Raw genomic sequence first — 115,343 nt, forward strand, 5'->3', positions numbered from 1 at the left:
AAAGATAAAGGTCCGGCCGACCTGACGGAATTGTGTTATACGTTAGGCAGTAGAATGCTTGTACTTGGAGGCAGGGCGAATACTTACGACGAAGGCCGGAAAATTTTGGAGGAGTTGTTGAAATCCGGGGCGGCCCTGTCGAAATTGAAAGAACTGGTGGAAGCCCAGGGCGGCGATGGTACTGTTATCGAAAACGAAGAACTATTGCCGGAAGCGAAGTATTCCTTGCCGCTTAAAGCAGCGGCAGACGGTTATGTCTATGCCATTAATGCAGAACAGGTGGGTATAGCTGCCATGGTACTGGGAGCAGGCCGCGAAACAAAAGAAGACGTTATCGACCCGGCTGTGGGCATTATAATTAACAAAAAACGGGGCGAGGAAGTCAAGTCAGGAGAAATATTGGCTACCATTTACTATAACGATGAACATAGAGCGAGGGATGCAGAGCGTATACTACTGGCAGCTTATACAATAAAAAATGAAAAACCCCTTGACCGCCCGTTAATTTTTGGGTATGTCGATGAGACGGGAAGTTATAGGATATAACCTGAAGCCCCCTTATACGGAAGGGGGCTTCAGGTTATCCGAAAAAAATTTAATGGAAGAGGGCTAAAATCAGGGTCCGAATTTTTGGCCAGAACCAGGTCCGAAGCCGGGGAAACCGGGCCTGAAGCCAGGGAAGCCAGGTCCAAAGCCAGGTCCAAAGCCAGGTCCGAAGCCGGGGAAACCGGGCCTGAAGCCAGGGAAGCCAGGTCCGAAGCCAGGGAAACCGGGCCTGAAGCCAGGGAAACCGGGTCCGAAGCCAGGGAAACCGGGTCCGAAGCCAGGGAAACCGGGTCCGAAGCCAGGGAAACCGGGTCCGAAGCCGGGAAAGCCGGGTGTGAAACCGCCATCAACTTCAAATTTATTCATAGAATAGGTCACTCCCTTTTAGGTTAGTTCATTTTATATTATTTAAACTTATGTTTAATTGCCACCCCTGTTTTGAGGAAAGTTAACATAAAAAAGTACAGTTCTTACTGTACTTTTATGCTGCTGCGATGCGGGTTTTAATAAAAAACTCGTGTAATTTTTACTGCTGTCTGCCAGCCAAAAGATCGGCTCCGTTTTTCCAGAGAATCTTTTCCCTTTCTGCGGAGGTCAACGGTATCCGGTGAAAGGCTTCCAGTTCCTGCTTATGTTTGGCGACGGGGTAATCGGTACCGAACAGGACTTTATTTATATCGTGAGATCTGATTAAACGGGCTATTTCTACCGGGGGAAGAATCCAGGTGGTGCTTGAGGTATCTATGTAAATATCCTTTCCCAGCAGGTAATCTTTTGCTTCCTGCCATTTAGACCACCCACCCAGGTGGGCGGCAATGATTTTCATTTTGGGGAAGGATTCTATAACCCGTTTGAGGCGGGCAGGATGAGAAAGGTCTGACTTGCGGTCACCAACATGAAACATCACCAGGAAGCGGTCTTCTATTGCTTCGTAGACAGGCCACATGCGGGGATCGTCTATGGCAAACTGCTGAAACTCGGCATGAAATTTGATACCCGTTAAGCCCAGCGTTTCCATGCGGTCAAGTTCAGAAAAGGGATCGGGGTAATCAACGTGAATGCTGCCGAAACCGATAATGTGATCTGAACACTGTTTGGCTATCCAATTATTGTTTATCTGTACCTGGTCCGGATTAGTGGCAGCAGCGTGGAGGCATAACTTGGTAATGCCTGCTTCCTGAGCCGACTGCAGCAGGTCTGACAAGGTTCCCATACCGGCAATGCTGATTTTATAATGATTAGCCAGTTGATTGACGGCTAAATGGGCAATTTTTTCTGGAAATGCGTGAGTATGGAAATCAATAATCGCCATGGTTTACCTCCCCAGAATAAACACCATAGGTAAAAAACAATAACTAATCATGTTCGATAAAATCGAACAAAATCCTTCTTAAAAAAGATCAAAATTCACATTCTTTTAAATGGAAGGGCACCGTTGTCACCACAACATCCGTCTGGAATACAAGCAGGTTTTGCAGCATCAAACCTGTCTGGTTATGCAGGAACCGGTGCCACCACCGGCAGGTAACAAATTCAGGGATCAAAACTGTTACCACTTCACCTGGCTTCTTATTTCTGTCTGCTTCCCGGATGTAATTCATCAGCGGTTCTAAAACAGATCTATATGGAGAATCGATAATTACCAGTTCAATACCGGGATTCCAGGCTTCCCATTTTTTACGGAATTTATCGGTAAATTCCTTATCAATGGATATGTGTACTACTTTGATGTCATCACTTAGCTTTCGGGCATAATCTATGGTATTGGCGACCACATTGGTCAAACTTGCGGCCGGGATTATAATTTTATGCTTTAAGCCGGTCGGAACTCTATAATTGTCAAAATCTAGCTGCTTCTTAACATCGGCGTAATGTTTGTTTGTTTTACTGAAAAGGTAGACCATTGCGACTATAATGATAAAAACTACCCAGGCTCCATGGGTGAACTTGGTAGTGGCAATTACCAGGGTAACCATGCCTGTAACAATGGCCCCTATCCCGTTAACTGCAAGTTTGGTGCGCCATTTTCCTGTTTGATGGGCCAGCCATCTTTTTACCATCGCTGTTTGGGCTAAAGTAAAAGAAGTAAAAACGCCGACCGCATAAAGGGGAATCAAACGAGTCGTAATTCCGTCAAAAATGATGAGCAAAAGAGCTGCCAAAAATCCCAATAAGACAATACCGTTGCTGAAGACTAAGCGATCTCCGCGCAAAGCAAGATAACGTGGCAAAAAGCCATCACGGGCCATCAATGAAGCAAGCATGGGAAAACCGGCAAAGGCAGTGTTCGCGGCCAGGGCCAGGATTAAAAAAGTGGCGGCCTGGAACAGGTAAAACAGGATCCCTTTACCAAAAATAATTTTGGCTACCTGAGAAATAACAGTCATGTTTTCTGTTGGTGTAACTCCCAACTGCTGGGTAAGGATGGTTAAACCGCTGAACATGAAAAACAGCAAAAAGGCTAACAAAGTTAAAACTATTTTGGCATTTCTGTTTTCCGGTACCTTGAAATTAGGTACAGCGTTGCTTACGGCTTCCACACCGGTTAAAGCTGCACAGCCGGAAGAAAAGGCTCTTAAAACTAGCCAGACTAGAGCTAGGGAACTCAGGTTAACCTGGGCTGTGGCAGCCGCCAGGTGTGAGGCCGGTAGGTGGCCCGCAAACAGTTTGTATAATCCGTAAACTATCAACACAAACATACCGAAGATAAATGAATAAGTAGGATAGCTGAAAATGGTTGCTGATTCCGTTATACCTCTCAGGTTAAGAAGAACCAAAGTGAGTACCACCAGCAGGCACAGTAACACCCTATACTTGTCCAGCGGGGTATAAGCGGAAATAAAAGCGGCAACACCGGCGGAAACAGAGACTGCAACAGTTAAAATATAATCAAAGAGAAGAGCTGCTCCCGCTACAAGGCCCGGGTAAATACCTAGGTGCTCCTTGGAAACGATGTAAGCGCCACCGCTGCTTTTGGGAAAGGCGTCAATAATCTGCATATAGCTGAAAGCCACAATAAAAAGCAATATAACTATTGCTGCCGAAATAGGAGCAATAAAATGAAAAGAGGCCAAACCTATAACAGGAACCAGGACGTGCAGGATTTCTTCACCGGCATAGGCTACCGACGATAAAGCATCCGATGACAGGATGGCCAGCCCTTTTAGAACTGAGAAGCGTTCGTGCGTTATCCTGGCTGATTCTAACGGTTTACCTATGACAATTTGCCGCAGCAGTTTTAACATAAATTGATGCTACCTCCATGGATTGATCTTCTCTTCCGAAACAGGTTTGAAAAATTTATACTAACAAAGTAATGTTGCCAAATTCTCCGCAATTATACAGGTGGCTGTTAAATCGAGCGGGGAATACTACTACATGGCGCACATAATTTTAGCCATATCAAGAAATACTGTTAATACGAAAAAGCATTTAAGGGGGAAATTATTTTGGACTACAAATTGAAGAAACTAATTGGTCTTTTCTTGTTAACAACCATGATAACCATACTGTTTCCCACGCAGGGTTTTGCTGCTCCTGAACAGCAGCCTTTGCTGGAAACTACGGCAGAATCTGCTATACTTATCGATGCAGTGACGGGTAAAGTACTGTTTGAAAAAGCGGCTGATGTGGAAAGGCCGCCGGCCAGTGTAACCAAGGTTATGACCTTGCTGGTTGCCCTGGAACAACTGGCCAAAGGGAAAATTTCTCTGTCTGACAAAGTAGTTACCAGCGAAAATGCTTCCGGGATGGGAGGTTCCCAGGTTTATCTGGAGCCAAACGAAGAACTGTCCATGCGGGAAATGCTGATTTCCATAGCTGTGGGGTCGGCAAACGATGCCTGTGTTGCTGTGGCTGAACACATAGCCGGCTCTCATGAAGCATATGTTAAGATGATGAACGAAAAGGCCAAAGAACTAGGCCTTAAACATACTCATTTTGCCAATGCCTATGGGCTTCCGGCAGAAGGACATTATACCTCTGCCCGGGACTTGGCTGTTATGATGAGGGAAGCTTTAAAATATCCCCTTTTCAGTAAGCTTACTTCCATAAAACGTTATGACTTGCGCGGTGGGGAGTTTGTCCTCTGGAATACCAACAAACTGCTGTGGTGGTATGATGGATGTGACGGCGGCAAGACGGGGTGGACGTCGGAAGCAAAATACTGTCTTGCGTCCACCTGCAAGCGCAACGGTCTGCGGTTAATCGCCGTTGTTATGGCTACGCCGGAACCCCGCAGCCATTTCCGGGAATCCATGAGATTATACAATTACGGATTTGCCCGCTATGAAGCTGCCAACATCGCCGAACAAGGAAAAAAACTTGGTAAGATCCGGGTGAGTAAAGGACAATGGGACTGGGTGGATGCGGTAACGGCCTCCGATGTGGCTATAGTCGTTCCCAAGGGCGAGAAAAAGTCAGTTACCTATAAGCTTGACCTGGTACCTTATGTTAAGGCTCCCGTCAAAAAGGGGCAAAAGGTAGGCCAAGTCACTGTAATGAAAGATAAAGAACAGGTTTTAAAGGTTAATTTAGTGGCAGCCCGTGATGTGGAAAAAGGCGGCGTCTTTAAACACATCGTTAAGCTTGTCCGTTCTACCATCACCCCGGCAGAATAGATTAAACCAGATATCTGAATTTACTCCAAGTCCAAATCACCGCACCGACTGATACGAGCTATTCCAGTCGTTCCGGGCATCAATGTCCCGCCAGTGGTAATTTGGACTTTCTACTTTCGACAAAACCTTACAATTGTTTTGCCATTAATTAGCAGGAAAAAAATTGCGCCTTGTAGAATACCGACAAAGCATTTATTTTGGGAGGGGTTTACCATGTGCATTTCGTCTGAATATAAAGAAAGTGTTTTGCTGGTAAAACTAACCGGTGATTTTGACATGGCTGTTGCCGATAACATCAGGTGCCATATAGATAAGCAGTTGGATGAAGGGTTGGTTAAAAATGTTGTTTTGGATCTATCAGACGTTGGGTTTATTGACAGTTCCGGTTTAGGCGTAATTTTGGGCCGATACAAGCGCATCAGCCAATTGGGAGGAAAAATGGCTATTATTGGGGCGCAGCCACAGGTTAACAGAATACTGGAGTTATCCGGTATCCAAAAAATAATTGACTGTTACAGTGCAGAAGAAGAGGCGCTGCAGGCGATGTAAGGAGGAGCGACCATGAAACTTAAAAACAAAATGAGCATAGAGATATTAAGTTTACCGGAAAACGTGGCTTTGGCCAGGGTAACTGTGGCAGCTTTTGCGGCTCAACTGGATTTTACGCTGGAAGACCTGGAAGAAATTAAAGTCGCTGTCTCGGAAGCCGTTTCCAACAGTCTAATTCACGGTTATGCTAGTAAAACCGATTGCATGGTTGGAATAAATGCCGTCATTTACGATAATGATGTTTTAGAAGTAGAGATTAAAGACAATGGCGTGGGAATTGCCGACATCCAACAGGCCATGCAGCCTGCATATAGCACCACGCCGGAGAGAATGGGACTGGGCTTTTCTTTTATGCAGTCTTTTATGGATTCCGTACAGGTAGATTCTGCACCGGGTCAGGGCACTACTGTTAAACTCACAAAAAAGCCAAGCAAAACTGTTGACAAACAGGATAATTAGGGGTGTGAAGCAATGAGTACCCGGTTATCAGAAATGAATCTGCCGCGGTTCCCTCTGTTATCCGACAAAGAAATGAAAGAACTTCTTATAAAAGCAAAAAACGGCGACCAGGCGGCACGTGAAAAATTAGTTAACTGTAACTTAAAGCTGGTATTTAATCTGGTACAGCGATTTTGCAACAGGGGCTACGAACCTGAAGACCTTTTCCAGATAGGCACTATTGGGCTGATCAAAGCGATAGATAAATTTGACTTAAGCTATGATGTGAAATTTTCTACATACGCTGTTCCTCTGATTATCGGTGAAATAAGAAGATTTTTACGTGATGACAATCCAGTGAAAGTGAGCCGCTCCGTTAAGGAAACAGCCAATAAAATTAACCGGGCGCGGGAAAAATTGTCAGCTTCACTGGGTAGGGACCCGACCATAAGTGAGATTGCCAAAGAGGTGGGCATGGAGAGGGAGGAAATTGTTAACGCTATGGAAGCTTCGCAATTGCCCACTTCAATATATGAAACTCTTTACCAGGATGACGGAGACCCCATCTACGTTATGGATGCGATAACCGGATCATCCGGCGATGAAGGCCAATGGTTTGAGCATATGGCCCTGAAAGATGTTTTGCAAAAACTGCCCGAAAGAGAAAAAAAAGTTCTCTTGCTAAGATTTTTTGAAGATAAAACCCAAACCCAGGTAGCAGAGATTCTGGGGATTTCTCAGGTTCAGGTGTCACGCATAGAAAGACAGGCTTTGAAAACAATCCGATCGATGATTGGTTTAAATGATAGAAACTGAAATTACGCGGGTAAAAGCCGTAGATTTTCCCAAAGGTATAATGCCGGAGGAATCTACGGTCATTATTTTTTACAGCTTCAAACAGAAGTTTTAATATCCACATTAATTACTTTGTTTGCATGAAATAACCTCTTTTAACGCATAATACATTTAGAACCGTCAGGAGATAAAAATGCCCTGACAGGGCAAAAAATATTGTAAGGAGGAGCTTTAAGATGTACGTCAAAGTGGCAGAAGTTATTGGAGAATCTAAGGACAACTGGAAAGACGCGGTACAAAATGCAGTGAACGAGGCTATGAAATACCATGACAACATTACCGGGGTTGAGATTTACAACCTTACTGCAGACGTTCATAACGGGAAACTTGTTGATTTTAAAGCAAATGTAAAAATTGCTTACACTGATTAGGTTTTGGAAGGACACCCAGGGTGTCCTTCTCAGTTATTTATAAAGATTTATAAAAAATTAGAAAGGAAGATAGGATTTGGCAGATCATATTGAGCCTTCGGACCAGCAACTGCAAAAAATTGTTTATCAACAAATGGTCCAGCAAACAAAACCCAAACCGCCTGTGCTAAGAAATGTTATCGGCGCTTTCTTTTTCGGCGGTTTGATCTGCATTATAGGCCAGGCGCTTATTAACATATATATGCAGTTTGGACTGGATCAAAGGGCGGCCAGTACGGCTGCTTCAGCAACACTGGTATTTGTGGCGGCCCTGCTGACAGGGTTAGGCGTTTACGATTCTATTGCTAAGTATGCCGGCGCGGGGACCATAGTGCCAATTACCGGGTTTGCCAATTCCATTGTTGCTCCGGCCTTGGAGTTTCGCAGGGAAGGCATGGTTCTGGGAACAGGGGCGAAAATTTTTACTTTGGCCGGTCCGGTATTGGTTTGTGGATTTGTCACTTCGTGGCTCATTGGGCTGGTAGTTTATTTAACGAAGTAGTGGGGGGTTAGTAAATGGTTGAAACCACAGTAGTAAACAGAGCAGTAAAAAAGCTTGGTAAGCAAACCTTTCAGTTGGCTAACCCACCTGTTATCGTGGGGGCCGCTGCCATTGTGGGTCCCAAAGAAGGACAAGGCCCGCTGGGAAATATTTTTGACCTGGTACTGCCTGATACCCTGGCCGGTGAAAAAACCTGGGAAAAAGCTGAACGCAAAATGCTGAAGGATGCCGTAAATATGGCTTTACAAAAGGCTAACCTGACGACGAAAGATATTGATTTTTTTATGGCCGGAGACCTGCTCAACCAAATAATCTCCGCTAACTTTACCGCCCGTGACCTGGGAATACCTTTTATTGGTTTATATGGAGCATGTTCCACCATGGTGGAAAGTCTGTGTTTGGGCTCAATGCTGATAGATGGAGGATTTGCCAATAATGTTGCCGTCGCGGCTTCCAGCCATTATGATACGGCTGAACGACAGTATCGGTTTCCAACAGAACTGGGCGTCCAACGTCCTCCTTCGGCTCAGTGGACGGTCACGGGAGCAGGTGCCATGGTAGTAAGCGGAACAGGGATCGGCCCTGCCGTAACCCATGTAACTATCGGCAAGGTTATCGACCTGGGGATCAAAGACGCCAATGATATGGGTTCAGCTATGGCCCCGGCCGCTGCAGATACAATTGTCGCCCATTTTAAAGAAACGACCAGGCAGCCTTCTGATTATGACCTGATTATTTCCGGCGATTTAGCCAGTATAGGCCATTCTTTAACTATACAACTGGTAAAACAGGCCGGCTATGATATGTCGAAGAATTTTACCGATTGCGGTATATTGATTTTTGACCCATCCCAGGATACCCATGCCGGAGGCAGCGGTTGCGGTTGTTCGGCGGTAGTTCTTAGTTCCTATATACTGGGGCAAATGAAGGCAGGGAAGTATAAGAGAGTACTGGCAATTGGTACCGGCGCTTTATTAAGCCCTACTGCCACGCTACAGGGTGAATCGATTCCCGGAGTGGCCCATGCCGTGGTGATGGATGCATATAGTTTGTCAGGAGGTTGAGCTTATGGAGTATTTTAAAGCATTTATAATCGGGGGCGGAATTTGTGTTATCGGTCAATTACTCATCGATTTGACCAGTTACCGGATAACTCCCTCCCATATACTGGTTAGCTTTGTAACGGCCGGCGCCATACTAAGCGCCATGGGTTTATATCAGCCCTTGATTGATTTGGCCGGCGCAGGGGCAACGGTCCCGTTGCCGGGTTTTGGTCATATTTTGGCGCAGGGTGCCATTAAGGGAGTTACGGAGAAAGGACTGCTCGGAGCATTTGGCGGGGGTATCGAAGCAGCTTCTGTAGGAATTGGCGCCGCTGTAATATTTGGTTACTTGGTGGCGGTGGCATTCACTCCCAAAGGAGAATAAGTGGAAATTTATGAAAAAGCAAACCAGAAAAGTTATTATTGTTACCGATGGAGACATGGTGGCAAAAAGGACTGTGGAGATTGCTGCCAGGAATGTCGGCGCCCGGTGCATTTCACTGTCTGCCGGAAACCCCACGCCAATATCGGGCCAGCAAGCTGTAGAACTGATTAAGCTGACGCCTCATGACCCGGTTGTCTTAATGGTTGACGATCGCGGAAACACGGGGTTTGGTAAAGGAGAACAAGTCCTGGATTACGTGGTCCGGCACCCCGAGATAGATGTATTAGGGGTGGTGGCCGTGGCTTCCAATACATCTGGTATTCAGGGAACCAGGGTAGATAAGTCAATTACCAGGGACGGCGTGATAGTCGACGGGCCCGTCGATAAATATGGACAGCCAGAACCGGCTAATCATAAATATCTGGAAGGGGATACGGTCAGCGTCTTGAATTCTCTGGATGTGAAAGTCATTATCGGACTGGGTGACATTGGCAAAATGGACATGGCAGACGATATCTCTAATGGAGCGCCGTTAACAACACTAGCGCTACAGGAAGTAATTAACAGGAGTGGATATAAAAATGGAAGAAACGATGGCTCCAAAGACCCGGGTAAGTAAAAAGTTTGATGAAAATGCGGAAATGTTGAAAAACGTGTTGGGAATTGGCGTAAGTTATGACGTGGCCTGGCGGGAGTTTGAGATAGCCGGTAAAAAGGCCGCCATCTTGTTCGTAGACGGGTTGATAAAGGATTTGCCCATTGTTGAAATAATGCAGAATTTTGCCTTCCTGGAACGCGAGAACCTAACGCCTAACACCTTGCACAAACTGTTAGCCAAATATGTCACTTACGTTAAGGCAGCTCCTACCGATAAGCTGGAGGATGTAGTCAACAAGGTGTTGGCCGGTTTCCTGGCGCTTATAGTCGATGGTATGGAGGAAGCCATTTTGATTGAGGCCCGCCAGTATCCGGGCCGAAATCCGGAAGAGCCTGATATCGAGCGGGTAGTCAGGGGTTCCAGAGATGGGTTTACAGAAACCATACTTTTTAATACCGCCTTAATCCGGCGGCGGCTCAGAGACCCGCGCCTGAGAACGGAAATTTTGCAGGCCGGGGTCAGGTCCAAAACTGATATTTGCGTGGCTTATCTGGAGGATGTGGCCAATCCTGACCTTGTGAAAACAATCAAGCAAAGAATTATGGACATCAAAATTGACGGTCTGCCCATGGCGGAAAAATCTGTAGAAGAGTATATTACCACCGGCAACTGGAACCCTTTACCACAGGTGCGTTATACCGAGCGGCCCGACGTGGCGGCGGACCACTTACTGGAAGGGCATGTTTTAGTGATAGTGGATACGTCTCCCAGCGTAATTATTGCACCCGCTACTTATTTTCACCATTTGCAGCATGCCGAGGAATTCAGGCAGAATGCATTTATTGGTGTATATCTCAGGTGGGTAAGGTTTATTGCGGTATTTGCTTCTTTGTTTGTATTGCCGTTATGGTATTTATTCAGCATTGAGCCGCAGCTTTTACCGGCATCGCTAAAATTTATAGGGGTGGAAAAACCTGGCGAAGTCCCGCTGCTACTGCAGTTAATTATAGCCGAAATTGGTCTTGACATGATCAGGCAGTCAACTATCCATACCCCTACGCCCCTGGCAACGGCTCTGGGTTTGATTGCTGCATTTATGATTGGGGATGTGGCAATCAATGTGGGATTGTTTACTGCCGAGGTAATACTTTACTTGGCAGTAGCGGCTGTCGGTACTTTTGCCACTCCCAGCTATGAGTTGGGGATGGCCAATCGGATTTTCCGGCTGTTCCTGCTATTGATGGTGGGAGCTTTAAAACTACCGGGGTTAATTATCGGAATTGGCGCAATTTTAATTTTAGTTGCCCGGACCAAACCTTTTGGAGTGCCGTATTTATGGCCGTTAATTCCCTTTAACTGGGCGGCTCTGAAGCACTTACTGGTTCGGCCCACGTTACCGATGAAAAACATCCGTCCGAGTATATTAAGACCAATTGATACTACCAGGCAGCCTTCTGCCGCTCCGGTCAAAAAAAGGTTGCCCCGGAAGGTTAGAAATCAAAACCGTTTATCCGGAAAGAAAAATTAATTTGGCAAGCGATGAGTGGGGGAACTTAAATATTTTCGGCGCTCGCAAAACCGGAAACAAAAAGGCAGGAGGTTCCCGCATGTTTGAAGATGGTGAAGGCCGCCGGGAAGTCCGGTACTCAACTTAAGTTGAGTGCCTATGGACGGGAGGCGGCCTGACTTTTAAGGAAAGCAATTTGTGCCGAAATTGCGCATTACCATTTTGTTGGTTTCGAGGAATAAAAAGAGAAAAAATGCTAATAATAAAAATTGTTATGTATGAAAGGAGGATAATATTTCCATGCCAGTTAAAGTTGGAATACCCCGCGCATTGCTCTACTACAGTTATTTTCCTATGTGGAAAGCCTTTTTTGAGGAGTTGGGAGCGGAGGTAATAGTATCGGGTAAAACCACGAAAAGAATTCTGGACAATGGCGTAAAAGAAGCGGTTGACGAAGTATGTTTGCCTGTTAAGGTCTTTTACGGACATGTTATCGAATTATGCGATCAGGTAGATTATATTTTTGTACCCCGGTTAGTCAGTGTGGAAAAAAAGGCATTTATCTGCCCGAAGTTCCTGGGTTTACCTGATATGATCCGGCATAACATTAAAAACCTGCCCAAACTTATTGATATTACTGTCAACCTTAGTAAAAAGCCCGCCAATATATACAAGGCAATATATGAAGCAGGGAAAATATTCACGTCCAACCCGGCTAAAATCTGGCTTGCTTATAGAAAAGGAATGGAACAGTTAAATAATTTTATCAAGTTAACGGAGGCGGGCTATATGCCTGATAAAGCCATTGAAGAGATGGCCAGGGGGTTGGTGGCGCAAGATTATGCGTCCCCCGCCGCAGGAGATTTAAAAATTGCATTGATTGGTCATGGCTATAACATTTATGACCGGTATATCAGTATGAACCTGATAACTAAGCTCATAAACCTGGGCGTGCAGGTGTTAACGGCTGATAATATTCCCCATGATGAAGTTGAGAACAAGGCATCATTATTGCCAAAAAGGCTTTTTTGGACTATGGGAAGGAAAATGGTGGGGGCCAGCTTCCACTTCATGCAGAGGGAAGACATTGACGGTATAATTCATGTGGCGGCATTCGGGTGTGGTCCGGATTCTTTTACCGGTGAACTCATTGAGAGAAAAATAAAACGCAATAAAAGCAAACCCTTTCTCAATCTTACTATTGACGAGCATACAGGCGAAGCCGGTATAGTGACGAGGTTGGAAGCCTTTGTAGATATGATCAGATGGAGGAAGTCTAATGAAAGTAACCTTTCCGCACATGGGTAATATGTATATATGTTTAAAAGCCATGCTTAATTACCTGGGGGTGGAGGTAGTCGTACCGCCGCGGACCAGCAAAAAAACCATGGTATTAGGGGTACAAAACAGTCCCGAATTTGCCTGCCTGCCTATGAAGGTTAATCTGGGTAATTTTATTGAGGCTTATGAGCAGGGAGCCGACACCATCTTAATGGCAGGGGGAGTAGGACCATGCCGGTTTGGTTATTATGCTCAGGTGCAGAAGGAAATAATAGAAGACCTGGGATTGAATTATAAAATGATTGTTCTTGAACCACCTCAAAAGCATATTTCAGAGCTCCTGGCCAAGATTAAGGAAGTGGCCGATAACCAGTCCTGGCTCAGAATTATTAAAGCAATACGCTTCGGCTGGTTAAAAGCCGTGGTCGCTGACCGGCTGGAGCAAAGTATACATTACTTACGACCCCGTGAACTGGAACAGGGCCATGCCGACCAGGTTTATCAAAAGGCTTTGCATTGGATTGACCGGGCAGAGAGCCCGCAAGAGCTGGCAGATGTGGAGAAGAAAATCGGTGAAGCTCTGAAAAAAGTGGAGGTGAACAGGAACAGGGACATCATCAGAATCGGTCTGGTAGGGGAAATATATGTTCTCCTGGAACCCTTTGTCAACCTGGAAATCGAAAGAAACCTCGGCAAGCTCGGGGTGGAAGTGGAAAGGTCCATCTACCTGAGCCAGTGGATCAACGACCATTTGTTTATGGGATTATTAAAGATGAAAAGCAGTAAAGAATCGAAATTAATGGCTTTGCCTTATGTTAACCATACTGTAGGCGGGCACGGACAAGAAAGTATAGGAAGCGCTGTAATATTTTCACAGCAGGGTTACGACGGAGTTATACAGGTTGCGCCATTTACCTGTATGCCGGAAATTATAGCTGAAAGTATTTTGCCTACGGTGAGCAGGGATAAAGATATACCTACCTATACCTTAATTGTGGACGAACATTCCGGTGACGCCGGGATAGTTACCAGACTGGAAGCCTTTGTGGATTTACTGCGGCGCAGGAAAAATTATAAGGAGGGTACAAAAAAATGTATGGATTTCTTGGGATAGATGTTGGTTCAGTAAGCACAAATATTGTTTTACTTGATCATGAAGGCAAGGTTCTAAAAAAATTATATCTGCGAACGCAGGGACAACCAATTGCAGCTTTACAAAGAGGATTGGCGCTGTTCAGGGATGAATTTGGTGACGCTGTGGAAATCTGTGCGGTAGGTACGACAGGCAGCGGACGGCATCTGGCCGGGGTAATCGTCGGCGCCGATTCGGTGAAAAACGAAATTACGGCCCATGCTGTAGCTGCTTCAATCGAGGTGCCGGGAGTACAGACAATACTGGAAATAGGTGGGCAGGATTCAAAAATTATCATCCTGCGGGACGGAATTGTTACAGACTTTGCCATGAATACGGTTTGCGCAGCCGGTACAGGATCTTTTTTGGACCAGCAGGCAGCCAGGTTAAACCTACCTATTCAGGATTTCGGCGCCATTGCCCTTAGGGCCAAAAACCCGGTTCGCATTGCCGGCCGGTGTTCGGTATTTGCCGAATCGGATATGATTCATAAACAACAGATGGGCCATTCCCTGCCCGATATATTGGCGGGGTTATGTGAAGCCTTGGTGCGGAATTATCTGAATAACGTCGGTAAAGGGAAAGAAATCAATAGCCCCATTATCTTCCAGGGTGGCGTTGCCGCAAATATAGGTATCAAAAAGGCTTTTGAAAAAGCTTTGCAGCAGGAAATCTTGATTCCTGAACATTTTGACGTCATGGGGGCCATAGGGGCGGCACACCTGGCCAAAGAAGCTGTGGCCGCAAAAGGCGGCAAGACCAATTTTCGCGGTTTTTCGGCAGTCCTGGATGAATACCAGGCATCGAGTTTTGAATGTAAAGACTGTCCTAACCTGTGTGAGGTTATTGAAATCGGAGCACGCAGCAACTTGTTGGCCCGTTGGGGAGACAAATGCGGGAAGTGGAGTAATTCCGTGGCTGCCCAACAGAATGCCGTATAGGCTTCAGAGTTTGCGTCTTGCATAATAAAAAAACCTAAGTTAAAATTAGTATAACTGGCAATTCTTGTTGGATGGGTATCTTGAATGATACCCATTTTTTCAGGGGAGGGAGCATATGTGTAATATTAATGCTTATGGGGAAGCTATTAAGGTTTTTAAAGAAAAAGACCCGGCAGAGATGGCCGGCAATGCCGGAGCGGTCTATGACAAAGAGAATAAAAAAATATTTTTAAAATATCTTCATGCCAGTATAGAGGTTGATTTCCCTTCGGGCGAAATAATATCTGACGCTAAATGGGAGCTGGTGAAAAACGATAAAGTATTAATTCTGCAATACCTGATCGGCGCTACGGGAGCCATGCCGAGGAATACCTGGATAGCATTTATACAATTACCGGGCGGCCCTCATCATCATCAACCTTTCGTCCTGGAGGCAATTAACCCACTGGCGGAGGAATTTGGCAATAAAATCGACGAATTCCGGAAAATAGCTCCACTCTTTGGCGCCACAGAAATAAAAATGGGGGACTATGGAGTGAGTATACCCGTATTTGCCAAGCTGCCTATGGCTGTCTGCCTACGACAGGGAGATGATGAATTCCCACCCAGTGCCAATATTTTGTTTGACGCCGGGGCGCCCTTACATTTAACTACTGCGGCGTTATGGGTGTTGGGAGTTGAACTTTCCCGCAAATTAAGGGGAGTTAACGGACAGCAGTACTCTTAATGCCTCTTCATTAATGATCAGAAAGGTAGGGGTCATAGTTTTGCAAAGAGTAACGGCTGCAATATTAATGAGAGATGATAAAGTTTTTATTGCCAAAAGAAAAGCAAACGGCCTGTTGGCCGGCAAATGGGAGTTTCCGGGCGGGAAAATAGAAAAAGGAGAAAGCCCGGAAGAGTGCCTGAAACGGGAGATGAAGGAGGAATTTCACATTGAAGTAAGTGTGGGCGCTTTTTTCGGTGAGAGTATTTATCACTACGAACATGGCGCTATTCATTTGTTAGCTTATTATGTACAATGGGAAAAGGGAGAGTTCAGGCCTCTCGTACATGACGAATTTAAATGGGTACCGGTTGCTGAATTAAAGGAATACGGTTTTGCGCCGGCTGATATACCATTGGCAGAAAAACTGATGAAAGTACTGGGAGGTTAGAAAATGGCTTGGGTATATTTGTTTATTGCGGGAATCTTTGAAACGGTTTGGGCTGCAAGCATGAAATATACCGAGGGGTTTACAAAGCTGTGGCCCAGCCTTGTAACTATTGGCGCTATGCTAATCAGCGTAAGTTTATTGTCGGTAGCCTTAAAAACCATTCCTATCGGGATGGGGTATGCAGTATGGACAGGTATAGGGGCTGCCGGTACAGTTGTGGTAGGTATTTTGCTGTTTAAAGAACCTGTCCAGATGTTCAGAATTATCTGTTTGGTACTGATCATTGCCGGAATTGTTGGTTTAAAATTTACATCGGAACATTGATTTGTAAACACATCTTTGATAAAAACATTTAATTTGCAAAAAAAGTCCTTTACATAAACGAGAATAACTTGGCTAAATATACCTATTATCCTCCGGATAAAGCAAAGAAAAATCCGGAGGATAAAATTTTTTGTGCAAGTACCGGTTTGGGGTATGAAATCAAACGTTAATATTAGACGGAGGTTTGCGATGTGATTGGTAAAGGGTATCAACTGAGGAAGGGCTTACCATAATTTACATGAAGGATTGTCCCAAATTATGTGGTAACATTAATGCGTACAAGTCGATACCATATTTTTTCACTGTTCAACAGCCACGGACTTCAAGAATTTTATTGTTAAGTTATCAGTAAGCTTACTTTAAAATTATTTGAGGGAGGTGACTTTGTTAATTTTTGGGATTCTATAACCTTTATTAAGAAAGGGGTTTTTGTTATGAAGCGTATCAAAAAATGGTTATCCTTAGTTACCGTTACAATGTTTATTGCATCAATTGCTGTAACTCCTGTTTTTGCCGCTACAACTAAAGTTTACACTACAACCTCATACTCGTCTGTTCTCAGCATGATAAAAACAATGTTCCCCAATTTTAAAGTACCGACGGTGCCAGCGCCAGTGCCTGCACCGGCGCCAGCGTCTGCACCGGCGCCTGCACCTGCACCAACGCCTGCACCGGCGCCAGCGCCTGCACCGGCGCCTGCACCTGCACCAACGCCTGCACCAGCGCCAGCGCCTGTACCGTCAAGTGACTTTAAATTTACTGCCTTTGAACAACGAGTATTGGAGTTAGTAAATATAGAGCGTAAAAAAGCAGGTTTGCAGCCGGTGGTGCTTGATAAAAAGTTAACCCTGGCTGCCCGGGCAAAAGCGCAAGATATGGTTAACAAAAGGTATTTCGGCCACACTTCGCCAACTTACGGCACCTTCGGTCAACAGTTGAAATATTTCGGCATATCCTATCGCAGTGCGGGTGAAAATATTGCTTCCGGCCAGAAAACTCCGGAAGCAGTAATGAAATCGTGGATGAACAGTCCGGGACACCGGGCCAATATACTGAGCCCTAAGTTTAACAAAATGGGTGTTGGCTATGCTTATACCAGCGCCGGAAATTATCATCATTACTGGGCCCAGTGGTTCACTAACTAAATATTTAGAGGCGAGGGCAAACCCCTCGCCTTTAATATTACCTTAAGAAACAATAAAACACTGTGTTTAAAATCACATCCGTACTGTCGCTATTATACTTTACTTTATTACTCTACTATAACAGCGGTGCCGCTGACGGTGACCATGAGCATACCGTCCCTGATCACTTCATAATCGAGGTCAACGCCTACAATGGCGTTAGCGCCAAGCCGTCTGGCTTTTTCAGCCATTTCGGCCATAGCTATTTCCCGGGCATCAACCAGTTTGCTTTCGTAGGCACCTGATCTGCCGCCTACGATGTCAGTAATACTTGCAAAAAGGTCCCTGACCACATTGGCGCCCATAATAGCTTCCCCTGCAATTACCTGCAGGTACTGAGTGATTTTTTTTCCCTCAATATTCGGTGTAGTAGTGATAATCATTCATATTCCCCCTTTTAAAACGGTATTGTTATTGTATTCCATAAATAGTCAGTTCATTCCTTCATTAATTGACTTGAAATTGAATGTATGTTAATATATGAGGAAAAGTTTCTTATACGGTCGGTTCAACCGTAGCAACGGTTTAAAGACAAGGCATATAATACTTTGGGGAGGGGTTAGGGCTTTGAAACTGCAAGGCACTATGACAGTGAATGAAAAGGGACATTTGGTTATCGGTGGATGTGATACTGTAGAATTGGCCAGGGAATTCGGTACTCCTCTATACGTAATGGACGAGGAATTTATCCGCCAGAACTGTAAGGCTTATTATGAATCTTTTACAGGCGCTTATCCAAACAGTGAAGTTATATATGCCAGTAAGGCTTTTCTGGCTATAGCCATGTGTAATATTATTGAAGAAGAAGGATTAGGGCTTGACGTGGTGTCGGGAGGAGAGTTATATACAGCTCTGAAAGCCAAATTCCCGACAGGACGGATTTATTTCCACGGCAACAACAAATCCCCCGAGGAAATCAGGATGGCTCTTGAAGCGAACATAGGCCGGTTTGTGGTAGACAATACTTATGAAATGGATCTTTTGAACAGTATAGCGGGGGAAATGAATAAAAAAGCGAATATTTTAATCCGGATTACCCCCGGTATTGAAGCGCACACTCATGAATACATCCAGACCGGACAGATTGATTCCAAGTTTGGCCTGGTGTTAAGCAACGGGCAGGCTATGGAAGGCATTAAAAAAGCCCTTGGGTTGGAAAACCTGATTCTGAAGGGCTTGCACTGCCATATAGGTTCACAGATTTTTGAACTGCAGTCATACCAGCACGCGGCCGAAGTTATGATGGAGTACATTCAAAAAGTAACAGCCGAAACAGGTGTCGAGATAACGGAGCTGAACTTGGGCGGCGGTTTCGGAATATATTATTCTGCCGGAGACAGACCCGCCAGTATTAAGACTTATGCAACGATCGTCATGGAGACGGTGCAAAGAAAAGCCAGAGAATTTAATATCAATGTTCCGAAAGTGATAGTGGAACCGGGAAGGTCTATTGTCGGGGCCGCCGGAACCACACTTTATACAATTGGCTCTGTCAAAGACATTCCGGGCGTTCGTAAATATGTAGCTGTTGACGGCGGTATGGCTGATAACCCCCGGCCCGCCCTTTACCAGGCCCGGTATGAAGCGTTAGTGGCCAATAAAGCAGATGAGCCGAAAAAGGACGAAGTTTCCATCGCCGGTAAATGCTGTGAGTCTGGCGACATGCTGATTTGGGACCTGGCTGTTCCGGAGGTTGAGCCGGGAGACATTTTGGCTGTGTCCTGTACCGGCGCTTACAATTATTCGATGGCCAGCAACTATAACAGGTTGACAAAACCGGCTGTAGTGCTTGTCAACAGGGGAAATGCCGAGTTAATTGTACGGCGCGAAACCTATGAAGATTTGGTACAAAACGATATTGTACCGGAAAGGTTTAAGAAAAACAAAAAACTTACAATAGCCAAATAACTGGGTAGTTAAGGCCATAGGGAAATTAATTTTGCAAAAACCTTATGGCCTTAGGTTTTTTCGGAGAGGTTTTTAATATTACTATGGCTTTTGCCTGATTCCAGGACAGTGTTTACCAGCTTTAACCTTTTACCGGTTTATGATATAATATTTCGGTACAGGAGGAGACAGGATGCATGGAAATCATTGTCAGCCACAATAATACTGATCTTGACGGACTGGCTTCCATGGTTGCGGCAAAAAAACTGTATCCGGAAGCGGAGCTGGTTTATGGCGGTAAACTTCACCGCAATGTTAGGGAATTTATGGCTTTACATAAAGATACTTTAAATGTGCGGCTGGCCAGAGATATACCTGTTGACCAGGTAGAGCGGCTTATCTTGGTGGATACCAAATCGCCCACGCGCATTGGCGAAATAAAAGAAGCTTTAAAGAACAAAAATATTGACATCCATATATACGACCACCACCCTGAGCAAGAAGATGACATTCGGGGAAATATTGTTGTCAATGAACTGGTTGGCGCTACCACTACATTACTGGTTGAACAGATCCAGCGGCGGAAGATTCCTATTAATTCCCTGGAAGCGACCATATTTGCCCTGGGTATTTACGAAGATACGGGATGTCTGACTTTTTCCACTACTACAGCCCGTGATGCTCAGGCTGTAGCATATTTGCTGGCGCAGGGCGCTAAGCTGTCTGTTGTGGCTGATTTTATTGGCCGGCCTCTTACGGAAGCACAAAAAAACCTGCTAAACCGGCTCATTCTTTCGGCTGAAACAAAGGTGATTAATGGGGTTAAAGTTCTTATCGCCACGGCAGAAGAAGATGAATATATAGGCGGATTATCTCTGTTAACCCATAAACTGCTTGATATCATAAGCATAGATGTGGTTTTTACTGTTGTACTTATGGATGACCGGGTGCACATGGTGGCCCGCAGCAGGATTGAATCGGTAGATGTAGGCGAAATTTTGGAGAACTTCGGAGGCGGCGGACATTCTACTGCGGCCTCGGCTACGGTACGCAGCTCCAATGTGGCTGAGCTGACAGCGGAGTTAAATGAAATTCTGCATAAAAAGATAAAACCGGAAGCTGTAGCCCGTGATGTTATGTCCGCTCCGGTAAAGACTATTCCCATGCAGACGACTATAGAAGAGGCAGGTAAAATCATGCTGCGGTACGGACATACAGGGATGCCCGTTGTTGACGGAGATAAAATGGTAGGCATTATTTCCCGCCGGGACTTGGATAAAGCAAGGCACCACGGGCTGGGTCATGCTCCGGTAAAAGGATTTATGTCCCGCAAGGTTATCACTGTCAATGAGGATACGCCTTTATCCGATATTCAGCACCTGATGATAGAGAATAATATTGGCCGGCTGCCTGTAGTTAGAGACTCTAAACTGGTGGGCATTGTTTCCCGGACAGATGTGCTAAAGAACCTGCATGGTGACAATTACCCGGAACGCTACCGCCGGGTCTATGCCCAGCACCAGGCTAACGGCGACCAAAACGTAACTTCGCTGATGATAAAGAACCTGCCTGACAGGCTGCGCCAGTTGCTGGGCCAGATAAGTTACCTGGCCGACCAAAAAGGCTATTCAGTATTTATAGTAGGTGGGTTTGTACGGGACCTCCTATTGGGTGTGGAAAACCTGGACTTCGATTTGGTTGTGGAAGGTGATGGGATAGCTTTTGCTAAAGACTTGGCCGAGTTTTTATGCGGTAGGGTGAGGGTGCATGATAAATTCGGTACGGCTATAGTTATCCTGTCTGATGAGTTCAAAATAGATGTGGCCACGGCTAGGACCGAATACTACGAATACCCGGCAGCTTTGCCGAAGGTTGAAATTTCTTCCCTGAAACAGGATTTGTATAGGCGGGATTTTACCATCAATGCTATGGCTATTGCCCTAAGCCAAAAGAATTTCGGCGAGTTGATCGATTTTTTTGGCGGTAAAAGAGATTTAGAGGAAAAGGTGGTCAGAGTTTTATACAACCTTAGTTTTGTTGAGGACCCGACCAGGATTTTAAGGGCTGTCAGGTTTGAACAGCGTTATGGTTTTACCATCGAACCGCAGACCCTGGCTTTAGCGAAAGGGGCCATCAAGGCCCAAATACTGAATAAGCTTTCCGCAGACAGGGTCAGGGAAGAATTGAAGCACATCCTGGAGGAAACATCTCCCCTCGGAGCTGTTATCAGGATGAAAGAACTGGGTATTTGGCAGTTTGTGTTACCACAGGCCATGGTCGATGAGGAAATAATTTCTCTTATAGAGAGAGCGCCTAAGGAAACAACTCACATTAAAGAACTTGGTTTTTTGGACATCAAGGTTTGGCTTATACATTTGGCGCTCTTGGTACATAAGAGCGGCGCCACAATAGAAGAAATTGATACCCACCTGCGTTTGAACAAGGAAGAACAGTTAATTTTAAAGAATATATTAGCCTGTTGGGAAGTAATTGTGCGTTTATGCGCCGTACCTGGGGCCAAGGTCAGTGAAATAGCCCGGTACCTGAATGAAATGCCGGCGGAAGGGTATGTCTTTTTGCTGCTTAAGTTAGGGGATCAAAGGTCAGTCAATTATTTAGTGAAGTGTCTAAAAAGAATGAAAAGAAATAAACTATTAATTACCGGGGACGATATTAAAAGGCTTGGCCATCAGCCTGGCCCGTTATTTAAGGAAGCTCTGCAGGCAGCCTGGGAAGCCAAGCTTGACGGGTTGCTAAAATCCCGTGAAGAAGAGCTGGGTTTTGTGGACAGGTATATCAAGGAGAGAGAAGGGAGTATCAACCATTGACATCGATTGATATATTAACTAAAACCATCGAGGTGTTGGCCATTATACCTGCATTGACCGTACATGAATATAGTCATGCCCGGGTCGCTTATGCATTTGGTGACCCAACGGCAAAATTTCAGGGTCGGCTTACCCTCAATCCCATCAAGCATTTAGACCCATTAGGTACGTTGCTGTTGATTCTATACAGGTTTGGATGGGCCAAACCGGTGCCAGTCAATCCCTATAACATGCAGGGAGACCGGCGTAAGAATATGATGTGGGTTTCCCTGGCGGGACCTGCTTCCAACTTGTTGTTTGCTGTTGTTGCTGCTTTTTTATGGGGGATATTTGCAGATATATGGTACCTGGCGGTTTTCTTTAATACTTTGTTTCAAATTAACCTGGTGTTGGCCGTATTTAATTTGGTACCGGTACCTCCACTGGACGGTTCGAAAATTTTGGCGGGTCTCTTGCCGGCCCGGCAAAGCTATATTATTTACAATCTGGAACGATATGGGCCTGTCATTTTACTGCTCCTGGTAGTTTTTAACTTTGTTGGCGCTATTATCGGTCCGCCGATTAATCTTCTTTATAACCTGATTACCAGTTTTGTCGGATTATTTTTTCCGGGGGTATTTTATTAGAAATTCGACTTTCTCATTTTGCAGAGCATCACTTAGTGCCAAGTGACTACCATTGTGATGGTGAAATAAACAGTGAATCAGAAAAATTTGTATTTATTATACCGAAAAAAGAAGAGGAGTTAAAAAGAAGAGGAGTTGAACAAATGAGTAAAGGCAGAATTTTAAGCGGGATGCGCTCAACCGGTAGATTACACATTGGACATTTAAGTGTGTTGGAAAACTGGGTGAAACTACAGGATGAGTATGAATGTTTTTTTATGGTTGCCGATTGGCATGCCTTAACATCTAATTATGCGGACACTCATGACATGCAGCGAAACATACGGGACCTGGTGATTGATTGGATGGCAGCCGGCCTGGACCCAGGCAAGTCGACCATTTTCGTACAGTCTCATGTAAAGGAGCATGCTGAACTTCATTTACTGTTGTCCATGATTACTCCTCTTTCGTGGCTGGAACGGGTACCCACCTATAAAGATCAGATTGCACAGTTGGGAAAACAGGGAAAAGACCTCAATACTTACGGTTTTCTGGGATATCCACTGCTACAGGCGGCTGATATACTGGTTTACAAAGCTAATGCTGTGCCGGTGGGTGAAGACCAGCTTCCGCACCTTGAATTTACAAGGGAAGTGGCCAGGCGTTTTAACTTTATGTATAAGGCGGAAATTTTTCCAGAACCCCAGCCCATTATCGGACAGGTGGCTCTTTTACCCGGTATTGACGGACGAAAAATGAGCAAGAGTTACAATAACTTCATTAATATTTCCTCTGAATCAAAGGATTTAGTTGCCAAAGTTAATGCCATGATTACTGACCCGGCGCGTATTAAAAAGACAGATCCGGGACATCCGGAGATCTGTACAGTGCATACGTATCATACCATTTACAGCGCTGCAGAACTGGAAGATATACGGACCAAATGCCGGGCCGGTGATATCGGCTGTGTGGCCTGCAAAAAAATGTTAGGGGCCAAGCTGGATGAACTCCTGAATCCCATACGGGAAAAGCGCGCAGCATTAGAAAAAAACCCTGATTATGTAAATAAGGTTTTGGCTGAAGGGGCCGAAAAGGCAAGAAGTGTTGCCGGTGAAGTACTCAAAGAGGTTCGCAAGGTTATGAACATGTAATATTGACAAACTGAGGTGAACCTGTTGGCTTATCAAATAAAACTGCCCGTTTTTGAGGGACCTTTTGACCTGTTGTTTCACCTTATCGAAAAAAATGAGGTGGATATTTATGATATTCCCATTGCCACCATTACTGAGCAGTACCTGGAATACCTTGCCCAAATGCAGATGCTGGACCTGGAAATAGCCAGTGAGTTTTTGGTGATGGCTGCCCGCCTGCTGCATATCAAGGCCAGAATGCTGTTGCCCAAACCGCCCAGGGAACCGGCTGACGATGAAGAAGAAGTTGAATTGGAAGACCCGCGTGATGAACTGGTCGAAAGGCTGCTTGAATACAAAAAGTTTAAACAGGTGGCGGATTTCTTGAAACAGCGGGAAGAAGAGCAGGAAAAGATCTATGTTCGTCCGAATGAGGAAGAGATGTTCATCCATCTTTTCAGTGAGGAAAACCCCCTGGAAGGGATAGACCTGTCCAAGTTGCTGAAGGCGTTAAAAGAAGTCTTTCAAAGGGCTGAGCAGGTTGAGACAACCGGAGAAATACCCAGAGATGAAGTATCCATCCGGGACAAGATGCGTGAGATTAGGAGACGCCTGTTTTTCTTGCCCCGGGGGATTTCCTTTAAAGACCTTCTTGCTTCCCAGGCCTCGAAAGTGGAAATTATCGTTACATTTCTGGCCCTGCTGGAACTGATTAAATTAAAACAGGTCAAGGTTTCACAGCCTAAGGTATTTGGCGAGATAATGATTTTCAGTTGTTTTGACACTTTAGAGCCGGACGAATGGGACGCCGATGCGGAAGGGAGTGACCTGAATTGACGGTTATGTTTCCGGCAGATAACAAAGCGGCTATTGAATGCCTGCTTTTTGTCGCCAAGGAGCCTTTAACGCCAAAGAATATAAGCCAAATTATCGGCATTCCGGAAGAAGATGTAAAGGATCTGGTGTTTCAGTTAATGAAGGAATACGAACGGGAAGATAGGGGCATTCAGGTTGTGGAAGTGGCGCATGGTTACCAGATGTGTACCAAAAAGCAGTATGCTGATTATATAGAAAAATTATACAAGCCGCAAACCCATTATGGCCTGTCCAGAGCCGCTTTGGAAACCCTGGCCATCATCGCCTACAAACAGCCTATTACCAGGGCGGAAGTAGAAGCCATCCGCGGTGTGAAAATAGACAGTTCTCTAGGAACTCTGTTGGACAAGAATTTAGTGCGGGAGGTTGGGCGCAGGGAGGGGCCCGGACGCCCTATTCTTTTTGGTACTACTCCCAGTTTTTTGCGGTACTTTGGCTTGAAAGATCTGAGCGAACTGCCTGCACCGGAAGAATTTCTCACCCAGAATACCGTGGAGGACTTTTCGGAGGACCATTCGAAGGAAGGAGCAAACACAGGAGGGATTGGCTAAACCAATCCCTTTTCTATGTTTTTAAAGGGATATAATCGGGTTAAACCGTTTCTTTGCGGCATTTGCGTTCTAATTGACTATACCAGATACTGTGCCGGTGCCGGCAATAATCGATATCCACTTTACCAGAGAACATGGCCGGCAACAAAGCGCGGTTTTGTTTGAATACAAAGGCAAACAGGTGGGCAACGATACCAAATAGGATTAATACCGCTGCCAGGTTATGCAGATTGGTTACGACTGCCAGGAAGGTTTCTGAGAAATCAACGCTGGGCAGGTTTTTCAGGACTTTGATCATTCCCGTGAAGATAACCAGCAGCAGGTTGCCACCAATAAAGGCATAAGCCAGGCGTTGTTCAGCCAGATACTTGTCTGACGGAGGTTCTTCGCAGAGACCACACATTGCTCCGATGATTAAAGCCGATTGCTTAAAGTCACCCCGGCGGGGAAAAATGGAAAACTCCTTCATGAAAATGGCCTTGAAAATATGATAAGTAACGGCAAAAATCAAAATTACGGCTGCAATGTAGTGCCAGTACAGGGTGATGCTGAAATCGGCCGACCAACCCAGCCCGGGTATATCAGCAATCTTATACCTCTTATAAAGAGGCATCTGGCCAAAGCCGGTAAAGAGTAAAATAAAGGTTGAAACGGCTACTGACCAATGAATAATGCGATTGGCCAGACATTGGCGCAGTACTTTATTTTCGTCATGTAAAATCTTCACTTTACTCTTCTCCCTTCATAGTTTTTATTGCCGTTATCCCTGCCGCAAAGGCACCGGCAACAGGCGCTATCAAATAACCGGCAAGAGTACCGTTAGCAGAATCAAGGTAGTTTTCTACTGCAGGTTTCATACCCGGTATTCCTATGCGCTCAGGTTTAGGCGCCTGTTTCTTTTTGGCCATGATGGATTTATGAATCTTATCAAAGGGTACGGGAGACACATAAAAGGTGGAAGTTCCTCCGTTTTCTTTCTCACCGTAAATGTAACCGCTGATTTCTTTGGCCCTGCGGTGAGCCAGTTTACGCATTTCTTCTTTTTCCCCAAATATAAGGGCTTTCTGCGGGCAAGCTTGCACGCAGGACGGCTCCTGGCCTTTTTTGACCAGATCGATGCATAGGTCACATTTGTACATTACACCGCCGCCGGCCAGTTTAGGAGCCATTTTTAGGTATATGCCTACTCCGGCCTGGCGCTGGGGGATATCCCAGGGGCAGACGTCGCGGCATTTAGCGCCGCCCATACAATAGTTCCTATCGATTACCACCGCGCCCTCCTTGGTCTTATTATGCACACCAAATGGACACAGATTGGCGCATGGCGGATTATCACAATGCATACACCTACGAGGTATATTCAGTTTGAATGTTTTACCGTTATGTTTGACTTCTACGGGTTGGACATAAGTCCAGTTATAGGGTGTTAACTTATCAGTAAGGTGTTTTTTCCTGGACCAATCCTCAAATTTGGTTTGGGGCCAGTAAGGTTGAATGGGTTCCTGAGGTTGAGGAAAATTATGCTGGTTCTTTTCCCTACATGCGTTTACACATGCGGGAACGTCTTTTCCGGCACATCCGTCACACCTGGTTAAATCAATAAAAGTTCCGTACTGTACAGTGTCACCGGCTTCTACGGTTTTATTTCCGGATGCCAGAACCAGGGTGCTTGCCGCTATTGATGCCAGTGTTCTTTTAAAAAATGTACGCCGGGAAATTTCATTCATCTTTGTCTATTACCTCCTTACATATACCCCTAGGGGGTATTTTTGGTTGTAATTATACTGTCCCCCAGAAGGGGTGTCAAGTACTTGGAGACAGATTTAATAATTTTTTAGATTTGAGGGAGCTATGAAGCCTGTTGCATATAATTGCGGCGCTGTGAGAGACTAAAATAGTATCTATTGCCTCAAAGGATGATTTTTCCATGGCCTGGTTGATGGGTTTGGGCATATTGTCAGTGATTTTACTGGCTGTTTTGTCCAGAATAAAATTTCACATTGAATATCACCGTAATCAACAGGATGACCGTTTTCTTGTTAATATAGCTTTGGTCCGTGGCCTTTTGAATTTTAAAACAGAATTCACCAGTTTAGATCTGAAAAAAAGGTTTTGGCGGATGAATCTGGAATTACAGTCAGAAGTAGAGGCGGAGATGGGCAAAGCGAGTGCCGGATTGGACCAGAAAACGGAAGCGCCTATAACTTATCAAAACGTCAGGCTGGGCTATAACATTTTGCGGGCTCTTATGGAACTGGTCGGCAAATATAAAGACGTTTTTCTGAGGATTGTTCGTTTAATCAGGGTCCTGGAACTGAACTGGAAAACCCAAATAGGTATGGGTGATGCTGCTGCTACCGGAGTGATTACCGGTGTGGTCTGGGGGATTAAAGGGGTAGTGGTGCAGACAATATATCGTTACGCCGGTTCTGTACAGGCTACTGCAGATATAAAAGTATGGCCAGATTTTTCTAAGAAATCTATAAAGACTGATTTGCGCTGCATATTTGATATTAGAATAGGTCATATTATTATTGCCGGATTTAAATTGTTGATTATAGGACTGCGAAGGGGGTTTAATCATGGCGGAACACCCCATTGAGGGATTAATGAAAACTGCAATGGAAAGTATAAAAGAGATGGTTGATGTGAATACCATAGTCGGCGACCCGGTGGAGACTCCTGATGGAAGCGTGATAATCCCGGTAAGTCGTGTGGCTTGTGGCTTCGCGGCGGGTGGCGGAGAATTTGAGAGCGGGTCGGACCGTAACCAGCAGAAACAGGACCAACAGCAGGATGGAACATCTATTCCTTTTGGTGGAGGCAGTGGAGCGGGGGTTTCGGTACAGCCGGTAGGATTTCTGGTAGTAGGGCAGGGACAGATCCGCCTGTTGCCTGTTGACGGAAACGCTATGGTTGATCGCTTAATAGACGTAGCACCGCAGATACTGTCCCAAATACAGGGTATGTTTCAAAGAGGCAATAAAAAACGTGAGGAAGAAAAAATACAGTGTTAAAGAGCGGTTATCCCGCTCTTTTCAATTTTTGCCAAATCACAAAAGAAACACTCCGGGAATAAGATATTTCAAAACGTGTCTTAAAAATATTTCGTGCCTTGCATACCTTTTCGGGAATGAAAGGATGAATTAACATGAAGGTTGTGGTTATCGGTGGCGGTTGGGCTGGATGCTCTGCCGCCTATTTTGCCAAAAAAGCCGGAGCGGAAGTGGCTTTAATTGAAAGAACCGATCTGTTGCTAGGTACTGGTCTGGTCGGGGGAATAATGCGCAATAACGGGCGACTGGCGGCGGCGGAAGAAGCAAGAGTATTGGCCGGTGATGATTTTTCCAGAATAATCGACAGTGTAACCAGGCATAGGGATGTTGATTTTCCGGGACACCGGCATGCCGATTTATATGACGTAACCAGGATTGAACGGGCGGTAAAAAATGCTCTGGAACAGTCTGGAGTACAGATTTATTTAAAGACATTGATTAGCTCCGTCCTTGTGCAGGGTACGAGGATTTTTTCGGTAAGCGACCAGGGGGGTAATGAGTTTCCGGGAGATGTTTTTATCGATACGACGGGCACGGCCGGACCCATGAAAAACTGTATTAAATATGGTACGGGCTGCGCCATGTGTATATTACGTTGTCCTACCTTTGGCCCCAGGATCAGTGTTACAGCGAAAGCGGGAATTAAGGAAATACAGGCAGGCGACGGGCTCTCCCAGTTTGAGGCCATTAGCGGTTCGTGCAAACTGGCCAAAGAATCGCTGGATAAGACTATTGTACAGGAATTAAACAAAAAGGGAGTCGTAATCATTCCTTTGCCCGAACAATACCATAAACACGATATTTTGCGGAAAAAAGCCTGCCAGCAGTATGCGCTGGAGGAATATGCCACCAACCTGATTTTATTGGACACGGGCCATGCAAAACTGATGACCCCCTTTTTCCCGCTGGAGAGCCTGCGTTCTATAGACGGGTTCCATGAAGCCAAATATGCAGACCCCTATAGCGGTGGGCAGGGAAATTCGGTACGGTTTATGGCCATGGCCCCCTGTAAACCTTCCCTACAGGTAGAGGGCCTGGAAAACCTCTTCTGCGCCGGGGAAAAGATTGGACCTGTCGTGGGGCACACGGAAGCCATTATTACGGGTATGTTGGCCGGCCATAATGCTGTAAGAAAGGCTAAAAACATGCCGTTAATAGTTTTGCCTGGAGAATTGGTTATAGGTGATTTTATTGCCTTTGTGCTCGAACATATGAAAAACGCCGGGGGTCTGAAATATAAGTTCACTTTTTCAGGTTCTGTATATTTTGAACGAATGCAAAAGCTCGGTTTCTATCCCGTTGATCGGGAGAAAATCAGGCGGAAAATAGAGGATTTGGGCCTGACCAATATTTTTAGCAAATTCTTGTAGGTTCTAAAATTGTATTTGTCCTCATATTAGTAATTCCAAAAACAGGTATGGAGGACAAAACAAATGGTCAATATAATCTGGCTATTCATGATTGTAACAGGAATACTGGTAGCTGCCTGGAACGGAAAAGTGGAAACAGTAACATCGGCTGCGCTGGAATCAGCCAGGTCCGCAGTGAATGTTTCCCTGGGGCTGATTGCCATTATGACCTTTTGGCTGGGCATCATGAGGTTGGCGGAAAAAGCCGGGTTAATTCGCATATTGGCAAGAGTGGTCAAACCGTTGACCTCTTTTTTGTTTCCTAGTGTGCCGAAAAACCACCCAGCTATCGGCGCCATTATCATGAACCTGAGCGCCAATATTTTAGGTTTAGGCAACGCGGCTACACCGATGGGCTTAATAGCCATGCAAGAACTGCAGAAACTTAACACCCGGCATCCGGATACGGCTTCTGATGCCATGTGCACTTTTCTGGCCTTAAATACGTCCTGTATCACCCTGATTCCGGCTACGGTAGTCGGCATCAGGATGCAGGCAGGTTCAGCAAATCCTACTGAAATAGTCGGTACCACATTATTTGCCACTGGCTGCGGGACGATCGTTGCAGTTATTGCTGATCGGTTCTTCCGGAGCTTGTATTACCGGTACAGGAGGTAGATGGTCTTTGGGTTTCCAGGCAATTTCCACCATATCCAAATGGGCTATTCCTATGCTGTTGCTGGTTATTCCGTTTATTGCCCAGGCCAGGGGCGTCAAGGTATTTGAAACCTTTGTCGAGGGTGCGGAAAAAGGCTTTGAGACGGCTATAAAAACTATTCCTTATTTGGTAGCCATGATGGTGGCCATAGGGGTGTTCCGGGCTTCCGGCGCCATGGATTTGTTTATTGAATTTGTAAAACCGGCCACCGATTTAATCGGTGTCCCGCCGGAAGTCCTGCCATTGGGGTTGATGCGGCCCTTATCCGGCGGGGGAGCGCTGGGGATTACGGCGGAACTTATCAAAACTTACGGCCCGGACAGTTTTATCGGACGTCTGGCTTCAACCCTGCAGGGTAGCACCGATACCACATTTTTTGTACTAACTCTTTATTTCGGATCAGTGGGTGTCAGGAAATACAGGTATTCGGTTATGGCCGGTCTGGCTGCCGACATTACAGGATTTCTGGCCTCAGTTTATATTTGTTACAAAGTGTTTGGCTAATTCCAAATTTGTATTTGGCTCCTGTTTTACGTATAATAGGGCTGAGGAGCTGAGAATATGGAACGCCAAAGGTTACAGAAGTTTATGGCCCATGCGGGAGTAGCTTCCCGCCGGAAATGCGAGGAATTGATAGCAGCCGGCAAGGTGAAGGTAAATGGAAAAGTAGTAACGGAAATGGGCTATACGGTAGATCCTTCCGTAGACAGGGTGGAAGTTGCCGGCCTGGGTATAATTGTTCATGAGAAAAAGGAGTATATTTTACTGTATAAACCTGCCGGTGTATTAAGCTCAGCAAGCGATGACCGGGGTAGAAAAACGGTTGTGGATTTAATAAAGAACGCCCAAACGCGGTTATACCCTGTTGGGCGCCTGGATTATGATACCGAAGGTCTCATTTTACTGACCAACGATGGCAGGCTGACTAACCTTTTAATCCATCCCAGGTATAAAGTTGATAAGACTTATCGGGCAGTTGTACAAGGGATACCCGGAGAGGACAAGCTTGCGGCCCTGAGGAATGGAATAATGCTGGAAGACGGTCCCACCTACCCGGCCCGGGTAAAAATGTTGAAACAAATAAACGGCAACGGCCTTGTGGAAATCACCATCCACGAAGGCCGCAACCGCCAGGTACGCAGGATGTTTGACGCCATTGGCCACCCTGTTCTGAAATTGAAGCGAACAAGGTTTGGTTTCCTGGAACTGGGAAACCTCCAACCGGGACAGTACAGAGCGTTGTCGTCGGCGGAGGTGGCCAAGCTGTATGATTTAGTCACCGTTCCAGGGGTATAGTGGTTTGTCGATGGTTTTACTCCATTTTTCCACGGAAAAAGCGCCATATCCGGAAAGAATATTAGCCACATTACTGGCTTTAGAGTTATCGGTCTGAATAACGGTCAACACATGACCTCCCGCAACCTTGCTTTCCAGTTCCCGGGCCTTCTCCGGAGAGACTCCGTAGTAGGTAAGGACTTCGCTGATCCGTCTGTTATCGTTGATCAGGGGCTCAGCAAAAGGGCCTGCTGCTGATACAGGACCGACGAAGGGCACCTCTTTTGCGGGGGCCTGGACTAAAAAGGAATCAACATCATGCGGCATACCGGAAGCCGGACTGCCATAGACCTCTTCAGTGTAAGCTGCCCTGTATTCATCGGCAGTGTTTTGGGCTACAATTGATATATCGGAATTGGCATATCCCGCGCCCTCGATTTCCTTGAGGGCATTTTCTGCCTGCTCTAAAGATTTAAACAAGCCAACTATAGTCCGCCGCATATTTTACCTCCTTTTTTTTTTAAGTAGTTTTTAATATCTTTGGCAAAAATACGTTTTTTATACTGTGGCTGGCGTAACGGACCAAAAACTCAGTGAAACTTCCCGGAAGTAACGTTTAACTTGCCCGGTTCAGGTTAAACTATTTATGAGGAGTTGATATTTGTGCCAAAATGCAATATATGCGGTAATCGGGTAAGTTTTGGCAGCAGCCGGATTCCGCCGGCAGCGCCTACGGCTAACGGACCGATATCCGGTTTGGTTGCCAATTTTGACGGTGAAGGGTCTATCTCTGAGATGGAATGTATGGGGGCGGATTTGGACACTGCCCAGGAGGCGTGGGAAAATCCCAGGACATACTTCGATACATGTTTGGAATGTGCAAGTAATGACATTTCTTGGGTATAATCCTGCCGGCAGTCTAAAATGATGAAAACTTTGACGAAATCCTGCATAAAGGGAAGTTTTTCCCACTGTTTGAGCAGGATTTTCCTTTAAGTATGGCGAAAACTACACTTAAATTTTGCCTGGCAGTAAAGGGAGGTTTAGGAAATGGTAAACACGATCATAGGAAATGAAATACAAAAATCAATATTAAAGGCTAAAATACGCTTGGACTATAAAGGTATAACCAAACCTGCCAAGTTTTTATTCGGTGGTAAGTCCACTGACCAGGCGGCAGAAGAAATGAGGGACCAACAGGTTGCTCTCTTAAGAAATGTCCCGCTTCAGGGCATTAAGGTTGAAGATGTGGATATGAGTTTGGATGTATATACCGTATATGACGAGATACAAAATACCCACGTGGCTTATGCACCCGTAGTGTTGACCGTGGTTGCCGACAGTTTGGAAGACATAGTCAGGTTTGTTGCCCGGGATGAATTCAGGAAGATTGAAATATTGGAACCGGATAACATGGTTCTTTCACGTATGGATACAGAACGGATTCTTTTCCGGCTTAGTGAGGAAATGCGTACATACAGGATGCAACTGGAAAGAAGGCTCAGTACCAGGTAAAGTATTTGGTTTAGGGGGAGGGATGCAGGTGTCGCCCACATTAGAAGATATAATAAAAAAATCGGAGGAATTGCCTGCCCTTCCAAAGGTAGTGCATAAGGCTCTGGCTCTGATTGATGATCCCGATTCCACGCTGGAGAGTATCAGCAGCCTTATTAGCAGGGACCCTGTCCTGACATTCAGGGTGTTGAAGTTGGCCAATTCGGCCTATTACGGCTATTCAAGGAAGATTGCCACTATTCAGGAAGCGGTGCTTATCTTGGGCTTGGCAGCAGTCAAAAACCTACTTCTGACCGTATCGGTTTATAAAATAATGAACAAAAAAGTTGCCGGGTACATCCTGGAAAAAGGTGAATTATGGAAACATTCCATGGTCAGCGCCTTAATAGCCAGACAACTGGCCCAAAGGTTTTCCTGTTGTGATCCGGAAAAAGCCTTTATGGCAGCCCTGACGCATGATATTGGGAAAATTGTCATGAATCACTATATTGCCCCTCAATTGAAAGAGGTAATTGCTGTTTCGGAGCGGGAACGGATTCCCTTTCAAAAGGCGGAAGAAATGATACTTGGTTTTAATCACGCTCAGGTTGGAGGAGGTATAGCCAGGCAGTGGAATCTGCCGGAAGAGTTGGTGGAGGCCATACAATTTCACCATGAACCGTTGTCGGCGCAAATTAATCCCAAGCTGACCGCTATTACCCATGTGGCTGATGTAACCTGCATGTCCATGGGAGTCGGCCTGGGCGGCGACGGCCTGCTCTACCCGATAGAAGAACAGGCCCTGCAACTACTGCAATTGGCGCCGGCTGATATTGAAAACCTGATCGCGGAAGTTGTTGATTCAATTCAGGAAAATGAAGAAATGCTGATGGTAAATTGAATAAGTTTCTCAGTAAACAGTTAATCAGTGAGTTTCATCATAAGAAAGGGTAGTAACCTTGGTATAATCTTTGTTTGCAATTTCCTTAGGGCTTGCTTCTTCCTCAAGGAAATCTCTCATACCAGGTGCCACGGTGGGCCTTACTCCGGTATATTCGTCCCGTACTCCGGAGTACCTGTCGTGGACACCCTCGTACATGTCATGCACGCCTTTATACTTTGCCGAGCCCTTTTTTCCAGGCATATCAACCACCTCCGTTCCAATAGCCCATGGCCGGTAAACAAGCGGCAGTAACCGGATTTGTTCAGGGTCATTATTGAAACCTACATTTATTTTACCCCTATACATTTATTTTACCCCTGTAAAGGAAAAACGTTGTTTCATTAATACATTTCATTATTTTTAATTTTTTTGATAACGCCGTTTTTGTACAGGGCTACTACGGAATAAACGTCTTTGCGCAAACAAAAGTCTATATCAACCTTTAATCCCATGCCAATCAGGTTTTGGCCGCTGGGACTTTTATAAACCCGGTCATGGAGATTTATAGCGTTTATTTTATACAAATAATAGGCATCCATCGATATCTTGGAAAAGGAATAGCCAAAATAATTTTGCCTGAGGTATTCCGCAAAAGCGCCGGCACATAAGCTGTCTTCTTCGGCCGGGCCGTTTTTTCTTCCGGCGCATACCAATACAATGTCCTTCTTTAATCGGCCTGCATAATCAAGACAAGCGCTCCTATTAAGCAGGGAGCCGATCAATACATAATCGGCTCCGGAACATTTTAAGATAGTTTTGGTACCGTTAGTGGTACAATGAGCAATTACTTTGTTTTTAACTTTGGCCGGCGTAAACTCAAGGGGGGAGTTACCCAGTCGAAAGCCCTTAATTTTAATGCCCTCTTTTTCACCCGCAAGAATTATGCTCCTGTCTGTGAAAGCCAACTGCTCCGCATCGGTAGGTGTTTCTACCGGTATAACATAAGCAGCCCCGTTCTCCAGCGCAGATATAATTGTACTGGTAGCTCTCAGAATATCTATGACTACCGCCGTTTTTCCCTTCAGGTCCTCGCTGTCAATCAGTCCATGGTGAGGGATCAAATCAACACGCACTGCAAAAACTCCCCGGCAGATAATGTGTTTTTTAGAGTATCTCCTCTCATACCTACCCTTAAAGCCTCCAGCGCCAGAATTTCATTAATGGCCACATTGCCTAGGTTTACATTCGGCCCGAACAACGTGATAAACTCCTGCTGCTGTTTCTTTAAAGGCGCTTCCCACATTATTTTTTCCATTTTGTAGGTGTTTAATAGAAGTTCTGCAAAATCATCTTTTCTGATATTCCCCCTGGCATCGTACAAGCCGATACCTTTGCCCGATTCCCGGCCTTCGATTATGACCAAATCAGCTTCTGAATCCAACTCTTTTTTAACCTGGCGAATAAATTTATTCAAGTCTGGCATGTCGCGGAGATCTTTTTTACCCACCTCGGTGATAACTTTAAATCCCATGTCTTTAGCCATAACGATAAAATTCCGCTTGACTTCGTATCCCATATCCACTGTACCGTCGCTGATTTCTATGGCGGAAAAACCAAGATGCCAGGCATATTTCAGGTAATCTTTCACTTTGTTCTGCAGCCAGGCTACTTCAAAAAAGGTCCCGCCAGGGTAAATATCAGCTCCGCAGGATCGGACAAGAGATATCTTTTTCACCAGGACATCCTCATCGTACAAAGCGGACGTGCCAAAACCCAATTTCAAGTAATCAATATAATCCCCGGCAACATTTAATAACTCCTCGGTAGAAACCAGTCCCAATCCTTTGTCGATAACCATGGTCAGACCTTTTATACGGGGCTTGTTTGTACGGCCAGGTATAGGAAAATCAACTACTTCACTCCACGCTTTCTTTTTTTCAGGCCCATCCAATTTTGTTACCTCCCTTTTTTAATAATGAATTCCAGGCGTTATTACCCATAAAAAATATCATATAAAGCAGGTCTTCATAGATTAGTTTATTCCCACCGGTTTTCATGGGTTACTAATAAACATCCTGTCCAGCCAACATTTCCATGCAAGAGGACAAAACGACTGGGTGTCAAATTGCCCGGCAAACGCATATAAAGGAAGAGGGGAAACAAAAGGATTAAATTAAGGAGTGACTGATGAAATGTCAAAATTGATTCCGTCCCATGGTGGAAGAGTGGTTAACAGAATGGCAAAAGTTGCCAAAACAACATTAGCAGATTACCGGACCAACGTGCCCAGCATTACCTTAAACGCATGGAATATCACCGATTTAAAGTTAATTGCCAACGGGGCTTATAGTCCAAGTCATCCGATCACCCTGTCCGTAGATGAAGATACCGCCAGGGAACTAATTCTGGGCAAAAAAGCATTGTTAAAGGATGAAGAGGAAAGTCCACTGGGCCTGATAGAAGTGGAAGATATCTATACATAACGGCAGTGCCGTTTAACAGGGTGGTGTAAAATTTTGAAGGTTGAAATTGAAGGTATTTCCAAATCCTTTAAACAGAATGTCAATTTCCGCATTTCCGCGATCAAGAGCATTGACCTGCAAATTTCCGAAGGTGAATTCTTATGTATACTGGGCCCTTCAGGATGTGGTAAATCAACACTGCTAAACATTATAGCCGGCCTAGAATTTCCCGATACAGGCCAGGTGAAGGTAGACGGCAAAGTTGTCCGTGAAGCCGGCCCCGACAGGGGAGTGGTATTCCAGGATGCAGCGCTGTTCCCCTGGCTAACGGTCCAGGAAAATGTGGAATTCAGCCTAAAAATGATGGGTATGGAAAAGCAAAAGAGAAAGGAAATTGCTGACAAGTATATACAGATGGTACACCTGACACCTTTTGCTCATTGCTACCCGCATGAACTGTCGGGTGGCATGAAGCAGAGAGTAGCCCTGGCCCGGACTTTGGCCATGGACCCCACCATACTGTTAATGGACGAACCTTTTTCAGCCCTGGATGCTCAAACGAGAACGATGTTACACAAGGAACTGCAGGAGATATGGCAAAAAACAGGCAAGGCTATTATATTTATAACTCATAACGTAGAAGAATCGTTGATACTGGCAGACCGGATAATTTTGATGACAGCCAGGCCGGGGCAAATAAAAAGGCAATTTGTGGTTAATCACTCCAGGCCAAGGGACCTGACAAATCCAAAATTAATAATGCTGCAAAGGAAAATAAAATTTTTTTTGCAAGAAGAGATTGAAAAAGTCGCAAAGGAGCAGTCGGCCTATGAACGCACGCATACGCAGGTTTCTGTTTTATCTACTGCTCATAATAATATGGGAACTGGTTTATAAAGCAGGAATCTGGTCCCCAATATTGTTTCCGTCACCCTTTACCGTAGGTAAAACCCTTTATAACGGGTTTGTGGACAATTCCTTTGTTCTGGCTATAACTTGCAGTTTGCAAAGGCTGTTGATCAGTTATGCCATAGCCGTTGTGATAGGTGTAGCTGTCGGTATTTTAATGGGCAAGTATAAAGTTATAGACGAAACTGTCGGTTCCTTAATCGTCGGATTGCAGTCCATTCCCAGTGTTGTATGGCTGCCGTTGGCCCTGTTATGGTTTGGTATGAATGAGAAGGCCATCATTTTCATTACCAGTCTCGGTGGAACATGGACAATGATTGTCAACACGGACACCGGCGTAAAAAGCGTACCACCCATCATCCTGCGGGCCGCAAGAACAATGGGTGCAAAAGGTACCAAGCTTTTCTGGCATGTGGTTATACCGGCCGCAGTACCGTCGATTATCACCGGCATGAGACTGGCCTGGGCGTTTGCTTGGCGGGCCCTTATGGCCGGAGAACTCCTGTCCAGCGGTACTGGGCTTGGCCAAATTCTTATGATGGGACGAAATCTCAGTGACATGAGCCAGATTGTCGCTGTGATGATAATTATAGGTATGATTGGTTGCCTGGTTGATAACTTGATGTTTAAAAAAGTAGAACTAAATATCAGAAGAAGATGGGGTTTACTCATAGTGTAACAGGAGGGGAAAACCATTAAAAATAAGTTTTATGTATTGCTGGTTTTTGTTACCTTGATTGCACTTTGTTTAACAGGCTGCGGAAAAACCGCCGGCCACAAACAAGTTGTCCGGGTAGGTTATTTTCCAAATATTACACACGGTCCTGCACTGATAGGGTTTGCGGAAAAAAGATTTGCAAAAGAACTGGGGTCTTCCGTTGAACTACAGGAAAAGACCTTTGTAGCGGGGCCGGCTTTAATGGAAGCGCTGATAGCAGGGGAGGTTGACATAGGGTACATAGGACCCATACCGGCTATCAACGGTTATGTCCAAGGCGCAGATATTTCTATTATTTCGGGAGCTAATAACGGTGGCGCAGTTTTAGTAGCCGGGGAAAACAGCGGGATAAAAAAAGTAGCCGATTTAGCAGGTAAAAAAGTGGCTGTTCCCCAATTTGCCAATACTCAGGATATTTCCCTGCGACATATTCTGAAAGAGCACAATTTAAAAGATGTCTCCAAAGGAGGAACTGTAGAAATTCTTCAGGTTGCTCCCGCTGATATGCAACTGTTGTTTAGCCGCAACCAGATAGATGCTGCCCTTGTTCCGGAACCGTGGGGAACTCAGTTGGTCAAAGATGCCAAGGCCCGTATTATTCTGGAATGGAACGAGGTATGGAATAACGGCAATTATCCTACCACGGTTATTATTGCCCGCAACGAATTTATCATGAATAAGCCTGAAATAATCAAAAAATGGCTTGAGGTACACCGTGAAATTGTAAAATATGCGGCTGCGGAGCCCGAAAAAGCCCGTAACTCCATGTCAAGACAGCTTAAAAAACTCACCGGAAAAGAACTTAAAGCGGAAACTTTAAAAAGCGCTGTAGAAAGATGTAAATTCACAGCAGAAATTGACCCGGCCACAATCAGGGAGTTTGCCACACTTTCCTACGAAGCAGGTTACTTAAAGTTCAAACCAAATCTGACCGGGTTACTGTCTTACCCAAAAGAAAAATAGACCAATTTACCAGGCAACCAGCAAGGGTAAAAATGAAGGAATCATTTTTACCCTTTTGTTTTGTTTTCACGCCTCGGTAGCGTTTTTCGCGCCGGGGTCAATCCAGCCATGTTTGCCTGTATAGATTTTAGATTTTTTGTATCTGTTTCTTTCTTTTCTTTGCCGGGCAAAAAGACAATTGTCAGTACTGCGGCTATGAACGCCGTAACAGCCGGCGCCCAAAACATAAACAAGGTGCTGATATCCATCATCCAGCCAAATAGAGGAGGTCCTATGGCCACTCCGATAAACCGTACGCCACCATAAAGAGAAGTAACCATGCCCCGTTCATCTATAGTACAGGCGCTGGTGATAAGGGTATTCAAACACGGTAAAACCAAGCCGACGCCTATGCCGGCAACGGCAATTCCTCCTACAAAAAGATAGATGTTTTTCAAATAAGGCAATATGCCCAGCGAAGCGCCCAAAATCAATAACCCTGCAGCCGTTAAAATTTTCATCAATTTAACTTTTTTCTGAATAAAGCTGCCGGTAATCAGGGAAGTGGAACTCATGGCCAGAACAGGAATCGCCAGTATGAACCCCTTTTTTACGGCAAATATTTTATGAGTGTTTTCCAGGAAATCAGAAAGGTAAAACAAAATGCCAAACAGTACCAAAAGGGCCAATGAACCCGCAAAAAAAGATGTTAATAAAAGGCCTGCTTTATTGGAAAAAATGTTTTTTAAAGAGCTTATATAATTGGCTACATTTTCCTGCCTTTTGGCTACCTTTGGTTCTTTCACGGTCAACCATATAGCAGCAGCAACCGGAACAGTCAGGATAGGGAATACCCAAAAGGTAGCATACCAAGCTATCAGCCCGATTAAAGATCCCAATATAGGACTGACGACTTTTCCCAGCCCATTGGCTGCCTCAATGGAACCCAGGGCTTTACCTCTTTGTTGGTTGGTAAAAATATCCCCGGCCAGAGCCATTGCAACAGGCGCAGTTCCTGCCGCCCCAATACCCTGAATTACCCGGCCGGCAAGAAGAGCAGTAAAGGGGTTTTTCATCAAAACGGCAGCTAGCCCGGCAATTACCCCGCCGATACCGTAAATCAGCAAGGATGGGATAATTACAGTCTTTCTTCCTAACCGGTCAGATAAGAACCCGGCGAGGGGAATGATAATACCTGCCGGGATGGAAAACAACGTTATAATTAAACTCACTTTAAACTGGCTTATTTGGAGAACACTTTTTATTTTGGGAAGTACCGGAATTAACATGGAATTGCCCAAAACCATAACAAAGGGCACGCCGCCCAATGCAAGAATCGTAGCTATTTTGTTACCCTTCAAAGATCATCATTCCTTTCCTGGGATAGCATTAAAATTTTCCCCGAAAGAAATAGGGTTAATACAAAAATCCTAAAATATGTTTTCTTCTAAAATCAGGATTTATCGCATAAATACAACTAGTAAGCTGCATTCAAAATATGTTGGGAAGGACGGTTATATATTTTGTTTTTGGTAAAAGACAAGATTGTTTTTGGTATGGCCATGATGAGATGCTTATCCAGCCTAATAGAACTTACAGCTGCTCTACTTATGTTAAAATTTGACTCAGTAGGAAAAGCTTTAAAAATTAATGCGGCTTTGGCCTTTGTAGGGCCGACAATAATGCTAACCGTAACTACCCTTGGGTTGATAGGCTTAAGCGGTAAGCTGCCTTTACACAGATTCATTCTCATTTTTTGCGGTGTCATCCTGATTTTTGCAGGTATAGGTAAAGCCAGATAGCACAAAATATTTTACAAGAAACCTTAGCAGGGGAGGCGGCAAAAGTGGTTGATAATGTTGATTCGCCCGAAGTTTCTTATGACCGGCAGCAACTCAGCAAGATATCCGGCATTATCATAAACGAAGACATTTTTCAGGATTCCTTTATGGAAGCGGAAGTAGGAAATTCGGTCAAAGCAGCAAATTTCCAGTACAATTATCTGGGCGCTTCGCTAGAAAAAACTGATAATCAAAGTCCGGAAATAACAAAACCTGTGCTTCCTTAGCACAGGTTTTACCTTGCTTCTTATTTATACAAGCTCGATGCTGCACACCCGGGCCAACGGTATCAATATAGTAGTGGCATTTTTCTTAATTGGATGGGGAAAACCGGGAACAAGCGTCACAATGGTAATGGTTCCGGTGAGTTCAATGAAATCGTCTCCAACAATGGTTAATACGCCACCGATGGCCCTTTTGCAGCAGCCATTGCATTCAAACTCCACATGAAGGTTTTTACCTATAAAACGCTTGAGGCGCAGCTTCAGATCTTTTAAAAAAAAGCTTTGTTTTTGTGCTGATATACCGTTGGTCACATGAATTCCTCCAATCAAAAGGTTTTTTTGTTAGTAAAATATGTAATCATCTTGCCAGTTGTTACACAGAGAAGCTTTATTGCTTAGTTAGAGTTGACATACCTGGTAACATCTGATATCATAATCATTAGTTGAAGGGGAGTAACCGGCTTCTGCTCCACAGTGTCAACAACCGACGGAAAAGCCGTCTGGCCCTGTGGTTTGGTATTATGCCAAAAGGTGAGACCTTTAACACGTTACAGTTTATGGCTGTACGTGTTAAAGGTCTTTTTATTTATACACCATGTGGACAAGAGGTTAAAATAGTAGGGAGGTGTGTGAAATTTGACGTTTAAGAAGGCTCTTTTTTGGACTGCATTTTGGGTGGCCGTTGCCTTAATTTTCAATGCCGGGGTCTTATATTTTGAAGGACACCAGAAAGCCCTGGAATTTTTTACCGGGTATATTATTGAGTTATCCCTTAGCATGGACAACGTATTCCTGTTTTTAATGATATTTACTATGTTCGGTATAAAAGCAGAGTATCAACGGCGGGCATTAAATTACGGGATTATCGGCGCCATCATAATGCGTTTTATATTTATCCTGTTAGGAGTCTCCATTATTACCCGGTTTGAGTGGGTCTTGTATATTTTCGGCGGCATCCTGATCATTACTGCTCTGAAAATTATTTTTGGCAAGGAAGAAGAAATTCACCCCGAAGACAACAAATTAGTAATATTGTTCAAAAAGTTTTTTCCTGTTACAACTGAGTTGTATGGCAACAAGTTTTTCATTCGACTAAACGGTATTCTTCATGCTACGCCATTGTTTATTGTAGTACTGGTGATAGAAAGTTCCGATCTTTTGTTTGCCATAGATTCGATTCCGGCAATTTTCGCTGTTACTACAGACCCATTTATTATTTACACCTCCAATATCCTGGCTATTCTGGGGCTTAGGTCCCTATACTTTTTTATCGAACGCATACAGCAAGCATTTGTTTTCATTAAGCAGGGTGTGGGGGTAATTCTTTTCATTACCGGTGTAAAAATGCTACTGTTAATCTTCCACATAAAGGTGCCGATTTTGGTTGCCCTGAGTCTTATTGTTGGCGTCCTGGTCATAAGCATTATTTTATCTCTGCTGGTCAGTAAAAGAGGCAGGTCATGTCCAATTGTGCAGGAAAAAGGAGGGAACAACTAATGAAAACCCTGACCAAATACTTTTTAAACGGCATTTTAGTTTTATCTCCTATTATGCTGACTATCCTGATAATCAGCAAAGTGCTGGTAGCGTGGGATACTACAGCGGGTAAGTTTTTTCCATTGAAAGTACCTGGTTTACCACTTTTGATGAGCATTGTCGTCATCGTTTTGATTGGATATATGGCATCTTGGTGGTTAAGCGGTCAGGTACTGGGCTATATTGACCGCCTTTTTACCAAAGTACCTGTTGTTCAGTTTATTTATGGCATAATTAAAGATACTGTAACCAGCCTGTTAGGAGAAAAAAAATCCTTCGGTAAAGTAGCGGTAATCACGATCCCGGGCACAGAAATGAAAGTTATAGGTTTTGTCACCTCGGAAGACCTGGAACACATTGGTTTTAAAGACTATGTGGCAGTTTACGTCATGCAGTCGATGCAGTGGGCCGGGAATACGGTCCTGGTACCGAAAAAAAACCTGGAAATCCTGGAGGGAGTAAAAATAGAAGATGTAATGAAGTTTATTGTTTCTGCAGGGGCCGTGTCATCAGTTAAAAACAACTAATTAATTGAACGTTAACGTTATGCATATACATGTTTTTAATTTAAGGTTCCATAGTACCGGTTTTGCTAATAACCGGTACCATGGATTTGTGCAGTTAAATGGGTCATTAATGACTTACTTTTTGCACGTTGGCAGGCTCTGCATATTTTGATACATAAAGGTCGCCTCTTGTATTCAAAAGGGCTAGGAATACTTCCCCGGGATCGGTTATGCCTAGGTTGTTAAGTTTATCAACCAGCCATGGTTCTGTGAAGCCAATACTTTGCAAACCATCACTGTTGATTTTTCCCTCGATGATCAAAGGTGTACTGAGCCCTTTATATTCCGAAGGAAGATTGAGGTCCTTTGGTGTGACAGGCAGGTATTGGCTTTTTTTGAGAACACTTAACTTGCCGTAAGGTTCCAAAATGGCATATTCCACTTCACCAAGGTCAAAAATACCGTTCTGTCTAAGCTGGCATAAAAGGTCGTCCAGGGAATACCTTACTCTTTCCAGGTTTTTTACCACAATTTTACCGTTTTGGATAACCATTGTCGGGTCAAAGGTGAGGTATTTCCCAATCTTCCTGTTTTCAAGAATCAGTTTTGTAAATAGGACATGTAAAATTCCAATCATGAACAGGGCGAAGATGCGCGGCCCATGCGGCGCATTTATGTCTGACATATCCGCTCCGGCCACCGCTCCTAATGTTACAGCCGTAATGAAATCAAATACATTAAAGCGACCCAGATGTCTTTTGCTCAATAACAGGGCTACAATCAGGAAGACTGCTAAAATCGTAATAACTCTGTAAAGTACAAGTAAATACTCCACATCTAAACCTCCAACTTACCGGTCTTCATTAAATTATTTCACAAAAGGCCAGAATATATTAAATTAAACGATGAGACAGTGAATAAATCATATAGTACATTGAAAAGCCTCGGGTTTTTCTATATAATTAGATAAAAGTATACCATGTCAGGGTATTTTTGAAAAAAGAAGGTGTAAACATATGGACGAATACAAGAATAACATGAAAGCGATATCAAGTTGTTGAGGCTCTGCCGATGATGCAGGTCAGCATCAACAGAAACCCAATACGGAAAACTGTCAGATTTGCGGAAGCAGGCTAGAATATTTTGCTCAAGGGAAGGAATTAAAATGTTTCCGTTGTAGAAAAAAAGAATTTGCCAATATAAGTTGTCCAAACGAACATTATATATGCGATGAATGCCACGGGAAGGACGTTTTTAAGACAATAAGGGACTATTTATTAACAACAAAATCGAATAATCCTTTGCATATTGCTGAAACTCTAATGGGTTACACCGATAAGGTCCCGATGCTGGGCTGCGAAAATGCCTGGATTGCTGCGGGGTCTTTAATGGTATCTATTAAGAATGAAGGATCCATAAAAATAGCTGATAGCCAAATTGACGAGGCGCTGAATCGGACCCGCAGACAGGCCATTGGCGGGTATTGTGGTCTGACGGGAGTCTGCGGGATTGCGCCTGCTATCGGAGCCTGCTTTAGTATAATTCTCGGGGCTGCATGTCCAAAAGATCGTGAAACTTCAATTACTATGAAAGTTGTGGGGAAAATAGTAAATGTTATTGCTGATGAAACCGGTCCGTGCTGTTGCAAAAATTTCGTTCGAACTGCCCTTGCTGAAGCTATTAAACTTACAGATCAATATCTAAACGTACAACTTCCAATTTCCGATGAAATACCCCTTTGTACTCACGTAGAGAGACATCCGCATGGGTGCAGAAAAGATAAATGCCGTTATTATACTGTTTAGGATAAGTGGAAAGCCAAGTTAGAGTATATAACACCTTAACCTGCTACATCTCTGCGTTCTGGTCAGAGCAAATTCCTTATGATTATTGATGTGCTGCATCATTAATATCAGCAAGATTGATAGATACCACGAAATGGGTTATAATTAAATATGTTTAGGCTTGACTATAAGACGAGGTAGCTTGTTAAACCTATCTTTTTTCCATGATAATACACAAGCAATACTTTGATAATGCTCAAGCAATACTTTTTGTTAAAATTGATTAAACTATATACTAATTTATGTTTCAGAGGAGAAGGAATAGTGAATCAAAATAACGACAAGCAAAAGTATTTTTTGCAAACCTTCGGCTGTCAAATGAATGAACGTGACTCGGAAACCATGGCCGGCCTGCTGGAAGGTATGGGTTATGAGCCGGTTGCCAATGCGGAAGATGCAGATATCATCATATTAAATACATGCACGGTAAGGGAAACAGCAGAAAATAAGGTTTGGGGCAGAATAGGGGAGTTAAAGGTGTTAAAGAGCAAAAAGCCCGATCTGATTATCGGCATTTGCGGGTGCATGGCTCAGCAAAAGGAAACAGCCGAGAAAATAAGGAGAAAAGCCCCGCATATAGAGCTTATTTTTGGTACCCACAACATCCACGAACTGCCCGAAATGATCAATAGACTCGTGGCGGAACGCAAACCTTTGCTTAATGTATGGAATGCTGAGGGGAGTATTGTAGAAAACCTGCCCGCCCGCCGTAAAAGTAAGGTTAAAGCTTTTGTTTCCATCATGTTCGGCTGCAATAATTTCTGTACTTACTGCATAGTTCCTTACGTAAGGGGCAGGGAACGGAGTAGGCAGATTGCTGATATCGTCAGGGAAGTCAAGTCTCTGGCTGAACAGGGATATAAAGAGGTTACGCTGCTGGGGCAGAATGTTAATTCTTACGGAAAAGACCTCCCGGAGAAAACGGATTTCGCCGACCTGTTGGAGGTACTCAACGAGATAGACGGTATCCGGCGCATCAGGTATATGACTTCTCACCCCCGTGATTTTACGAGTAAACTGATTGATGTTATTGCCCGTTCCGAAAAGGTATGTGAACATTTCCATCTGCCTGTCCAGTCAGGATCCAACAGCATCCTGAAAAAAATGAACAGGGGTTATACCAGGGAATACTACTTCGAACTGGTAGCGGAAATCCGGTCCAAAATTCCACACGCCAGTATTACCACCGATATAATTGTCGGTTTTCCGGGTGAAACAAGGCAGGATTTCGAAAACACCATGGATTTACTGGATAAAGTCCGCTATGACTCCGCATTTACCTTTGTTTATAACAAGCGCTCCGGGACTCCGGCTGCCAGCATGACCGACCAGGTTCCTGACGAAGAAAAAAGCAAACGTATTGTAGAACTGATTGAATTCCAGAATAAAATAAGTCTGGAAAAGAACCTCTGCGAAGTGGGCAGGGAGCATGAGGTCCTGGCGGAAGGCATGAAAAACAACCAAAACAAGGTGGAAGCCCGGACGCGTACCAATAAACTGGTATTATTAAACGGTGATAGTAATATGATCGGCAACATGTACAGGGTAAAGATAGTAAAGGCAGGTCCGTGGCACTTAGATGGCGAGATTCTTTCATCTGGTAAAAATTGACCATTTAGCAGGATAATAGCGCTGACCTGTCGAAGCAATATATAAACTGGAGGTGAAACAATTGACCGTACTGGAAAAGGCAAAGGAATTGGCTCAGGCAATTGCTGAATGTGATGAACTGAAAGAAGTCCGTGCTGCTGAAACCAGAATGACCCTTGACCCTGATGCCCAGGATATTCTAAGGGAATTTCAGATCAAACAAAGGGAATTTTACAATATACAGGTGAACGGCGGAGAACTTACAGAAGAGCAGAAGCGCGATGTGGAACGAATCGAAAACAGGATGTCACAAAATGAATATATCCGCAAATTTGTGGGCGCTCAGGAAAGGTTTGAGGCCTTGTTAAATTCAGTAAATATGATTATTGCTCAGGCTATTTCAGGTAATTCAGGTTGTGGTTGTGGGGATAATGGCGCAGCAGATTGCTGCGATTCAGGCTGCAGCGGTTGCAATTAAGTAGGAGGAAAGAGACTTGGTTTGCTGAGTCTCTTTTTCTTAATATTTAGGAAAGTGTACTTAAGATATGCTTGTAAATAACTTTATCCAGGGCCAACATTGATGTTTTTCAGGAGGAACATATGAGCAGCTACACGCCAATGATACAGCAGTACCTTGAAATTAAAAGTCAATACCCGGATGCCATCTTATTTTTTCGTTTAGGCGATTTCTATGAAATGTTCTTTGAGGATGCCGAAAAAGCTTCCAAAGAACTGGAAATAACTCTCACAGCTCGGGATGGGGGTAATGATAAAAAGGTACCGATGTGTGGCGTTCCTTTTCATGCTGCCACTACATATATTGCCAAGTTAATTAATAAGGGTTATAATGTAGCCATTTGCGAACAGGTAGAAGACCCCGGGGCTGCCAAGGGGATCGTCAAGAGAGAGGTAATCAGGGTTATTACGCCCGGGACTGTCCTCGAAGAAAATATGCTGGATGAAAAACAAAATAACTTCTTAATTGCCGTAAACAAAGATGATTTCGGTTATGGTCTGGCCGTAGCTGATGTATCCACCGGGTATTTTGCCGTTACTGAATTAAGAGGGGCCAAAGCGCTTAATCAGTTAATAGACGAAATATCCAGGCTGCAACCGGTGGAATGCCTGATACCGGATAACCTGGTTAAAAATATGGATTTAACTACAGAGATTCTCAAACAGGTTAAACTTTCGCTACATTCTTATTCATCGGTTCATTTTTCTATAAAAAATGCCACCAGTACTCTTTTGCGCCATTTTGCTACGGGTTCCCTGGAAGGGTTTGGTTGTTTGGAAATGTCAGTAGGTATCAGTTGCGCCGGGGCCCTCATGGCATTTCTGGCGGAAACGCAGAAAAACTCCTTAAAACATATCAACAAATTGATACCTTATACGACCACTTCATATATGCTGCTGGATCCGTCTACCAGGAGAAATCTGGAACTGACCAGGACCATCAGGGATTCGTCCAGGAAAGGCACTTTACTGTGGGTTCTTGATTACACGCAAACAGCTATGGGGGGCAGGCTGTTAAAAACCTGGCTGGAACAGCCCCTGACTGATATAACGGCTATCGAAACCAGGCTGGATACCGTTGAGGAACTGGTCAATAACGTTTTTATGCGGGGTGACTTGCAGAAACTGTTTACTGAAGTTTATGACCTCGAGCGTTTGGCTGGTCGGATTGCTTTCGGTTCAGCAAATGCCAGGGACCTGATTGCCCTGAAAAAATCACTGCAGGTTCTTCCTAAAGTTAAAGAGATACTTGAAAGGGCCTATTCACCAGGTTTAATTCAATTGTACCGGCAGCTTGACATACTTGAAGACGTAGCCTCCTTAATCGAATCTGCTATAGACGATAACCCGCCTATTACCTTGCGGGACGGGGGTATAATTAAGAAAGGTTATAACGAAGAAATTGACAGACTGAGAAAAGCCAGCCGGGACGGTAAGACATGGATTGCCGAACTGGAACGCAGGGAAAAGGAAAGAACGGGGATTAAATCGCTAAAAGTCGGATATAACAAGGTTTTTGGTTATTACATTGAGGTAACCAGGGCAAATCTGGATGCAGTCCCGGATGACTATATACGCAAACAAACGCTGGCCAACGCTGAACGCTTTATTACTCCCGATTTAAAAGAATACGAATCTCTCATTCTTGGAGCGGAAGAAAAGATTACGCAACTGGAATATGAACTTTTTCAGGCCGTCAGGGAAAAAATCAGCAATTCCACGGCGAGAATTCAGCAGGCAGCTTCTATTGTGGCCCAACTTGACGTATATATTGCTTTCGCCGAAGCTGCCATAAGGAACAACTACACCAAGCCTATTATCAATGACGACGGTATTATTAAAATAACCGACGGCAGGCACCCTGTGGTGGAGAAGTTCATGCCTGAGGGCAGTTTTGTCCCTAACGATACCTATCTTGATTGCTCAGGTTACAGGATGGACATTATTACCGGGCCCAATATGGCCGGAAAATCTACTTACATGCGCCAGGTAGCTCTAATTGTGTTAATGGCCCAAATCGGCAGCTACGTACCCGCTTCGGAAGCTCGGATAGGTATCGTAGACCGGATTTTTACCCGTGTCGGCGCTTCTGACGACCTGGCCACGGGGCAGAGCACCTTCATGGTTGAAATGAATGAAGTAGCCAATATTTTAAACAATGCCACAGCTAAAAGTCTGATAATTTTGGACGAAGTAGGGCGGGGTACGAGTACCTTTGACGGATTAAGTATCGCTTGGGCCGTGGCAGAATATATTTTGGATCCCGAAAAAATCGGAGCCAAAACTCTCTTTGCCACACATTACCATGAATTGACGGAATTGGCCGATATTTATCCGGGGGTGCAAAATCATAATATCGCAGTCAAAGAAAAAGGTGATGATATTATATTTCTGCGTAAAATCATTCCGGGCGGGGCAGACCGCAGTTACGGCATCCAGGTTGCCCGGTTGGCGGGTTTGCCGGGAGAAGTCTTGGGAAAAGCCAAGGAAATCCTCCGCACTTTGGAAGTTAACGAGGATGCAGTGAAAACGAAAAGGGAAGTAGCTGCAGCGAGGAAAAAGTGTTCTGATGGCAACAACGTCATCCAGTTAAGGATGTTTGACGAACCGGCCGCCGGCGATGCTGTGGCCAAGGAAATACTCTCGCTCGACCTTTTAAATCTCACTCCCCTGGAAGCTTTAAACTACCTTTATAAACTTCAGCAGAAATTAAGAAGCTCGTCAGGGGAATAAGGAAGCAGGTGATTAAATGTATATCGGTATCGATGTGGGCGGCACTTTTACCGATGCCGTCTTAATCGATAAGGACCGGGTGATCAGCAAAACAAAGTTTCCAACAGTACATGACAACTTATTGCTCAGTTTATTGGAAGCTCTCGACAGGGTAACGGACCAAGTGGATAACAGTTTGATTGAGAGAGTGGTTATCAGTACTACCCTCATAACTAACCTGATTGTCCAGAACAAATACGAACCCGTAGCCCTGGTACTGGAACCAGGACCCGGGTTAAACCCCAGGGATTACCCTTTTAAGGAAGATACCTTTATTATCGACGGTGCCATTGATTACAGGGGCCGGCAGATTATTCCCCTGGATAAGCGGCAATTGGATTTAACCATATCAGAAATCAAAAAGAAAGGGTATAGAAAAGCAGCCATTGTCGGCAAGTTTTCCGGCCGTAATAATGCCCACGAAATAGAAGTTGGCAACATATTTAATCGAGCGGGAATAATAACCGAACTGGGCCATAAAGTTTCCGGCCGGTTGAATTTCCTGCGTCGGGCAGCTACCACCATGCTCACGGTTGCCACCCGTGATGAACATGTAAAGTTTGTGGATACAGTTAACAAAGCATTTAGAGACAGGCAAATTACGGCGCCTATATTTATCTTAAAAGCTGACGGCGGTACATTGTCCCTGGAAGATTCCAAAAAAGCGCCAGTTGAGACTGTTTTTTCGGGACCGGCAGCCAGCACTCTCGGTGCCATGGCTTTGTCTCCGGAAGGGGAAGATACAGTAGTCATGGATATAGGCGGTACTACCACCGATTTGGCTCTAATTCTATCCGGTAAACCGGTTCTGGCCTCAAAAGGAGCCACAGTAAAAGGTTATTATACCAGCATAACATCCTACGCGGTTCGTTCCGTACCTGTTGGGGGAGACACAGCCGTTGCAGTGAAAGGAAATGACATAGACCTGCTTTACGAAAGAAAAGGCCCGGCCTATTGTTTCGGCGGACCGTATCCAACACCTACCGATGCCCTGTTGGTATTGGGATATTACAGTCACGGTAATGTGGAAGCGGCAAAAGAAGGACTGGTTAAACTGGCCGAGCCGCTGGGATGTGATGTAAAAACGGTGGCGCAAAAAATATTGGATAAATTCAGCCAAAGCATTACCGGGGCTATTGAAGATATGTTTTTATCTTGGGAACAGGAGCCTGCTTACAGGGTTTGGGAATTATTGCACCCGACCCAGATACGTCCCCAAAACATAATCGGGGTAGGTGGCGCCGCTCCCGGCATAACTCAGGCCGTAGCCCGGTTAATAAACTGCACCCCTGTTATACCGGAACACGCCGAAGTAGCCAATGCCATAGGCGCTGCCGTTGCCCAGCCCACTTTGAAAGCAACTTTACGGATTGATACAGGAGAGGGGTTATATACCGTCGAAGAAAACGGCAATCAAGGGTCTGTCAGCAAGTTTTCTTCTTTTCGGGAAGAAGATGCCGTTCGACTGGCTAAAGAACAACTGCTAAAAATGGCTGACGACTTACATGTCCCGGTTGATACCGGCAGTGTAGAGGTTACTCATTCGGAAGTATTTAATGTGATCAGGGGTTTTACCACCACTGGCAGGATTTATCACGTCACGGTGCAAACCCCCAGAAAAATCCTTACCCGTCTTTATAAACAAGGGGGCCAGGACGCATGAAGAAAACAGGACTGGTTTTTTTCCCGGCCTTTGACTGGGCCATATCGCCGACTCACCCCGAAAGGGAGGAACGGCTGCTTTATACAAGAGACCAAATTTTTGAGGAAGGGCTTATGGATTTACCGCAGATAACCGAATATAAACCGCGCCTCGCCACAAAAAAGGATGTGGCCAGGACCCATTTTTGCGTGCCCAACGTGGCCGGCCAGACCACGGAAGCGCATTTAATTGCGGCAGGTGGCGCTCTGGTAATTGCCGATGCACTTATGAAGGGGGAAATCCATAACGGATTTGCCATGGTTCGACCGCCCGGCCACCATGCCATGCGGGTGGTACATGGTAACCGCGGCTTCTGCAATATCAATAACGAAGCCATTATGGTTGATTATTTAAGGCATAAATACGGCATAAAAAAGGTGGCCATCATTGATACCGACGTGCACCACGGCGACGGCACCCAGGATATCTTTTACCATGACCCGGATGTTTTATTTATCTCATTTCACCAGGATGGCCGGACCCTCTATCCGGGTAGTGGTTTTACCAACGAAGCAGGCGGCCCGGCAGCTTACGGTACTACCCTGAATGTTCCGCTCCCGCCGGGTACTACCGATGAAGGTATTCATTATGTGCTGGATAATTTAATTCTGCCTGTGTTAAACGAATTCCAACCGGAAATTATTATTAACTCGGCCGGACAGGATAACCATTATACGGACCCCCTTGCCAACATGAAGGTATCAGCCCAGGGTTATGCCCAGTTGAACCAGAAACTGGCCCCGGACATTGCTGTTTTGGAAGGCGGTTACGCTATTGAAACGGCCCTTCCTTATGTCAATACGGGAATTATCCTGGCTATGGCGGGCCTTGATTACTCGCATGTTATTGAGCCTGATTATAATAAAAACCAACTTGTACAATCTCCGGAAAAAACGGAGAGGATTAAGGAAACTGTTGAAGAGCTGTTGGCAGTATGGAAACAAAGAAACAAAATTGAACTTGGCGTACTGGCCCATAAATCAGATTTTTATCAGCGGCAGAAAACCATTTTCTATGATACTGATTATATTCACGAAAACCAGGTAGAAAAAGTGCGGCTTTGCTATGATTGTGCCGGATACATTACAATCATGTCCCAGGCTTTTCATCATAATGACCGGCGGAGTAAGGTTTTTTGTGTCGCTATTCCTTTTAACGCTTGCCAGAGGTGTTACAATGACGCCCATAATGATTATATGAACGCTGTTAGGTCAGAAGCCTACGACTATGTTTACCTGCAGAACAAAGCGGAAGACGTTTACCGTATCTTTACCAATGTGGGAACTAAAAAACTGGAAGAGTTTTAACTCATAACGACAGACAGGTGAATGAAGTGGGTAAAATCAAGATACTTGATGATTTTACAGCCAATAAAATAGCCGCCGGGGAAGTTGTGGAGCGACCGGCATCGGTAATCAAAGAACTGGTGGAAAATGCCCTTGATGCCGGGAGCAGTAAAATTGAGATTCAGATTTTCCGGGGTGGACTTGATAAGATTACAGTTATTGACAACGGGGAGGGAATGGACAGAGAAGACGCTCGCCTAGCTTTTCACAGGCATGCTACCAGCAAAATAAGAAATGATGCGGACCTTGATGCCATCGCTACCCTTGGTTTTCGGGGCGAAGCTTTACCGAGTATTGCCGCCGTATCTACAGTGGAAGTGCGAACTAGGCCACATAATGAAGTTTGCGGCGCCCGCCTCATCGTTGAGGGAGGCAAAATCGTTAAAGATGAAGATATCGGTTGCCCGGCCGGAACCACAATCACAGTATCCAACCTTTTTGCCAATGTTCCGGCGCGCTTAAAAAATATAAAATCTGTATCCCTGGAAGCAGGGCATATCAGTGACGTGGTCGGTAAACTGGCTGTGGCTTACCCGGAAGTCAGCTTTAGTCTGCAGCATGATAACCGGTTTTTATTTAAAACTTCGGGAAACGGTGATATGCTGGACATCATTGCTTCCCTTTACGGGACAGAGACTGCCAGGGCGCTGCTGCCTATCAATGCAGAAAGGGATGGCATCGGTATCAATGGCTATATAGCCAGGCCTTCCGTGACCAGGTCCACAAGGAACCATCAAACTTTTATAGTAAACAGGAGAATAGTAAAAAGCCGCCCCTTAAGCCAGGCTCTTGAACAGGGGTATCATTCATTAATAATGACGGGCCGGTATCCGGTGGCATTTTTGAATATCCATCTGCCTTACAACCTGATTGACCCGAATGTTCATCCCGCGAAAATGGAAGTAAGGCTATTTGTTTTAGATAAAATCAGCGATTTGCTAAGTAGCACTGTAAAAGATGCCCTGTCCAGCAACACTCTTATCCCGGAAACGAAGATTCCCGTGGAGAAACCGTCAGGTATACAAAATAGGAACCAAGCTCAATATGTTCAGCAGTTTCTGGATGTAGATGAAGGCCATTATCACGGAAAACAGGCCGAATGTTCTCTGGTTAAAGAAGGTACTCCGGTTTTGGCTGAATTGCCGGACAGAAGCCTTGCGGACGAACCACAGAAGGAACCGCAAGACATACCACTGAATATGCTACAGGATTTACCCCGGCGGATTTCCCTGGATACACCCTATAACTATTTCCCAAAAGACAAAGTCATAGCGGGTTTGCGCCCCATAGGCCAGATTGACTGCACTTATATCGTAGCCCAGGGTAGGGAAGCAGGGCTATACCTGATTGACCAACATGCGGCTCACGAGCGAATTTTGTATGAAAAAAATATGCAGGTGCCAACAACTAACTATTCTCAGCTTTTAGCCATTCCCCAGCATATTGAATTGACCCACCTGGAAGCTCAGGTATTGATTACCAATATTCTGGAGTTCCAGGCCATAGGATTTGTTATAGAACATTTTGGAGGGGACAGTTTCTTGTTACGGGGAGTCCCAGGAGGATTCCCGCCGGGAGAGGAAAAAAAGATTTTTTTGGATTTATTGGATTATTTTTTCAATAATCAGCACAAACTAACAAATAAAGCGCTGCGGGAAGACCTTATTATCATGATGTCCTGTAAAGCCGCTATCAAAGCGGGAGACAGGCTATTACAGGGACAGATGGAAAAGTTGCTTGCTGATTTGAGCAACACGGAATTGCCATATACCTGCCCGCACGGCAGGCCGACGGTAATACATATCTCGGGCTATGAATTAGAGAAAATGTTTAAGAGGGTATTATAACATGTCACCAAATCTATATGTTACCAATACCCATAAGATCAATCCTGAGTCTGTGGCTATGGCCGAATCCTGCAGCAAAGTTTTAAAGGTCCCTTTTATTCCAAGGAATAAGCGCCCCTTGAATGCGCTGTGTCCGGAGGGGGAAGAGGCCGGTTTTCTGGTGGTCAGTAAGAACTTGGAACTATCTTTAATTTATAAGGGTTTTGAATTGTTTTTTCACCCCAGTATGAGTAAGGTGCGTATCAAAGCGCTGCAAAAAGGGCAAAATGACCCCATGCTTACCGCTATGGATGCTTGTCCAGGAGACTCAGTCTTGGACTGCACTCTGGGCCTGGGTTCCGATGCTATAGTAGCAAGCTTCGCCGTGGGAGCTTCGGGTAGGGTGGTAGGCCTCGAATCGGTACCCGTCATTGCACTGATTGTCCGGCATGGTTTGCAGCACTACCGGGACAAAAACGAGAGGATCAATGAAGCCATGCGCAGAATAGAAGTAATCAATGCTGATTATCTGAACTACTTGAAAACCCTGCCGGATAATAGCTTTGATATAGTATATTTTGACCCTATGTTCAGGAAACCCATGCAGAAATCCAGTTCAATGAAACCGCTGCGCAGATGGGTAAACGGAGATCCGTTGTCCATGGAAGCAGTGAATGAAGCAGTCCGTGTGGCTACCAAAAGGGTGGTTATGAAAGAAGGTAGTTCCAGTGGTGAATTTGCTCGCTTAGGATTTAAAAACATAGTGGGCGGAAAACACAGCCCGATTGCTTTTGGGTTTATAATTACAGGGAAAGGAGAGAAAGCTGCGTTGTGAAACCACCTTTCCTGATAGTTATAGTAGGTCCTACCGCCGTTGGAAAAACCGAGGTAGGTATTGAACTGGCCAAGCTGATTAATGGAGAAGTTATTTCAGGGGATTCTATGCAGGTTTACCGCGGTATGGATATAGGTACTGCCAAGCCAACAAAAGAGGAAATGCAGGGGATTCCACATTACATGATAGATATACTTGACCCTGATGAAGAATTCAGTGTGGCGCTTTTTCAAAAAATGGTGGAAAACTACATTAAACAGATTTATGATAAAGGAAAGGTACCTATTTTGGTGGGCGGTACAGGTTTATACATAAGATCTGTAATTGATCGTTATGATTTCACACCTGTGGCCGTTGATCCAAGTCTGCGGGAAAAGCTGAAAGAAGAAGCTGAAATGTATGGCAGTGCAAGTCTGCATCGAAAGCTTCAGCAGGTTGACCCAAAGGCCGCCGAAAAAATTCATCCCAACGATATGCGCAGAATTATCAGGGCTTTGGAAGTTTATTTAAGTTCCGGCCGGCAAATTTCTTCGTTTCACAGATTAGAGGATGAGAGTCTGCCTCCGAAATATCGGTTGGGCTATTATGGGCTGACGATGCAAAGACATAATCTTTACCGTCGTATTGAGGAAAGAGTAGATAAAATGATTGAAAAGGGGCTGATAGAAGAAGTTCGATGTCTCCTGAAAAAAGGTTATCATGAAGGCATGGTTTCCATGCAGGGCATTGGTTATAAGGAAATCATAGGCTATCTGCGGGGTGAATATACTTTAGAAGATGCTGTGCAACTTTTAAAACGCAACACCCGACGGTTTGCCAAAAGACAACTGACCTGGTTTCGCAGGGATGCAAGGATTAAATGGTTTGATGTCGAAGCATATACCTTCAAATCAGAAATTGCGAGAGAAATTGCCATGCAATTTGAAGGACAATTTATTAAGACGTAGAATATTGTAAAAAACTAAAAATGGAGGGACAAAGATGACTAAGCCGCAAATTAATCTGCAAGATGCATTTTTAAATCAGGTTAGAAAGGAGAATATTCCTGTAACCATATATTTAGTCAATGGTTTTCAGCTAAAGGGAATGGTTAAAGGATTTGACAATTTCACTGTTATCCTGGAATTAGACGGAAAACAGCAAATGGTGTATAAACATGCAGTTTCAACCATATCTCCTCTGAAACCAATAAGCTCGTCCTATACCAGCGCAACTGCCAATGCAACTGCAGCCGAACCCAAACAGCAGTAGCTTATATTCAGAGATAAAATTGACATAGTATATTGTCCCAATGTCATCCGGGACAGATACGATTAACATGATGGACAAAATTAAGAGCCCTCTTTTTTTGAGGGCTCTTATCTATTTAATCAGATGTTTTTCCCATATGTTCATGTCTTCAAAGCCTGTGCATATCCTACAATTGTTTACCAACCGGCCCCTATATTTATACCCGCTTTTATGGAACACGCTGTTGATACCTGCAGATTTGGCCCGAGCCAGACTGAAAACAGTTGTTATAGGCCGATTTTCCATGTCTTTTTCAAGGGCCTGAACTAATTGGAACATCAGCCCCTGCCCCCTGTAATTATCCAGTGTTGCACAATCGGTAATTTCGGCCGCTTTATTATCCAGGTCCATTTCTGCAGAAGCAGCGCTAACTATTTGATTTTTATGTAAAATTACGTGAAAAACATAATTATTATTCATACAGTATTTTAAATAGTTCGGGTCTTTGATAGGAGTGGGATACAGGTCAAACACTTTTTGAAAAAACTCAGCCAGTTCATAGGCAGCACGAGGGCTGGCTGCCCTTATCTGAAAACCGGCAGGCAAACCGCGGCCAGATAAACTAACAGATTTCCCAAAGATTTTCTCCAAAACCCCATCCTCCTGAAGAAAATCCTTGGACAGAAACCTTTCCGGATCTAAAAACTTAGATACCAGGACAGCCGGTCTTCCCTTATAATAGTAGTTCATAAAGCCTTCTACCATGTACCCTGCAGACACAAATTCTTTCCAACGGAATTCCCTGCAAAAAACGATTATCTTGTTCATCCAGGCAGTTTTCCTGGCTATCTTTTCTATATAATCAATTACCTGAGCGGTGGTGCCCGTGCCCTGATCTTTTACAATCAGGCGTCGGTTGAATTTGTCAAAGTTTATGTTCAAGCCGGTAGTGGGGGTGACGGCTTCCCAACAATCTTTGTGCCCTGTGAATTTATATTGCATCATCATAAGTACCCCTTCTTTTTTCCCGGTTGTTGCCCTTGGGAACCAGACTTATTTCCCCGTTAAATAATTTTGCGAGGCCGAAGGCTTTTTTAGGTATGCCACAGGTTTCGCAGTTTTTACACTGGCTGGTTTTATCCTCCGGCTCTGAGTAACAACATATTACTCCTTCATAATTTCGTAAAATGGTTTTATCTACAGAATGAGAGATCAGGTACTGAGGGTTTACGGGGATTTTTCCACCACCCCCCGGGGCATCGACCACAAAGGTAGGTACTGCCAGGCCGGAAGTATGTCCACGGAGCATTTCAATAATCTCAATACCTCTGCTGACAGGTGTTCGGAAATGCTCTATTCCCCTGGCCAGGTCACATTGATATAAATAATAGGGTCGCACCCTGATAGTCAATAGTTTTTGAAATAATCTTCTCATGATCCCGGGGCAGTCATTTATTCCTTTTAACAATACTGTTTGGTTTCCCAGAGGTATCCCGGCATCGGCCAACATATTACAGGCGTGAATAGATTCTGGAGTAATCTCCTTCGGGTGGTTGAAGTGGGTATTTACCCATATAGGGTGGTATTTTTTCAAGATATTGCAGAGCTGAGGCGTAATTCTTTGTGGTAAAACGACAGGAGTTCGGGTGCCAAAGCGAATTATTTCTACATGTTTAATAGCTCTTAAATTTTTCAGCAGGTATTCAATTTTTTCGTCAGGGAGCAGAAAACTATCTCCTCCGGAAATCAAAACATCTCTAATAGAAGGTGAGCTTTTAATGTACTTCAGAGCCCTTTCTATTTGCTTCATTGGCAACTGCCTGTCATTGGTTCCTGCCATCCGTCGCCGGGTACAGTGGCGGCAGTACATGGCACATTGGTCTGTGACCAGCATTAATACTCTGTCCGGATACCTATGAGTAATCCCGGGAACAGGTGAATCGATTTCTTCATGCAATGGGTCATCCATATCGCTGCATACGGAAATCAATTCATCGGAGGTTGGTACCGCCTGTTTTCTGATAGGACAGTTAGAATCGTTTGGGTCCATAAGTGAGGCGTAATAAGGGGTAATGGCCATTCTAAGGTGAGTGAGGCAATTTCGTATTCCATCTTCCTCTTTTGGGGTAAGTTTCAGAATTTTTTTCAATTCTTCAACGGATGTAATTCTATTTCGCAATTGCCACGTCCAATCATTCCATTTTTTTTCATTATCCTTCTTCCAGTTTAAACCATTACATTGCTTCTGCAATATACATCACTCTCCTTTTTTTGAATTTTTTAATCCCTGGGTAAAAGACTCACTTGATCTTTACCATGCTTATAGTATGGTTGCCGGATAAGAAAAACCAGGGCACTCTAACTCTCTTCTGATGTGTTTTCAGCAGAAGAGAGAGTTAGAGTGCCCTGGCTTCGTTAACTCGCGTAACTCACCCTAGACCACTATGCAATGACCTATCTCCAGCCCTCGTAGAACTAAGAGAAAGCCCCAGCTCCCTCGACCGGGTTTTTCAACGCTAGGTTTCGGTGGAAACCCTTCCGTTTCTTTAGGCACTTACAACAACCCACCCAAGCGTGCTGTTGCTCGAACCGCACCTACTTCCTATGTTTAATTCACCCTGAATTGTCCGTCTGTAATAATTTTACCATTTAACTAGTAATTGGTCAAGAGAACCTTACCGCTATGTCTTTAGTTTGGACATAATCCGTGTGGCCCGGCGCATACAAAAAACCAGCTCTTTTACTGAGCTGGTTTTTTATATATCTAATCACTTTGTGAAATATTAAACAACATTATTTCTTTTTAGCAACAGAATCCTTTAAAGCCTTACCAGCTTTGAACACAGGAACCTTGGAAGCCGGAATCTTGATTTCTTTTCCAGTTTGCGGGTTGCGGCCTTTCCGGGCTTTTCTCTGCTTGACTTCAAAAGTACCAAAACCAATGAACTGAGCTTTCTCACCGCGAGCCAATGCTTCCTGAATGCTTTGAAATACAGCATTTACAGCCTTTTCACAATCTTTTTTCTTTAAGTTGCTAACCTTTTCTGCCACTTGGGCAACTAAATCTGTTTTAGTCAACAAAAATACCTCCTTTTAAATCTTGATTTTGGGCTTTGTTATAATTGCTCTTGAAGGAAAACTCAAGAATACCTCCTTTCGGTCGGGTGGTGATTAATCATGAAATTTATTGGTTTTGGTTAATGCGGCTTAAGACCTGCTTACCCGCTAAAAATGATCCCCACAAATCACACACTATTAAAAAACAAAATAATGTCTGCAACAACTATAACCTGCCCTCAAGATGTTCAAGGAGTGAATTCTGTTGTATTAAAAACCCTGCTGTTTATTAGTTGACCAAAAAGACTGACTCGAATGCTTTTAGAACAATGGGTTGTTCTTGTTTCTTATGTTAATGCTAATTTATTTCTACATATATCGCAGAAATCCTGCATATTTTACCAATAAATCCACATCTTTTTAATGAATTATACATGAATTACATTTTTCCTCATAAACATATTAGGTAGAAATTATTTCTAATAAGGAGTTGACAAACCATGGAAATCAAAATTATTCGCGATCGCCATAAAGGTTTAATTACTCCTGAGAAATTGTTGAATTTGGTCGAAAAGGGCCATCTTCCGCCAAGTAAAGCCATAAATTACTTTAATGAAAAAAACCGGAAAAAATTTAAGGATTATGCCAAAGAAGAATCGGTACAAATAGACAGAGAACAGGAAATTCTGGATGAATTGAACCAGATGGTAGGTCTGGCGCCTGTAAAAAAAATCGTTAACGAAATCCGGGCTTTTGTCAAAATACAAAAACTCAGGGAGGAAGAAAGGCTGTTGACAGAGCCTCAGGCGCTGCACATGATTTTTAAAGGAAACCCCGGTACAGGAAAAACCACCGTAGCCAGGGTCTTTGGCCGCCTCTTCAAAGAAATAGGGGTTTTGTCCAAAGGCCACCTACTTGAAATAGAACGGGCAGACTTGGTTGGCGAATACATTGGGCATACAGCGCAAAAGACTAGAGATCAGATAAAAAAAGCCATGGGTGGCGTATTATTTATAGATGAAGCCTATTCTCTTGCCCGCGGCGGGGAAAAGGATTTTGGCAAGGAGGCTATTGACGTAATAGTCAAAGCCATGGAAGACCATAAAGATAACCTACTGCTTATCTTGGCAGGTTATCGGGAAGAAATGGAACAGTTTATCGGGACCAATCCCGGTTTAAGGTCACGGTTTCCCATACATATCGATTTTCCCGACTACAGCATGGAAGAGCTGCTGCAGATAGGCGAATTAATGCTCAACCAACGTCAATACCGGTTATCTCCACAGGCAAGGGAAACTCTGAAAAATGTTCTAGCATGTAAAACTGCTTTGCATCACCACGAAGGAAATGCCAGAATGGTCCGCAATATTATCGAAAAAGCCATTAGGTTGCAGGCAGTCCGCCTGGTTTCCAAAACTAAAGTTACCCGTGAGGAACTAATGACTATACTTCCGGAAGATATCAAGGGGGCACGGGAAAATTGGCTAAGGAATGTCTTGTAATTGGCAGGATGTTAAGGTTATTCCCATATCTTCCCTTTATTCATAAGCCTTAAGAAGATTAAACGAAGGTATTTTATTTGCTCCCTTGGAACTCCGCCGCCAGTGCCCAGAGGATGGCTGGTGCCATAAATGAGGGCACCGAATTGCCGGAGAACGAAAGTTGACACATACTTAACTAGAGGATAGAATTAGGAGGGATCTATACGATAAGGTGAAACGAACAAATTAAGCACGGTTTACCGTTTCGCCAGGGTCCTATACGAAGATTACAGGAATGATGCCAATTGCCTGGATATTGAAGCGGATGAACTGCATCTGTCCCGTTTGAAAAAAAGTTTGAAAATCGAGGAGAGATCTAAGTGTGAACCTTGAGAAAATAGTCTTAAAAACTGAAGAAAAAATCCAACCTGTTTATAATTTATTGGATAAAATTGCTTTCAAAAACCATGAGAAGGTACTGCAAGCTTTTAATGAAAGCCAGGTTACAGATTACCACTTAAAAGGAAGCACCGGTTACGGTTATTCAGACGCCGGGCGTACGGTAATCGAAAAGATTTTCAGTATTATTTTCCGTACCGAGGCGGCTTTAGTCAGAGGGCAGATTACTACGGGAACTCATGCCATAGCTGTAGGGCTTTTTGGGAACCTGCGGCCGGGAGATGAATTGTTATCTGTCACCGGCGCTCCTTATGATACGCTACAGGAAGTTATCGGTATAAGAGGGGAGTCGCCTAACAGCCTGAAGAACTGGGGAGTAACCTATCGCCAGGTTGATTTGACAGAAGACGGACAGATTGACCTGGATGCTGTTAAAAAGGCCATAAGCCCTAAAACTAAAATAGTTTTTATCCAGCGGTCCCGGGGGTACGCATGGCGAAACGCGCTGAGAATCCAAGACATTGGCTCTGCCTGTAAATTTGTGAAAGAAATTAATCCCTCAATAGTCATCTTTGTGGATAACTGTTACGGTGAACTGGTAGAGGTTCAGGAACCCACGGAAGTTGGAGCTGACCTTGTGGCGGGTTCTTTGATTAAAAATTTGGGCGGCGGTCTTGCTCCCACGGGCGGTTATCTGGCCGGACGAGAAAGTTTGATCAAAAACGCCGCCGAACGATTGACTGCTCCCGGCATTGGTGCTGCCGTCGGCGCAACATCCGACTGGAATCGCTGGTTTTTGCAAGGAGTTTTCCTTGCTCCGCATGTTGTCTGTGAAGCCCTGAAGGGCGCTGTGTTTACGGCTGCATTGTTTGAGGAACTAGGTTATGACGTACTGCCCAAATGGAATGATTACCGCTCTGATTTAATCCAAAGCATTCGGCTTGGCTCCGCAGAAACAATGGTATCTTTTTGCGAAGCTTTGCAGCAGGCATCTCCGATTGACAGTCACGTATTACCCCAACCATGGGATATGCCCGGATATGACTGTCAGGTAATAATGGCCGGCGGCACTTTTGTACAGGGAGCTACTATTGAATTAAGTGCAGACGGGCCAATCAGGGAACCTTATGCAATATATTTACAGGGCGGCCTGTCAAAAGATTACGTGAAGATTGCAGCCATTAAGGCAGCCAGGAAAATAACTTCTTAAAGTAAATATATTATTAAGGTGCAGGAATTAGAAGAATTTGGTCGAATAACCTATATGTTAAGGACAATTTAGCCACTGTTAAAGGGGGGTGGGCAGTGCAAGAGACGGCACAACAAAGAATTCTCGTTATAGATGACGATAAATTCATGGTGCGTATTATTAAAGACTGTTTGGAAAAAGTAGGTTTTATTGTTTATGGCGCAGAAGATTTTAGTTCTGCCATGGAATTGATTTACCAGATGACTCCTGACCTTATCTTGCTAGATGTGGTACTGCCCAAAATGAACGGCTTTGAAATATGCAGGCTCCTGAGAAATGATACTAGAACGAGCCACGTTCCCATTATCATGATTACATCCAAGGCAATGACTGAAGACAAGGTGGCCGGACTTGAAGCAGGGGCCGATGATTATATAACAAAACCTTTTGACCCCCTGGAGCTGGTGGCTCGGGTTAAGACCCACCTGCGCCGCGCAAAACAGGAAAAAGCTTTTAACCCACTTACCGGGCTTCCCGGAAATATTGTAATAGAAGAAGAAATTAAACAAAGGGTTGAGGTAAGCAACCGGAAATTTGCCGTTTTATATCTAGACCTGGATAATTTCAAGGCTTATAATGATGTTTACGGATTTTTGAAAGGTGACGAAGTCATAAAATTTGTTGCCCACATTTTGGATAAAAACGTAAAGGAATTTGGCAACCCCGACGACTTTATCGGTCACATCGGTGGTGATGACTTTATCTGTATTACTACGCCTGATAAGGTAGATGATATTTGTACAAACATTATTGAGCAATTTGATTCAACCATCCAACTTTTTTATTCTTCGGAAGACCGGAGAAGGGGACATATAATAACAAAGGATCGTACCAATCAGGACGTTACTTATCCCTTCATGTCTATCTCAATTGCTGTTGTGAGCAATGAAAACAGGCAGATTGAGAACCACTGGCGTGTGGCGGAAATTGCGGCTGAAATGAAAAAATATGCCAAATCCAAACCGGGCAGCATCTATGTTAAAGACCGAAGATCCCGGTAAATTCCGCGTGATTTGACAAAAGTTGTTTGCTGAAGTTTTGTTGGGGGTTATCGTTTGGAACAGGTAATACTTTGGATTTCCGTTATCATTGTTATTATCGGCGCCCTGGGAACCATCCTTCCGGTTTTACCCGGCGCACCCTTAATATTTGTTACTGCCATTTTATACGGTTGGTACGAAGAGTTTAACAAAATTACCCCTCTGACGCTGGTTGCCTTGTTCCTATTAATGGCGCTGGTTATGGTAATAGATTATGTATCCGGAAGTCTGGGTGCCAAAAAATACGGCGCTACCAAATCAGGTATATGGGGTTCTCTCATTGGCGGGGTTATTGGTTTTATGCTTTTTAACGTGCCCGGTATTATACTGGGTCCCTTGGTAGGAGCAGTTATCGGAGAGATAATAGCCGGCAAGAACATTGCTGAGGCATCCAAAGTTGGTATTGGCACCTTACTTGGTATGGCCGTCGGCTCTGCCGTCAAGTTCTCATTTGCCATAGCTATGGCAGTTCTTTATATAACTAAAGTTCTTAGTTAACCAACTACGGCATTAGACTGTCGATAAAGTAGTGTCGGCAGTCTTTTTTTATGTCCGAACAGCTTTGTTTTTAGGTTAAGGCGTAGACTTAATTATTGTCAAATCGCATTAATAAAGGAAAAGGGAATAAGACCGGAATAGTCCCATTCCCAGACAAAATTGGCTATCAGTGAATGCGCCTGAAAACACCAATAACTTTGCCGATTATTTGTGCTTCATTAGTAATAATGGGTTCAAGGCGAGGGTTCTCAGGCTGCAACCTGATATAGTCTTTTTCTTTATAAAAAGTTTTTACCGTGGCTTCATCACCTAAAAGAGCTACGACTATATCGCCGTTTTTGGCGTTTGACTGCTGCCTTACCAGAATGTAATCCCCGTCCAAAATACCTGCTTCAACCATACTGTCGCCCCGTACTGACAGCATAAATACATTGTCATTCTTTACAAAATCCAGAGGCAGCGGAAAGGTATCTTCAATATTTTCAACGGCTAAAATCGGCTCCCCGGCCGTAACTTTTCCGACAATGGGCACATTTACCATTTCCTTTTTGATGACCGGCGAATCAGGATCAAGTATTTCTATAGTCCTGGGCTTAGTCGGGTCACGGCGAATATATCCTTTTTCCTCGAGCTGAGCTAAATGTCCATGTACCGTAGAACTGGAACTTAACCCTACAGCCTTACCAATTTCTCGTACCGAAGGGGGATAACCCTTTTTTCTGATTTCACGTTTTATAAACTCCAAAATTGCAATTTGCCTTGCATTAAGATCAGGGTACATATATTCACCTCCTAGTTTATTATAGCATAATTATCCAGATATGCAAACATTAGTTCGGTAATATCGCCAATTTTTTCTGAAAATGCATTGACACAGAACACCAGTTCGTGGTAAACTTTTTCTCAGAACAAACACTTGTTCGAGGAAAGGGGTAAGAATGATGGTAAAAAAGGTAAAAAGATGGAAAATCAATAAAAAAGTATTTCTGCATAGAATTCTGACTTTAATACTCAGCGTTTTGATGGTATTAATTATAACCAATACTGTTATAGCCGCCAATTTGCTACCGGAGTATAAAGAAGTTACCATTAAGTCCGGTGATACTTTGTGGGATTTGGTAAAATCAGCCTATGGCAGTAATGTAAATATTGAAAAAGTCATTTATGAAATCCGTAAATTAAATCATAAAACTACTTCTGATATTTATCCCGGGGAAAAATTAAAAATCCCTTTAAATTTATAGCATTTTTTACCTTAACCTCGAAGGATATTTCCGCCATTTGTCAAATAATATACAATATTAAGACAATATTAAAATAAATACACCATAAAATATCCGAGGGGCTGAGGTAAATTTGAGGAAGATTCGTATTGTAATCATTGGCGCAGGAAGAGAAGGCAGTTCTCTGTACCATTGTTTTCGAATGAAGCCTAACGTGGAAATAGTAGGAATTGCTGACGTGACAAAACAGGGCCTTGGTTTAGACGAGGTACAAAAGGTCGGTGTTATAGTATCGCAAAACTTAAAGGATGTTGTTACACTTCCCAATATTGATGTCATCGTGGAAACTACAAAAGACCCTGTTATTAGGCGGGAAATTTACGAATTAAAAAGCGAAGATACCCAGATGATTGAAGCTAATGGCTTGGATCTTCTTATGACACTGGGCAATAAAAAAGAAAAAGCCGAAGCAGAATTACTGTCAGTGCTCAATTCTATTCAGGATGCTGTAGAAATTGCTAATAATGACGGCATTATTACATATGTTAATCCAACTTTTGAAAAAATAACGGGGATTCCAAGGGAAAAGAGAATTGGCGCCAACATTTTCGAAGTTTGCCCAGAAAGTCCGTTGGCCATAGCTTTAAAAACTCAACAACCTGTGCATGCGGAAAAAGAGTATATAATAAACTACGGAAAAGAACTTATGTTTCACGCTTCACCAATAATGGTCAGGGATGAGCTACACGGTGCAGTTGCTGTTTTCAGGCCCCTGACTAACGTGATTAAATTGATGGAAGAACTGCAAAAATCTACTTCGATAATCGAAAGTCTTTATGATAAGTTCAGCCAGCTTAATGGTTTGGCAGAACTAAATGTTTCTGATGTAATGCCCATTGATAAAATGGAGCAGTTGCTCCTGCGGCAGGCCTTAACCAAATTTGGTTACTCTGTAGAAGGAAAGAAAAAAGCTGCAAAAGCCTTGAATATCTCACTGGCAACGTTGTATAATAAACTTAAAAAGTACCAGATAAGTTAAAGGGGTTTTCGACCCCCTTTTTTTCTTAATGTTTGCAGGGGGTGTTTGCGATAAGGTACATAGAGACTGATACGATAACCAATGTAGTTGCCAAGCTTTGTATTGAGGCTAACTATTACCTGCCCGAGGATGTACTGCAGGCCATTCAAACTTTTAAAGAAAAAGAGATTTCCGAAATAGGCCGGGATATTCTGGCCCAACTTATTCAAAATCAGGAAATCGCCCGGGCCCAAAAAGTCCCTATTTGTCAGGATACGGGCATGGCAGTGGTTTTTGTAGAATTGGGACAAGATGTGCACATCAATGGAGACCTTTACCAGGCCCTAAATGACGGCGTGGCTAAAGGTTATAAGGAAGGCTATCTTAGAAAATCCATAGTAGCAGACCCTTTTTTACGTGCAAACACGGGCTCTAACACTCCTGCCGTTATTCATATAAAATTGGTACCTGGAGATAAGTTGAAAATAACTGTTGCGCCAAAAGGTGGCGGAAGCGAAAATATGAGTGCAGTAAAAATGCTGAAACCTGCCGATGGCATGGAAGGAGTCGAGGACTTCATTTTAAAAACGGTTGAAGAAGCAGGTCCCAATCCTTGTCCGCCAATAGTTATAGGCGTTGGTATAGGCGGAACTATGGAAAAGGCCGCCTTGCTGGCAAAGGAAGCGCTGCTCAGGCCGCTGGGGTCAAGAAGTCCCCATCAGCATATTGCTGCAATGGAAGAAAGGCTGTTAGAGAAAATTAACAAACTCGGCATAGGGCCACAAGGTTTTGGTGGTAGTGTCACTGCGCTGGGCGTTAACATAGAAGTGTTTCCTTGCCATATAGCCAGTCTGCCCGTAGCGGTTAATATCAACTGCCATGTCAGCCGCCATATGTCAGCGGAAATTTAACTTTATATATGTGAGGGTAAGTGAAAATGGGAACTATCTATTTGTCAACTCCTTTGACTACGGAAAAAGTGGAAAAACTTAGAGCCGGCGACAGGGTATACATATCCGGTACAATTATTACCGGTCGTGACGCAGCCCATAAACGACTTATTGAAACCATCCAATCCGGCTCTGAGCTGCCCATTAACCTGGCGTCTCAGATAATTTATTACGTTGGACCCACACCGGCCAGACCGGGCGAGGTTATTGGGTCTGCCGGGCCCACCACCAGCGGGCGTATGGACCCGTATACACCTATACTGCTGGAGAAGGGCCTTAAGGGAATGATTGGTAAAGGCAGCCGAAGCAAAGAAGTTAAAGATGCCATCAGAAAGTACAAGGCCGTTTACTTTGCCTCTATCGGTGGAGCAGCAGCCCTGGCTGCCCAGCAAATAAAAAATGCGCGGGTTTTATTATATCCCGAGCTAGGACCGGAAGCTATCTATGAATTTGAAGTGGAAGACTTTCCGGTAATTGTTGTCAACGATTGCTATGGAGGCGACTTGTATATAGACGGTATAAAAAAATATCACAGGATACTGAATGCAGATATTTAAGTGGAGGTGCAGTTCAACTTGTCATCAATAAGAGAAGAAGCTTTAGCCTTGCATAAAAACCATGCCGGTAAAGTGGAGGTTATATCTAAGGTTGCTGTGGATAATGCCAGAATGCTTAGTTTGGCTTACACACCAGGTGTAGCCGAACCTTGCAAGGAAATTGCCCAAAATCCCGATAATGTGTATACATATACTGCCAAGGGAAATTTGGTAGCCGTTGTAACTGACGGAACGGCTGTACTTGGTTTAGGCGATATCGGGCCTCAAGCGGCTTTGCCAGTTATGGAGGGCAAGGCAGTGTTGTTCAAAAGTTTTGCCGGAGTAGATGCATTCCCTATTTGTGTTGATAGCAAAGACCCGGAAGAAATTATTAGGGTTGTTAAATGTCTTGCTCCAACCTTTGGCGGTATTAACCTGGAAGACATTTCTGCTCCCAGGTGCTTTGAAATTGAGAAAAGGTTGAAAGAGGAGTTGGATATTCCCGTCTTTCATGACGACCAGCATGGAACCGCTATTGTTGTTCTGGCGGGCTTGATTAATGCCCTGAAACTCATTAAAAAACCTTTGGATGAAATAAAACTTGTTGTAAACGGTAGCGGTTCCGCAGGTATTGCCATTACAAAATTATTGATGGATGCAGGTTTGAGAAACGTAATAATGTGCGATATTGAAGGTGTAATTCATAAAGATGCCGATTGGCTCAATACTGCCCAAAGGGAAATGGCGCAAGTTACTAATTTGCAAGGTCTTAAGGGGACTTTAGCCGATGCTTTGCGCGGAGCAGATGTGTTTATTGGCGTATCTGCTGCCGGCGTATTGAAAAAGGAAATGGTATGTACCATGAATGACAAACCTATTGTCTTTGCTATGGCTAATCCGGTACCCGAAATACTTCCTGATGAAGCAAGGGAAGCCGGCGCGTATATAGTGGCTACAGGTAGATCCGACTTTCCGAACCAAATTAACAACGTGCTTGCTTTTCCAGGCATTTTCCGCGGAGCCCTGGACGTCAGGGCAAAAGAAATCAGTAACAAAATGAAACTGGCTGCCGCATTTGCTATAGCCGAGTTAATAGATGAAGCCGATTTAAGGCCCGATTACATAATCCCGGAACCTTTCGATTTACGGGTAGCGCCTGCTGTAGCCGGAGCCGTAGCCAAAGCTGCCCTTGAAGAAGGTATTGCCAGGGAAGAAGTAGAACCTGACGAAATTATCCAAAAGACAAAAGCGCTGGTAGCAAAAGCCAACCGTTTAAACCGTTAGCGAACCGGTCGGTATAGTTTTTTAGCTTTTTAAGGCACATTTAATGCAGTAATGTTTAAACCAGTATAGAATAAGAGTAAAAAAAATGTAAAGCGCGAATTCCTGCAGTATCATCCTGGCATCGTTCGGTGCAATATATAAAACCTGCAAAGGTGGGTGCGATTAATATGACAAAGATCCAGGGCCGGAAAAAAAACAAATATTGTATGTTGGAAGACGACAAAGTTTGTGATAATTGCTTGGAATGCAATACGTGCGACCTTGACCCTGGGAAAATATGTGATAACTGCGCTAAATGTATTGATACTGATATTGATTATAAAGTAATTGAAATTGATGATATTATTATCGAAAAAGATTTAAAAAGAAAACTAGCTATCGTTGATAAGAAAAAAACAGAGAAAAATAAAAACCACGGACAAAACGAAACATAATTTAATGTTTTGCTTCTCGTGAGAGAAGCCATTTTTGTATCATTTTTTTATATATTGATAACTTCCTATAATAATAATTATGTTAACTAACAAAAAATTTAGTAAGGTTGTTTCGTCAAAATATTAATTACTTCGTTGATATCGCCATTCACCGGTAAAATAAAATCCCCTCGCTGGAATTTGCGCTGAGCATTCTGAGCCTGAACTGCTTGGCGAAAGGCTTCTTTATCAGCTATAACACCGGCACTAAGCAGCAAATCTGCTATCTTGTCTGAACCGAAACCATCGGGGATATGGACCCTCGCTGTTTTCATGGCGGGCCGCGGCATATTCGGCTGTTGTTTCACTATTTCTTGGTCATAGGAAGCATATGTTTCTGGCTGGGCCTCCTCATTTTTATCTTTATTGGCCCGTTTTGCATCATTACCCGATTCTTTGGTCGGGTTTTTCCGGATATATTCCGCCAATACCCGCTCATGCTGTTCTTTGGTAATCATGCCCAGTTTTTGGGCCTGTTCAATAACTTCTTTATTGGAAAGTTGCTGATTCGGCTGAAAAAAGCCCACCAAAACAGCGCTTAATATAAAACCTATACCTATGCCCAGAACGGTATCCGTCTTCAGCCATTTAAATACCATTTATTTCTTCCCCTTTGTTTTTCAGTTCCAGTATCAAAGCTACTTCTCCTTTCCCGATGGACATTTGTTTGGCTATCTGATCTACTGTATATCCCATTTCCGCCAGAGAATACACCGCTTGGTGCTTGGCCGGAACAGCCTGGGGCAACTTTTCCTGTGGATATTCTGAAGAGGAATCCTTTGTTACTGCCGGTTTTTGTACAACTTCTTTTTTGGCCAACTGCAGCTTAATATCCCGTTCCTTTTCTTTTGACCGAGTCTCATACAGGCTGATAATTTTCCCGGTTTTGTTTTCCTCTTCGGCGCGCGTACATTGGTCAGGGTTAATAACCGGCATGTTTTGTACTGTGACCTGGGCTTCTTTTATCTTTTCGCTGATCGTTTCTACCACCTGCTCGGAAACACCTATCAGTTCTTTCATTAGACTCCCTACATCTTCTTTGGCCTGAACAATTTCTGCCTTTATTTTTTGTAAGTCCTTAATTTCCTGCTCATTGAACCGGCGCCTAGACCAAAAACTGCCTATTACTAAAATCAAGCCAATTAACAAAAGTAAATCCGACAATCTAAATCTCCCCTCATGGAATTAAACTTTTATGTCTAATAGGTTGCCTTTATTAGGTTCTTTGAAATCCTGCGGAGAATCTTCTTCTTGTGCATTATACCTTTGTTTCTTGCCATCTCCGGACTGCTGCCGATATTTTTCCTTTTCATTCTCTTTCTTTATCTTGCCACCTTCTGATTTGGGGGAATTGGTCACCTGTTTCTGCTGTAATTCAGCCTGCTTCTGGAGTTGAGCCGCAAACTGCTGTTGTTGAAATTCCTCATGCTGGTTTTGAATCTGGTGGCTTTTGGCTACTTCGTCTATCTTGGGTATCAACACTTGCATATCCACTGGACGCAACGACATACCCAACCACCACCTTTTTACCACTTACTTTTATCTAACTTTTATCTATATGAAGAAATTTTGATTTCCGAGCCATCCTTGGTCAAACAAGCAAAGTGAATATCATCATGTACATGCAGAGAGGCCATGCCTATGGTTACCCTAACCCCGGAATGAATAACACCCTCGACCAGTATCCTTCCTCGTTCAGATTGCGCTATCTGATACTCCATGTTTTCCAGGTCATTTTTTAATGCTTCCATATCCTTGACCAACTGGGCCTGGGTCTGGGCCACTTTAACCACGATAGCCTTTTTATCAGTGGGTAGTTCCCCTAACGACTGCTGCATTTGTTTCAGGAGAGTTAATGCTTTTGTAGCCTTTTCCAACTCATTCTCTTTGGCTACCAGCTCTGTTTTGGCCTTGGCATATTCCAGCCGTAAATAGGGGTTTACACCTGCTTCCAGTTCAGTAAGCGTAGCCAGGTTAGAACCAACTATCTTGGCCTGGATTTCTTCTCCGGCCCGGATAACTCCTCCGACTATCACTCCCTTGCCACCGACCGTTACCGTTTTGCCGGCTGATACATGTGAATGCATGATTGCTTCACCGACTACTATATCTTGTCCTGCCGTGACACTGGCGTTTTCAATAAACTGGGTATACACGCTTCCGCGGCAGACAATCATCCCTTTGCTTCTACCCACTATGCCGCTCTTTATTTTTAAATTTCCGCCACAATGCACAAAACCGCCGGATACGGAACCCTGGATTTCAATATCAGCTTCCGCCTTGACCGTAAAACCGTCGTTTACCGATCCTTTAACAATTACACTGCCGTTAAAATCGATGTTACCGGTACTGAAATCAACGTCGCCTTTTACTTCCAGAATGTTGGAAACAGTTATTTTATTTCCCTGCAGAACTACATGGCCGTTAATGGTAGAAACAGCCACCAAGCCATCATTTGTAAGCTCTACGTTCTTTCCTGCCGCCAGAATAACATCCTTACCTTGCCTGGGCGGCAATTCTTCTCCCGTTACTGTAAAACCCGGCACACCGGGAGTAGCCGGAATCTTCTCTGCCAGTACCTGCCCGGCCTCCACATTTTGTATCAAATCCAGGTTGTAAAAATCTACCCGGCCATCAATTAGTTCCTTGGGTTTCCCGGGCATTCCGCCGGGGTTAAACTTATAATCTATTCTGGCCGGCTGGCCGTCTTCTGCTGCCTTCCCCCTGGCCACTACTAACGGTTCAGTCATTCTCTCCATAGACAGGGCAAGTTCAATGGCTTCTTCATCAATCCCTGCCTTCACTCCTGCCTGTTCGAGGGCTTTGTTCACGTCTTCCCTGGTTACCGGTTTTCCTCCTCTTGGCGGAGTAATAAAAAGATAGGCTTCCATTTTGTTCCTGCTTACATCAACCCGGCAAGTTCCATCTACTAATACTTCTTGTTGCGGCGGCGCTACCAGGACAGCTTCACCCGGATTTTCTAAAGCCTTCCTCACTTTATTCAAATCCGGGTTCTCCACTTTGCGTGAATGAAGTTCCATAATGATGTCATTGGGAGAAGGCACAGATTCTCCTCGTATGGGAGGAAAAACCAGTAAGTATACTCCGTCACCACGATATTCAAGTAAGAATTTGCTGTCGTTTCGATTACTCATCATGTTTACCTCCACTTATTTAAAGAATCTTCTTCTTCACGCGGCTAAGCCTCCCCCGCAGTCTCAGTATAGCTTTGGTATGTAATTGCGAAATGCGTGATTCTGTAACCCCAAGTACCTTGCCGATTTCTTTTAAAGTCAATCCTTCGTAATAGTAAAGAGCGATAACCATCTTTTCTCTTTCCGGCAATTTATTTATTGCTTCTCCGAGGATCTTTTTTCGTTCCTCAAACATTACCGCTGCCACGGGGTCAGGCACTTTACTGTCGGCTATTGTATCAATCATCTTGACCCCATTGGACCCATCCCGGTCAAACACAAACAGATCTTCCAGGGAGAGCAAGGAAGTACAACTGGTTTCCTGCAAAAGGCTGTAAAACTGTTGTTTGGTGATGCCCAATGTTTGGCACATTTCCTCATCTGTAGCCGGACGTCCCAATTCATTTTCCAGCCGTGCGTAGGTCTCCTCCAACTCTTTGGCCTTCTGTCGAACGGAGTAAGGTATCCAGTCCATGGACCTCAATCCATCCCATATGGCGCCCTTGATCCTGGAAATAGCATAGGTTTCAAATTTAATATTTCTTTCTGGTTCGAATTTCTCAATGGCGTCTATCAGGCCAAAAATTCCATAGCTGATCAGGTCATCCTGCTGTACATTAGGCGGCAAAGATATGGCTAACCGCCCCGCAACATACTTTACAAGGGGTGCATATTTTAATATCAACTGCTCCCTGGCAGCAAGATCCCGTTCTTTTTTAAACCTGTCCCACAGGGAAATGTATTGGATTTTAGCGGTAGAACCTGTCATTTTTTAACCTCCTGCAGCGGGTTTACTCTTCAAGACCCATTTTCCGAATTAATTCCGCCATGCGTTTTGGGTCATTATTAATTATCCTGCTAACCTGGGGGTCAATTTGTTTAGCCTGAAGCGGCTCAAAATTAAGTTCATTTCCTGACTCTTGTACGTTATTTTCAGGTTTTTCCCGCATTGTATTTGTCTCCAGGACACCATGGTCATCGATCCTGAGATCCAGCTTAGGCCTGTTCGACTGTATTCCGTCCCCGTAATTTGAATTGTTAAAAGCCATGATCCGCACAATATTAGTTAAGCATAAAGTGATTACTGCAAAAATTCCCCCACCCAATAATCCTCTGGATAAAGAAGCCCATAAGGAAACATCACTGCTCAATGCGACTATAAATATAAAAACGAATACTAAGCCACCGACGAGTACAAACAACTTTAAATGGCTAAAATTCAAGAACTTTTCCTCCCCGGAAATTAAATGATTTTTTCCCCGACATTTATAGTTCGGATATACAGTTTACCGGTTTCAGTATAAAACTCTATGGTACGTCCATAGTTCCCTCCTACATCCTCCGCCAAAAGTTTAATCTTCAGCTTGGCCAATGTCTCTTTAACGGCCTCAGCGTTTCTTTCACCTATACGCATAATATCGTTGCCACTGTAAAACGAAAACATCTGAGCGCCCCCGGCAATCTTGGCCACCAACCTCTGCCGCAAGGCTCCCAAATTTTCCATTTGCTTTACCAGCAGAGGAATTGCTGTGTCAGCAAACTTGGCTTCGTTTCCCACAGAACGGGCCTGTGTGCTATAAGGAAGCATAATATGGGCCAAACCGCCTATTTTGGTAATGGAATCCCACAAACATACACCCACGCAGGAGCCCAATCCTGCAGTCTGAAGAATGTCCGGGCAGTTGGCAACGTTAAGGTCAGCCATGCCTATTTTGATGATTTTTGCCATCTACCCAGTCACCCCTAATGATTCCAATATTTTTTCCAAAGACCCTTGTTCCGGGAGTAAAAAGAACTGGCCAGTAATTTTTTCCTTTATTGCACTAAATTCTGTTTCCAACAAAAGGGCGTGGTCACCGATTGTGCCAGCCTGGGCCAGGACCGTATCTAAAATGGCACCGGCCATATCTATAGCTATAGCAGGCACTGAAGGAATAAAGTCCAATTTGGTAAAGCCGGACAATGAATTTAAATATGCTCCCGAAACTACATTTGCCACCTCTGCCAAGGCAGACTTGTCCAAAGCATCTAATTCTGCGGTAGTTCCCAGAGGTCGCCCCATCAAAATATCTACCAATACCCTGGCTGACTCTATAGGCAATACAAATAAAATATTGCAGGGAGCCTCTCCGGTTGTGGTAGTAAACAGTCCGGCGACTACCTGTTCGGCACCCCCTAGAGCTTCTGTTACCTCTGTAAAAGGTATAATTTTTATTTCCGGTACTGTCATATGTATTCTTTTGCCCATCATTACCGATAAAGCGGTAGCTCCGTTACCGGCTCCTATGGTACCAATTTCCCTGAGAGCATCAAGTTGACTTTCGGTTAATTCTAAAAACGCTGACACAGAAATAGTTCACCCTTTCTAACTATCTAGGGGTTTCTGTAATTTGTTACAGCATTTAAAATCTCCTCAATGTTCAGCAATATCAATAAACGTTCCCCTAATTTGCCGACTCCGCCAAAATAAGTTGAGTTTTGATTGTTGGAGACAGTGGGTGCAGGTTCTATCTGCGATTTAGGTAAAGTAATAACTTCCGAAACCGAGTCTACTATTATGCCCAACAACACTTCCTCGGCATTGATGATAATTATCCTAGTAGCTTCTGTATTCGAACGCGGTGATTTATTAAAAAGCGTCCGTAGGTCCAAAACTGGAATAACCATACCGCGCAGATTAATTACACCTTCAATAAAATGCGGGGCATGCGGAACGCGAGTTATATCAAGTAACCTGATAATCTCCTGGACATATCTGATATCAACCCCGTATTCCTCGTTCGCCAAATTACAGGCCACTAACTGAATATCAGTTTCCAAGGTATGTCCCTCCTAGAACAAACTGGCCACATCTATAATCAACGAAACCTGGCCGTTGCCAAGTATTGTTGCCCCCGCTATCATAGGGATGCCCCCTAGCAAACTCCCCAGAGACTTAATTACGATTTCCTGCTGTCCCATCAGTGCATCGACTATAAGGCCGGCCCTTTTTTCGCCTTTTCGCACGATGACCACGTTAATCTCTTCTTCTTTTTCTATATCGGAAGGAGGCACATTAAAAACCTTATGTAGCTTTATTAAGGGCAGCACATCCCCTCTGAGCAGCATTACTTCCTGGTCATTAACACTGTTTATTTGGCCCGGCATAATACTTGTTGTTTCCGCAATAAAGCTGAGGGGAATTGCATAAATTTCGGCTTCCAACCGGACCAAAAGCGCTTGAATAATGGCCAATGTAAGTGGTAACTGGATTTTAAATCTCGTTCCCTCTCCCATTTTACTTTCGATCTGTATGTTGCCGCTTAAGGCCTCAATTTTGTTTTTAACTACGTCCAGCCCCACACCCCGCCCGGAAACATCAGTAACTTTTTTAGCCGTACTAAACCCGGGCTGGAAAATATACATTAAAATCGCATTATCATCCATGGCAGTAAGTTCCTCGGGTGTTGCCAGTTGCTTTTCGAGTATTTTCTTTTTAACCGCTTCTACATCTATTCCTTTGCCATCATCCTTGACTTCGATGATTACATGGTTGCCTTCGTGCCTTGCAGCAAGAATAACTCTCCCAACAGGCGGTTTGTCGGCGGCAATTCTTTCCTCCTTGGTTTCTATTCCATGGTCTACCGCATTTCGTAGCAAGTGTACCAATGGGTCACCAATTTCATCTATAACAGTCCTGTCCATTTCAGTTTCTTTACCTTCAATAACGAGTTCAATTTCTTTATTCAGGTCCCTGGCCAAATCGCGAACCATACGGGGAAACCTACTAAATACCAAGTCAATAGGGACCATACGAACCTTCATAACCACATTCTGCAGGTCTATACTGATCCTGTCCATTTGCTCCAAAGTTTCTGTTAACTCGGGAACCTGCGCGTTACGACCGATTTGTACCAGTCTGGTTTTATTAATCACTAATTCCCCTACCAGGTTAATCAGGCTATCCAACCGGTGGATATCCACCCGAACACTTTGACTCGTACGCATTTTTTGAACCAGTCCCGGTTTAGGCTGGGTTAGATTTGGTTGACTGGAAACAATAGGTAATGTTTGATTAGTTTCCGGCACTTGTATGGATGCCATTTGTGCAGTTGCAATTTCCTGTCCTGCAGGAATTGCAGGCGCTTCTAATGCTGGGACTGCGGCCGGCGCAGGAATAGTAACATGATTTAAACTATCTTTGGTAATTTCTTTTATCTCAGGTTCTTCCACCTCGGCAATACTCAGTAGGGCTTTTTGTACCCGCTCAGGTCCTTCACTGGAGATCACAACAACGTTAAAGCTGGTATCGAACTTCTCTTCTTCTATGTCCTGTACCGTTGGCACGCACTTTATTATTTCTCCTATTTCTTCCAGGTTTTTAAAAACCATAAATGCCCGGGCTGATTTCATCACACACTTGGGGCTGATATGTACGGTAATATGGTAACATTTGAAACCTTGTTCAAAGGCTTCCAAGAGGAGGTTTTTTTCATATTCATTAAAGGCCTCTTCTTTACTGCCACTTTTAACGTTATTGCCGTTACTTACCGGCGACGCAGGATCTTGTCCGGCAAAACCTTGACCGCTGATTACATCGCGTAAACTGCTGATAATTTCACCTAAAGTAAGTTTGCCTTCTCCTCCATTGGCAATATCATTAACGGCATTATCCAAGATGTCTACTGACTTAAAGAGCAGGTCAACGATATGACTGTTTAACTGCAAATCACCGCTACGGAGTTTATGCAACACGTTCTCCATTTCATGGGTCAGTTCTGCCACCTGTGTATAGCCCATTGTTGCCGACATACCTTTAAGGGTATGCGCCGAACGAAAAATTTCGTCCAAGATGCCCCTGCCCTCCGGATTTGACTCCAGAGCTAACAAACTGTCATTTAACTTCTGAAGATGTTCTTTCGCCTCCTCTAAAAACATATCGAGGTATTGCGACATATCCATGGTATTACCTCCCGAATAGGCTTTAATTTAGCAGTTCAAGCAGCAATTTGGCAACATCTGAAACCGGAACCACATAATCGGCACACCCGTTTTCAATAGCTGCCTTGGGCATTCCAAAAATTATACAGGTGGACTTGTCTTCAACAATAGTTAACCCGCCATTTGCCTGGATCTGCTGCAAGCCGACCACACCGTCTTTACCCATTCCCGTGAGAAGTAGTCCAATTTTACTTACCTTGCATCTGGCCAAAGAGGCCATCAAGGTATCAATAGAAGGGCAGTTGCCCGTTGGCGGCTTATTTTCCTGCAATCTAACAAAGCACCCTGCTGAATCTTCCTGAATTACCGTGTGCCAACCTCCGGGCGAGATATATACTGTTCCGGGCTGGAGCCTTTCACCATCCTCTGCCTCCTTTACAGTCAGGGGACAGACTTCATTTAACCTGCTGGCCAGCGACCTGGTGAACCCAGACGGCATGTGCTGGGCCACAATAACTGCAGCCGGAAAGTTCTCTGGCAACTGCGGCAATATGGTTTGCAACGCCTTAGGGCCTCCGGTGGAAGCGCCAATAGCCACAACCTTCATTCTTGCCGGGTTAAATCCTTGAAACAGAATACCGTCATCCCAAGCCGTTTTTTCATTTTCAGTTATTTTGTTTTGGGCCCGGAGATCTTCATTAGTCACTCTGTTCCCGGGATAAAGCATCTTCTTTGCATCTGCTGCTATTTTCACTTTTTTTATCAGTTCATCCTGAACTTTTTCCAAGTCCAGCGATATTTGCCCCGAAGGTTTGGTTACAAAGTCAACGGCGCCCAATTCCAGCGCTTTAATAGTAGATTCAGCACCAATTTGCGTACAATTACTGAGCATAATAACCGGTGTGGGGGTTTTTCGCATAATTTCCCGCAGGGCCTCCAAACCGTTCATCACTGGCATTTCCACATCCATAGTTATAACATCGGGGCCCAGTTTTTCCGCTTTCTCCAACGCCTCAGCACCGTTGAATGCTGTACCGACAACTTGAATATCAGGGTCCTGATGCAGTAGGTCGGAAATGAATTGCGTCATAAAAAAAGAATCATCCACAACTAAAACTGTATACTTTCTGTTTTCCATGTCCACTCCTAAAGAAGGCCTTTTCTGCGAAGTTCACGCTGTTGGTTAAATATATAACGTATTATTTTATCCCTTTCGCTCTCCTCGATAATGTTGAATTCAATACCTACTGAATACATCTGCTGATCACCCTGACCATTTTTAATCACCCTGACCACTTTACCGATAGCGAGAACATTCACCCCATCCGGAAAAGCCATATGTATTTCCAGCAGGTCTCCCAAATGCAGGGGATTTTCCGTGCTGAACATAATACCCCCGCCGCTTATATCAATGGTTGTAGCATAGTAAAAGTCGGAATTCTTTTCCAGGTTTTCTTTCAGGAGGCAAAAAGTCATCGGTATTTTAGCATCTATCCGGACAAAATTTCTTCTTTGCACCCTTTTTATGTTATAGGGTTTGTCCAGTGTCAGTGTGGGTACAGGTTTTAAGTCGGTAGCCAAAACAACAGTATCAAAGGTATACAATGCCGCATTATCCAGGTATGACACGGTGACCTGGGTGCCTATCTTCAGGGGTACAATTTGTCCGTTAACCATAGGCGCCGCCACGATCAAGTTTTTTTCCGTGATACCTTCCACGCGGCTTTTAAATTTGTTTATTCCCAAAGAAAAATTAACTTCAATTTCAATGGGTTGGTTGATTCTAATCGGGCCAAAGGTTCCCATCGCAAAGCTCCTTTCCTTGGACAACACTAACCAAAGGACAACACTAACCAAAAAAATTGGAAAGTCGGTTAAAAAAGGACTTAATTCCACTGGGCTCAGCATATTCCTGCTCCATCAACTGCGCAGCCAGTTTTTGAACACAGGCAGTAGCCGGCGACTTGGGATATTTTAAAACGAAGGGCTCCTGGCTTTTGACAGCCTTGGATACAGACGGGTCGTCCAGTATAAAACCAAGACTCCCGATGTTGAGCTTTAAGAATTTTTCAGCAACAATTGACAATTTAGTTGCTGTAACATCGGCCTCTCTGGCATTTTCCACTTTATTAACCACCAAATGTATTACGCCGTTCTTTTTCTTGGTGGTCATCACTTTAACCAATCCATAGGCATCAGTGATGGCAGTTGGCTCAGGGGTAGTTATTACAATCACTTCATCGGCCGCCAAAACGAAGCTCATTACATTTCGCGATAACCCTGCAGCCGTATCTATAATCAGAATATCAGCCAAGCCCTCCAGTTCACCAAGTTTGGCAATAAACTGTTCTACCTGCCAGCGCCGCAGGTTGGCCAGTTCCTGGATACCCGAACCGCCGGCAATTATCTGGAGTCCCTGCGGTCCTGGTACGATAATTTCCTGGATTGTTTTTTCTCCCTTTAAAACATGGTACAGATTATACTTGGGGCTTATACCCAGTATGACGTCTATGTTGGCCAAACCCAAATCGGCGTCAAGAACTATCACTTTTTGACCGTAAGCCATCAGAGACAGGGCAAAGTTTATAGTAAAGTTAGTCTTGCCAACGCCGCCTTTCCCACTGGTAACAGCAATAATCCTGGTTTTTTTCCCGTTCCCTTTGATTTCTGACTCGACTTGGTTTTTAATGGTTCGAGCAAGAATGCGTAATTTTTCTGCCTGATCACGCATACCTACCGCTCCTTCACAATCATTTTTACAATTTTTTCAGGGTCTGCAATTTCAATGTCATCGGGAACGTTCTGGCCTACCGTAACATAAGACAAATGCTTTTGGGTTTTGTTGATAATGTTTAAAATAGCTCCGTATGTTGAAGTTTCATCAAGCTTAGTAAATACCAGCTTAGTAAGTGGAATATCGGAATAGCTGTTGATAATTTCCAGCATATCCTTGTATTTCGTTGTAGCGCTCAGCACCAGGAGAATTTCTGTTGCATCAGCCGCATCCAGATATGCTTTCAGTTCTGCCATTTGGGCAACATTTTTATGACTGCGTCCGGCCGTATCAATGAGAATTAAATCCTTGTCCGTATGTTGGCCGATAGAATCCCGCAGCTCCTCGGGTGTATAAACAACGTTAACAGGAATACCGATTATTTCTCCGTAAGTTTTTAACTGCTCTACAGCCGCAACTCTGTATGTATCAGCAGTTATCAGGGCAACCTTCTTTTTATCGACGATGGAAAAGGTGGCTGCCAGCTTGGCAATAGTTGTAGTTTTTCCTACCCCCGTGGGTCCGATCAGAGCCACAACCTGTTGATGCAATCCTTGCTTTTTAAAAGTGATAGGCTTGGGGCGGCGTAATATTTTTAACATGGACTGTTCCAGAGATTTCTTAAGTTTATGCCCTTCTACCGGTTCTTCGGCAGGATAAGTTTTTAAAAGCCCTTTTAGTATTTTCGCTGCCAGCGCCTCTTCCACTTCATTATCTATCAGTATCTGGTGGAACCTTTGCAGCGGCTCCGGCAGGCTTTTAGCATCCAAGTTAGCTTCCATCTGGCTTTTCATTTCATACATTAACATTTTCATTTCCTGTAGCTCCGCCTGCAAATCAGCGTTCCGTTCATCATCGACACCGCCGGCTTTTTCCTTAAAGGTAGCAAAGGAATGAACCTGAGCCTGGTTAGCAACCTTTTGCGCAGTAGGTTTGGGCTGCGAAACCGGAGAAATTGGATTATCTTCCACAGCGGCCGTTACTTCCACCATGGTTTTACCAAAAAAGCCGAAAAAACCGCCTTCTTTAAATTTCCGGGTATGTAAAATAACAGCATCTTTTCCCATATCCATTTTCACTTTCAGCATGGCATCCTGCAGATTTTCGGCAACATATCTCTTAACCCGCACTAAATGTTCACCACCCCAACGGATTCTACGTTAATCCTGTTATCAAGTTCGTTATAGGACAGTACTACCAGTTTAGGCATAAGTTTTTCCGTGAGCCGTTTAAAGTAAATCCTGACCACCGGTGCACATAAAATAATGGGCATGTATCCTTTTTCCGTAACCTGGGTAATCACATTCGACAGTTTTTCAAACAAAGCCTGTCCCTTGACAGGGTCTATCGCCACAAAAGACCCATGGTCAGTATGCTGGATAGAATCGCGAATTAACTGTTCCACAGCCGGGTCCAGAGTAATGACATGTAATTTTTCATTGCCGTCCAGGTACTGTTTTATAATCTGGCGTGACAACGCCTGCCTTACGTATTCCGTAAGCATTTCCGGGTCCTTTGTTACTTTCCCGTAATCAGCCAGCGTTTCCAAAATAGTAACCAAATCCCTGATAGCCACCCTTTCCCGCAACAGGTTGGCCAACACTTTCTGGACTTCTCCCAGGGAAAGTACCTGGGGTACCAGCTCTTCAACAACAGCCGGATAATTGCTCTTGATGTTATCAAGAAGTGTTTGGACATCTTGCCGGCTGAGGATTTCATGGGCGTGACTTTTAATAACTTCAGTTAGATGAGTGGCTACCACCGAAGACGGGTCAACAACGGTATAACCGGCTAATTCTGCCTGTTCCCGCAGGTTGGCAGGTATCCACTTGGCCGGCAAACCAAATGCCGGTTCCACGGTATCTATACCGGTTATCCCGTTTTCGGTAAGACCGGAACTCATTGCCAAATACCTATCCATTATTAATTCACCGCCGGCCACCTCAACACCTTTAATTTTTATCGAATAACAGTTGGGTTTTAACTGCATATTGTCCCGCATACGAATGGGTGGTAAAACAATGCCCAGTTCCAGCGCACACTGGCGGCGGATCATAACGACCCTGTCCAGCAGGTCACCGCCCTGCTGGGCATCTACCAAAGGAATAAGAGAATAACCCAGTTCCAGTTCCAGGGTATCTACGTGCAGCAAGCCCAGGACATTTTCCGGTTTCTTAATGTTTTCAATTTCTTCTTCCTGTTGTTTTTCTGATTGCAGTTGCGCCGTCTGCTGCTGAGTCCTATGTATACTGTAAGAAATGACGCCCATGACAGCGGCCAGGGCAATAAATGGAATAGCCGGCATTCCCAGAAAAGCTAGTAGAACCAAAGCGCCAGTAGCAATTGCCAGTACTTTCGGTTGCCGGAAAACCTGCCAGCCCACTTCGTGTCCCAGATCAGTATCGGAAGCGGCCCGCGTTACAATAATACCTGTGGCTGTAGATATGAGCAGGGCCGGGATCTGGCTTACCAGGCCATCACCTACAGTCAAAATGGTATATGTATTTAAAGCCTGGGTTACCGACATACCTTTTTGCAGAACCCCGATGATAAAACCACCAACTATGTTTATGACTACGATAATTATACCGGCAATGGCATCACCTTTGACAAATTTGGAAGCACCGTCCATGGCGCCATAAAAGTCGGCTTCCCGCTGAATTTTTTTGCGGCGTTCCTTGGCCTCTTCCTCAGAAATGAGTCCCGTGTTTAGGTCGGCATCTATAGCCATCTGCTTGCCCGGCATAGCATCCAGGGTAAAACGGGCAGCAACTTCCGACACCCTCTCCGCTCCCCGGGTAATGACAATAAATTGAATAATTATCAGGATAATGAAGATGACAAAACCTACAACAGCACTGCCACCCAGGACAAATTGGCCAAAAGTCTGAATAATCTCACCGGCAAAGCCTTGCAGCAAAATCAACCGGGTGGAAGAAACATTAAGAGATAATCTGAATAAGGTGGTAATTAATAAAAGGGATGGAAAAGACGAAAATTCAAGGGCCTCTTTGTTATATAACGCCACCAACAAAATAACCACGGCGACGGAAATATTAACCGTCAAGAGAATATCCAGCAACTGGGTAGGTATGGGAACAATCATCATGATAACCATTGCCAGAACCGCTACAGCAAAAACAATATCCAGGTGTTTCAAGCCTCTAATATTGATAGTATTGGAAGAGCTGGACATATGCGTTCCTCCTAAATCCTGCCTTTAAGCTTATATACAAAGGCCAACACTTCGGCTACGGCCTGATAGAGTTCCGCCGGAATGGATTCGCCTATTTCAACGGCGTTATATAAAGCCTGAGCCAGTGGTTTATTTTCAACCAAAATAACACCGTGTTCTTTAGCTACCTGTTTTATCCTTTGGGCCAGGTAATCTTGGCCCTTGGCCACAACCTCCGGAGCAGACATGGTATCGGCATCATATTTCAATGCCACAGCGTAATGAGTTGGGTTGGTAATTACCACATCGGCCTTGGGAACTGCCTGCATCATTCTGGCAAGAGACATCTGCTGTTGTTTTCGCCTGATAGCAGCTTTAACCTTCGGGTCCCCTTCCGTCTGTTTCAATTCCTCCTTGACTTCCTGTTTGGTCATTTTCAGGCTGCGCTCATATTCCCACCATTGATACCAGTAGTCAAACGCGGAGAATATCAGTAAACAAACAGCGATCTTAAATGCCATATTAAGAATCAACCGGCCTATAAACAAACTGGAAGCCCGAATATTCATGTCCAAAAGCTGGGGGAATTTGTTAAACTCAGATTTGTAACCGGCATAAGCAATGTATCCTACTATGGCCACTTTTACCAGGGATTTCACAAGTTCCACCAGCGACCTGGCGCCAAACATGCGCTTAATTCCGTTAATAGGGTTTAAAGCACTAATATTTGGCTTCAGCGGCTTGGTTGTAAATATAAAGCCTGATTGCAACAAGTTTGCGGCTACACCCGAAACCATTGCGATGCCTGCTATTGGCAGAACAGTCATGAAGCTTACCTTTATCGTAGAAAAGTATAATTGATGAGAGGTCCTGACGTTTAATACAAAGTCCTGGCTGCCCCACATCCTGTATATTTCCCTGAAAAATCCGGATAGCTGTTCAAGCATATAAGGGAAAAACAGTTTTATTGAAATAAAAGTCGCCAACAAGACAACAGCAGAGTTGAATTCCATACTTTTTAAAACCTGGCCTTCCTGCCTGGCCTTTTGTCTTTTCTTCGCTGTCGCCTTTTCAGTCTTTTCCTGGGCAAACAACTGCAGGTTAAGCGAAAGATGCCTGGGTTGGCGTTTGTGGATCATATAAACCTTCCCCTAATGCATAAGTTTTATCAGTTTCAGCAAGTCACTGTAGTTGGTTTCAAAAAGCATATCCAGGAAGAACATATAAAACGGCAAAATCAATACCAGGAGAATGATTCCGATGACTATCTTGGCCGGAATCCCTACCAGAAACACGTTCATCTGAGGTACCGTCCGGGCAATTATGCCAAGGGCAACTTCAGCCACCAGCAGTGCGCCGACTATTGGGACGGCCAGTTTAACGGATAATGCCAGAACATTACCAAACATGCCGATTAAGTATGTGGAAATGGCCTTGTTGGGCTGAAAACCCAGCAAAGGTATTACATCGTAGCTATGAAATAAAGCAGCAAATAAATAATTATAACTATTGGTAGTAAGATAAACTAAAATAGCAATCATATATTTAAAAGTTCCGACAAGAGGAACCGATATTCCACTTAACGGATCAACCACGTTTACCATGGCAAAACCTATGTGCATATCTATCTCCTGACCAGCTATATAAATCACACTGAATATAAGATAACTGGCGAAACCAATAATTAAGCCAATTACTAATTCACTTATCAACAGCAAGACAAAAGGAATAATCGATGTTGTCACCGTTGCCATTTGGGGATGTTTGGCCATAAATACAATTATACTTATAAGTACGATCAGGCCTGCTTTTACCTGCGTGGGCAGGTTCCGGGAGCTAAAAACGGGGGCTACCAGCAAAACACCGCTTACTCTGGCCATAACCACCAGAAATATGTCAACCCTGTTCAGCAAACTGGTTAAACTGTCCATGGCAGCCCTTCTTTCAATTACTTGATATATGATGGTAAATTTATGAATATATTGGAAGTGTATGATAAAAGTACGTCTAACATCCACGACCCAAAAAGTACAATGGCTCCCAATATCCCAAGGATTTTGGGTACGAATGTAAGGGTTTGCTCCTGAATGTGGGTGGCCGCCTGAAAAACGCTGATTATTACACCTATCAGTAAACTGGTAGCCAAAATAGGTGTGGAAATTAAGAGAAGCGTTATAAGGGCATCCCTTCCTATGCCAATTATAGTTTCCGGTGTCAAAATTTTACGCCTCCTATTGAAAACTCATAATCAGAGACCTTACTATGAGGTTCCATCCGTCGACCAAAACAAAGAGCAGTAACTTGAAGGGCAAAGAAATCATCATGGGCGGCAGCATGATCATACCCATGGACATTAAAGAACTGGCTATCACCATATCTATGACGATAAAAGGAATGTAAATCATAAAACCTATCTGAAAAGCCGTTTTTAATTCGCTTATTGTAAAGGCAGGAATTAAAACATAAGTCGGAACATCATCGTGTGTCCTAGGCCGTTTAATATTGGCCATTTTCACAAACAGGGCCAAATCCTTTTCCCGGGTCTGTTTGAACATAAAGTCCCGGACCGGTGTAACAGCCTTCTTTAAAGCCTGTTCCTGCGAGAGCTTTCCTGACAGGTAAGGCTGCAGCGCCTCCTTATTAACCTGGCTCCAGGTAGGCGCCATAATAAAAAAAGTTAAAAACAAGGCCAACCCGATAATAACCTGATTTGGTGGCGTAGTATGAGTAGACAATGCGCTGCGGACAAAAGACAGTACCACTACGACCCTTGTAAAAGCTGTAGTCATGATTAATATAGCCGGAGCCAAAGAAAGGATTGTGATAAGAAAAAGTATCTGCAAGCTCTTACTTACTTCCTGCGGGTTGGAAGAAGAATTTATATTTATGTCCACATTGGGCACCGGCACCGCCGGAGCAGCAAATACTTTTACAACCGGAGCGCTAAAAAACGATAACCCCAAAACTGCTATTGTCAGCGCTGAAAAGATTAATATTTTTCTAGCGCCCACACTATCCATTCTGGTCATCCTTTCCGGTAGGTTTGTTTTTTGTACTGTCTGCCAGGTTTTGTAGTTTCTTAATCTGTTCCTGGATGTGACTGCTGAAATTCGCCGCAGGTAAATTACCGACCCCGGTTTTAGATAATATAACTTCCCAAAACCTGGGTGGTATAATAGGTTGGCTTTCACGTTCCGCTGCCCTGGTCCTGAGTTCCTCGATTATTTTGCTGTCCTTAATTTCATATAAAAAATTAATGTTGTGATCGGTTACTCCCAGGACCAAGACCTTATCGGCCACGTCAACGATAAACAACCCCTTGTTCATGCCCAAAGCAAACTGGTCAAGTACGGAAATATTTTCACTGCTGCCCGTTATTTGGGCATTTTTCTTCAGAAAACGAATAGTCAAGTAAGCTAATCCACCAACTATAATCAGGCTAAGCATCAGTTTTACCAGCAGTGAAAACATGCTGGGCATGGGAGTAGGAACGGGGTCAATTTCGGTGTCTAAATTAAGCTTCTCCGATGCAGCCCAAACTATATTGCCGTTCAGCAAACAAAACAGGATACCGAAAAACAAAGTCTTAGCCGCATTCAATACTTTGGACAAGAACATGGCCCACACCCTTCCGGATTCAATTTAGCTAAGGGCCTTTCGGACAGCTTCCAATACTCTGTCAGGTTGAAAGGGCTTCACAATAAAGTCCCTGGCTCCGGCCTGGATGGCGTCAATGACCATTGGCTGTTGCCCCATGGCGCTGCACATAATTATATTTGCATTGGGATCGATTTTTTTTATCTCCTTTACTGCCGTAATGCCATCCATTTCCGGCATAGTGATGTCCATAGTAACCAAATCCGGCTTCAGTTCTTGATACTTTTCCACTGCTACCTGTCCGTTTTCTGCTTCACCCACGATTTCGTACCCGTTCTTGCTCAGAATATCTCTAATCATCATGCGCATAAAAGCTGCATCGTCTACAATGAGAATGCGCGTTCCCATAGGTTTCCTCCTTAACTGTTATTGTAGATTGGTTACCCTTTCCATCGGACTTACGATATCGGTAATTCTTATCCCAAAATTCTCATCTATAACAACGACCTCTCCCTTAGCCAAAAGCTTGCCGTTTACCATCAGGTCAACAGGTTCACCGGCCAGTTTGTCCAGCTCGACAACAGAACCTGGCGCCAGGTTGAGGATTTCCCTTATAGTTTTCTTGGCTTTACCGAGTTCTACAGTAATTTGCAGGGGTACGTCCATGATTAAATCGATAGTGGACGGAGTTTTTGGCTCAAAACCCATATTTAAGGGAGCAAATTGGGCCGGTTGCACTGGTACTGAATTGGCAGGCTTAACATTTCCCCCGCCGGTAAACCCTCCCAATTGGTATTGGGCATTACCGGTATCCTGTGCTATTGATTGAAGCGGTGCGTTTGGCTGTGAAGCTGCAGCCAACTGCTCCGTATATCCCGCATTGGTCGGGGTCTGAGTTTTGGCCGCAGCAGTTGCCGCCGCTTTTGCATGGGGAGCCTTCATATCATCCATCAATCTGCCCACCAGTTCCCTGGCAAAATCCAGAGGTATCAACTGCATCATTTCACTGTTTACCAGATCCTCAATGGTCATTTTAAAGGAAACCTTTACTATGGGTTCGTCAGGATTGGCCAGACGGCCCTTAAGTTCATCGGTGGCCAGATTGATCAAATCCACGGTAGGCGGCGAGATTTCCACCCTTTCCTTGATAATAGTGGAAAAAGCCGTTGAAGCAGAACCCATCATCTGGTTCATGGCTTCCGCTATGGCGCTTAAATGCATTTCTTCCAATTGAGCGGGCGGTGAAGTCCCATCACCCATCATCATTAAGTCCACGATTACACCGGCATCTCCGTCTTTGATGATCAAAACATTGGATCCCTTAATACCGGTCACATATTCCACATTCACCAACAAATACGGTAAAGGATAATCGTGGCGTAACCTGGCCGGGGTAGTAATTTCCACAACCGGAGTGGTAATTTCTACTTTCTTACCGAGTAGTGTTGACAACGCTGTAGCTGCCGAACCCATAACCATATTGGCAACTTCTCCCACAGCGTCTTTCTCCATATTGGTCAGTTCGTCACCGGTAGGTCCGGCGGCAGCTTGATGTGTTTCAGGTTCGCTGGCATTGATCGCTTCCTGAAAAGCATCTGACCTAAGCAAAGCATCTATTTCCTCTTGGGAGAGTACCCCGTCACTCATTATCTTCATCTCCTTCCTTTACAAGCCTGGTTATCTGTACAGCCAACCTGCTGCCAACCGTTCCAGGGCGTCCATAGAACTTTTTACGCTCGCCCACCATTATTTTCAATTCGTCAGTAGCCCTGTTATCAAGCTGGATTACATCTCCGGGCTGTAATTCGAGCAATTCACCCAACTTAATTGTGGTTTCACCCAAAACTGCGGATAGGGTGATTTTCGCTTTCTCCAACCTTCTCTGGGTACTTTGAATGTGCTCTGCGGTTACTGTTTTAGCTGTACCGGCAAACCAAAAATGCGCAGTCAATTTGCTGATTATTGGTTCCAACACAATAAACGGAATACAAAGGTTCATAATCCCTTCGGTTTCCCCGATGGTGGCATGGATGGAGATTAAGACCACCATTTCCGTGGGCGACACTATCTGAGTAAACAATGGGTTAGTCTCTATGACTTCCAGTTTCGGGTCAAATTCGATGATATTTTCCCACGCCTCTTTTAATATCTGCAAACAACGGATAATGACCTTCTCAATGACGGTCCGCTCAATGTCGGTAAGGCCGCGCATTTTTTCGGGCGCCTGACCGGGACCGCCAAACAAGCGATCCAAAATGGTGAAGGTCACATTGGGGTTAACCTCCAAAATAGCATTACCCGCAAGGGGTTCCATCATAAAAATGTTTAAAAGCGTCGGATTGGGCAGTGAACGAATGAATTCATCATAAGTAATCTGTTCAACTGAATGAACGTTCATGGTGACAACAGTTCTTAAATGGGCGGACAGGAACGTTGACAGCAAACGGGCAAAGTTCTCGTGAATAGCCTGCAGGGTATGAATCTGTTCTTTGGAAAATTTGTTGGGCCTTTTAAAATCGTATACCCTGATTTTTTTGTGGTCTTCTTTTTTGCTCTGTGTTTCGGAAGAGCCGCCGACTTCGCCCGCAGACAGCGCGCCGAGCAGCGCATCAATTTCTTCCTGGGATAAAATCTCGCTCACTCAGTTCACCTCCTGTCGCCGCTGACTACTGAATAACAAAGTATGTAAAGTATATCTCATCGATATTTCCAGTAACCAGGAGTTCGTTGATATTTTTTTTCAACCTGTCAGCCAGCTTATCCATACTCTTGGGTTCATTTAACGCATCGGCTGATTGTTCCCGCAGCACCTTGTTGATGGTATTCTGGATAGCAGGTAACTTGTTGGTGATTTCCGTTTCCAGTTCTTTGTTGGCAAAGGAGAAAACGATTTTCACCTTAATATACCTGGACCCGCCGGCCAAATTAGTCAAATATTCACCGGCGTCAAAGGTGGTGCCAATGTTATCGGTTTTTATCTTGGCATTGGTGTTATAAGTAGACCCATGCTGCGGCGCGGATACGGCAGCAAAACGCGCCACCGCGAAGGATATCCCGGCCGCCAGAATGATAATGGCAATACCGGCAATAATTAACTTGATGGTGCCGGCTGACGAGTTCTTGCCCTGCGGTTCCTGTTCCTCTTTTAAATCTTCTTCAGCCATTTTCGTCCCCCCGATCTAACTATGGTTTCTTTCTTATTCTTTTGCTGTATCAGCATCTTCGCTCAGAATTTCAGGCAGCCATTCTTTTTTTTGTTCCGGGCCGCAAACTATAAACCTGGTGCCAATGGAACGCCGGTACTCGAGGACTTTTTCTATAACCTCATCGACAGTATCCTGCAGCACCAGTTTCCGGCCTGTGGAAAGAGTCAACACTGTATCAGGAGTGGCCTCCACAAATTCAATAAGTTCCGCGTTTACCACAATTTCCCTGCCGTTCATCCTGGTTACCTTAACCATCTCCATAACCTCGCTTCCATATAGATTGGTTGGGGTAAGGGGTAACCCCTTACCCCAACCCTCCAGATGAATTATCTCTTCAGGTTAACCAGTTCCTGGAGCATTTCGTCGGACACGGTAATTATGCGGGAATTGGCCTGAAAACCTCTCTGGGTAATAATCATATCGGTAAATTCCTGGGACAGGTCCACATTGGACATTTCCAACTGGCCGGGCGAGATATTACCCCGGCCGCCGGAGCCGGCAGCGCCAATTTGTGCATTACCGGAGTTGTTAGACTGAACGTATAAGTTTTCTCCAGCTTTCATCAGACCTGCCGGGTTATTAAAGTTTGCCAGCGCTACTTGAGCCAAAGGTTTGGTTAAACCATTGGAAAATCTTCCGGTAATTATACCTGATTTATCGATGGCATATCCGTTTAAAACTCCTGAAGGATATCCGTCTTGACTATTCATGTCAGCATTGGATGAACCATTGAACTGAGTTAATTTTGTAAAGTCAATTTTAACTGTTATTGGCGTACTCGCGCCCACAGAACCGTTTAAATTTAAGTTAAGTGTGGATGTGCCGGGAGCGGGGCTATTGTAAGTGCCATCAGGATTAAACGTAATAACATTATTTGTCAGTGTAAAACTGGTAATTCCCGATGGAAGTGTGCCCAAGTCAAAGGTCCATTCATTGGTATTACTTTTGGTAAAAGTTGCCGGTATAGTGTATAAGTTCCCCAGCGAATCGTAAACCTCAATAGAAACATTCCGTACTGTACCTATTGCTGCACCGGCATCAAGATTATTTATGAAATCAATGTTGGCGGTCTGTTTAGGCTGGATAGACTGTCCTTTTGGAATGGTAATTCCCTGTATAGCTGTCGAGGTATCAATCTTGCCAGTATTATCTGCCAGCCACCCCTGTACTTTTAAACCGTTCGGGTATACTAAATTTCCCAGAGCATCAAAATCAAAATTGCCGGCCCTGGTGTAATACCTGTTCATGCCGTCTCCTACGATAAAGAACCCGTCTCCATCTACCATCATATCAGTAACCTTGCCGGTGGTTTCCGAACTGCCCTGGGTATGAATAGTATCTATGGTATTGATGGTCATACCGAGACCAACCTGCATGGGGTTGGTACCCCCCCTGGTAGTTGTCGGGGAAGAGGCGCCGCGGATATTCTGGCTCAACATATCCTGGAAAGTAACCCTGGATTTCTTATAGCCGATAGTATTAACATTGGCGATGTTATTGCCAATAACATCCATCCTGGTCTGGTGATTTCGCAATCCGGATACTCCGGCAAACATGGAACGCATCATAATGCAATCGACCTCCATATAAGCTATTCATTACTTAATTAGTCTGCACTTCACCGGCCGCCTCTGTCGTTCGGCGGCCCAGGGCTTCCTCATAGAGGTCCGGCCCGTTAAACAATAACTGCACTGTCTATATTCGTAAAGACATTTTCCTTCATGCTGGCGTCATCCACGGCCGTAATGACTGTTCGGTTCGTCACACTGACTATAAAAGCCATATTGTTCATCAAAACCAGCGAATCTCTTGCTCCCTTCTGAGCTGCCCGCTGAACCGCATCATTAAGCTTTTGCATATCGGCCGGACTTAGTTGAATATTCCTGGTGCTTAGCCGCTGCAGGGCATGCTGGGAAAACTTCACCGGCTCTTTGGCCATCTGCTGCAGCAGAATGTTTTGGAAGGACTGCGGCGCTTCAGCTCTGCCGCGCGGATCAGGCTGCTGTTTTTTGTGCGAAGGGTTGACAGGCAATATTGGTTGATTGAAGTACAATTTGTCTACCACTGTAATCCCTCCTTTTCAGCGCAAGTAATTACGAGCCTAATACCATAGAAATATATCCCAGGCCAATTTCCTTGCCGTTTACAACTACCTTTGGTTCCCCATCAACTATCTTCATTGCCGTTACAAACCCGGTCAGCGGTTCATTCTGGTCGGGCAGCGTAGCCTCCACCTGTTTTCCTATTAGACCGATAGCCTGGCTGATAGTAGATTCCCTGAAAAGGGTTTCCTGAAATTGCGCTAATTTGGCAAAACCATCGCTCATATTGGTCATCTGTTCCAGGGCGCTGAACTGGGCCATCTGGGCAATGAAGTCCTTGTTATCTGTGGGTTCCAATGGGTCCTGGTATTTTAACTGGGTCAACAGCAGTTTGAGAAAATCGTCTTTCCCCAGTACATTTTTTACCGTCCTGGATACCGCTTCCTGGTTCAGTGTTGAACCCGCATCAGATACATTATTTACTGTGGTCATTCTTTACGCACCTCCTTTAAACGGTATAGTCAATGGTGTTGTCATCATACATTAAATAGGAGTTATCCAGAATACTGCCGGCCGGCCGGTCGGTTACAGAAGCAACATAGAATTTTCTGTGCCCCTGTTTTTGTTTCCATTGGGATTCCCTTTCAAACAAGTTGTATTCCCTTTCTGAATTCAGGGCAACTTCAAGCTGGTCTACCTTAATCCCCTGGTCGGTCAGGTTTTGCCGTAAATTCGCCAGGTTGGATTCCAGCAGTTCTTTCACCTGTTGCGTATCGGCGGTGAATTTTGCCGTGATCAGACCGTTCTCAACTGTAATCTTCATCTGTAGTTTCCCCAGGGTTTCCGGTTTAAGTTGGATGGTAAATTCTGAGTGTCCCGGTATCTGAACCAACTTGGCCTTCTCGGCAATCATGTTCATGAGTGAATGGAAAACCTGTACGGCATCCTGTTGGCCGTTAAAGAATACCGGATTTGCAGCATACATGGAAAAATTATTCCCTGCCGCCTGGACAACCCATGTTTCACCCTGTATTCCACCGGCTAAATTTGCTTCAATATTTTTGATAAGTTTGTCAAAAATATTGGTAATCTTCCCTACCGAACGGCGCAGGTTGTCCAAAACGATTTCCGGATTTTGGGGCACCGAATTATCAGGTTTTCCGGCATCTTCGGCAATCCCTTGCCCTGGATTGGCGATTAATCCTTTGATTTCTGCCCTCAGCAGGTTTCCGGTCTTATTGATTTCTTGCGGGGGCATACCTTCGGCATTAACTTTTTGCGCGGGTATGCCTTCAACTGGATCCTGCTGTTTTAGGTGTAACCCTGCCAATAAAGCGCCTATTTGTTTTAGGTCTTTGGCGATGGCTGCAGTGTTTTCCCTGAACATACCGTCAAATTCCCGCAGGATATTGGCCATGCCACCATCGGAATGAACAGCATTTTTACCAGTCCTGTTAACGATGGCCTGCAGTTCCCCATTCAGTGTTTTAATATGCCGCAACAAATTGGTTATTTCCCACCCCAGGTAGACAACCAACCTGCCCACATTGGTACCGGTATCGGCGCCACGGGAATATGCGTCAATGGCCTGATCTGCAATATTTAATTGATTGGCCGAAGGGAACAAGAAAACCAGCGTTTCTGCAATATCCCGGATAATATCCATTAGTTCATTTAATGTTTGTTTAAACTCGGCTGCATTGGGCACCTTATCAAATGATACTGCACATGCAATGCCGGCAGATTCCAACATTTTCAACAGCTCCATTATCGCATCGGTCAGTTTGTCTTTTGTCAATATAATTTCTCTGGTTTCAGGATTTACCGGCACATCAGCAGAAACGGAAGTAATATCTCCGGCCTCTACCTGGCCCAACAGGTTTTGCAACAGCATGCCAAATCCGCCAGGCCCTTTGTTGCTCCGTACCTTATTCAGTTGACTGCCGATTCCACACCCGGCTCCATCGGTGGGATTAATCATAAAAGTTCCTACTGCTTGCATTTTCTCACCTCCTTTCACGAGGGATAGCGAACAGTTTTACAACCTTTATTTGCGCATCTGATCCACAATACTTGCTGCCTTCTTGGGGTCCATGGCGCTCAATATGGCTGTAACCTGTTCGTCCTCTAAATTTAGCAGGATCCCTATCGTTACATCATCAGGCAGGTTGTTCATGATTTGGGCCGCTTTGTCCGGTTTCATTTCTGCATAATACCTGCCCAGGCTTTCGTAACTAAGGGTCTGCCCTTCCTGCTGGGATTTCCATTCCTGTAAGGAGTCTACCGTATTCTGCAAAGACTGTTTATCTTTTGCCAGTTTTTTATTTTTCTCCTCGGCAACAGCAAGTTTGTGTTTAATATCCTCTATTTCCCCTGATAACTGTCTTTTTTGTCTGTCGAGTTGCTCTTTCAGTTGCCTGTTTTCCATGCGCAACTGCTCATTTTCCAGTTGTAGCGGGGATTTTTCAGATTGCTTATTATTGTCATCAGCAATGTATTTTCCGACTACCGGTATCTTTTGGCCCATTTTCTGAACATTTAACACGCCGGTAAAGTCCAAAGCCCACAAGACTGCTGCAATAAATCCAAAAATCAGAGCAAGGAGGAACAGAATCAACAGTATTTTTTTTAGTATGCGAAAGGGCTTACTGTGCAGAAACTTTGGCATCTATATAAAGGCCTCCTAAATGGGATTATCTTTAAGTATGAACCTGTTCGTGGCCATCTCGTCAATCAGCTTCTGTTCTTCCAGAAGTACTTCTCTTATGTACCGGTGATAGTAGCGGGCTTTTATTTTCTCCATTACCTTACGTTCTCTCATCACCGCGATTAATTGAGTTCTGACCCGATCCACCTCAGATCTTCTTTCTTCTACTTCAGCCTTCTGAATTTCAATTTTTTGTATAAGTACCGGAATAAAATCTTGACATCTTTTCACGTCTTCCAGGTTCACAGTCTTTTTCTGGCTACGCCTGACCTGTTCTTGTACCCATTCCATCTGTTTATAAAAGCTGTTTAGCACTTCCACACTGTTTTCGTAACTGCTTATAGCCCGTTGCAAAGCTTCCCTGGCCAGTTCTTCCTGTCGTAACTTAATATCAAGAGCCGTTTGCAGCCTGAAATTAAAAGGTTTCATGCCATATCATCCCTTTTCACGCTGTTTTTGCCATGCCTGTTATAGACAGCAACAACTCCAAGGCTTCATTAAAACTATATTGTTCCTTTACGTCCTGCTTTAGAAAATTTAAGGTATCATCCAGCTTTGATAATGCATAATCAATTTTGGGATTACTTCCCTTGTGATAGGCGCCTATATCAATTAGGTCTTTAGCATCCCGGTATGTAGCCAGGATGCTTTTTATTTCCTGAGCCGCTTTCCTATGTTCCTCGCTGACTATGTCCGGCATTACCCGGCTTACACTGGCCAGTATATCTATGGCAGGATACTGGTTTTGCATGGCCAAATCCCTGGATAACACTATGTGCCCGTCAAGTATTCCCCGGACTGCATCAGCAATTGGTTCGTTATGGTCATCTCCGTCAACCAGGACCGTATACAATCCGGTAATTGTCCCGTGGCGGGAAGTACCTGACCTTTCCAACAGTTTAGGCAACATGGCAAAAACTGAAGGAGTATATCCCCTGGTAGCAGGTGGTTCACCCACCGCCAGACCGACCTCCCTTTGCGCCATGGCAAACCTAGTGACCGAATCCATCATCAGCATGACATCCTTGCCCTGGTCACGGAAATACTCGGCTATACTGGTGGCTACCAGCGCGCCCTTTAACCTGACCAATGCAGGTTGGTCCGAAGTAGCTACAACCACAACAGACCGGCGCAATCCTTCTTCACCCAAATCTTTTTCCAGAAATTCTCTGACTTCACGACCTCGTTCGCCAATGAGGGCAATCACATTTATATCGGCGGCAGTATTTCTGGCGATCATCCCCAATAAAGTACTCTTACCAACGCCACTACCTGAAAAAATGCCTACCCGCTGGCCTTTTCCGCAGGTCAGCAATCCATCAACTGCTTTAACTCCTACTGATAATGGTTCGGTAATTCTCTTCCGTTCCAGGGGATTTGGCGGCGGTCCGCTTACCGGGTATTCTGTCTCCCATTCTATTGGCCCCAGGCCGTCAATAGGATTGCCCAATCCATCAATTACCCGGCCGAGCATTTTATTGCTTACGCCAATTTTAAATGAATGCCCGGTGGCTACAACTTCGCAACCCGGTCCGATACCGGTAAGGTCGCCCAAAGGCATGAGCAGTATCCTGTTTTCTTTAAAACCAACGACTTCTGCCTTTAACTTGCAATCACCCACATTGGGGTATATGTAGCAAAGTTCTCCCAGATTAGCTGACGGACCCTGTGATTCCACTACCAAACCTATTATCCGCGTAACCTGCCCATTAATTTTAATGGGGTCCAGATTAGCAAGAGCGGAAATATATTTATTTAAATCAACCATTGGAATTCACTTCCAGTAAAGACTGTTCTATTTCCCGAAGCTGGCGTTCCATTCGCGCATCAACGGTTCCGTTGGACGTCTCTATAACGCAGCCGCCCGGAAGAATATCGGGGTCCGCGAGAACTTTCATTTTTTTTATTCCTTTAGCAGAGGACATAATCTGTTCCTGGTCGTTTAGAACTTGCTCCAGATTTTGCGGATTGACACGCAGGGATATTTCCTCTCTGTCCCGCACTTTCTCCAGGGCTTTTTGCACCATCCCGACAATAAGGTCCTGATTCGTACTTATCTCGTGACCAATGATCTTTTTGGCTATAGCGACAGCCAATTGTATAATCTCATCTTCAGCCCCAAGAATAATTTTTTTTCTTTCTTCAATGGCATCCTCCAGGGTCTTTTGAGCTGCCAATAAGGTCCCTTTCATTTCTTCTTCTGCTTTTTTGGTCCCTTCTGCATGGCCAACCTGCCAACCATCGTTATAGCCCTGTTCCCTGATCTCCTTAAACTTTTCCTGCCCCTCCTTAACGAGGTTTTCCGCTTCTTCTTTCGCTTTTTTTACTATTTTTTCAGCCTCCTGCCGTGCTGTCTCGAGTAGTTCTTTAACCATTTCCTCCGTTTCCCTGATAATTTCTTCTGCCTGTCTGGTAACTTCCTGGAGGTCTATAGCTCCGGAGGTTTCTCCCCCAGCCGCTGCATTTGTTTCATCCGCTCGGGAAGCCGCCAATTCCAAAGCAGCTTTCCCATTTATGGCTGCAGTTTCCTCGGGATGAGAATAGGTATGGCTAATCAGCCGCGGACTCTCAAGTTTCAAATGTCCGGACTTGATTACCTTAGACAATTATCTCATCTCCCCCGCCTCTGGCAATAACTATTTCACCGGCTTCTTCAAGTTTCCTGATTACATTAACAATACGCTGCTGGGCTTCTTCCACATCTCTTAAACGCACCGGACCCATATACTCCATATCTTCCCTGAGCATGTCGGCAGCTCGCTTGGACATATTCCGGCTGACCTTGGCGGCCACTTCTTCACTGGAACCTTTGAGAGCCAGCGCCAAGTCTTTGCTGTCGACCTCGCGGAGAACTTGTTGAATAGCCCTGTCATCAAGCTGCACAATGTCCTCAAAGACAAACATCCTTTTCTTGATTTCTTCCGCCAGTTCCGGATCCTGTATCTCCAGGGATTCCATAATGGTTTTTTCCGTAGTTCGGTCCACCCTGTTCAGAATGTCTACCACATTCTGCACGCCTCCGGCGCTGGTAAAGTCCTCGGATACAACGGAAGAAAGCTTGCGTTCCAGCACGCGTTCTATTTCCCTGATTATTTCCGGCGAAGTACGGTCCATAATAGCGACCCGACGGGCCACATCAGCCTGTCTTTCTGCCGGTAGTGCTCCCAAAATAGCCGCCGCCTGTTCAGGCTCTAAATAAGCAATAATCAATGCAATGGTCTGCGGGTTTTCCGACTGGATGAAGTTTAATAACTGGGAAGGATCGGTTTTTCTCACAAAATCAAAGGGTTTTACTTGTAGGGTGGCCGTTAACCGGTTAATTATCTCCAGGGCTTTCTGGTTGCCCAGGGCCTTTTCCAAGACTTCTTTGGCATAATCTATGCCCCCGGAGGCAATATACTCCTTTGCTACCAACAGCTCGTGAAACTCGTTAATAATTTCCTCTTTCACTTCTGTAGGTACCTTACGTATGTTGGCTATTTCCAAGGTTAACTGCTCTATATCCTCGTCCCTTAAATGCTTAAATATTTGCGCTGATATTTCAGGGCCTAGGGAAATGAGTAAAATTGCAGCTTTTTGCTTTCCCGTTAAGCCTTTCGCCATTTATTCCACCTCTATTCTTCAGCCAACCAGGTTTTTAAGAGTTGCGCCACATCTGCCGGATTCTCCCCGGCAACTTTCTCTACCTGCTCCTTAATCCTGATCTTCTCTTTCTCTTCCGGTGTAAGTTCTTTTTCTTCGATTTCAATTATCTCTTCCATCGCCTTCAGCGGCAATGGCGTAGTAGCTATTTCTCCCAGTTCTTCCAGTTGTTCTTTTTTCAACATTCTCACTCTTAAAATTACAGCAACTATAATCAACAACAGTACAGCGCCCAACGACCCGAACAGGATAATGGTCTGTTTCCGGTCTGCCTGAGCCATCTCTCTGGCCATTTCCTGCTGATATTCGGTATTAAAGGGCATACCGATGACCGAAACCTGATCTCCCCTGGCTTTGTTGATTCCTGCTGCGTTCACAACAGCCTCTTCAATGGCTTTCTGCTGCTGCTGGTTTATGGCCTTATCTATCATTACGGAAACCGAGAGTCTCTTTACACTGCCCGGTGCAACCGTTTGAACCGTTTCTTCCTTATCATGGACATAGTTTCTGATCACATCGCTGCTGGAACTTTGGCTGTTGCTGTTTCCTCCCGTTGCCACATATCCGGGAATGTTACCGGCTGTTCCCGGCGTATTTTGCGGGGTGGCAGTGTTTGAGCTGCTGGAACTCTGTTCAGTTTTTTGTTCGCTTAAAACATGCTTGTCTCCATAGTTTTCCGTTTTCTTTTGTATCTGGTCAAAGTCAAGCTCTGCCCTGACGCGGCAAACAACCTTGCCAATACCGACCACTTTCTCCAGCATCGACTGCAAGGAACGCTGTAAATCTGCCTGGAAGGTTTTCTGTATTTCCAGTTGGGTCATGGAAAGTTTTTGCTGTTGGGCCTCTTTGCTAAAATCCAGCGATTCACTGAGAATATTGCCGTTCATATCCACTACTGTGACATTTTCGGGAGAAAGGCCCTCAACACTGTTAGCCACTAGCTTTACTAATCCTTTGACCTGGTTTTCATCTAAAGTTTTGGTAGGTTTTAACTGCAACCATACTGCAGCTGTGGCATTTTTCTGTTCTTCCAAAAAAAGAGAAGGTTCGGGTAGGACTATGTGGACGCGAGCCTTATCCACTTCGGAAAAGCGCTCAATGGTACGGGTCAATTCCCCCTGTAAAGCGCGTATGAATCTGGCCCGGCGATCAGTATCTGTCTCCCCGAACTTGGTTTGGTCAAAAGCCTCAAAGCCGACAACCCCCCCTGTCGGATACCCCTCACTGGAGAGGGAGATCCGCGTTTGGTCCACATCCTTACTTGGGACCAGGATAGTAGTTCCGCCATCGGCTAACTGGTAGGGTATTTTATTTTCTTTCAACCATTCCACGGTTTTTCCAGCATCTTGCGGGTCCAGTTGAGTGAATAAAGGCGCATAATCGGGTCGGGTAGCGCCCCTCACTAACACAGCCAGGGTTCCGACCAGAAAGAGGGCTGAGACGATAATGACAATCTTTTGGTTCCTGGTCATATTGTTCCACAGCCCTACTATTTTCGTTTTGAGTTGCAGCAAATACTCTCCCATTACAGCTGGTCCACCTCGTCTCACTCGATAAGGAATGTTGTTCTAACTAAGATTATACTTGCATGCGCATAATTTCCTGATATGCTTCCACTATTTTATTCCTTACCTGTAAAGTAAGCTCGAATGCCAAATTTGCTTTTTCAGCCGCTATCATAACATCATGAACATTTTCGATTTGCCCTGTAACCAGCTTCTGCTTCATTTCCTCTGATTGAACCTGCAGGTTGTTAACTTCGTTGAGAGCTTTTTTCAAAAACTCACCAAAAGATACCGTTTCTGAATTATCCTCATTAGTCGGCCGGGAATCAGTCAATACAACCGGCTGCGCGGTAAGAAGCTGATCTATTTTCATTGAAAAACCTCCTAACGTCCGATTTCCATAGCTTTCGCAAACATTTCCTTTGTAGCTCTAATGGATGCTACATTTGCTTCATAGGCACGGGTAGCGGAAATCATATCCACCATCTCCGTAACTATGTTCACATTGGGCATTTCCACATATCCCTGTGCGTTGGCATCAGGATGGTTCGGATTATAGACAAGTTTTAAAGGTGACTGGTCTTCAATAATTTTCGTCACCCTGACTCCCTTACCGGGCGATACACTGTCTAACCGCTCCTGAAATACCTTATCAAAATCACCGTTTTTTGCCTCAAAAACAGCTAACTTTCTCCTGTATGGCCCCCCGGAAGCCGTCCGGGTAGTATTAACATTGGCAATATTTTCAGAAATCAGGTCCATTCTCAACCTTTGTGCTGTTAAACCGGAAGCGCTGATATCAAAGGAATCAAACATACCCATATTTTATTTACCCCCTTCCGTTGATGGCCATCCTAAGTTTTTTGAAATCTCCATTAATACCGTTAATCAGGAACTCATACATGATCTGATTTTTGGCCAAAGCAGCAGTTTCTTTATCTATATCTACGTTGTTATCATCGTTTCTCATGGTTGTATCGGTGTCCCGAACAAATCGGGGATTAATTTCTATTGGTTTTTTACCGCCGATGGGTATATGCCTGGGGTCTGAGGTCAATCCTTGTAACCTGCCATTTGCAGCCATAGCTTTCTTCAACTCTTCTTCAAAAGCCACGTCCACGCGTTTATAGCCGGGAGTATCGACATTGGCCATGTTATTAGCAATAGCTTCATTTCTCATACTGGCGGCATCTAGAGCCCGCTGCAGCAGACCCATAGTATCGGATGTGATAAGTTTCTCTATCACCTTTAAACGCCTCCTATAAAATAAAATCCAAACTGAGGGAAACCGCAGTTTGGTTCTACTAAACGCAAACCCTCCTTCGGCAACCCGGCAACCATTGCGTTATGTCGCTTTAGGCCCGTAGTTTTGCGCCTTTATCTTTCGATAAAGTTGCCCTTATCAAAGTTAGGTACTGCTTTTGTTCATGGTAATGATACACTATGTGAGGAAAACTTTACAAAGCATTAATCCTATATTTCGTCATATTTTTGTGAATTCCTACTTTAAGTTGTAGATTTTTAGACTTTTTTCGCTAATCTATCTGAAGTTTATACAACATCTCTCACTGTTTTTTATATTTCGTCATATTTACTTAAAATCCTTTTTTTAGCAAATCTGTTGACAAAAAAATAAACCATAGAAGATCTATGGTTTACTGTCAATCAATAATATGGATCAATCAATGCTTAAGCTTTTGCAATTCGTCCAATAAACGTTCGTTTAAAATCCTTATATAGGTGCCTTTCATGCCGAGGGATTTAGACTCGATGACTCCGGCGCTTTCAAACTTCCTGAGAGCGTTAACAATTACTGATCTGGTTATTCCTACCCGGTCAGCAATTTTACTCGCCACAAGCAATCCCTCATCGCCTTCAAGCTCGTCGAAAATATGTTCAATTGCTTCTAATTCGGAATAAGACAAGGTACCCAGTGCAATTTGCACGGCAGCCTTCTTGCGAGCTTCTTCCTCGACCCTTTCAGCTTTAATGCGCAAAATTTCCATACCAACAACGGTAGCGCCATATTCAGCCAAAACCAAGTCTTCGTCAGTAAAGTTTTCGTCACTTTTGGCCAATAAAAGAGTGCCTAACCTTTCGCCGCCGCCGACAACGGGAACAATCGTCATTACCTTTTCAGTAAATACACATTCTTGGGCATCGTCGAATACACAAACATTGCCTTTCTGCTGAAAATTGGCCCTGGTTTCGTTCACCCGGAGCAGCGATTCATTATAGGCTTCCGGGAACCGGTCCGAACTCTCGATTAAGTCTTTCATGGTTTGACAAGCAAAGTTATCCATGAAAGCACAGCCCAGAATTTTACCGCGGCGGCCTATAATATAAGTATTTGCCCTTATGTTTTCAGTCAATACGTCAGCCATTTCCTGAAAGTCTACCGGATGTCCTGCGGCTTTTTGAAGAAGTTTGTTAATACATCTGGTTTTTTCTAACAAATTCCTCATTACTTGTCCCCCTTAAAGGTAAAATTGACAGCGTATTGTATAAATACTACAAAATGTACCTGCTCAAATCACGATTGTGTATTACTTCACTAAGTTTTTCCTGAACATACTTTTCATCAATTACGACAACTTTTTGGTCGGTATCAGGCGCCTCATAGGCAATGTCTTCAAGTAATTTCTCTAAAATTGTATGAAGACGTCGAGCCCCGATGTTTTCTGTCTGTTCATTAACAGTATAAGCTATTTTTGCAATTTCATCAAGAGAATTTTCTGTAAATTTCAACATGATTCCTTCTGTTTCCAACAAAGCCTTATATTGCTTAATTATAGCATTTTGGGGGGCGATGAGGATTTGTTTAAAGTCTTCTTCGGTCAAACTTTCTAATTCAACCCTAATGGGAAATCGGCCCTGTAACTCAGGAATTAAATCGGACGGTTTGGCTATATGAAAAGCCCCGGCAGCAATAAATAAAATGTGGTCAGTTTTTACTGCCCCATATTTTGTCATAACTGTTGAACCTTCTACTATGGGCAATATATCTCTCTGCACCCCGCCTCTGGAAACATCTGGCCCGGCGCCGCCGTCCCGGGCAGCAATTTTATCAATTTCATCCAAAAAAATAATGCCTGATTGCTCGGCCCTTTCTATGGCCTGAGAAATAACTTCATCCATATCGATTAACTTCTGGGCTTCCTGGTTGGTTAAAATTTTTCGGGCCTCTTCTACAGTAGTTTTACGTTTTTTCTTTCTTTTGGGGAGTATGCCACCGAGAATATCCTGGATGTTGATGCCCATTTCTTCGACTCCGGCCCCGGAAAAAACTTCTACTGTAGGCACGTTGGTATCTTCAACTTCTATTTCTATGTACTCGTGTTCCAATTCACCCTTCTGCAGTTTTTCCCAAAGTATGTCCCGCTCCCGCTGGACCTGGTTCACTCTCTCAGTAAATGCCTGTTCCTGTGCCTGGTCATCATTTCTTTGTCCACCGCCGAAAAGGGCTTCAAAGGGGTTTTTTAATCCCATTTCCCTTTCCGGCAGGGGGGCCAAGATGTCCAGAATTCTTTTTTCAGCCATAACCCTGGCCTTTTCTTCCACTTCGGCCATTTTCTCCTGCTTAACCATCCTGATGGAAGTCTCCACCAGATCCCTGACCATAGATTCCACATCCCTGCCCACGTATCCCACTTCGGTAAATTTTGTTGCTTCTACCTTGACAAAGGGGGCATTTACCAGTTTGGCCAGGCGCCTGGCAATTTCCGTCTTTCCTACACCGGTAGGGCCAATCATTATTATGTTTTTGGGAACAACTTCATCTCTTAATTCCGGGGGGAGTTTTTTTCGGCGGTACCTGTTTCGCAACGCTACCGCAACAGACCGTTTTGCTTTATGCTGGCCAACAATAAACTTATCCAGTTCCTCGACAATTTGTTTTGGTGTCAAATCCTGCACCAAAATCCCTCCTAAAACTAGTTTTTCATCAACGACTGAACGCCTGTTGGTGCCCGGCAGTTTACTTAGTTAGGGCCGTTTAATTCCTCCACAACAATGTTATCATTGGTAAAAACACAAATAGAGGCGGCTATCGTCAGCGCCTCCCTGGCTATCTTCGCAGCATCCAGCTCAGTAAACTTTATAAGCGCCCTCGCGGCAGCCAGTGCGTAGGATCCCCCCGAACCTATGGCCGCCACATTATCGTCAGGTTCAATTACTTCGCCGTTGCCCGAAATGATCAACAGATGTTTTGAATCGGCAACAATCAGTAGCGCCTCCAGCCGGCGGAGAATTTTGTCCATCCTCCATTCCTTAGCCAGTTCAACGGCGGCTCTCTGTAAATTTCCCCTATACTCCTCAAGTTTGCCTTCAAACTTTTCGAATAAGGTAAATGCGTCGGCCACTGAACCGGCAAACCCGGCCAAAACCTTATCGTTATATAACCGTCTTACCTTTCTGGCCTGATGTTTTAACACTACATTTCCACCAAAAGTTACCTGACCGTCGCCGGCTATTGCTGTTTGGCCGCCCTTTTTCACCGCAACAATAGTGGTTCCCTTGAACATTTAATTACCTCCTATTCAAGCCCGCGGATGTGCTTTCTTGTAAACTTCTTTTAAATGTTCTCTGGTTACATGGGTATAAATTTGTGTCGTAGACATTTTAACGTGCCCCAATAATTCCTGTACTGTTCTAAGGTCTGCCCCAGCATCCAATAAATGGGTGGCAAAGGAATGACGGATAATATGGGGGCTTACCCTCTGCCTGATGCTGATTTTACGCACGTATTTATTAACGATATCGCGAATACTGCGTACAGAAATACGTTGTCCCGCTTTGTTCAGGAAAACAGCCTCCGAAGGTTCTTTTGACCTGCAGGCCAGCCTGGTTCTGCCGTGAGTAAGATAGGCTTTCAGGGCGTTTATGGCAAACTGACCCAGTGGAACAACTCGTTCTTTGGCGCCTTTGCCCATTACACGCACATAACCTGTGTTCAGGTCGATATCGGTCATATCCAGATTGACCAGTTCACTGACCCTGATTCCGGATGCGTAAAGGGTTTCCAGAATGGCCCTGTCTCGCAATCCCCTGGGAGTGTTTCTCTCCGGCGCTTCAATCAGGTTTCTTATGTCGTCCTGGTATAAAAATTGCGGCAGTCGTTTTTCCACTTTCGGGGTAGCAACTTCAATCAACGGGTTTCGCGTAATTACTTCTTCCCGGCATAAAAACCTGAAAAAAGTCCGCATGGCTGCCAGTTTTCGAGCTATGGTACTTCTGGACAGTCCTCTTCTCTGTAGTTCAGCCAGGAATTTTCTGATTACCAGGTGGTCAACCCGGTCCGGTTGCAGATTTTCCGGAGTTATATTAATTTCAGCACTTATAAAGTCCACCATCTGGAATAAGTCAGTCTGATAGCTCTGCAGTGTTTTTTCGGAGGCATTTTTTTCGACCTGTAAATAGACCATAAAATCATCAACATAATTGTACATATTTCGTCACCCCTAATAAACATGATACTGAAGGTGTACGTTTTTTCAGGGGGACTATTATAAATTATTTTTAAAATTTTCCAATGTTATCACTGCTCTTTCAGAAATCAAACGGTTCTTCATCTTTTTATCTTTGATTCTTTCTTCCAGAGGCGGTAAAAGGCCAAAATTTATGTTCATAGGCTGAAAACTGGCCGGATTAGCCGTAGTAATGTAATGGCTCAATGCTCCATGGGCCGTGGCCGGGGGAAACACCACCGGTTCCTGCCCTTTTACCAGTCGGGCGGCATTGATTCCGGCCATCAATCCGGCTGCAGCAGATTCAACATAACCTTCAACACCGGTAATCTGTCCGGCAAAGAACAGGTCTTTTCTTTTGCGAAACTGAAAAGTTGGCTCCAGCACTGTAGGTGAATTAATAAATGTGTTCCTGTGCATCACGCCGTATCGAACAAATTCCGCCTTCTCCAATCCCGGTATCATGCGGAACACCCGCTGCTGCTCCCCCCATTTTAGGTGGGTTTGAAAACCGACTATATTGTAAAGCGTTCCTTCCATATCATCCTGGCGCAACTGGACAACGGCGTATGGCCGTTCCCCAGTTTTGGGATTTTCCAGGCCAACCGGTTTCATCGGCCCGTAGAGAAGGGTTTTCATCCCCCTTGCCGCCATGGCTTCAATGGGCATACAGCCTTCAAAAAATATTTCCTTTTCAAAGGTTTTTAAAGGGACTGTTTCGGCTGAAGTCAATTCATGCCAAAAACTTTCATATTGTTCCTTGGTCATCGGACAGTTCAGGTAATCGGCATCACCTTTGCCATACCGAGAAGCCCGGTAAATAACGTCGTGGTTGAGGGATTCATAGGTGACTATCGGAGCTGCCGCATCATAAAAATATAAATAATCTTCGCCGGTTAACTCTTTGATGCTAGCCGCCATTGCTTCGGAAGTCAAGGGGCCGGTTGCTATAATTGCCGGACCATCATTCGGTACCGATGTGACCTCTTCCCGGACTATTTCCACTAAGGGGTGGTTTTCCAATTCAGCAGTAACCTGGGCGGCGAATTTCTGCCGGTCCACGGCCAAGGCGCCGCCTGCAGGCACCCTATTGGCATCGGCACACTTCATGATCAACGAATTCATTATGCGCATTTCTTCCTTTAACAGCCCGACAGCATTTTCCATACCTGCCGCCCGTAGGGAATTGCTGCATACCAATTCAGCAAAGTATGCAGTTGTATGGGCCGGCGCCATTTTTTGAGGCCGCATCTCGTATAATTTTACTCTTACACCACGGTTAACTGCCTGCCAAGCCGCTTCCGACCCCGCCAGTCCTGCTCCGATAATTACTAATTCCGCTTCCATTGGAATCACTTCCTATATCGTTTTGGTCTCGGCTTTTTCTTTATAGTTGCAGTTTTCGCTTATGCATTGGTAAACAGCGCCTTTATTCTTGAATTTCTTTTGTACCAGCATACTTTCACATTTCGGGCACTTCTTTTCGGTTGGCAGGTCCCAGGTAACGAAATCGCAGTTGGGATAATTACTGCACCCATAAAATTTACGACCTTTTTTACTTTTGCGCAATACCAATCGGCCATCGCAGTGCGGGCACTTGACCCCCGTTTCTTCCAACAAAGGTTTGGTATTTCTGCATGCAGGAAAACCGGGACAGGCCAGGAACTTGCCGTAACGGCCCATTTTCACCACCATGTTGCGGCCGCATAATTCACAAATTTCTTCTGTCACTTCGTCTTCCAGTTCTACCTGGCCGATAACCTTTTCAGCTCTTTCCAATGTATCCTTAAAAGGCCGATAAAAGTCTTTCAGTACTTGGACCCAGTCCATATCGCCTTCTTCGATTAAATCAAGTTTTTCCTCCATGGCAGCCGTAAACTGGATATCAATAATATCAGTAAAGTGCTCTTTTAGCAACTCGACTACAACCATGCCTAGTTCAGTAGGATGAAACTGTTTCTGTTCTTTGACAACATACCCTCTTTTCTGAATCGTCTCCACGATAGGCGCATATGTACTTGGCCGTCCTATACCATGTTCTTCCAGAGCCTTGATTAGAGTTGCGTCGGTATACCTGGGCGGAGGCTGGGTAAAATGCTGCTTCGGCACCAGTGATGTGGCAATCAGCCTTAATCCTTCTTCCAAATTTTCCGGCAGTGTTTTTTCTTCCTCATTGTCATCTTCATCTTTGCCCTCAGTATAAATCTTCATATATCCCGGAAACTTGATAATTGAACCATGGGCCCGGAATGTATAATCCCCTGCTTCTATATCAATACTGGTTGTATCGAGGACGGCAGGACTCATCTGGCTACTGACAAATCGTTCCCAGATAAGCTTGTAGAGCTTATATTGGTCTCGGCTTAAAAAATTCTTTACCTGGTCCGGCTCCCTAAAAACAGATGTGGGGCGGATAGCCTCATGAGCATTTTGTATCTTACCGTTAGATGTAAACTGCCTCGCTTTCTCCGGTACATACCCCGTACCGAATTTCCCTTTTATATATTCTCGTGCTTCCGCCTGGGCCGTTTCAGCAACCCTGGTGGAATCTGTTCTGATGTAGGTCACCAAACCAACGGTTCCCTCAGGCCCTAAATCCAGTCCTTCATATAGCTGTTGTGCAACCTGCATGGTTTTCCGCGCAGGGAAATTAAGCTTGCGGTAGGCTTCCTGTTGCAGGCTGCTGGTAATAAATGGCGCTACCGGATTTCTCTTTTTTTCCTTTTTCCTTAATTTAGTAAGAAGGAAAGAAGCATCTTTTAAATCGTCCAGTATTGCCTGGGCTTCTGCTTCACTGCCGATGTGGATCTTTTCTTTGCCTTTTTGCAGCAATTTTGCCTCTATGGTCCATTTTTTATCTGTCCCGGTAAAAACTCCGGTAATATCCCAGTACTCTTCCGGAACAAAGGCTTTGATTTCCTCTTCGCGGTCACAGATCAGCCGTACGGCCACAGATTGTACCCGACCGGCACTGAGACCCTTTTTTACTTTCCGCCACAACAGCGGACTCAAGTTATATCCCACCAAGCGGTCCAGAATTCTCCTGGCCTGCTGAGCATCTACCCGGTGCCGGTCAATAGTCCTGGGCTCTTTGATGGCATTGACGATAGCATCCTTGGTAATTTCATTGAATTCTATCCTGCATTTATCTTTTTCGTTTATATCCAGGTAATGCATCAAATGCCAGGCAATGGCTTCACCTTCACGGTCCGGGTCCGGTGCTAGAAGAACCTTGGAAGACTTCTGGGCCGCCTGCTTTAAATCTTTAAGTATTTCTCCTTTTCCCCGAATAGTTATGTATTTGGGAGCAAAATCATGTTCGACATCGACGCCAACCTGGCTTTTGGGCAGATCCCGGATATGGCCCATAGAAGCCTTTACCCTATATCGTGATCCCAAAAACTTGCCAATAGTCTTTGCTTTGGCCGGTGACTCGACAATAACCAGAACCTTGGACAAAACGTAATCACCTCATCTGATAGCTATTATAGCCACTAACCCTTTTTTTTAACATATATAGAATGAATGAATGGTTTAGAACTCCATTATCATTTGAAAAATAATTTATACGTTGCTTACAAATAACTGTCCGTCAATTCGTTTGACAAGTCCCTTCAGTTCCAGAAAGGTCAACGCAGCGCTTACCTCCGCGGGATTTATCCCGGCTTTTTCCACTATCTCTTCTATATTGACCGGTTCCAAGGTTAAACAGGCTAAAATCCTTTGCTCAGCGGGATTTAGATCAAACTCCTCCCTTTTTTCCTGCCTTTCCCTGTCCAATCCGTATTCTTCAAGAATGTCCCGGGCACATTCAACCAGTTTGGCCCCCTGCTTTATTAAACTGTTGGTGCCTTTGCTCAAGAGGCTCGTTGCCGGGCCGGGCACGGCAAAGACATCCCTTCCCTGCTCCAAAGCCAGGTCGGTCGTAATTAAGGACCCACTGTTCTGAGCTGCCTCCACTACCAGAACTCCGTCGGCCATCCCACTGATAATTCGGTTTCTCATGGGAAAATGACTCGGTTGTGCCTTTGTCCCCGGGGGAAACTCAGAAACTACGGCGCCATGAGTGATTATATTATCCATTAACCTTCTGTTTTCCCTCGGGTAAACAATATCTACCCCTGTACCCAGTACAGCAACAGTGCGCCCGCCGCCTTCGAGGCAGCCTTTGTGAGCAGCAGAATCAATTCCCCGGGCCATACCGCTTATTACTGTTACCCCTGCTCTGGCCAATTCCCTGGCTATTTCTTCTGCCATTTTAAGTCCATAAGGAGTACACCTCCTCGCCCCTACAATGGCAATGTTTAAACAGTCGTCATCAGGCAATTGGCCCCGAACATACAATACGTAGGGAGGAGTGGCAATATTTTTTAGCCTGGCCGGGTAGCAGTTATCTTCAATAGTATATACCGATATACCCTGTTCTGCAAGAATATTAATCTCTTTCTCCAGGTCGGTCCTCTCACGCAAACTAATCAATTCATCAATTGTCTTGGTAGGAATTTCTTTAATACAGTAAAGCAAGCTTGGTTTGGCTTGCCATACTTCTTTCGCCGACCCGAAATAGGAAATCAGCAGCTCCAGCCTGCGCGGGCCAATACCCGGTAATCTGCTCAGGCCAAATAAAAATTTCCGGTTATCCATCATCCACCTCTAAAAATCAGTAAGCATAAAACTCATGCTAACTGTTTTTCGGGATGATTTATACTTTTCCTGCCTGGCAGGCAAAATTTTGTTACGTGACTAATGTCAGAAGCCCTGCGAAGGACTGTTCCTGGTGCAGTATAGGACGATACAAATCACCCACCTTTTTAATCCGTGGAAAAATAGTTTTGATGTTAAAATCTTCTGGTTCAATATCACCGGCCCGGACCTCATCCCACGTCAACGGAGTGGAAACCGGCGCTCCGGGGTGCGGCCGCAGGCTGTAATGAAAGGTCATAGTGTGGCCCCTGGTATTCTGACCGTAATCCAGATATACTTTACCTGCCCGTTTGTCTATAGACCGTTCGAGCGTTGTTTTTTCCGGGTAAACAGCATGTATGTGTTCAAATAAAAACCTGACCCCTTCTCTTACCTGGGCATAAGTAAATTCAGGCCGCACAGGAAGAAAAATATGCAGTCCCGTAGAACCTGATGTTTTCGGATACCCTTGGAGACCAAACCGGTCCAGGGCTTCTTTAACCAACATAGCCACATCCAATGTATCCTTAAAAGTAGCCGGGGGAAAAGGATCTAAATCAAACACCACAATGTCCGGGTAGTCCAGCCTTTCCTTCTGAGCCATCCAAATATGCAGTTCTATACAGGCCTGGTTCGCAAGCCATACTAAGGTAGGCAAGTCATCACAAACAATGTAATTGACTACTTTATTCTCACGTTCCGAAACCAGCGGATAGGTTTGCACCCATTCGGGCGTGTATTCAGGAGCGTCTTTTTGGTAAAACATTTTTCCGGTGATTCCGTCAGGGTAACGGCTCATAATAAAGAGCCTGTTTTTGATATAAGGAAGAATGTAAGGGGACATATCTACATAATACTTTATCAAATCAGCTTTTGTATAACCATCGGGCCACATTTCCTTTTCCAAATTTGTTAAGCGCACTTCTTTCTCTTCTATTTGTACGATCTGACAGGTCAAAAACAATCACTCCCACAAAATATGAGTTCAGTTAACTTTGCTCAAAAATACATTGAGCCGGAGGAATTTCGACAAAAGCCTGAATGCTTGGCTGCCTGAGTGTATGCCCCTCTGTCCATTCAATATACCTGATTTTAGCCGTTAATTCCGGTTTCACCCAGGTAACATTTTTTACCCGTGCAGGTTTATTGACAAAAGGACATTCACCGCTTACTAAGGGTTTAATTCGTTCAGTCAAATCCCTCCATTCGGCCCTAGTCAATTTACCCGTACCGGCGTGGCCTATGTACCATAACTGACCGTCCCTGTCGTATAATCCCAGGAGAACAGCGTTAATGATATTACCCCTATAGGTTGCCCCTCCAATCACGGCCACCAAATCACGATAGTTTTTCAGTTTACGCCATCGGCCATCTTTACCTTTGATGGTATATCTGCTGCTGATATCCTTACAGACAATCCCCTCCAGGCCCTGGGCCTTTATGGCATCGAACAAAATTTCCGCTTCGCGGAAATTTTCCACTAACTGCACATCCTCTTGGGGAACTATGCATCGGTTCAGGATTTCCTGACGTTCTTCAAGAGTACGGCCAATAATCCATTCCCCATTAAAGTAAAGAACATCAAAAATCATATAAACCAGAGGAATGGCTTTTCGGACATGGCCCACTTTTTCGGGCTGCCTTATGCCGTCCCTTTTCATTACTTCATGAAAAGAAGGTTTTCCCCGGCGGAAAGCAATGATTTCACCATCAAGAATTATTGACGAAGCAGTACAAAAACGCCTGATTTCAACAAATTCGGGAAACTGTACCGTTCTTTCATGTTGCCTCCGGTTATATAACCGGACAGAATGTCCGTCATAATATGTAAGAACACGGACCCCATCCCATTTTACCTGGGCTATCCATTGTTCGCCGTGCGGAATTTGTACTGCACTGACTGGTTCAAAGGGAACTACCGGTGTAAACTCCATGTGCCCCTCCTTTTTTTACAAAAAAACCATTTTCAGGACGTTTTGCGGACCCTTTTTTTCCTGGGTTTTTCTTCTATTTGCTCCTTCTGGGCCTGCCGCCTTTCCTTTTCTGTTTTGGCCAGTTCTATACTTTCCTTGAGGGCTTCCATTAAATCGACAACTTTCCCAGTTTCGGGTCTGGGCGCAACTTCGATTTCCTCGCCGGCAATTTTAGCCTGGATCAGGTCCAACAAGGCTTGCCTGTACTCATTAGTATACTTTTCCGGGTAGAAATGCTCTGACAAACTACCGATAAGTTGTAAAGCCATTTTACGCTCGGTTTCGTTTATTTTTACTTGGTAATTAAGTTCCGGCATTAAATCCACGGAACGAATTTCATCGGGATAATGCATGGTGGCCATCAAGATAGCGTCCTTATAAACTCGTAAAGCCACAATGGCCTCCTTTGATCTTATCACTACTTTGGCTATAGCAATCTTATTGGCTTCCTTCATGGCGCTCTTTAATAATTCGTAGGCTTTCTGCCCTCCGTCACCCGGAGCCAGGTAATAGCTTTTGTCAAAATAGATGGGGTCTATTTCTTCCATCTCCACAAAATCTATTATATCAATTGACCTCGCTGTCTCCAGAGGCAGTTTCTCAAAATCCTCGTCCCGCAAAATTACATAGCGCCCCTTTTCGTATTCATATCCTCGTACGATTTCTTCCGGTGGAACTGTCGTCTCACAGGTTGGGCATACCCTTTCATATTTGATAGGTGTCTTGCATTTTTCATGCAGGTAATTGAACTTCACATCCTTATCTTCCGTTGCTGTATACATCTTTACCGGCACATGCACCAGCCCGAAGCTGATGGCCCCCTTCCATAAGGTCCGCATACCACACCCACCCTCTTTGTTTTTCATATTTTAACCGGAATCTTTTTGCTGCTTTAGTTGCCTTTACTTTATTATCACCTGGGCGATGATCAAAAATGTACATAAACCCCTTTGACTTCCTAATCAAACAATGGTAAAATTTGTTTCAAGAAATGGAGGTATGGGTATGTACTTTACAAGAAAAGGTGAAATAAATACCGATGAAACCATCAGGTTAGCTCTGGAAAAGGCGGCTGAACTAAAGATAAAGCATTTTGTGGTCGCTTCGCACAGGGGCAAAACAGCCGAAAAACTGTTGAACAAGGGGGTTCAAGTTGTCTGTGTCACCCACCATGTAGGTTTTTCGGGTCCCGGAATCGATGAAATGACTCCGGAAGTGCGCAAAAAGTTACTTGATGCAGGATGCAAGGTATTAACCACTACCCACCTATTTGCCGGGCTGGACCGGGCTATCAGAAACAAGTTCGGGGGAGTGTACCCCACGGAAATTATGGCCCAAACCCTGCGTATGTTCGGCCAGGGCGTGAAAGTATGTGTTGAAATAGCTGGTATGGCTTTGGATGCAGGACTTATTCCTCATGGCGAAGATATCATAGCCATCGGCGGCAGCGGTACCGGCGCTGACACGGCTATTGTGGTAAGACCTGCTCATTCTAACCATTTTTTTGATACTCAAGTCAAACAAATTATTTGCAAACCCATGGAAATATAAATTAAAAGGTGTGCATATTTTAGCACACCTTTAGTCATTGAAAGGCAATTTAACAACTACGCGGGAATTGTCATCATTTAAAGCCATAATCAGGTCTCCATGGTGGTTTTCTATAATCTGTTTAATAACCCTTATACTGAGGCTGTCATGGCATTCAAAAACATCAAATCCATGCTTAAATATTTTTTTTTCGAAATCTTTTTTCTCATTGCTGCAAACCTTAAAAATGATTTCATTATAGCCTGCTTCCTTTTTAGATTCAACAGTAATAAACAAAACAGTTCCTTCGGCCATCGCCTTAATCAGATTTTTCCCCAGGTGATATAAAGCAATTCTCATCTGGTCAAGGTCCACCTTAGCATAGGCCAAGGTATCTTCGAATTTTGTTATAACCTGAACCCGGTTATCAACGGCCTCTTTAGCCAGTAATGGCAATATTTCGTCCACAAGTTTGCTTAAATGTACCCATTGTTTTTTGGGAAAAGTAGGTTTTGTCAGTAACAAAAACTCCTCTATCAGGTTTTCTATAATTTCTGTTTCCTTCAATATTCTGTTTATGTACTGCCATTCTTTGCACCCTTTTTCGAATTGCTGTCTTAGTAATTGGCTAAAACCTTTGATCCCGGTCAAGGGATTCCTTATTTCGTGAGCAATACCGGCGGCAACCTCCCCCAAAGCAAGTATTATTTCTTCCCATTGTTTTTGTCCTATTTGGTGTTTTTTCCCTTCCATCGATGTGGCTAATTTCTGACTGAGTATGCGGTCTGCTGTACCCACCAT

Annotated in this window: 128 protein-coding genes and 1 riboswitch (2 of these 129 running past the window's edge); of the genes, 63 read left to right on the forward strand and 65 right to left on the reverse strand. The window is 44.4% G+C overall.

Annotated elements, in window-relative coordinates; translation table 11 throughout:
• Positions 1-546: the end of a pyrimidine-nucleoside phosphorylase gene (locus Tfer_RS02195; RefSeq protein ID WP_052216688.1), read on the forward strand. Its footprint begins 780 nt before the window's first position; only the last 546 of its 1,326 coding nucleotides appear in the window; its start codon lies beyond the left edge, outside the window; its stop codon occupies positions 544-546.
• Between the two features lie 84 nt (positions 547-630).
• A complete protein-coding gene (locus Tfer_RS16455) occupies positions 631-939 on the forward strand; it encodes a hypothetical protein (RefSeq protein ID WP_052216689.1) in 309 nt (102 codons plus the stop codon).
• Between the two features lie 133 nt (positions 940-1,072).
• Here Tfer_RS16455 and Tfer_RS02205 read toward each other — a convergent pair whose 3' ends face one another.
• Positions 1,073-1,858, reverse strand: coding sequence for an amidohydrolase family protein (locus tag Tfer_RS02205; RefSeq protein WP_052216690.1), 786 nt, complete (start codon positions 1,856-1,858; stop codon positions 1,073-1,075).
• An 88-nt stretch (positions 1,859-1,946) separates the two neighbouring features.
• Positions 1,947-3,791 carry an APC family permease gene (locus tag Tfer_RS02210; protein WP_052216691.1) on the reverse strand — a complete coding sequence of 615 codons (1,845 nt, stop codon included), beginning with the start codon at positions 3,789-3,791 and terminating at the stop codon, positions 1,947-1,949.
• A gap of 252 nt (positions 3,792-4,043) precedes the next feature.
• On the opposite strand from Tfer_RS02210, the gene Tfer_RS02215 reads away from it, so the two are divergent.
• The 17 genes from Tfer_RS02215 to Tfer_RS15830 all read left to right on the forward strand — a co-directional run bounded on the left by Tfer_RS02215 (position 4,044) and on the right by Tfer_RS15830 (position 17,432).
• Complete coding sequence (locus Tfer_RS02215) at positions 4,044-5,165, forward strand: D-alanyl-D-alanine carboxypeptidase family protein (protein ID WP_242843544.1); 1,122 nt, start codon at positions 4,044-4,046, stop codon at positions 5,163-5,165.
• A gap of 213 nt (positions 5,166-5,378) precedes the next feature.
• Positions 5,379-5,714, forward strand: a complete 336-nt coding sequence (gene spoIIAA, locus Tfer_RS02220) for an anti-sigma F factor antagonist (RefSeq protein WP_013120521.1) — start codon at positions 5,379-5,381, stop codon at positions 5,712-5,714.
• A 12-nt stretch (positions 5,715-5,726) separates the two neighbouring features.
• Entirely contained in the window at positions 5,727-6,173 is a 447-nt protein-coding gene (gene spoIIAB, locus Tfer_RS02225; protein WP_052216693.1) for an anti-sigma F factor, read from the forward strand.
• Positions 6,174-6,185: 12 nt separating this feature from the next.
• Positions 6,186-6,968 (forward strand): RNA polymerase sporulation sigma factor SigF, encoded by a 783-nt coding sequence (gene sigF / locus Tfer_RS02230; RefSeq protein WP_013120519.1) that lies wholly within the window; start codon positions 6,186-6,188, stop codon positions 6,966-6,968.
• Between the two features lie 215 nt (positions 6,969-7,183).
• Positions 7,184-7,378, forward strand: coding sequence for a dodecin family protein (locus Tfer_RS02235; protein WP_013120518.1), 195 nt, complete (start codon positions 7,184-7,186; stop codon positions 7,376-7,378).
• A 76-nt stretch (positions 7,379-7,454) separates the two neighbouring features.
• Positions 7,455-7,919 (forward strand): stage V sporulation protein AC, encoded by a 465-nt coding sequence (spoVAC, locus tag Tfer_RS02240; RefSeq protein WP_013120517.1) that lies wholly within the window; start codon positions 7,455-7,457, stop codon positions 7,917-7,919.
• A gap of 14 nt (positions 7,920-7,933) precedes the next feature.
• The gene (gene spoVAD, locus Tfer_RS02245; RefSeq protein ID WP_052216694.1) at positions 7,934-8,983 is read left to right on the forward strand and encodes a stage V sporulation protein AD; all 1,050 of its coding nucleotides are present in this window, start codon (positions 7,934-7,936) and stop codon (positions 8,981-8,983) included.
• 4 nt (positions 8,984-8,987) lie between these two features.
• Positions 8,988-9,347, forward strand: a complete 360-nt coding sequence (gene spoVAE / locus Tfer_RS02250) for a stage V sporulation protein AE (RefSeq protein WP_052216695.1) — start codon at positions 8,988-8,990, stop codon at positions 9,345-9,347.
• 10 nt (positions 9,348-9,357) lie between these two features.
• Positions 9,358-9,966 (forward strand): stage V sporulation protein SpoVABEA, encoded by a 609-nt coding sequence (spoVAEA, locus tag Tfer_RS02255; protein WP_052216696.1) that lies wholly within the window; start codon positions 9,358-9,360, stop codon positions 9,964-9,966.
• On the forward strand, positions 9,929-11,473 hold the full coding sequence (locus Tfer_RS02260; protein ID WP_052216697.1) for a spore germination protein: 1,545 nt from the start codon (positions 9,929-9,931) through the stop codon (positions 11,471-11,473). Before spoVAEA ends, Tfer_RS02260 begins: the two co-directional genes overlap by 38 nt.
• A gap of 279 nt (positions 11,474-11,752) precedes the next feature.
• Entirely contained in the window at positions 11,753-12,760 is a 1,008-nt protein-coding gene (locus tag Tfer_RS02265; protein ID WP_052216698.1) for an acyl-CoA dehydratase activase-related protein, read from the forward strand.
• Positions 12,732-13,847 (forward strand): acyl-CoA dehydratase activase-related protein, encoded by a 1,116-nt coding sequence (locus tag Tfer_RS02270; protein WP_052216699.1) that lies wholly within the window; start codon positions 12,732-12,734, stop codon positions 13,845-13,847. The genes Tfer_RS02265 and Tfer_RS02270 overlap by 29 nt, the downstream gene beginning before the upstream one ends.
• Entirely contained in the window at positions 13,826-14,806 is a 981-nt protein-coding gene (locus Tfer_RS02275) for an acyl-CoA dehydratase activase (protein ID WP_052216700.1), read from the forward strand. Before Tfer_RS02270 ends, Tfer_RS02275 begins: the two co-directional genes overlap by 22 nt.
• A gap of 115 nt (positions 14,807-14,921) precedes the next feature.
• The gene (locus tag Tfer_RS02280; RefSeq protein WP_052216701.1) at positions 14,922-15,533 is read left to right on the forward strand and encodes a DUF3786 domain-containing protein; all 612 of its coding nucleotides are present in this window, start codon (positions 14,922-14,924) and stop codon (positions 15,531-15,533) included.
• Positions 15,534-15,573: 40 nt separating this feature from the next.
• Positions 15,574-15,963: a (deoxy)nucleoside triphosphate pyrophosphohydrolase gene (locus tag Tfer_RS02285; protein ID WP_052216702.1), complete on the forward strand. Its 390-nt coding sequence runs from the start codon at positions 15,574-15,576 to the stop codon at positions 15,961-15,963.
• A gap of 3 nt (positions 15,964-15,966) precedes the next feature.
• Positions 15,967-16,287, forward strand: coding sequence for a DMT family transporter (locus tag Tfer_RS02290; protein ID WP_013120507.1), 321 nt, complete (start codon positions 15,967-15,969; stop codon positions 16,285-16,287).
• 434 nt (positions 16,288-16,721) lie between these two features.
• The gene (locus Tfer_RS15830) at positions 16,722-17,432 is read left to right on the forward strand and encodes a CAP domain-containing protein (RefSeq protein ID WP_083436724.1); all 711 of its coding nucleotides are present in this window, start codon (positions 16,722-16,724) and stop codon (positions 17,430-17,432) included.
• A 107-nt stretch (positions 17,433-17,539) separates the two neighbouring features.
• Here Tfer_RS15830 and Tfer_RS02300 read toward each other — a convergent pair whose 3' ends face one another.
• Positions 17,540-17,854 carry a heavy metal-binding domain-containing protein gene (locus Tfer_RS02300; RefSeq protein WP_052216704.1) on the reverse strand — a complete coding sequence of 105 codons (315 nt, stop codon included), beginning with the start codon at positions 17,852-17,854 and terminating at the stop codon, positions 17,540-17,542.
• A 184-nt stretch (positions 17,855-18,038) separates the two neighbouring features.
• Here Tfer_RS02300 and lysA point away from each other — a divergent pair, with 184 nt between their 5' ends.
• From lysA to scpB, 6 genes are all read left to right on the forward strand, one after another.
• Positions 18,039-19,379 carry a diaminopimelate decarboxylase gene (gene lysA / locus Tfer_RS02305; protein WP_052216705.1) on the forward strand — a complete coding sequence of 447 codons (1,341 nt, stop codon included), beginning with the start codon at positions 18,039-18,041 and terminating at the stop codon, positions 19,377-19,379.
• Between the two features lie 176 nt (positions 19,380-19,555).
• On the forward strand, positions 19,556-22,186 hold the full coding sequence (locus Tfer_RS02310; protein WP_052216706.1) for a CBS domain-containing protein: 2,631 nt from the start codon (positions 19,556-19,558) through the stop codon (positions 22,184-22,186).
• Positions 22,183-22,812 (forward strand): site-2 protease family protein, encoded by a 630-nt coding sequence (locus Tfer_RS02315; protein ID WP_013120502.1) that lies wholly within the window; start codon positions 22,183-22,185, stop codon positions 22,810-22,812. Before Tfer_RS02310 ends, Tfer_RS02315 begins: the two co-directional genes overlap by 4 nt.
• A gap of 143 nt (positions 22,813-22,955) precedes the next feature.
• Entirely contained in the window at positions 22,956-23,942 is a 987-nt protein-coding gene (gene trpS, locus Tfer_RS02320) for a tryptophan--tRNA ligase (protein WP_052216828.1), read from the forward strand.
• A gap of 15 nt (positions 23,943-23,957) precedes the next feature.
• Positions 23,958-24,758 carry a segregation and condensation protein A gene (locus Tfer_RS02325; protein ID WP_345786535.1) on the forward strand — a complete coding sequence of 267 codons (801 nt, stop codon included), beginning with the start codon at positions 23,958-23,960 and terminating at the stop codon, positions 24,756-24,758.
• A gap of 5 nt (positions 24,759-24,763) precedes the next feature.
• Entirely contained in the window at positions 24,764-25,348 is a 585-nt protein-coding gene (gene scpB / locus Tfer_RS02330) for an SMC-Scp complex subunit ScpB (RefSeq protein ID WP_345786536.1), read from the forward strand.
• A 40-nt stretch (positions 25,349-25,388) separates the two neighbouring features.
• Here scpB and Tfer_RS02335 read toward each other — a convergent pair whose 3' ends face one another.
• Both Tfer_RS02335 and Tfer_RS02340 read right to left on the reverse strand, forming a co-directional pair.
• The gene (locus Tfer_RS02335; protein ID WP_052216709.1) at positions 25,389-26,075 is read right to left on the reverse strand and encodes a formate dehydrogenase subunit gamma; all 687 of its coding nucleotides are present in this window, start codon (positions 26,073-26,075) and stop codon (positions 25,389-25,391) included.
• Between the two features lies 1 nt (position 26,076).
• The gene (locus tag Tfer_RS02340; RefSeq protein WP_052216710.1) at positions 26,077-27,075 is read right to left on the reverse strand and encodes a 4Fe-4S dicluster domain-containing protein; all 999 of its coding nucleotides are present in this window, start codon (positions 27,073-27,075) and stop codon (positions 26,077-26,079) included.
• A gap of 200 nt (positions 27,076-27,275) precedes the next feature.
• Here Tfer_RS02340 and Tfer_RS02345 point away from each other — a divergent pair, with 200 nt between their 5' ends.
• From Tfer_RS02345 to Tfer_RS02370, 6 genes are all read left to right on the forward strand, one after another.
• Positions 27,276-27,950 (forward strand): DUF2953 domain-containing protein, encoded by a 675-nt coding sequence (locus tag Tfer_RS02345; protein WP_052216711.1) that lies wholly within the window; start codon positions 27,276-27,278, stop codon positions 27,948-27,950.
• A complete protein-coding gene (ytfJ, locus tag Tfer_RS02350; protein ID WP_013120495.1) occupies positions 27,931-28,365 on the forward strand; it encodes a GerW family sporulation protein in 435 nt (144 codons plus the stop codon). Before Tfer_RS02345 ends, ytfJ begins: the two co-directional genes overlap by 20 nt.
• A gap of 134 nt (positions 28,366-28,499) precedes the next feature.
• Positions 28,500-29,774, forward strand: a complete 1,275-nt coding sequence (locus Tfer_RS02355; RefSeq protein ID WP_052216712.1) for an FAD-dependent oxidoreductase — start codon at positions 28,500-28,502, stop codon at positions 29,772-29,774.
• Positions 29,775-29,837: 63 nt separating this feature from the next.
• A complete protein-coding gene (locus Tfer_RS02360) occupies positions 29,838-30,431 on the forward strand; it encodes a nucleoside recognition domain-containing protein (protein WP_052216713.1) in 594 nt (197 codons plus the stop codon).
• 7 nt (positions 30,432-30,438) lie between these two features.
• Positions 30,439-30,975 (forward strand): spore maturation protein, encoded by a 537-nt coding sequence (locus Tfer_RS02365; RefSeq protein ID WP_013120492.1) that lies wholly within the window; start codon positions 30,439-30,441, stop codon positions 30,973-30,975.
• A 57-nt stretch (positions 30,976-31,032) separates the two neighbouring features.
• Positions 31,033-31,767: a pseudouridine synthase gene (locus tag Tfer_RS02370; RefSeq protein ID WP_052216714.1), complete on the forward strand. Its 735-nt coding sequence runs from the start codon at positions 31,033-31,035 to the stop codon at positions 31,765-31,767.
• Here the strand turns inward: Tfer_RS02370 and Tfer_RS02375 are convergent.
• The gene (locus Tfer_RS02375; protein WP_013120490.1) at positions 31,744-32,247 is read right to left on the reverse strand and encodes a general stress protein; all 504 of its coding nucleotides are present in this window, start codon (positions 32,245-32,247) and stop codon (positions 31,744-31,746) included. The genes Tfer_RS02370 and Tfer_RS02375 overlap by 24 nt on opposite strands.
• A 162-nt stretch (positions 32,248-32,409) precedes the next feature.
• Between Tfer_RS02375 and Tfer_RS02380 the strand changes: the two genes are divergently transcribed.
• From Tfer_RS02380 to Tfer_RS02390, 3 genes are all read left to right on the forward strand, one after another.
• Positions 32,410-32,652 (forward strand): hypothetical protein, encoded by a 243-nt coding sequence (locus Tfer_RS02380; RefSeq protein ID WP_052216715.1) that lies wholly within the window; start codon positions 32,410-32,412, stop codon positions 32,650-32,652.
• Positions 32,653-32,796: 144 nt separating this feature from the next.
• Entirely contained in the window at positions 32,797-33,261 is a 465-nt protein-coding gene (locus tag Tfer_RS02385; protein ID WP_013120488.1) for a hypothetical protein, read from the forward strand.
• A 28-nt stretch (positions 33,262-33,289) separates the two neighbouring features.
• Complete coding sequence (locus Tfer_RS02390; RefSeq protein ID WP_160315514.1) at positions 33,290-34,141, forward strand: HDOD domain-containing protein; 852 nt, start codon at positions 33,290-33,292, stop codon at positions 34,139-34,141.
• A 24-nt stretch (positions 34,142-34,165) separates the two neighbouring features.
• On the opposite strand, the gene Tfer_RS02395 is transcribed toward Tfer_RS02390, so the two are convergent.
• From Tfer_RS02395 to comA, 3 genes are read right to left on the reverse strand one after another with little or no spacing between them, the layout of a single operon-like run.
• Entirely contained in the window at positions 34,166-34,489 is a 324-nt protein-coding gene (locus Tfer_RS02395) for a hypothetical protein (protein ID WP_052216717.1), read from the reverse strand.
• Positions 34,490-34,524: 35 nt separating this feature from the next.
• Positions 34,525-35,256, reverse strand: a complete 732-nt coding sequence (locus tag Tfer_RS02400; protein WP_052216718.1) for a 2-phosphosulfolactate phosphatase — start codon at positions 35,254-35,256, stop codon at positions 34,525-34,527.
• The gene (comA, locus tag Tfer_RS02405) at positions 35,241-36,074 is read right to left on the reverse strand and encodes a phosphosulfolactate synthase (protein ID WP_052216719.1); all 834 of its coding nucleotides are present in this window, start codon (positions 36,072-36,074) and stop codon (positions 35,241-35,243) included. The genes Tfer_RS02400 and comA overlap by 16 nt, the downstream gene beginning before the upstream one ends.
• A gap of 241 nt (positions 36,075-36,315) precedes the next feature.
• Between comA and Tfer_RS02410 the strand changes: the two genes are divergently transcribed.
• From Tfer_RS02410 to Tfer_RS02425, 4 genes are read left to right on the forward strand one after another with little or no spacing between them, the layout of a single operon-like run.
• On the forward strand, positions 36,316-36,606 hold the full coding sequence (locus Tfer_RS02410) for a hypothetical protein (protein ID WP_052216720.1): 291 nt from the start codon (positions 36,316-36,318) through the stop codon (positions 36,604-36,606).
• Positions 36,607-36,639: 33 nt separating this feature from the next.
• On the forward strand, positions 36,640-37,482 hold the full coding sequence (locus Tfer_RS02415) for an ABC transporter ATP-binding protein (RefSeq protein WP_052216721.1): 843 nt from the start codon (positions 36,640-36,642) through the stop codon (positions 37,480-37,482).
• Entirely contained in the window at positions 37,415-38,173 is a 759-nt protein-coding gene (locus Tfer_RS02420) for an ABC transporter permease (protein ID WP_013120345.1), read from the forward strand. Before Tfer_RS02415 ends, Tfer_RS02420 begins: the two co-directional genes overlap by 68 nt.
• 54 nt (positions 38,174-38,227) lie before the next feature.
• The gene (locus tag Tfer_RS02425; protein ID WP_160315515.1) at positions 38,228-39,175 is read left to right on the forward strand and encodes an aliphatic sulfonate ABC transporter substrate-binding protein; all 948 of its coding nucleotides are present in this window, start codon (positions 38,228-38,230) and stop codon (positions 39,173-39,175) included.
• Positions 39,176-39,222: 47 nt separating this feature from the next.
• Here the strand turns inward: Tfer_RS02425 and Tfer_RS02430 are convergent, their stop codons facing one another.
• Positions 39,223-40,515, reverse strand: coding sequence for an MFS transporter (locus Tfer_RS02430; protein ID WP_242843538.1), 1,293 nt, complete (start codon positions 40,513-40,515; stop codon positions 39,223-39,225).
• Positions 40,516-40,677: 162 nt separating this feature from the next.
• Here Tfer_RS02430 and Tfer_RS02435 point away from each other — a divergent pair, with 162 nt between their 5' ends.
• On the forward strand, positions 40,678-40,956 hold the full coding sequence (locus tag Tfer_RS02435) for a YqhV family protein (RefSeq protein ID WP_013120348.1): 279 nt from the start codon (positions 40,678-40,680) through the stop codon (positions 40,954-40,956).
• A gap of 44 nt (positions 40,957-41,000) precedes the next feature.
• Positions 41,001-41,222 carry a hypothetical protein gene (locus Tfer_RS02440; protein WP_052216723.1) on the forward strand — a complete coding sequence of 74 codons (222 nt, stop codon included), beginning with the start codon at positions 41,001-41,003 and terminating at the stop codon, positions 41,220-41,222.
• A gap of 24 nt (positions 41,223-41,246) precedes the next feature.
• On the opposite strand, the gene Tfer_RS02445 is transcribed toward Tfer_RS02440, so the two are convergent.
• Complete coding sequence (locus Tfer_RS02445) at positions 41,247-41,531, reverse strand: hypothetical protein (protein WP_013120350.1); 285 nt, start codon at positions 41,529-41,531, stop codon at positions 41,247-41,249.
• A 324-nt stretch (positions 41,532-41,855) separates the two neighbouring features.
• On the opposite strand from Tfer_RS02445, the gene Tfer_RS02450 reads away from it, so the two are divergent.
• Both Tfer_RS02450 and Tfer_RS02455 read left to right on the forward strand, forming a co-directional pair.
• A complete protein-coding gene (locus Tfer_RS02450; RefSeq protein WP_052216724.1) occupies positions 41,856-42,716 on the forward strand; it encodes a TerC/Alx family metal homeostasis membrane protein in 861 nt (286 codons plus the stop codon).
• Positions 42,716-43,282 (forward strand): DUF502 domain-containing protein, encoded by a 567-nt coding sequence (locus tag Tfer_RS02455; protein ID WP_052216725.1) that lies wholly within the window; start codon positions 42,716-42,718, stop codon positions 43,280-43,282. The genes Tfer_RS02450 and Tfer_RS02455 overlap by 1 nt, the downstream gene beginning before the upstream one ends.
• A gap of 106 nt (positions 43,283-43,388) precedes the next feature.
• Here Tfer_RS02455 and Tfer_RS02460 read toward each other — a convergent pair whose 3' ends face one another.
• The gene (locus Tfer_RS02460; RefSeq protein WP_052216726.1) at positions 43,389-44,096 is read right to left on the reverse strand and encodes a DUF421 domain-containing protein; all 708 of its coding nucleotides are present in this window, start codon (positions 44,094-44,096) and stop codon (positions 43,389-43,391) included.
• A gap of 181 nt (positions 44,097-44,277) precedes the next feature.
• Here Tfer_RS02460 and Tfer_RS02465 point away from each other — a divergent pair, with 181 nt between their 5' ends.
• The 10 genes from Tfer_RS02465 (at position 44,278) to hfq (ending at position 56,943) form a co-directional block, all read left to right on the forward strand.
• On the forward strand, positions 44,278-45,066 hold the full coding sequence (locus tag Tfer_RS02465) for a DUF5714 domain-containing protein (RefSeq protein ID WP_427916550.1): 789 nt from the start codon (positions 44,278-44,280) through the stop codon (positions 45,064-45,066).
• 300 nt (positions 45,067-45,366) lie between these two features.
• Positions 45,367-46,716, forward strand: a complete 1,350-nt coding sequence (miaB, locus tag Tfer_RS02470; RefSeq protein ID WP_152908950.1) for a tRNA (N6-isopentenyl adenosine(37)-C2)-methylthiotransferase MiaB — start codon at positions 45,367-45,369, stop codon at positions 46,714-46,716.
• 61 nt (positions 46,717-46,777) lie between these two features.
• Positions 46,778-47,173 (forward strand): YlbF/YmcA family competence regulator, encoded by a 396-nt coding sequence (locus tag Tfer_RS02475; protein ID WP_052216729.1) that lies wholly within the window; start codon positions 46,778-46,780, stop codon positions 47,171-47,173.
• Positions 47,174-47,295: 122 nt separating this feature from the next.
• Positions 47,296-49,944 (forward strand): DNA mismatch repair protein MutS, encoded by a 2,649-nt coding sequence (gene mutS / locus Tfer_RS02480; protein ID WP_052216730.1) that lies wholly within the window; start codon positions 47,296-47,298, stop codon positions 49,942-49,944.
• Between the two features lie 16 nt (positions 49,945-49,960).
• Entirely contained in the window at positions 49,961-51,646 is a 1,686-nt protein-coding gene (locus Tfer_RS02485; RefSeq protein ID WP_052216731.1) for a hydantoinase/oxoprolinase family protein, read from the forward strand.
• On the forward strand, positions 51,643-52,992 hold the full coding sequence (locus Tfer_RS02490; protein WP_052216732.1) for a histone deacetylase family protein: 1,350 nt from the start codon (positions 51,643-51,645) through the stop codon (positions 52,990-52,992). Before Tfer_RS02485 ends, Tfer_RS02490 begins: the two co-directional genes overlap by 4 nt.
• Before the next feature lie 26 nt (positions 52,993-53,018).
• On the forward strand, positions 53,019-54,878 hold the full coding sequence (gene mutL, locus Tfer_RS02495) for a DNA mismatch repair endonuclease MutL (protein ID WP_052216733.1): 1,860 nt from the start codon (positions 53,019-53,021) through the stop codon (positions 54,876-54,878).
• Position 54,879: 1 nt separating this feature from the next.
• Entirely contained in the window at positions 54,880-55,692 is an 813-nt protein-coding gene (locus Tfer_RS02500; protein ID WP_052216734.1) for a class I SAM-dependent methyltransferase, read from the forward strand.
• Complete coding sequence (miaA, locus tag Tfer_RS02505) at positions 55,689-56,639, forward strand: tRNA (adenosine(37)-N6)-dimethylallyltransferase MiaA (protein WP_052216735.1); 951 nt, start codon at positions 55,689-55,691, stop codon at positions 56,637-56,639. The genes Tfer_RS02500 and miaA overlap by 4 nt, the downstream gene beginning before the upstream one ends.
• 34 nt (positions 56,640-56,673) lie before the next feature.
• Positions 56,674-56,943 (forward strand): RNA chaperone Hfq, encoded by a 270-nt coding sequence (hfq, locus tag Tfer_RS02510; protein WP_052216736.1) that lies wholly within the window; start codon positions 56,674-56,676, stop codon positions 56,941-56,943.
• Positions 56,944-57,054: 111 nt separating this feature from the next.
• Here hfq and ablB read toward each other — a convergent pair whose 3' ends face one another.
• From ablB to Tfer_RS02525, 3 genes are all read right to left on the reverse strand, one after another.
• Positions 57,055-57,930, reverse strand: coding sequence for a putative beta-lysine N-acetyltransferase (gene ablB / locus Tfer_RS02515; protein ID WP_083436730.1), 876 nt, complete (start codon positions 57,928-57,930; stop codon positions 57,055-57,057).
• Entirely contained in the window at positions 57,914-59,173 is a 1,260-nt protein-coding gene (kamA, locus tag Tfer_RS02520) for a lysine 2,3-aminomutase (protein ID WP_052216738.1), read from the reverse strand. Before kamA ends, ablB begins: the two co-directional genes overlap by 17 nt.
• A gap of 542 nt (positions 59,174-59,715) precedes the next feature.
• Positions 59,716-60,000, reverse strand: coding sequence for an HU family DNA-binding protein (locus Tfer_RS02525; RefSeq protein WP_052216739.1), 285 nt, complete (start codon positions 59,998-60,000; stop codon positions 59,716-59,718).
• A gap of 479 nt (positions 60,001-60,479) precedes the next feature.
• Between Tfer_RS02525 and Tfer_RS02530 the strand changes: the two genes are divergently transcribed.
• From Tfer_RS02530 to Tfer_RS02545, 4 genes are all read left to right on the forward strand, one after another.
• Positions 60,480-61,481, forward strand: coding sequence for an AAA family ATPase (locus tag Tfer_RS02530; RefSeq protein ID WP_052216740.1), 1,002 nt, complete (start codon positions 60,480-60,482; stop codon positions 61,479-61,481).
• A gap of 361 nt (positions 61,482-61,842) precedes the next feature.
• Positions 61,843-63,069: a methionine gamma-lyase family protein gene (locus Tfer_RS02535; RefSeq protein WP_052216741.1), complete on the forward strand. Its 1,227-nt coding sequence runs from the start codon at positions 61,843-61,845 to the stop codon at positions 63,067-63,069.
• Positions 63,070-63,164: 95 nt separating this feature from the next.
• A complete protein-coding gene (locus tag Tfer_RS17065) occupies positions 63,165-64,109 on the forward strand; it encodes a response regulator (protein ID WP_013120367.1) in 945 nt (314 codons plus the stop codon).
• A gap of 54 nt (positions 64,110-64,163) precedes the next feature.
• Complete coding sequence (locus Tfer_RS02545) at positions 64,164-64,646, forward strand: DUF456 domain-containing protein (RefSeq protein WP_052216742.1); 483 nt, start codon at positions 64,164-64,166, stop codon at positions 64,644-64,646.
• 166 nt (positions 64,647-64,812) lie between these two features.
• On the opposite strand, the gene lexA is transcribed toward Tfer_RS02545, so the two are convergent.
• Positions 64,813-65,427: a transcriptional repressor LexA gene (gene lexA, locus Tfer_RS02550; protein WP_013120369.1), complete on the reverse strand. Its 615-nt coding sequence runs from the start codon at positions 65,425-65,427 to the stop codon at positions 64,813-64,815.
• A gap of 157 nt (positions 65,428-65,584) precedes the next feature.
• Between lexA and Tfer_RS02555 the strand changes: the two genes are divergently transcribed.
• The 6 genes from Tfer_RS02555 (at position 65,585) to Tfer_RS02580 (ending at position 70,091) form a co-directional block, all read left to right on the forward strand.
• Positions 65,585-65,890 (forward strand): LysM peptidoglycan-binding domain-containing protein, encoded by a 306-nt coding sequence (locus Tfer_RS02555; protein ID WP_083436731.1) that lies wholly within the window; start codon positions 65,585-65,587, stop codon positions 65,888-65,890.
• A gap of 112 nt (positions 65,891-66,002) precedes the next feature.
• The gene (locus Tfer_RS02560) at positions 66,003-66,908 is read left to right on the forward strand and encodes a PAS domain-containing protein (RefSeq protein WP_152908944.1); all 906 of its coding nucleotides are present in this window, start codon (positions 66,003-66,005) and stop codon (positions 66,906-66,908) included.
• 41 nt (positions 66,909-66,949) lie between these two features.
• Complete coding sequence (locus Tfer_RS02565; protein ID WP_152908945.1) at positions 66,950-67,798, forward strand: fumarate hydratase; 849 nt, start codon at positions 66,950-66,952, stop codon at positions 67,796-67,798.
• A 26-nt stretch (positions 67,799-67,824) separates the two neighbouring features.
• Complete coding sequence (locus Tfer_RS02570; protein ID WP_052216746.1) at positions 67,825-68,394, forward strand: Fe-S-containing hydro-lyase; 570 nt, start codon at positions 67,825-67,827, stop codon at positions 68,392-68,394.
• Between the two features lie 18 nt (positions 68,395-68,412).
• Positions 68,413-69,657, forward strand: a complete 1,245-nt coding sequence (locus Tfer_RS02575) for an NAD(P)-dependent malic enzyme (RefSeq protein WP_052216747.1) — start codon at positions 68,413-68,415, stop codon at positions 69,655-69,657.
• 167 nt (positions 69,658-69,824) lie between these two features.
• Positions 69,825-70,091, forward strand: coding sequence for a hypothetical protein (locus tag Tfer_RS02580; RefSeq protein WP_052216748.1), 267 nt, complete (start codon positions 69,825-69,827; stop codon positions 70,089-70,091).
• A gap of 98 nt (positions 70,092-70,189) precedes the next feature.
• On the opposite strand, the gene Tfer_RS02585 is transcribed toward Tfer_RS02580, so the two are convergent.
• From Tfer_RS02585 to ku, 48 genes are all read right to left on the reverse strand, one after another.
• The gene (locus Tfer_RS02585) at positions 70,190-70,729 is read right to left on the reverse strand and encodes an MltG/YceG/YrrL family protein (RefSeq protein ID WP_052216749.1); all 540 of its coding nucleotides are present in this window, start codon (positions 70,727-70,729) and stop codon (positions 70,190-70,192) included.
• Positions 70,719-71,294, reverse strand: coding sequence for a DUF6115 domain-containing protein (locus Tfer_RS02590; protein WP_052216750.1), 576 nt, complete (start codon positions 71,292-71,294; stop codon positions 70,719-70,721). The genes Tfer_RS02585 and Tfer_RS02590 overlap by 11 nt, the downstream gene beginning before the upstream one ends.
• 21 nt (positions 71,295-71,315) lie before the next feature.
• Complete coding sequence (locus tag Tfer_RS02595) at positions 71,316-71,639, reverse strand: hypothetical protein (protein ID WP_052216751.1); 324 nt, start codon at positions 71,637-71,639, stop codon at positions 71,316-71,318.
• Positions 71,640-71,680: 41 nt separating this feature from the next.
• Positions 71,681-73,285, reverse strand: coding sequence for a flagellar assembly protein A (locus Tfer_RS02600; RefSeq protein WP_052216752.1), 1,605 nt, complete (start codon positions 73,283-73,285; stop codon positions 71,681-71,683).
• Positions 73,286-73,304: 19 nt separating this feature from the next.
• Complete coding sequence (gene whiG, locus Tfer_RS02605; RefSeq protein WP_052216753.1) at positions 73,305-74,093, reverse strand: RNA polymerase sigma factor WhiG; 789 nt, start codon at positions 74,091-74,093, stop codon at positions 73,305-73,307.
• Positions 74,094-74,115: 22 nt separating this feature from the next.
• Entirely contained in the window at positions 74,116-74,547 is a 432-nt protein-coding gene (locus Tfer_RS02610; protein WP_052216754.1) for a hypothetical protein, read from the reverse strand.
• Between the two features lie 20 nt (positions 74,548-74,567).
• On the reverse strand, positions 74,568-75,053 hold the full coding sequence (locus Tfer_RS02615; RefSeq protein WP_052216755.1) for a chemotaxis protein CheD: 486 nt from the start codon (positions 75,051-75,053) through the stop codon (positions 74,568-74,570).
• Entirely contained in the window at positions 75,054-75,671 is a 618-nt protein-coding gene (locus tag Tfer_RS02620) for a chemotaxis protein CheC (RefSeq protein ID WP_083436733.1), read from the reverse strand. It abuts the gene before it with no gap.
• 26 nt (positions 75,672-75,697) lie between these two features.
• Positions 75,698-76,144 carry a chemotaxis protein CheW gene (locus Tfer_RS02625; RefSeq protein WP_052216757.1) on the reverse strand — a complete coding sequence of 149 codons (447 nt, stop codon included), beginning with the start codon at positions 76,142-76,144 and terminating at the stop codon, positions 75,698-75,700.
• A 12-nt stretch (positions 76,145-76,156) separates the two neighbouring features.
• A complete protein-coding gene (locus Tfer_RS02630) occupies positions 76,157-78,265 on the reverse strand; it encodes a chemotaxis protein CheA (protein WP_052216758.1) in 2,109 nt (702 codons plus the stop codon).
• Positions 78,266-78,287: 22 nt separating this feature from the next.
• Positions 78,288-79,382 (reverse strand): protein-glutamate methylesterase/protein-glutamine glutaminase, encoded by a 1,095-nt coding sequence (locus Tfer_RS02635; protein WP_052216759.1) that lies wholly within the window; start codon positions 79,380-79,382, stop codon positions 78,288-78,290.
• An 8-nt stretch (positions 79,383-79,390) separates the two neighbouring features.
• Positions 79,391-80,050 carry a flagellar brake protein gene (locus Tfer_RS02640; RefSeq protein WP_052216760.1) on the reverse strand — a complete coding sequence of 220 codons (660 nt, stop codon included), beginning with the start codon at positions 80,048-80,050 and terminating at the stop codon, positions 79,391-79,393.
• 43 nt (positions 80,051-80,093) lie between these two features.
• Positions 80,094-80,975: a MinD/ParA family protein gene (locus Tfer_RS02645; protein WP_013120388.1), complete on the reverse strand. Its 882-nt coding sequence runs from the start codon at positions 80,973-80,975 to the stop codon at positions 80,094-80,096.
• A 2-nt stretch (positions 80,976-80,977) separates the two neighbouring features.
• Positions 80,978-82,147: a flagellar biosynthesis GTPase FlhF gene (gene flhF / locus Tfer_RS02650; protein WP_052216761.1), complete on the reverse strand. Its 1,170-nt coding sequence runs from the start codon at positions 82,145-82,147 to the stop codon at positions 80,978-80,980.
• A complete protein-coding gene (gene flhA, locus Tfer_RS02655) occupies positions 82,147-84,213 on the reverse strand; it encodes a flagellar biosynthesis protein FlhA (RefSeq protein ID WP_052216762.1) in 2,067 nt (688 codons plus the stop codon). Before flhA ends, flhF begins: the two co-directional genes overlap by 1 nt.
• 11 nt (positions 84,214-84,224) lie before the next feature.
• Positions 84,225-85,331: a flagellar biosynthesis protein FlhB gene (gene flhB / locus Tfer_RS02660; protein ID WP_052216763.1), complete on the reverse strand. Its 1,107-nt coding sequence runs from the start codon at positions 85,329-85,331 to the stop codon at positions 84,225-84,227.
• A 12-nt stretch (positions 85,332-85,343) separates the two neighbouring features.
• Positions 85,344-86,123, reverse strand: a complete 780-nt coding sequence (fliR, locus tag Tfer_RS02665) for a flagellar biosynthetic protein FliR (RefSeq protein ID WP_052216764.1) — start codon at positions 86,121-86,123, stop codon at positions 85,344-85,346.
• 17 nt (positions 86,124-86,140) lie between these two features.
• Complete coding sequence (fliQ, locus tag Tfer_RS02670; protein ID WP_052216765.1) at positions 86,141-86,410, reverse strand: flagellar biosynthesis protein FliQ; 270 nt, start codon at positions 86,408-86,410, stop codon at positions 86,141-86,143.
• Positions 86,411-86,423: 13 nt separating this feature from the next.
• Entirely contained in the window at positions 86,424-87,212 is a 789-nt protein-coding gene (gene fliP / locus Tfer_RS02675) for a flagellar type III secretion system pore protein FliP (protein WP_052216766.1), read from the reverse strand.
• Positions 87,205-87,810 (reverse strand): flagellar biosynthetic protein FliO, encoded by a 606-nt coding sequence (gene fliO / locus Tfer_RS02680; RefSeq protein ID WP_052216767.1) that lies wholly within the window; start codon positions 87,808-87,810, stop codon positions 87,205-87,207. The genes fliP and fliO overlap by 8 nt, the downstream gene beginning before the upstream one ends.
• 24 nt (positions 87,811-87,834) lie before the next feature.
• On the reverse strand, positions 87,835-88,197 hold the full coding sequence (locus tag Tfer_RS02685) for a response regulator (RefSeq protein ID WP_013120396.1): 363 nt from the start codon (positions 88,195-88,197) through the stop codon (positions 87,835-87,837).
• A gap of 18 nt (positions 88,198-88,215) precedes the next feature.
• A complete protein-coding gene (fliY, locus tag Tfer_RS02690; RefSeq protein ID WP_052216768.1) occupies positions 88,216-89,436 on the reverse strand; it encodes a flagellar motor switch phosphatase FliY in 1,221 nt (406 codons plus the stop codon).
• The gene (fliM, locus tag Tfer_RS02695) at positions 89,429-90,430 is read right to left on the reverse strand and encodes a flagellar motor switch protein FliM (RefSeq protein ID WP_052216770.1); all 1,002 of its coding nucleotides are present in this window, start codon (positions 90,428-90,430) and stop codon (positions 89,429-89,431) included. Before fliM ends, fliY begins: the two co-directional genes overlap by 8 nt.
• 25 nt (positions 90,431-90,455) lie before the next feature.
• The gene (locus tag Tfer_RS02700; protein ID WP_052216771.1) at positions 90,456-90,953 is read right to left on the reverse strand and encodes a flagellar basal body-associated FliL family protein; all 498 of its coding nucleotides are present in this window, start codon (positions 90,951-90,953) and stop codon (positions 90,456-90,458) included.
• Positions 90,954-90,986: 33 nt separating this feature from the next.
• Entirely contained in the window at positions 90,987-91,256 is a 270-nt protein-coding gene (locus Tfer_RS02705; protein WP_242843540.1) for a flagellar FlbD family protein, read from the reverse strand.
• 65 nt (positions 91,257-91,321) lie between these two features.
• A complete protein-coding gene (locus tag Tfer_RS02710) occupies positions 91,322-92,563 on the reverse strand; it encodes a flagellar hook protein FlgE (protein WP_052216772.1) in 1,242 nt (413 codons plus the stop codon).
• A gap of 107 nt (positions 92,564-92,670) precedes the next feature.
• Positions 92,671-93,060, reverse strand: a complete 390-nt coding sequence (locus Tfer_RS02715) for a TIGR02530 family flagellar biosynthesis protein (RefSeq protein WP_052216773.1) — start codon at positions 93,058-93,060, stop codon at positions 92,671-92,673.
• Between the two features lie 28 nt (positions 93,061-93,088).
• Positions 93,089-93,529 carry a flagellar hook capping FlgD N-terminal domain-containing protein gene (locus Tfer_RS02720; protein WP_052216774.1) on the reverse strand — a complete coding sequence of 147 codons (441 nt, stop codon included), beginning with the start codon at positions 93,527-93,529 and terminating at the stop codon, positions 93,089-93,091.
• Positions 93,530-93,545: 16 nt separating this feature from the next.
• Positions 93,546-95,039 (reverse strand): flagellar hook-length control protein FliK, encoded by a 1,494-nt coding sequence (locus Tfer_RS02725; RefSeq protein ID WP_052216775.1) that lies wholly within the window; start codon positions 95,037-95,039, stop codon positions 93,546-93,548.
• Positions 95,040-95,084: 45 nt separating this feature from the next.
• Positions 95,085-95,705 carry a MotE family protein gene (locus Tfer_RS02730; RefSeq protein WP_052216776.1) on the reverse strand — a complete coding sequence of 207 codons (621 nt, stop codon included), beginning with the start codon at positions 95,703-95,705 and terminating at the stop codon, positions 95,085-95,087.
• A 15-nt stretch (positions 95,706-95,720) separates the two neighbouring features.
• Complete coding sequence (fliJ, locus tag Tfer_RS02735) at positions 95,721-96,173, reverse strand: flagellar export protein FliJ (RefSeq protein ID WP_052216777.1); 453 nt, start codon at positions 96,171-96,173, stop codon at positions 95,721-95,723.
• Between the two features lie 16 nt (positions 96,174-96,189).
• The gene (gene fliI / locus Tfer_RS02740; RefSeq protein ID WP_052216778.1) at positions 96,190-97,512 is read right to left on the reverse strand and encodes a flagellar protein export ATPase FliI; all 1,323 of its coding nucleotides are present in this window, start codon (positions 97,510-97,512) and stop codon (positions 96,190-96,192) included.
• Positions 97,505-98,350 carry a FliH/SctL family protein gene (locus tag Tfer_RS02745; protein ID WP_052216779.1) on the reverse strand — a complete coding sequence of 282 codons (846 nt, stop codon included), beginning with the start codon at positions 98,348-98,350 and terminating at the stop codon, positions 97,505-97,507. Before Tfer_RS02745 ends, fliI begins: the two co-directional genes overlap by 8 nt.
• Complete coding sequence (gene fliG, locus Tfer_RS02750; RefSeq protein WP_052216780.1) at positions 98,343-99,347, reverse strand: flagellar motor switch protein FliG; 1,005 nt, start codon at positions 99,345-99,347, stop codon at positions 98,343-98,345. The genes Tfer_RS02745 and fliG overlap by 8 nt, the downstream gene beginning before the upstream one ends.
• An 11-nt stretch (positions 99,348-99,358) precedes the next feature.
• Positions 99,359-100,912 (reverse strand): flagellar basal-body MS-ring/collar protein FliF, encoded by a 1,554-nt coding sequence (gene fliF, locus Tfer_RS02755; RefSeq protein ID WP_052216781.1) that lies wholly within the window; start codon positions 100,910-100,912, stop codon positions 99,359-99,361.
• A gap of 52 nt (positions 100,913-100,964) precedes the next feature.
• Entirely contained in the window at positions 100,965-101,264 is a 300-nt protein-coding gene (gene fliE / locus Tfer_RS02760; RefSeq protein WP_013120411.1) for a flagellar hook-basal body complex protein FliE, read from the reverse strand.
• 11 nt (positions 101,265-101,275) lie between these two features.
• A complete protein-coding gene (gene flgC / locus Tfer_RS02765; protein ID WP_013120412.1) occupies positions 101,276-101,713 on the reverse strand; it encodes a flagellar basal body rod protein FlgC in 438 nt (145 codons plus the stop codon).
• Positions 101,714-101,720: 7 nt separating this feature from the next.
• On the reverse strand, positions 101,721-102,137 hold the full coding sequence (flgB, locus tag Tfer_RS02770; RefSeq protein WP_013120413.1) for a flagellar basal body rod protein FlgB: 417 nt from the start codon (positions 102,135-102,137) through the stop codon (positions 101,721-101,723).
• A gap of 75 nt (positions 102,138-102,212) precedes the next feature.
• Positions 102,213-102,299, reverse strand: a riboswitch (cyclic di-GMP riboswitch).
• 274 nt (positions 102,300-102,573) lie between these two features.
• The gene (codY, locus tag Tfer_RS02775) at positions 102,574-103,356 is read right to left on the reverse strand and encodes a GTP-sensing pleiotropic transcriptional regulator CodY (protein ID WP_052216782.1); all 783 of its coding nucleotides are present in this window, start codon (positions 103,354-103,356) and stop codon (positions 102,574-102,576) included.
• A gap of 46 nt (positions 103,357-103,402) precedes the next feature.
• Positions 103,403-104,806 (reverse strand): ATP-dependent protease ATPase subunit HslU, encoded by a 1,404-nt coding sequence (gene hslU, locus Tfer_RS02780; protein WP_013120415.1) that lies wholly within the window; start codon positions 104,804-104,806, stop codon positions 103,403-103,405.
• A 65-nt stretch (positions 104,807-104,871) separates the two neighbouring features.
• A complete protein-coding gene (gene hslV / locus Tfer_RS02785) occupies positions 104,872-105,414 on the reverse strand; it encodes an ATP-dependent protease subunit HslV (protein ID WP_052216783.1) in 543 nt (180 codons plus the stop codon).
• Between the two features lie 15 nt (positions 105,415-105,429).
• On the reverse strand, positions 105,430-106,338 hold the full coding sequence (xerC, locus tag Tfer_RS02790) for a tyrosine recombinase XerC (protein WP_013120417.1): 909 nt from the start codon (positions 106,336-106,338) through the stop codon (positions 105,430-105,432).
• A 57-nt stretch (positions 106,339-106,395) separates the two neighbouring features.
• Positions 106,396-107,703, reverse strand: coding sequence for a methylenetetrahydrofolate--tRNA-(uracil(54)-C(5))-methyltransferase (FADH(2)-oxidizing) TrmFO (trmFO, locus tag Tfer_RS02795; protein ID WP_052216784.1), 1,308 nt, complete (start codon positions 107,701-107,703; stop codon positions 106,396-106,398).
• Positions 107,704-107,715: 12 nt separating this feature from the next.
• Entirely contained in the window at positions 107,716-109,815 is a 2,100-nt protein-coding gene (gene topA, locus Tfer_RS02800) for a type I DNA topoisomerase (protein WP_052216785.1), read from the reverse strand.
• A gap of 105 nt (positions 109,816-109,920) precedes the next feature.
• A complete protein-coding gene (gene dprA, locus Tfer_RS02805; RefSeq protein ID WP_242843541.1) occupies positions 109,921-111,003 on the reverse strand; it encodes a DNA-processing protein DprA in 1,083 nt (360 codons plus the stop codon).
• Positions 111,004-111,091: 88 nt separating this feature from the next.
• On the reverse strand, positions 111,092-111,997 hold the full coding sequence (gene ligD / locus Tfer_RS02810; protein ID WP_052216787.1) for a non-homologous end-joining DNA ligase: 906 nt from the start codon (positions 111,995-111,997) through the stop codon (positions 111,092-111,094).
• A 31-nt stretch (positions 111,998-112,028) separates the two neighbouring features.
• Positions 112,029-112,973 carry an ATP-dependent DNA ligase gene (locus tag Tfer_RS02815; RefSeq protein WP_052216788.1) on the reverse strand — a complete coding sequence of 315 codons (945 nt, stop codon included), beginning with the start codon at positions 112,971-112,973 and terminating at the stop codon, positions 112,029-112,031.
• Positions 112,974-113,005: 32 nt separating this feature from the next.
• Positions 113,006-113,851 (reverse strand): non-homologous end joining protein Ku, encoded by an 846-nt coding sequence (gene ku / locus Tfer_RS02820; protein WP_052216789.1) that lies wholly within the window; start codon positions 113,849-113,851, stop codon positions 113,006-113,008.
• 166 nt (positions 113,852-114,017) lie between these two features.
• Here ku and Tfer_RS02825 point away from each other — a divergent pair, with 166 nt between their 5' ends.
• Complete coding sequence (locus Tfer_RS02825; protein WP_052216790.1) at positions 114,018-114,563, forward strand: pyruvate kinase alpha/beta domain-containing protein; 546 nt, start codon at positions 114,018-114,020, stop codon at positions 114,561-114,563.
• 30 nt (positions 114,564-114,593) lie between these two features.
• On the opposite strand, the gene Tfer_RS02830 is transcribed toward Tfer_RS02825, so the two are convergent.
• Positions 114,594-115,343, reverse strand: the 3' portion of a protein-coding gene (locus tag Tfer_RS02830; RefSeq protein WP_052216791.1) for a histidine kinase dimerization/phospho-acceptor domain-containing protein. It continues 87 nt past the right edge of the window; the window shows 750 of its 837 coding nt (coding positions 88-837); the start codon falls outside the window, past its right edge; the stop codon is at positions 114,594-114,596.

The sequence above is a fragment of the Thermincola ferriacetica genome (assembly GCF_001263415.1).
GTDB classification, from domain to species: domain Bacteria; phylum Bacillota; class Thermincolia; order Thermincolales; family Thermincolaceae; genus Thermincola; species Thermincola ferriacetica.

Coding starts and splice junctions, on each gene's coding strand:
- Tfer_RS02205 (WP_052216690.1), bottom strand. CDS start 1,858: ATGGCGATTATTGATTTCCATACTCACGCATTTCCAGAAAAAATTGCC.
- Tfer_RS02210 (WP_052216691.1), bottom strand. CDS start 3,791: ATGTTAAAACTGCTGCGGCAAATTGTCATAGGTAAACCGTTAGAATCA.
- Tfer_RS02215 (WP_242843544.1), top strand. CDS start 4,044: ATGATAACCATACTGTTTCCCACGCAGGGTTTTGCTGCTCCTGAACAG.
- spoIIAA (WP_013120521.1), top strand. CDS start 5,379: ATGTGCATTTCGTCTGAATATAAAGAAAGTGTTTTGCTGGTAAAACTA.
- spoIIAB (WP_052216693.1), top strand. CDS start 5,727: ATGAAACTTAAAAACAAAATGAGCATAGAGATATTAAGTTTACCGGAA.
- sigF (WP_013120519.1), top strand. CDS start 6,186: ATGAGTACCCGGTTATCAGAAATGAATCTGCCGCGGTTCCCTCTGTTA.
- Tfer_RS02235 (WP_013120518.1), top strand. CDS start 7,184: ATGTACGTCAAAGTGGCAGAAGTTATTGGAGAATCTAAGGACAACTGG.
- spoVAD (WP_052216694.1), top strand. CDS start 7,934: ATGGTTGAAACCACAGTAGTAAACAGAGCAGTAAAAAAGCTTGGTAAG.
- spoVAE (WP_052216695.1), top strand. CDS start 8,988: ATGGAGTATTTTAAAGCATTTATAATCGGGGGCGGAATTTGTGTTATC.
- spoVAEA (WP_052216696.1), top strand. CDS start 9,358: ATGAAAAAGCAAACCAGAAAAGTTATTATTGTTACCGATGGAGACATG.
- Tfer_RS02260 (WP_052216697.1), top strand. CDS start 9,929: ATGGAAGAAACGATGGCTCCAAAGACCCGGGTAAGTAAAAAGTTTGAT.
- Tfer_RS02265 (WP_052216698.1), top strand. CDS start 11,753: ATGCCAGTTAAAGTTGGAATACCCCGCGCATTGCTCTACTACAGTTAT.
- Tfer_RS02270 (WP_052216699.1), top strand. CDS start 12,732: ATGAAAGTAACCTTTCCGCACATGGGTAATATGTATATATGTTTAAAA.
- Tfer_RS02275 (WP_052216700.1), top strand. CDS start 13,826: ATGTATGGATTTCTTGGGATAGATGTTGGTTCAGTAAGCACAAATATT.
- Tfer_RS02280 (WP_052216701.1), top strand. CDS start 14,922: ATGTGTAATATTAATGCTTATGGGGAAGCTATTAAGGTTTTTAAAGAA.
- Tfer_RS02290 (WP_013120507.1), top strand. CDS start 15,967: ATGGCTTGGGTATATTTGTTTATTGCGGGAATCTTTGAAACGGTTTGG.
- Tfer_RS15830 (WP_083436724.1), top strand. CDS start 16,722: ATGAAGCGTATCAAAAAATGGTTATCCTTAGTTACCGTTACAATGTTT.
- Tfer_RS02300 (WP_052216704.1), bottom strand. CDS start 17,854: ATGATTATCACTACTACACCGAATATTGAGGGAAAAAAAATCACTCAG.
- Tfer_RS02310 (WP_052216706.1), top strand. CDS start 19,556: ATGGAAATCATTGTCAGCCACAATAATACTGATCTTGACGGACTGGCT.
- trpS (WP_052216828.1), top strand. CDS start 22,956: ATGAGTAAAGGCAGAATTTTAAGCGGGATGCGCTCAACCGGTAGATTA.
- scpB (WP_345786536.1), top strand. CDS start 24,764: ATGTTTCCGGCAGATAACAAAGCGGCTATTGAATGCCTGCTTTTTGTC.
- Tfer_RS02340 (WP_052216710.1), bottom strand. CDS start 27,075: ATGAATGAAATTTCCCGGCGTACATTTTTTAAAAGAACACTGGCATCA.
- Tfer_RS02345 (WP_052216711.1), top strand. CDS start 27,276: ATGGCCTGGTTGATGGGTTTGGGCATATTGTCAGTGATTTTACTGGCT.
- ytfJ (WP_013120495.1), top strand. CDS start 27,931: ATGGCGGAACACCCCATTGAGGGATTAATGAAAACTGCAATGGAAAGT.
- Tfer_RS02355 (WP_052216712.1), top strand. CDS start 28,500: ATGAAGGTTGTGGTTATCGGTGGCGGTTGGGCTGGATGCTCTGCCGCC.
- Tfer_RS02360 (WP_052216713.1), top strand. CDS start 29,838: ATGGTCAATATAATCTGGCTATTCATGATTGTAACAGGAATACTGGTA.
- Tfer_RS02370 (WP_052216714.1), top strand. CDS start 31,033: ATGGAACGCCAAAGGTTACAGAAGTTTATGGCCCATGCGGGAGTAGCT.
- Tfer_RS02375 (WP_013120490.1), bottom strand. CDS start 32,247: ATGCGGCGGACTATAGTTGGCTTGTTTAAATCTTTAGAGCAGGCAGAA.
- Tfer_RS02385 (WP_013120488.1), top strand. CDS start 32,797: ATGGTAAACACGATCATAGGAAATGAAATACAAAAATCAATATTAAAG.
- Tfer_RS02395 (WP_052216717.1), bottom strand. CDS start 34,489: ATGTATAGGGGTAAAATAAATGTAGGTTTCAATAATGACCCTGAACAA.
- Tfer_RS02410 (WP_052216720.1), top strand. CDS start 36,316: ATGTCAAAATTGATTCCGTCCCATGGTGGAAGAGTGGTTAACAGAATG.
- Tfer_RS02420 (WP_013120345.1), top strand. CDS start 37,415: ATGAACGCACGCATACGCAGGTTTCTGTTTTATCTACTGCTCATAATA.
- Tfer_RS02455 (WP_052216725.1), top strand. CDS start 42,716: ATGAAAACCCTGACCAAATACTTTTTAAACGGCATTTTAGTTTTATCT.
- mutS (WP_052216730.1), top strand. CDS start 47,296: ATGAGCAGCTACACGCCAATGATACAGCAGTACCTTGAAATTAAAAGT.
- Tfer_RS02485 (WP_052216731.1), top strand. CDS start 49,961: ATGTATATCGGTATCGATGTGGGCGGCACTTTTACCGATGCCGTCTTA.
- Tfer_RS02490 (WP_052216732.1), top strand. CDS start 51,643: ATGAAGAAAACAGGACTGGTTTTTTTCCCGGCCTTTGACTGGGCCATA.
- Tfer_RS02500 (WP_052216734.1), top strand. CDS start 54,880: ATGTCACCAAATCTATATGTTACCAATACCCATAAGATCAATCCTGAG.
- hfq (WP_052216736.1), top strand. CDS start 56,674: ATGACTAAGCCGCAAATTAATCTGCAAGATGCATTTTTAAATCAGGTT.
- ablB (WP_083436730.1), bottom strand. CDS start 57,930: ATGATGATGCAATATAAATTCACAGGGCACAAAGATTGTTGGGAAGCC.
- Tfer_RS02530 (WP_052216740.1), top strand. CDS start 60,480: ATGGAAATCAAAATTATTCGCGATCGCCATAAAGGTTTAATTACTCCT.
- lexA (WP_013120369.1), bottom strand. CDS start 65,427: ATGTACCCTGATCTTAATGCAAGGCAAATTGCAATTTTGGAGTTTATA.
- Tfer_RS02555 (WP_083436731.1), top strand. CDS start 65,585: ATGATGGTAAAAAAGGTAAAAAGATGGAAAATCAATAAAAAAGTATTT.
- Tfer_RS02570 (WP_052216746.1), top strand. CDS start 67,825: ATGGGAACTATCTATTTGTCAACTCCTTTGACTACGGAAAAAGTGGAA.
- Tfer_RS02580 (WP_052216748.1), top strand. CDS start 69,825: ATGACAAAGATCCAGGGCCGGAAAAAAAACAAATATTGTATGTTGGAA.
- Tfer_RS02585 (WP_052216749.1), bottom strand. CDS start 70,729: ATGGTATTTAAATGGCTGAAGACGGATACCGTTCTGGGCATAGGTATA.
- Tfer_RS02595 (WP_052216751.1), bottom strand. CDS start 71,639: ATGTCGTTGCGTCCAGTGGATATGCAAGTGTTGATACCCAAGATAGAC.
- Tfer_RS02600 (WP_052216752.1), bottom strand. CDS start 73,285: ATGAGTAATCGAAACGACAGCAAATTCTTACTTGAATATCGTGGTGAC.
- whiG (WP_052216753.1), bottom strand. CDS start 74,093: ATGACAGGTTCTACCGCTAAAATCCAATACATTTCCCTGTGGGACAGG.
- Tfer_RS02615 (WP_052216755.1), bottom strand. CDS start 75,053: ATGGCAAAAATCATCAAAATAGGCATGGCTGACCTTAACGTTGCCAAC.
- Tfer_RS02630 (WP_052216758.1), bottom strand. CDS start 78,265: ATGGATATGTCGCAATACCTCGATATGTTTTTAGAGGAGGCGAAAGAA.
- Tfer_RS02635 (WP_052216759.1), bottom strand. CDS start 79,382: ATGGAAAACAGAAAGTATACAGTTTTAGTTGTGGATGATTCTTTTTTT.
- Tfer_RS02640 (WP_052216760.1), bottom strand. CDS start 80,050: ATGGGAACCTTTGGCCCGATTAGAATCAACCAACCCATTGAAATTGAA.
- Tfer_RS02645 (WP_013120388.1), bottom strand. CDS start 80,975: ATGCGTGATCAGGCAGAAAAATTACGCATTCTTGCTCGAACCATTAAA.
- flhA (WP_052216762.1), bottom strand. CDS start 84,213: ATGTCCAGCTCTTCCAATACTATCAATATTAGAGGCTTGAAACACCTG.
- flhB (WP_052216763.1), bottom strand. CDS start 85,331: ATGATCCACAAACGCCAACCCAGGCATCTTTCGCTTAACCTGCAGTTG.
- fliR (WP_052216764.1), bottom strand. CDS start 86,123: ATGGACAGTTTAACCAGTTTGCTGAACAGGGTTGACATATTTCTGGTG.
- fliP (WP_052216766.1), bottom strand. CDS start 87,212: ATGGATAGTGTGGGCGCTAGAAAAATATTAATCTTTTCAGCGCTGACA.
- fliO (WP_052216767.1), bottom strand. CDS start 87,810: ATGTTCTTGTCCAAAGTATTGAATGCGGCTAAGACTTTGTTTTTCGGT.
- Tfer_RS02685 (WP_013120396.1), bottom strand. CDS start 88,197: ATGGGAACGCGCATTCTCATTGTAGACGATGCAGCTTTTATGCGCATG.
- fliY (WP_052216768.1), bottom strand. CDS start 89,436: ATGAGTGACGGGGTACTCTCCCAAGAGGAAATAGATGCTTTGCTTAGG.
- Tfer_RS02700 (WP_052216771.1), bottom strand. CDS start 90,953: ATGGCTGAAGAAGATTTAAAAGAGGAACAGGAACCGCAGGGCAAGAAC.
- Tfer_RS02705 (WP_242843540.1), bottom strand. CDS start 91,256: ATGGAGATGGTTAAGGTAACCAGGATGAACGGCAGGGAAATTGTGGTA.
- Tfer_RS02710 (WP_052216772.1), bottom strand. CDS start 92,563: ATGATGCGTTCCATGTTTGCCGGAGTATCCGGATTGCGAAATCACCAG.
- Tfer_RS02720 (WP_052216774.1), bottom strand. CDS start 93,529: ATGACCACAGTAAATAATGTATCTGATGCGGGTTCAACACTGAACCAG.
- Tfer_RS02725 (WP_052216775.1), bottom strand. CDS start 95,039: ATGCAAGCAGTAGGAACTTTTATGATTAATCCCACCGATGGAGCCGGG.
- Tfer_RS02730 (WP_052216776.1), bottom strand. CDS start 95,705: ATGCCAAAGTTTCTGCACAGTAAGCCCTTTCGCATACTAAAAAAAATA.
- fliJ (WP_052216777.1), bottom strand. CDS start 96,173: ATGAAACCTTTTAATTTCAGGCTGCAAACGGCTCTTGATATTAAGTTA.
- fliI (WP_052216778.1), bottom strand. CDS start 97,512: ATGGTTGATTTAAATAAATATATTTCCGCTCTTGCTAATCTGGACCCC.
- fliG (WP_052216780.1), bottom strand. CDS start 99,347: ATGGCGAAAGGCTTAACGGGAAAGCAAAAAGCTGCAATTTTACTCATT.
- fliF (WP_052216781.1), bottom strand. CDS start 100,912: ATGGGAGAGTATTTGCTGCAACTCAAAACGAAAATAGTAGGGCTGTGG.
- fliE (WP_013120411.1), bottom strand. CDS start 101,264: ATGAAAATAGATCAGCTTCTTACCGCGCAGCCGGTTGTATTGACTGAT.
- flgC (WP_013120412.1), bottom strand. CDS start 101,713: ATGGGTATGTTTGATTCCTTTGATATCAGCGCTTCCGGTTTAACAGCA.
- codY (WP_052216782.1), bottom strand. CDS start 103,356: ATGAGGAATTTGTTAGAAAAAACCAGATGTATTAACAAACTTCTTCAA.
- hslV (WP_052216783.1), bottom strand. CDS start 105,414: ATGTTCAAGGGAACCACTATTGTTGCGGTGAAAAAGGGCGGCCAAACA.
- xerC (WP_013120417.1), bottom strand. CDS start 106,338: ATGTACAATTATGTTGATGATTTTATGGTCTATTTACAGGTCGAAAAA.
- trmFO (WP_052216784.1), bottom strand. CDS start 107,703: ATGGAAGCGGAATTAGTAATTATCGGAGCAGGACTGGCGGGGTCGGAA.
- dprA (WP_242843541.1), bottom strand. CDS start 111,003: ATGATGGATAACCGGAAATTTTTATTTGGCCTGAGCAGATTACCGGGT.
- Tfer_RS02815 (WP_052216788.1), bottom strand. CDS start 112,973: ATGGAGTTTACACCGGTAGTTCCCTTTGAACCAGTCAGTGCAGTACAA.
- ku (WP_052216789.1), bottom strand. CDS start 113,851: ATGCGGACCTTATGGAAGGGGGCCATCAGCTTCGGGCTGGTGCATGTG.
- Tfer_RS02825 (WP_052216790.1), top strand. CDS start 114,018: ATGTACTTTACAAGAAAAGGTGAAATAAATACCGATGAAACCATCAGG.